Annotated in this window: 98 protein-coding genes and 1 pseudogene (2 of these 99 cut by a window edge); 58 read left to right on the top strand and 41 right to left on the bottom strand. The window is 51.7% G+C overall.

What is annotated here, in order from left to right; translation table 11 throughout:
- On the bottom strand, positions 1-1,273 hold the 5' portion of the coding sequence (locus tag QEN31_RS19805; RefSeq protein ID WP_001748842.1) for an alanine/glycine:cation symporter family protein. Its footprint begins 158 nt before the window's first position; 1,273 of the gene's 1,431 nt are visible here — the first part of the coding sequence; its start codon is at positions 1,271-1,273; its stop codon lies off the left edge, out of view.
- A gap of 268 nt (positions 1,274-1,541) precedes the next feature.
- Between QEN31_RS19805 and tal the strand changes: the two genes are divergently transcribed.
- Together tal and mog are read left to right on the top strand one after the other, a co-directional pair.
- The gene (gene tal, locus QEN31_RS19800) at positions 1,542-2,495 is read left to right on the top strand and encodes a transaldolase (protein WP_000130175.1); all 954 of its coding nucleotides are present in this window, start codon (positions 1,542-1,544) and stop codon (positions 2,493-2,495) included.
- Positions 2,496-2,605: 110 nt separating this feature from the next.
- Positions 2,606-3,196 (top strand): molybdopterin adenylyltransferase, encoded by a 591-nt coding sequence (gene mog, locus QEN31_RS19795; protein WP_020437681.1) that lies wholly within the window; start codon positions 2,606-2,608, stop codon positions 3,194-3,196.
- A gap of 56 nt (positions 3,197-3,252) precedes the next feature.
- Here mog and satP read toward each other — a convergent pair whose 3' ends face one another.
- The 3 genes from satP to QEN31_RS19780 all read right to left on the bottom strand — a co-directional run bounded on the left by satP (position 3,253) and on the right by QEN31_RS19780 (position 5,122).
- Positions 3,253-3,819 carry an acetate uptake transporter gene (gene satP, locus QEN31_RS19790; RefSeq protein WP_000528525.1) on the bottom strand — a complete coding sequence of 189 codons (567 nt, stop codon included), beginning with the start codon at positions 3,817-3,819 and terminating at the stop codon, positions 3,253-3,255.
- A gap of 149 nt (positions 3,820-3,968) precedes the next feature.
- Positions 3,969-4,682 carry an acidic protein MsyB gene (msyB, locus tag QEN31_RS19785; RefSeq protein WP_064239836.1) on the bottom strand — a complete coding sequence of 238 codons (714 nt, stop codon included), beginning with the start codon at positions 4,680-4,682 and terminating at the stop codon, positions 3,969-3,971.
- Positions 4,683-4,717: 35 nt separating this feature from the next.
- Entirely contained in the window at positions 4,718-5,122 is a 405-nt protein-coding gene (locus QEN31_RS19780; RefSeq protein WP_064239837.1) for a DUF2541 family protein, read from the bottom strand.
- Positions 5,123-5,469: 347 nt separating this feature from the next.
- On the opposite strand from QEN31_RS19780, the gene dnaK reads away from it, so the two are divergent.
- From dnaK to QEN31_RS19760, 4 genes are all read left to right on the top strand, one after another.
- The gene (gene dnaK, locus QEN31_RS19775; protein WP_000516126.1) at positions 5,470-7,386 is read left to right on the top strand and encodes a molecular chaperone DnaK; all 1,917 of its coding nucleotides are present in this window, start codon (positions 5,470-5,472) and stop codon (positions 7,384-7,386) included.
- Positions 7,387-7,471: 85 nt separating this feature from the next.
- Complete coding sequence (gene dnaJ, locus QEN31_RS19770) at positions 7,472-8,611, top strand: molecular chaperone DnaJ (protein ID WP_001119009.1); 1,140 nt, start codon at positions 7,472-7,474, stop codon at positions 8,609-8,611.
- Between the two features lie 279 nt (positions 8,612-8,890).
- On the top strand, positions 8,891-9,838 hold the full coding sequence (locus QEN31_RS19765) for a LysR family transcriptional regulator (protein ID WP_000534905.1): 948 nt from the start codon (positions 8,891-8,893) through the stop codon (positions 9,836-9,838).
- A 126-nt stretch (positions 9,839-9,964) separates the two neighbouring features.
- Positions 9,965-10,309, top strand: a complete 345-nt coding sequence (locus QEN31_RS19760) for a phage holin family protein (protein WP_000026889.1) — start codon at positions 9,965-9,967, stop codon at positions 10,307-10,309.
- A gap of 60 nt (positions 10,310-10,369) precedes the next feature.
- Here QEN31_RS19760 and QEN31_RS19755 read toward each other — a convergent pair whose 3' ends face one another.
- Positions 10,370-10,903 carry a glycoside hydrolase family 108 protein gene (locus QEN31_RS19755; RefSeq protein WP_001068132.1) on the bottom strand — a complete coding sequence of 178 codons (534 nt, stop codon included), beginning with the start codon at positions 10,901-10,903 and terminating at the stop codon, positions 10,370-10,372.
- Between the two features lie 16 nt (positions 10,904-10,919).
- Positions 10,920-11,363, bottom strand: coding sequence for a winged helix-turn-helix domain-containing protein (locus QEN31_RS19750; RefSeq protein ID WP_000860681.1), 444 nt, complete (start codon positions 11,361-11,363; stop codon positions 10,920-10,922).
- A gap of 380 nt (positions 11,364-11,743) precedes the next feature.
- On the opposite strand from QEN31_RS19750, the gene QEN31_RS19745 reads away from it, so the two are divergent.
- The 12 genes from QEN31_RS19745 to QEN31_RS19690 all read left to right on the top strand — a co-directional run bounded on the left by QEN31_RS19745 (position 11,744) and on the right by QEN31_RS19690 (position 26,322).
- Complete coding sequence (locus QEN31_RS19745) at positions 11,744-13,843, top strand: glycosyl hydrolase family 18 protein (protein WP_000235798.1); 2,100 nt, start codon at positions 11,744-11,746, stop codon at positions 13,841-13,843.
- A gap of 91 nt (positions 13,844-13,934) precedes the next feature.
- A complete protein-coding gene (locus QEN31_RS19740) occupies positions 13,935-16,931 on the top strand; it encodes a chitinase (protein ID WP_099949720.1) in 2,997 nt (998 codons plus the stop codon).
- A 280-nt stretch (positions 16,932-17,211) separates the two neighbouring features.
- The gene (locus QEN31_RS19735; protein WP_000738617.1) at positions 17,212-17,916 is read left to right on the top strand and encodes a winged helix-turn-helix transcriptional regulator; all 705 of its coding nucleotides are present in this window, start codon (positions 17,212-17,214) and stop codon (positions 17,914-17,916) included.
- Between the two features lie 429 nt (positions 17,917-18,345).
- Positions 18,346-18,888, top strand: a complete 543-nt coding sequence (locus QEN31_RS19730) for a fimbrial protein BcfA (protein ID WP_000743357.1) — start codon at positions 18,346-18,348, stop codon at positions 18,886-18,888.
- 100 nt (positions 18,889-18,988) lie between these two features.
- Positions 18,989-19,675, top strand: a complete 687-nt coding sequence (gene bcfB, locus QEN31_RS19725; protein WP_000742551.1) for a fimbrial biogenesis chaperone BcfB — start codon at positions 18,989-18,991, stop codon at positions 19,673-19,675.
- 4 nt (positions 19,676-19,679) lie between these two features.
- A complete protein-coding gene (gene bcfC / locus QEN31_RS19720; protein ID WP_001245854.1) occupies positions 19,680-22,301 on the top strand; it encodes a fimbrial usher BcfC in 2,622 nt (873 codons plus the stop codon).
- On the top strand, positions 22,302-23,309 hold the full coding sequence (locus QEN31_RS19715) for a fimbrial protein BcfD (protein ID WP_000701247.1): 1,008 nt from the start codon (positions 22,302-22,304) through the stop codon (positions 23,307-23,309).
- On the top strand, positions 23,310-23,855 hold the full coding sequence (locus tag QEN31_RS19710) for a fimbrial protein BcfE (protein ID WP_001082039.1): 546 nt from the start codon (positions 23,310-23,312) through the stop codon (positions 23,853-23,855).
- Between the two features lie 15 nt (positions 23,856-23,870).
- Positions 23,871-24,389, top strand: a complete 519-nt coding sequence (locus QEN31_RS19705; RefSeq protein ID WP_001243232.1) for a fimbrial protein BcfF — start codon at positions 23,871-23,873, stop codon at positions 24,387-24,389.
- Positions 24,355-25,086: a fimbrial chaperone BcfG gene (bcfG, locus tag QEN31_RS19700; protein ID WP_001135039.1), complete on the top strand. Its 732-nt coding sequence runs from the start codon at positions 24,355-24,357 to the stop codon at positions 25,084-25,086. Before QEN31_RS19705 ends, bcfG begins: the two co-directional genes overlap by 35 nt.
- 64 nt (positions 25,087-25,150) lie before the next feature.
- The gene (locus tag QEN31_RS19695) at positions 25,151-25,996 is read left to right on the top strand and encodes a DsbA family protein (RefSeq protein WP_000291392.1); all 846 of its coding nucleotides are present in this window, start codon (positions 25,151-25,153) and stop codon (positions 25,994-25,996) included.
- 38 nt (positions 25,997-26,034) lie between these two features.
- Positions 26,035-26,322 carry a hypothetical protein gene (locus QEN31_RS19690; RefSeq protein WP_000839833.1) on the top strand — a complete coding sequence of 96 codons (288 nt, stop codon included), beginning with the start codon at positions 26,035-26,037 and terminating at the stop codon, positions 26,320-26,322.
- Positions 26,323-26,421: 99 nt separating this feature from the next.
- Here QEN31_RS19690 and QEN31_RS19685 read toward each other — a convergent pair whose 3' ends face one another.
- Positions 26,422-26,871 (bottom strand): winged helix-turn-helix domain-containing protein, encoded by a 450-nt coding sequence (locus tag QEN31_RS19685; RefSeq protein WP_001250362.1) that lies wholly within the window; start codon positions 26,869-26,871, stop codon positions 26,422-26,424.
- Between the two features lie 369 nt (positions 26,872-27,240).
- Between QEN31_RS19685 and QEN31_RS19680 the strand changes: the two genes are divergently transcribed.
- Positions 27,241-28,245: a LysR family transcriptional regulator gene (locus QEN31_RS19680; RefSeq protein WP_001247395.1), complete on the top strand. Its 1,005-nt coding sequence runs from the start codon at positions 27,241-27,243 to the stop codon at positions 28,243-28,245.
- A 7-nt stretch (positions 28,246-28,252) separates the two neighbouring features.
- Here the strand turns inward: QEN31_RS19680 and QEN31_RS19675 are convergent, their stop codons facing one another.
- Positions 28,253-28,693, bottom strand: a complete 441-nt coding sequence (locus QEN31_RS19675; protein WP_000158347.1) for a winged helix-turn-helix domain-containing protein — start codon at positions 28,691-28,693, stop codon at positions 28,253-28,255.
- Positions 28,694-29,215: 522 nt separating this feature from the next.
- Here QEN31_RS19675 and QEN31_RS19670 point away from each other — a divergent pair.
- A complete protein-coding gene (locus tag QEN31_RS19670) occupies positions 29,216-30,934 on the top strand; it encodes an aryl-sulfate sulfotransferase (RefSeq protein ID WP_001036514.1) in 1,719 nt (572 codons plus the stop codon).
- A 45-nt stretch (positions 30,935-30,979) separates the two neighbouring features.
- On the opposite strand, the gene QEN31_RS19665 is transcribed toward QEN31_RS19670, so the two are convergent.
- Together QEN31_RS19665 and QEN31_RS19660 are read right to left on the bottom strand one after the other, a co-directional pair.
- Positions 30,980-32,551 carry a bifunctional metallophosphatase/5'-nucleotidase gene (locus QEN31_RS19665; protein WP_000262866.1) on the bottom strand — a complete coding sequence of 524 codons (1,572 nt, stop codon included), beginning with the start codon at positions 32,549-32,551 and terminating at the stop codon, positions 30,980-30,982.
- A gap of 98 nt (positions 32,552-32,649) precedes the next feature.
- Positions 32,650-33,411 (bottom strand): outer membrane protein OmpK, encoded by a 762-nt coding sequence (locus tag QEN31_RS19660; protein ID WP_000791534.1) that lies wholly within the window; start codon positions 33,409-33,411, stop codon positions 32,650-32,652.
- Positions 33,412-34,007: 596 nt separating this feature from the next.
- On the opposite strand from QEN31_RS19660, the gene QEN31_RS19655 reads away from it, so the two are divergent.
- From QEN31_RS19655 to nhaR, 6 genes are all read left to right on the top strand, one after another.
- Entirely contained in the window at positions 34,008-35,501 is a 1,494-nt protein-coding gene (locus tag QEN31_RS19655) for a sulfatase family protein (RefSeq protein WP_000831880.1), read from the top strand.
- A 98-nt stretch (positions 35,502-35,599) separates the two neighbouring features.
- Positions 35,600-36,790, top strand: a complete 1,191-nt coding sequence (locus QEN31_RS19650) for an anaerobic sulfatase maturase (RefSeq protein ID WP_000971148.1) — start codon at positions 35,600-35,602, stop codon at positions 36,788-36,790.
- A gap of 18 nt (positions 36,791-36,808) precedes the next feature.
- The gene (locus QEN31_RS19645) at positions 36,809-38,062 is read left to right on the top strand and encodes an IS1/IS1595 family N-terminal zinc-binding domain-containing protein (protein ID WP_099949719.1); all 1,254 of its coding nucleotides are present in this window, start codon (positions 36,809-36,811) and stop codon (positions 38,060-38,062) included.
- 126 nt (positions 38,063-38,188) lie between these two features.
- Positions 38,189-39,904, top strand: a complete 1,716-nt coding sequence (locus QEN31_RS19640) for an aryl-sulfate sulfotransferase (RefSeq protein ID WP_001094892.1) — start codon at positions 38,189-38,191, stop codon at positions 39,902-39,904.
- Between the two features lie 162 nt (positions 39,905-40,066).
- Entirely contained in the window at positions 40,067-41,233 is a 1,167-nt protein-coding gene (gene nhaA, locus QEN31_RS19635) for a Na+/H+ antiporter NhaA (RefSeq protein ID WP_000681340.1), read from the top strand.
- A 61-nt stretch (positions 41,234-41,294) separates the two neighbouring features.
- A complete protein-coding gene (nhaR, locus tag QEN31_RS19630) occupies positions 41,295-42,194 on the top strand; it encodes a transcriptional activator NhaR (RefSeq protein ID WP_000062872.1) in 900 nt (299 codons plus the stop codon).
- Positions 42,195-42,248: 54 nt separating this feature from the next.
- Here the strand turns inward: nhaR and QEN31_RS19625 are convergent, their stop codons facing one another.
- The 3 genes from QEN31_RS19625 to rpsT form a co-directional block, all read right to left on the bottom strand.
- Positions 42,249-44,288: a glycoside hydrolase family 31 protein gene (locus QEN31_RS19625; protein ID WP_099949718.1), complete on the bottom strand. Its 2,040-nt coding sequence runs from the start codon at positions 44,286-44,288 to the stop codon at positions 42,249-42,251.
- Positions 44,289-44,327: 39 nt separating this feature from the next.
- The gene (locus tag QEN31_RS19620) at positions 44,328-45,701 is read right to left on the bottom strand and encodes an MFS transporter (RefSeq protein ID WP_000099989.1); all 1,374 of its coding nucleotides are present in this window, start codon (positions 45,699-45,701) and stop codon (positions 44,328-44,330) included.
- Positions 45,702-46,156: 455 nt separating this feature from the next.
- Positions 46,157-46,420 carry a 30S ribosomal protein S20 gene (gene rpsT, locus QEN31_RS19615; RefSeq protein WP_001518655.1) on the bottom strand — a complete coding sequence of 88 codons (264 nt, stop codon included), beginning with the start codon at positions 46,418-46,420 and terminating at the stop codon, positions 46,157-46,159.
- 105 nt (positions 46,421-46,525) lie between these two features.
- On the opposite strand from rpsT, the gene QEN31_RS19610 reads away from it, so the two are divergent.
- The 8 genes from QEN31_RS19610 (at position 46,526) to rihC (ending at position 54,961) form a co-directional block, all read left to right on the top strand.
- Positions 46,526-46,741: a YaaY family protein gene (locus QEN31_RS19610; RefSeq protein ID WP_001575565.1), complete on the top strand. Its 216-nt coding sequence runs from the start codon at positions 46,526-46,528 to the stop codon at positions 46,739-46,741.
- 7 nt (positions 46,742-46,748) lie between these two features.
- Positions 46,749-47,687, top strand: a complete 939-nt coding sequence (gene ribF / locus QEN31_RS19605) for a bifunctional riboflavin kinase/FAD synthetase (RefSeq protein ID WP_000767311.1) — start codon at positions 46,749-46,751, stop codon at positions 47,685-47,687.
- 44 nt (positions 47,688-47,731) lie between these two features.
- On the top strand, positions 47,732-50,566 hold the full coding sequence (ileS, locus tag QEN31_RS19600) for an isoleucine--tRNA ligase (RefSeq protein ID WP_001670710.1): 2,835 nt from the start codon (positions 47,732-47,734) through the stop codon (positions 50,564-50,566).
- Positions 50,566-51,066 carry a signal peptidase II gene (lspA, locus tag QEN31_RS19595; RefSeq protein ID WP_000042739.1) on the top strand — a complete coding sequence of 167 codons (501 nt, stop codon included), beginning with the start codon at positions 50,566-50,568 and terminating at the stop codon, positions 51,064-51,066. The genes ileS and lspA overlap by 1 nt, the downstream gene beginning before the upstream one ends.
- Positions 51,067-51,220: 154 nt before the next feature.
- On the top strand, positions 51,221-51,670 hold the full coding sequence (gene fkpB, locus QEN31_RS19590) for an FKBP-type peptidyl-prolyl cis-trans isomerase (RefSeq protein WP_000047269.1): 450 nt from the start codon (positions 51,221-51,223) through the stop codon (positions 51,668-51,670).
- Between the two features lie 2 nt (positions 51,671-51,672).
- Positions 51,673-52,623, top strand: coding sequence for a 4-hydroxy-3-methylbut-2-enyl diphosphate reductase (ispH, locus tag QEN31_RS19585; protein WP_001166422.1), 951 nt, complete (start codon positions 51,673-51,675; stop codon positions 52,621-52,623).
- Positions 52,624-52,822: 199 nt separating this feature from the next.
- Positions 52,823-54,025 carry an XAC2610-related protein gene (locus QEN31_RS19580; protein WP_000516322.1) on the top strand — a complete coding sequence of 401 codons (1,203 nt, stop codon included), beginning with the start codon at positions 52,823-52,825 and terminating at the stop codon, positions 54,023-54,025.
- 15 nt (positions 54,026-54,040) lie between these two features.
- Positions 54,041-54,961 carry a ribonucleoside hydrolase RihC gene (rihC, locus tag QEN31_RS19575; protein WP_000127283.1) on the top strand — a complete coding sequence of 307 codons (921 nt, stop codon included), beginning with the start codon at positions 54,041-54,043 and terminating at the stop codon, positions 54,959-54,961.
- Between the two features lie 21 nt (positions 54,962-54,982).
- Here the strand turns inward: rihC and citB are convergent, their stop codons facing one another.
- The 6 genes from citB to citS all read right to left on the bottom strand — a co-directional run bounded on the left by citB (position 54,983) and on the right by citS (position 62,269).
- Positions 54,983-55,669 carry a citrate response regulator transcription factor CitB gene (gene citB, locus QEN31_RS19570; protein ID WP_000377406.1) on the bottom strand — a complete coding sequence of 229 codons (687 nt, stop codon included), beginning with the start codon at positions 55,667-55,669 and terminating at the stop codon, positions 54,983-54,985.
- Between the two features lies 1 nt (position 55,670).
- Positions 55,671-57,290 carry a citrate sensor histidine kinase CitA gene (gene citA / locus QEN31_RS19565; protein ID WP_001670823.1) on the bottom strand — a complete coding sequence of 540 codons (1,620 nt, stop codon included), beginning with the start codon at positions 57,288-57,290 and terminating at the stop codon, positions 55,671-55,673.
- Positions 57,291-57,424: 134 nt separating this feature from the next.
- On the bottom strand, positions 57,425-58,726 hold the full coding sequence (locus QEN31_RS19560) for an oxalacetate decarboxylase subunit beta (RefSeq protein WP_000444828.1): 1,302 nt from the start codon (positions 58,724-58,726) through the stop codon (positions 57,425-57,427).
- Between the two features lie 12 nt (positions 58,727-58,738).
- On the bottom strand, positions 58,739-60,514 hold the full coding sequence (oadA, locus tag QEN31_RS19555; protein ID WP_000150421.1) for a sodium-extruding oxaloacetate decarboxylase subunit alpha: 1,776 nt from the start codon (positions 60,512-60,514) through the stop codon (positions 58,739-58,741).
- A gap of 16 nt (positions 60,515-60,530) precedes the next feature.
- Positions 60,531-60,770 carry an oxaloacetate decarboxylase subunit gamma gene (locus QEN31_RS19550; RefSeq protein ID WP_001001154.1) on the bottom strand — a complete coding sequence of 80 codons (240 nt, stop codon included), beginning with the start codon at positions 60,768-60,770 and terminating at the stop codon, positions 60,531-60,533.
- A 158-nt stretch (positions 60,771-60,928) separates the two neighbouring features.
- Positions 60,929-62,269, bottom strand: coding sequence for a citrate/sodium symporter CitS (citS, locus tag QEN31_RS19545; RefSeq protein ID WP_000183602.1), 1,341 nt, complete (start codon positions 62,267-62,269; stop codon positions 60,929-60,931).
- A gap of 244 nt (positions 62,270-62,513) precedes the next feature.
- Between citS and citC the strand changes: the two genes are divergently transcribed.
- From citC to tnpA, 8 genes are all read left to right on the top strand, one after another.
- A complete protein-coding gene (gene citC, locus QEN31_RS19540) occupies positions 62,514-63,557 on the top strand; it encodes a [citrate (pro-3S)-lyase] ligase (protein ID WP_001181453.1) in 1,044 nt (347 codons plus the stop codon).
- A 29-nt stretch (positions 63,558-63,586) separates the two neighbouring features.
- Positions 63,587-63,880, top strand: coding sequence for a citrate lyase acyl carrier protein (gene citD, locus QEN31_RS19535; protein ID WP_000691461.1), 294 nt, complete (start codon positions 63,587-63,589; stop codon positions 63,878-63,880).
- The gene (gene citE, locus QEN31_RS19530; RefSeq protein WP_001247811.1) at positions 63,877-64,746 is read left to right on the top strand and encodes a citrate (pro-3S)-lyase subunit beta; all 870 of its coding nucleotides are present in this window, start codon (positions 63,877-63,879) and stop codon (positions 64,744-64,746) included. The genes citD and citE overlap by 4 nt, the downstream gene beginning before the upstream one ends.
- 10 nt (positions 64,747-64,756) lie before the next feature.
- Complete coding sequence (gene citF, locus QEN31_RS19525; protein ID WP_000665573.1) at positions 64,757-66,277, top strand: citrate lyase subunit alpha; 1,521 nt, start codon at positions 64,757-64,759, stop codon at positions 66,275-66,277.
- Positions 66,277-66,828: a citrate lyase holo-[acyl-carrier protein] synthase gene (gene citX, locus QEN31_RS19520; protein ID WP_000679040.1), complete on the top strand. Its 552-nt coding sequence runs from the start codon at positions 66,277-66,279 to the stop codon at positions 66,826-66,828. Before citF ends, citX begins: the two co-directional genes overlap by 1 nt.
- A complete protein-coding gene (gene citG / locus QEN31_RS19515) occupies positions 66,806-67,714 on the top strand; it encodes a triphosphoribosyl-dephospho-CoA synthase CitG (RefSeq protein WP_001103238.1) in 909 nt (302 codons plus the stop codon). Before citX ends, citG begins: the two co-directional genes overlap by 23 nt.
- 179 nt (positions 67,715-67,893) lie before the next feature.
- The gene (gene dapB, locus QEN31_RS19510) at positions 67,894-68,715 is read left to right on the top strand and encodes a 4-hydroxy-tetrahydrodipicolinate reductase (protein ID WP_000544031.1); all 822 of its coding nucleotides are present in this window, start codon (positions 67,894-67,896) and stop codon (positions 68,713-68,715) included.
- A 223-nt stretch (positions 68,716-68,938) separates the two neighbouring features.
- The gene (gene tnpA / locus QEN31_RS19505; protein ID WP_000502119.1) at positions 68,939-69,397 is read left to right on the top strand and encodes an IS200/IS605-like element IS200F family transposase; all 459 of its coding nucleotides are present in this window, start codon (positions 68,939-68,941) and stop codon (positions 69,395-69,397) included.
- Between the two features lie 154 nt (positions 69,398-69,551).
- Here tnpA and QEN31_RS19500 read toward each other — a convergent pair whose 3' ends face one another.
- Complete coding sequence (locus tag QEN31_RS19500; RefSeq protein ID WP_000355307.1) at positions 69,552-69,827, bottom strand: hypothetical protein; 276 nt, start codon at positions 69,825-69,827, stop codon at positions 69,552-69,554.
- A gap of 639 nt (positions 69,828-70,466) precedes the next feature.
- On the opposite strand from QEN31_RS19500, the gene carA reads away from it, so the two are divergent.
- The 3 genes from carA to caiF all read left to right on the top strand — a co-directional run bounded on the left by carA (position 70,467) and on the right by caiF (position 75,530).
- Entirely contained in the window at positions 70,467-71,615 is a 1,149-nt protein-coding gene (gene carA / locus QEN31_RS19495) for a glutamine-hydrolyzing carbamoyl-phosphate synthase small subunit (RefSeq protein WP_000597287.1), read from the top strand.
- Positions 71,616-71,633: 18 nt separating this feature from the next.
- Positions 71,634-74,861 (top strand): carbamoyl-phosphate synthase large subunit, encoded by a 3,228-nt coding sequence (carB, locus tag QEN31_RS19490; RefSeq protein WP_001126305.1) that lies wholly within the window; start codon positions 71,634-71,636, stop codon positions 74,859-74,861.
- Between the two features lie 273 nt (positions 74,862-75,134).
- Positions 75,135-75,530: a carnitine metabolism transcriptional regulator CaiF gene (gene caiF, locus QEN31_RS19485; protein ID WP_000333324.1), complete on the top strand. Its 396-nt coding sequence runs from the start codon at positions 75,135-75,137 to the stop codon at positions 75,528-75,530.
- 76 nt (positions 75,531-75,606) lie between these two features.
- On the opposite strand, the gene caiE is transcribed toward caiF, so the two are convergent.
- The 6 genes from caiE to caiT all read right to left on the bottom strand — a co-directional run bounded on the left by caiE (position 75,607) and on the right by caiT (position 82,790).
- The gene (gene caiE / locus QEN31_RS19480) at positions 75,607-76,203 is read right to left on the bottom strand and encodes a carnitine operon protein CaiE (RefSeq protein WP_099949717.1); all 597 of its coding nucleotides are present in this window, start codon (positions 76,201-76,203) and stop codon (positions 75,607-75,609) included.
- 108 nt (positions 76,204-76,311) lie between these two features.
- Positions 76,312-77,097 (bottom strand): crotonobetainyl-CoA hydratase, encoded by a 786-nt coding sequence (caiD, locus tag QEN31_RS19475; RefSeq protein ID WP_000004385.1) that lies wholly within the window; start codon positions 77,095-77,097, stop codon positions 76,312-76,314.
- 53 nt (positions 77,098-77,150) lie between these two features.
- Positions 77,151-78,704, bottom strand: coding sequence for a crotonobetaine/carnitine-CoA ligase (gene caiC, locus QEN31_RS19470; RefSeq protein ID WP_000355806.1), 1,554 nt, complete (start codon positions 78,702-78,704; stop codon positions 77,151-77,153).
- Positions 78,705-78,766: 62 nt separating this feature from the next.
- On the bottom strand, positions 78,767-79,984 hold the full coding sequence (gene caiB / locus QEN31_RS19465; protein WP_001016212.1) for an L-carnitine CoA-transferase: 1,218 nt from the start codon (positions 79,982-79,984) through the stop codon (positions 78,767-78,769).
- A gap of 111 nt (positions 79,985-80,095) precedes the next feature.
- Complete coding sequence (caiA, locus tag QEN31_RS19460; protein ID WP_000347134.1) at positions 80,096-81,238, bottom strand: crotonobetainyl-CoA dehydrogenase; 1,143 nt, start codon at positions 81,236-81,238, stop codon at positions 80,096-80,098.
- 34 nt (positions 81,239-81,272) lie between these two features.
- Positions 81,273-82,790, bottom strand: coding sequence for an L-carnitine/gamma-butyrobetaine antiporter (gene caiT / locus QEN31_RS19455; protein ID WP_000787073.1), 1,518 nt, complete (start codon positions 82,788-82,790; stop codon positions 81,273-81,275).
- Between the two features lie 480 nt (positions 82,791-83,270).
- Between caiT and QEN31_RS19450 the strand changes: the two genes are divergently transcribed.
- The 7 genes from QEN31_RS19450 to QEN31_RS19420 all read left to right on the top strand — a co-directional run bounded on the left by QEN31_RS19450 (position 83,271) and on the right by QEN31_RS19420 (position 89,134).
- Positions 83,271-84,041 carry an electron transfer flavoprotein FixA gene (locus QEN31_RS19450; protein ID WP_000692185.1) on the top strand — a complete coding sequence of 257 codons (771 nt, stop codon included), beginning with the start codon at positions 83,271-83,273 and terminating at the stop codon, positions 84,039-84,041.
- Positions 84,042-84,056: 15 nt separating this feature from the next.
- The gene (locus QEN31_RS19445; protein WP_001032189.1) at positions 84,057-84,998 is read left to right on the top strand and encodes an electron transfer flavoprotein subunit alpha/FixB family protein; all 942 of its coding nucleotides are present in this window, start codon (positions 84,057-84,059) and stop codon (positions 84,996-84,998) included.
- Between the two features lie 49 nt (positions 84,999-85,047).
- Positions 85,048-86,334, top strand: coding sequence for an FAD-dependent oxidoreductase (locus tag QEN31_RS19440; protein ID WP_001287777.1), 1,287 nt, complete (start codon positions 85,048-85,050; stop codon positions 86,332-86,334).
- Positions 86,331-86,618, top strand: coding sequence for a ferredoxin-like protein FixX (fixX, locus tag QEN31_RS19435; protein WP_000203736.1), 288 nt, complete (start codon positions 86,331-86,333; stop codon positions 86,616-86,618). The genes QEN31_RS19440 and fixX overlap by 4 nt, the downstream gene beginning before the upstream one ends.
- Before the next feature lie 146 nt (positions 86,619-86,764).
- Positions 86,765-88,105, top strand: coding sequence for an MFS transporter (locus QEN31_RS19430; protein ID WP_001737995.1), 1,341 nt, complete (start codon positions 86,765-86,767; stop codon positions 88,103-88,105).
- A gap of 88 nt (positions 88,106-88,193) precedes the next feature.
- Positions 88,194-88,424 (top strand): YgdI/YgdR family lipoprotein, encoded by a 231-nt coding sequence (locus QEN31_RS19425; RefSeq protein WP_001172089.1) that lies wholly within the window; start codon positions 88,194-88,196, stop codon positions 88,422-88,424.
- 293 nt (positions 88,425-88,717) lie between these two features.
- On the top strand, positions 88,718-89,134 hold the full coding sequence (locus QEN31_RS19420) for a hypothetical protein (RefSeq protein WP_000802644.1): 417 nt from the start codon (positions 88,718-88,720) through the stop codon (positions 89,132-89,134).
- Between the two features lie 223 nt (positions 89,135-89,357).
- Here the strand turns inward: QEN31_RS19420 and srfN are convergent, their stop codons facing one another.
- A complete protein-coding gene (srfN, locus tag QEN31_RS19415; RefSeq protein ID WP_000745961.1) occupies positions 89,358-89,648 on the bottom strand; it encodes a DUF1471 family virulence protein SrfN in 291 nt (96 codons plus the stop codon).
- An 897-nt stretch (positions 89,649-90,545) separates the two neighbouring features.
- Between srfN and QEN31_RS19410 the strand changes: the two genes are divergently transcribed.
- Positions 90,546-92,435, top strand: a complete 1,890-nt coding sequence (locus QEN31_RS19410; RefSeq protein WP_000066317.1) for a sulfatase-like hydrolase/transferase — start codon at positions 90,546-90,548, stop codon at positions 92,433-92,435.
- A gap of 204 nt (positions 92,436-92,639) precedes the next feature.
- Here QEN31_RS19410 and QEN31_RS25470 read toward each other — a convergent pair.
- Positions 92,640-92,720 (bottom strand): annotated as a pseudogene (locus QEN31_RS25470) (hypothetical protein); the annotation flags it as partial.
- A 121-nt stretch (positions 92,721-92,841) separates the two neighbouring features.
- Between QEN31_RS25470 and kefF the strand changes: the two are divergent.
- The 3 genes from kefF to folA all read left to right on the top strand — a co-directional run bounded on the left by kefF (position 92,842) and on the right by folA (position 95,905).
- Positions 92,842-93,372, top strand: a complete 531-nt coding sequence (kefF, locus tag QEN31_RS19405; protein WP_000600709.1) for a glutathione-regulated potassium-efflux system oxidoreductase KefF — start codon at positions 92,842-92,844, stop codon at positions 93,370-93,372.
- A complete protein-coding gene (gene kefC, locus QEN31_RS19400) occupies positions 93,365-95,227 on the top strand; it encodes a glutathione-regulated potassium-efflux system protein KefC (RefSeq protein WP_000377155.1) in 1,863 nt (620 codons plus the stop codon). The genes kefF and kefC overlap by 8 nt, the downstream gene beginning before the upstream one ends.
- A 198-nt stretch (positions 95,228-95,425) precedes the next feature.
- The gene (gene folA, locus QEN31_RS19395) at positions 95,426-95,905 is read left to right on the top strand and encodes a type 3 dihydrofolate reductase (protein ID WP_000624379.1); all 480 of its coding nucleotides are present in this window, start codon (positions 95,426-95,428) and stop codon (positions 95,903-95,905) included.
- Between the two features lie 105 nt (positions 95,906-96,010).
- Here the strand turns inward: folA and apaH are convergent, their stop codons facing one another.
- The 6 genes from apaH to lptD are packed head-to-tail and all read right to left on the bottom strand — an operon-like array spanning position 96,011 to position 102,757.
- On the bottom strand, positions 96,011-96,859 hold the full coding sequence (gene apaH, locus QEN31_RS19390) for a bis(5'-nucleosyl)-tetraphosphatase (symmetrical) ApaH (protein ID WP_000257211.1): 849 nt from the start codon (positions 96,857-96,859) through the stop codon (positions 96,011-96,013).
- A gap of 10 nt (positions 96,860-96,869) precedes the next feature.
- Positions 96,870-97,247 carry a Co2+/Mg2+ efflux protein ApaG gene (gene apaG / locus QEN31_RS19385; protein ID WP_000610894.1) on the bottom strand — a complete coding sequence of 126 codons (378 nt, stop codon included), beginning with the start codon at positions 97,245-97,247 and terminating at the stop codon, positions 96,870-96,872.
- 2 nt (positions 97,248-97,249) lie between these two features.
- Complete coding sequence (gene rsmA, locus QEN31_RS19380; RefSeq protein WP_001065397.1) at positions 97,250-98,071, bottom strand: 16S rRNA (adenine(1518)-N(6)/adenine(1519)-N(6))-dimethyltransferase RsmA; 822 nt, start codon at positions 98,069-98,071, stop codon at positions 97,250-97,252.
- Complete coding sequence (gene pdxA, locus QEN31_RS19375; protein ID WP_000093011.1) at positions 98,068-99,057, bottom strand: 4-hydroxythreonine-4-phosphate dehydrogenase PdxA; 990 nt, start codon at positions 99,055-99,057, stop codon at positions 98,068-98,070. Before pdxA ends, rsmA begins: the two co-directional genes overlap by 4 nt.
- Positions 99,057-100,343: a peptidylprolyl isomerase SurA gene (gene surA / locus QEN31_RS19370; protein WP_000800482.1), complete on the bottom strand. Its 1,287-nt coding sequence runs from the start codon at positions 100,341-100,343 to the stop codon at positions 99,057-99,059. Before surA ends, pdxA begins: the two co-directional genes overlap by 1 nt.
- Positions 100,344-100,396: 53 nt before the next feature.
- Entirely contained in the window at positions 100,397-102,757 is a 2,361-nt protein-coding gene (gene lptD / locus QEN31_RS19365) for an LPS assembly protein LptD (RefSeq protein ID WP_000746127.1), read from the bottom strand.
- Positions 102,758-103,010: 253 nt separating this feature from the next.
- Between lptD and djlA the strand changes: the two genes are divergently transcribed.
- Entirely contained in the window at positions 103,011-103,823 is an 813-nt protein-coding gene (gene djlA / locus QEN31_RS19360) for a co-chaperone DjlA (protein WP_001200595.1), read from the top strand.
- Positions 103,824-103,917: 94 nt separating this feature from the next.
- Here the strand turns inward: djlA and rluA are convergent, their stop codons facing one another.
- The 4 genes from rluA to QEN31_RS19340 all read right to left on the bottom strand — a co-directional run bounded on the left by rluA (position 103,918) and on the right by QEN31_RS19340 (position 110,684).
- Positions 103,918-104,577 carry a bifunctional tRNA pseudouridine(32) synthase/23S rRNA pseudouridine(746) synthase RluA gene (gene rluA, locus QEN31_RS19355; protein ID WP_000525196.1) on the bottom strand — a complete coding sequence of 220 codons (660 nt, stop codon included), beginning with the start codon at positions 104,575-104,577 and terminating at the stop codon, positions 103,918-103,920.
- An 11-nt stretch (positions 104,578-104,588) separates the two neighbouring features.
- A complete protein-coding gene (gene rapA / locus QEN31_RS19350) occupies positions 104,589-107,495 on the bottom strand; it encodes an RNA polymerase-associated protein RapA (RefSeq protein WP_001116966.1) in 2,907 nt (968 codons plus the stop codon).
- A 173-nt stretch (positions 107,496-107,668) separates the two neighbouring features.
- The gene (polB, locus tag QEN31_RS19345; RefSeq protein ID WP_000035723.1) at positions 107,669-110,020 is read right to left on the bottom strand and encodes a DNA polymerase II; all 2,352 of its coding nucleotides are present in this window, start codon (positions 110,018-110,020) and stop codon (positions 107,669-107,671) included.
- A 43-nt stretch (positions 110,021-110,063) separates the two neighbouring features.
- A complete protein-coding gene (locus QEN31_RS19340) occupies positions 110,064-110,684 on the bottom strand; it encodes a YdcF family protein (protein WP_000877512.1) in 621 nt (206 codons plus the stop codon).
- Positions 110,685-111,402: 718 nt separating this feature from the next.
- Between QEN31_RS19340 and QEN31_RS19335 the strand changes: the two genes are divergently transcribed.
- A complete protein-coding gene (locus tag QEN31_RS19335; protein WP_001103147.1) occupies positions 111,403-111,822 on the top strand; it encodes a DUF4751 family protein in 420 nt (139 codons plus the stop codon).
- A gap of 5 nt (positions 111,823-111,827) precedes the next feature.
- Here the strand turns inward: QEN31_RS19335 and araD are convergent, their stop codons facing one another.
- The 3 genes from araD to araB all read right to left on the bottom strand — a co-directional run.
- Complete coding sequence (araD, locus tag QEN31_RS19330) at positions 111,828-112,523, bottom strand: L-ribulose-5-phosphate 4-epimerase (RefSeq protein ID WP_000888683.1); 696 nt, start codon at positions 112,521-112,523, stop codon at positions 111,828-111,830.
- Between the two features lie 140 nt (positions 112,524-112,663).
- On the bottom strand, positions 112,664-114,166 hold the full coding sequence (araA, locus tag QEN31_RS19325) for an L-arabinose isomerase (protein WP_000151691.1): 1,503 nt from the start codon (positions 114,164-114,166) through the stop codon (positions 112,664-112,666).
- Between the two features lie 10 nt (positions 114,167-114,176).
- On the bottom strand, positions 114,177-115,343 hold the 3' portion of the coding sequence (gene araB, locus QEN31_RS19320; protein ID WP_000951802.1) for a ribulokinase. Its footprint extends 543 nt past the window's final position; the window shows 1,167 of its 1,710 coding nt (coding positions 544-1,710); its start codon lies beyond the right edge, outside the window; the stop codon is at positions 114,177-114,179.

The following is a 115,343-nucleotide window of genomic DNA, read 5'->3' as shown; positions in this document are numbered from 1 at the left end:
TCAGATTGGTAATGGCCATACAGGCCATGATCATGTCAGCGAGCTGCCATATCAGCGGAAAACTGATAAGCGTACCGGCGATAACCATGCCAAGCGTCGCAAGGCGTAATAGCCAGATGGCCTTTGCGTTATGTAACCGCAGAAAAAACAGATTGTTTTCGGCGTAAATATAGTTGGCGACGATAGAACTGAACGCGAACAGAATGACGATAAGCGCGACAAAACTGGCGCCCCATTCACCGGTCAACGAAACCATTGCATGTTGGAGAAGCTGAATGCCTTCTGTTGACGAATGGGACGCGTGATTCCCCGCCAGCAGGATAATCATCGCGCTGGCGGTACAGATGATAATGGTGTCGCTGAATACACCAATCATTTGCACAATCCCCTGCGCGACAGGATGAGGTGGATACGACGTTGCCGCTGCGGCCGCATTAGGCGTTGACCCCATTCCCGCTTCATTAGAGAACATCCCACGCTGAAAACCGCTGGTAATAGCCTGGGTGAGCGTATATCCGGCTGCGCCTGCCGCGGCTTCCTGCCAGCCAAATGCGCTTTTGACTATCGAGGCGATAACGCCAGGCATTTGCTCAATATGCCAGAGGCAAATGAATACGCTGCCGGCGACCCACAATAACGCGATGATGGGAATCAGCCATTGCATCAGACGGGCGACGCCTTTGATGCCGCGAATGATAATTAACAGGGCACAGAACGCCAGAGCAATGCCGGAGATAAGCGGCGGAATGTTGAAGGCGAAATGGAGCGCGCGTGAGACGGCATTCGCCTGCACGCTATTAAAAATCAACCCGTAGGCGACGAGCAGAAAGAGGGCGAAAACCACGCCCATCCAGCGCATTCCCAGCCCACGCGCCATATACCACGCCGGGCCGCCGCGGAACTGGCCTGTCGGGTCACGTTCTTTATAAAGCTGGGCAAGCGAACACTCGGCGAAGGAGGTCGCCATGCCAATGATGGCCGAGACCCACATCCAGAATACCGCGCCGGGACCGCCTGCGGCGATAGCCAGCGCCACGCCGGCCAGATTACCGCTGCCAATCCGCGCCGCGAGGCTGGTACACAGTGCCTGAAATGACGTCAGGCCGCCTGGCTGCGGGCTAAGGCTGCCTTTCAGACTGCGGCTAAATTGGCGAATATAACGAAATTGAATGAATCCGGTACGCCAGGTAAACCAACATCCTGCGCCGAGCAGCAGGTAAATCATTACCGAGCCCCAGAGTATTTCGTTAATAAAACTGAAAAACTCAGGCATTAACGTCCCTCTTGTTGATGCCGTCACGCTTTGATGATCCTGTATAAGCGTGACCCATGATGTAGATGACCTTGTCAGACTAATATTAACGGCAGTTTACCATAAATACGGCGGTATCCTTTAATTGCGCATCAACCGTCGGCAGATACGCAAACAGTTCACAAGGGCAGCCAGGTGCATGTAGGCGGTTGCGCTGTGAGTGCGTCGTGTTATCATCAGGGTAGACCGGTTACATCCCCTAACAAGCTGTTTAAAGAGAAACTCTATCATGACGGACAAATTGACCTCCCTTCGTCAGTTCACCACCGTAGTGGCTGATACCGGAGATATCGCGGCAATGAAGCTGTACCAGCCGCAGGATGCTACAACTAACCCTTCTCTCATTCTTAACGCAGCGCAAATCCCGGAATATCGTAAGCTGATTGACGATGCTGTCGCCTGGGCGAAACAGCAGAGCAGCGACCGCGCGCAGCAGGTTGTTGACGCGACCGATAAGCTGGCGGTGAATATTGGCCTGGAGATCCTGAAGCTGGTGCCGGGGCGTATTTCTACCGAAGTTGACGCGCGTCTGTCTTATGACACTGAAGCGTCTATCGCCAAAGCAAAACGTATCATTAAACTCTACAATGATGCGGGTATCAGCAACGATCGTATCCTGATCAAGCTGGCGTCCACCTGGCAGGGCATTCGTGCAGCCGAACAGCTGGAAAAAGAAGGCATCAACTGTAACCTGACGCTGCTGTTCTCCTTCGCGCAGGCGCGTGCGTGCGCCGAAGCGGGCGTCTACCTGATCTCGCCGTTCGTAGGTCGTATTCTTGACTGGTATAAAGCCAATACCGACAAGAAAGACTATGCGCCAGCTGAAGATCCGGGCGTGGTTTCCGTAACGGAAATCTATGAGTACTACAAACAGCATGGTTACGAAACCGTCGTTATGGGCGCAAGCTTCCGTAACGTAGGCGAAATTCTGGAACTGGCGGGCTGCGACCGTCTGACTATCGCGCCGGCATTGCTGAAAGAACTGGCGGAAAGCGAAGGGGCGATTGAGCGTAAGCTCTCTTTCTCCGGCGAAGTCAAGGCGCGCCCGGAACGCATTACCGAAGCTGAGTTCCTGTGGCAGCATCACCAGGATCCCATGGCGGTTGACAAACTGGCGGACGGTATCCGTAAGTTTGCGGTAGACCAGGAAAAACTGGAAAAAATGATCGGCGATCTGCTGTAATCATTAACGCGTGGCCCTGATATGGGTCACGCTACCTCTTCTGAAACCTGTCTGTCCTTCCCTTCGCAGTGTATCATTCTGTTTAACGAGACTGTTTAAACGGAATAATCATGAATACTTTACGCATTGGCCTGGTTTCCATTTCTGACCGTGCTTCCAGCGGCGTTTACCAGGATAAAGGTATCCCGGCCCTTGAAGAGTGGCTGGCATCTGCCCTTACCACCCCTTTTGAGCTGCAAACGCGACTGATCCCGGATGAACAGGCGATCATCGAACAGACCTTATGTGAACTGGTTGATGAGATGAGCTGTCATCTGGTGCTGACCACTGGCGGTACCGGTCCGGCACGTCGCGACGTCACGCCGGACGCGACCCTTGCCATCGCCGACCGTGAAATGCCAGGTTTTGGCGAGCAGATGCGCCAGATCAGCCTGCGCTTTGTGCCGACCGCCATTCTTTCCCGCCAGGTGGGCGTTATCCGTAAACAGGCGTTAATTCTTAATCTGCCTGGACAGCCAAAATCGATCAAAGAAACGCTGGAAGGCGTAAAAGCGGACGATGGCAGCGTTAGCGTGCCGGGCATTTTTGCGAGCGTGCCGTATTGCATACAGCTGCTTGACGGGCCGTATGTCGAAACCGCGCCGGAAGTGGTTGCCGCTTTCCGTCCAAAGAGCGCCAGACGTGAGAATATGTCGGACTGACCGGAAAATACTGATAGTAGGGTTATTCCTCCCGGTGCGGGAGGAATAAAAGAGATTTAGTGCGCCTCGCCGATTGGCAGAATAGTGCGGCCAAATTGCTCGTTTAGCACTTCACCCATCGCCAGATAAATAGCGCTGGCGCCGCAAACCAGACCAACCCAGCCTGCGATATGGATAATGGCTTCGTTACCGGTGATATTGCCGACCGCCAGCAGAGCGAACAGTACGGTCAGGCTCAGGAAAACAAATTGCAGCGCGCGGGCGGCTTTCAGCGTACCGAAGAACATAAACAGCGTGAACACGCCCCACAGACCTAAATAAGCGCCGAGTAGCTGAGCGTCAGGCGCATCCGTCAGGCCCATTTTCGGCATCAGCAGGATAGCGACCAGCGTCAGCCAGAACGAACCGTAAGAGGTAAAGGCCGTTAAACCAAAGGTATTGCCTTTTTTGTACTCCAGCAGACCGGCAAAAATTTGCGCGATACCGCCGTAGAAAATCCCCATCGCCAGAATAATACCGTCCAGGGCGAAAAAACCGGCATTGTGCAGGTTAAGCAGAATGGTGGTCATGCCGAAGCCCATCAGGCCCAGCGGTGCCGGATTAGCCAACTTAGTGTTGCCCATAATTCCTCAAAATCATCATAATTGAATGGTGAAATAGTTTCCCAGAATAACGAGTTCCGTATTCGGGGCGCGGCATAATAATCAGGGGGAAGAGGACTGTCTATGATCTAATAAGGGGGAAAAGAAAATATTTCCCCCAGTGAGGGCATTCACGCCTGAACGGCTGCCATCATTCGTCGCAGGCAGGCTATTTGCAACACTGCCGGAATAGTCACGCGATACGCGCTGCCGCTCATCGCTTTGACGCCGTTTAACGCCGCGCCGACCGGGCCGCCAAGACCTGCGCCGCGCAACAACCCGTGACCCAGGATGCTCATTGCGGCATGGGTACGTAAAATGCGGGTAAGCTGGGTGGAAAGCAGGTGGGAGACCCCTTTTGCCAGACTGCGATCTTTCATGAGCAGCGGCAGCAGTTCTTCCAGTTCAGAAACTTTGGCGTCTACGGCTTGCAAAAATTCCTGCTTATGCGCCGCGTCCATCTTCTGCCAGGTATGACGTAAAAAATGCTCCAGCAGTTGCTGTTCTATTTCAAACGTCGACATGCTTTTATCTGCTTTAAGTTTTAGCCGTTTTGCGACATCCAGCAGAATCGCGCGGTACTGTTTTCCGTGTCCGCGCAATTTGTTGGCGATACTGTCGCCGCCGTAATGCTGAAACTCGCCGGCAATGAGCTGCCAGTTACGGCGGTGTTGCTCCGGGCGACCTTCCATCGCTTTGAACAGCTCGTTATGACTAAGGACGCTCGACAAGCGAGCCTTGCCCTTTTCGTTATGCGTCAGCAAACGGGCGAAATCGGCGAGTTGTTCTTCGCTACAATGCTGAAGAAAGTCTAAATCCTCGTCGTGTAAATAGGTGACGTTCATTTTCAGTCTGGCTTTTGGAATAGAAATAACAGCGATTAATCGTCGCCAATGACTTTAAGTCTCGCCATATCGGAAGAATTTACCGTATGGCCTGAGAAGGTAATCTTTGATACGCAGCGTTTGTTGTCGTTATCGCTATTAATATTGATCCAGCCTGTCGTCTGGCCCTGTTTGATTGAGGAAGGGACGTTCAGGCTTTGGCTGGCGCTACGCGCAGTTTTAAAATAGACGGATGCGCCGCTAAGTTCGATGTCGCCGTGATCCGCCGTGAGTTGAATGCGCTTCACGATGCGGCAGACGGGAATTTTCAGCGTGAGATCGTTCGTTTCATTTCTGGGCATGGCAATAACACCCAGTATTTTATGGTCGTTCGCGTGCGCGACGCTACTTAACGCCAGGCCGAAAAGCAGGCCGGCGGAAATGGTTAACACAGATCGCATGGAATTTCTCTTTGACGGGTTCAATAAGCAATACCGTCTATCATACTCTGCTCATGGCAACGATTCAGTTTTGTAATCTTTTCTTTTTATTACAATTTTTCTGTGAATAGTATTCGTTGTTTAATTTATTTCATGAATGTTTGTTTGCCTGGTTTTCCATCGCGCCCTCTCGTCACTAAAAAATTTTTTCATCTCCCCCTTGATGACGTGGGTTACGACCCCATCTTGTAGTCAACCGCAGTGGTGAGTCTGAAAAAAAACGATTCAGGGTAGTTGAAACCGCACGTTTCGCCCTTATTACAGATTCACAACCACATGATGACCGAATTTTTAGTGGAGACGTTTAGATGGGTAAAATTATTGGTATCGACCTGGGTACTACCAACTCTTGTGTAGCGATTATGGATGGAACGCAGGCACGCGTGCTGGAGAACGCCGAGGGCGATCGCACTACGCCTTCTATCATTGCTTATACCCAGGATGGTGAAACTCTGGTTGGTCAGCCGGCTAAACGTCAGGCAGTGACAAACCCGCAAAACACCCTGTTTGCGATTAAACGCCTGATTGGCCGCCGCTTCCAGGACGAAGAAGTTCAACGTGACGTTTCTATCATGCCGTACAAAATCATCGGCGCCGACAACGGCGACGCATGGCTTGATGTGAAAGGTCAGAAAATGGCGCCGCCGCAGATTTCTGCCGAAGTGCTGAAGAAAATGAAGAAAACGGCTGAAGATTATCTGGGCGAACCGGTAACTGAAGCGGTTATCACCGTACCGGCTTACTTTAACGATGCGCAGCGTCAGGCTACCAAAGATGCTGGTCGTATCGCGGGGCTGGAAGTTAAACGTATCATCAACGAACCAACTGCCGCAGCGCTGGCTTACGGTCTGGATAAAGAAGTCGGCAACCGTACTATCGCGGTTTACGACCTCGGTGGTGGTACTTTCGATATCTCTATTATCGAAATCGACGAAGTTGATGGCGAAAAAACCTTTGAAGTTCTGGCAACCAACGGTGATACCCACCTGGGTGGTGAAGACTTCGATACCCGCCTGATCAACTACCTCGTTGACGAGTTTAAGAAAGATCAGGGCATTGACCTGCGTAACGATCCGCTGGCAATGCAGCGCCTGAAAGAAGCCGCAGAAAAAGCCAAAATCGAGCTGTCTTCTGCGCAGCAGACCGACGTGAACCTGCCGTACATTACCGCAGATGCCACCGGTCCGAAACACATGAACATTAAAGTGACTCGTGCGAAACTGGAAAGCCTGGTTGAAGATCTGGTGAACCGTTCTATCGAGCCGCTGAAAGTCGCACTGCAGGACGCTGGCCTGTCCGTGTCTGATATCAACGACGTGATCCTCGTTGGCGGTCAGACCCGTATGCCAATGGTGCAGAAAAAAGTGGCTGAGTTCTTTGGTAAAGAGCCGCGTAAAGACGTTAACCCGGACGAAGCTGTGGCTATCGGCGCAGCGGTACAGGGCGGCGTATTGACCGGTGATGTGAAAGACGTACTGCTGCTGGACGTTACCCCGCTGTCTCTGGGTATCGAAACGATGGGTGGCGTGATGACTCCGCTTATCACCAAAAACACCACCATCCCGACCAAGCACAGCCAGGTGTTCTCTACTGCGGAAGACAACCAGTCTGCGGTAACCATCCATGTGCTGCAGGGTGAGCGTAAACGTGCGTCTGATAACAAATCTCTGGGTCAGTTCAACCTGGATGGCATCAACCCGGCGCCGCGCGGTATGCCGCAGATCGAAGTCACCTTCGATATCGATGCTGACGGTATCCTGCACGTCTCCGCGAAAGATAAAAATAGCGGTAAAGAGCAGAAGATCACTATCAAGGCGTCTTCTGGTCTGAACGAGGAAGAAATTCAGAAAATGGTTCGCGATGCAGAAGCGAACGCTGAATCCGACCGTAAGTTCGAAGAGCTGGTTCAGACCCGTAACCAGGGCGACCATCTGCTGCACAGCACCCGTAAGCAGGTTGAAGAAGCAGGCGATAAACTGCCGGCTGATGACAAAACCGCTATCGAGTCTGCGCTGAGCGCGCTGGAAACTGCCCTGAAAGGCGAAGATAAAGCCGCTATCGAAGCGAAAATGCAGGAACTGGCGCAGGTTTCCCAGAAACTGATGGAAATCGCTCAGCAGCAACATGCGCAGCAGCAGGCTGGCTCCGCTGACGCTTCTGCAAACAACGCGAAAGATGACGACGTTGTCGACGCTGAGTTTGAAGAAGTAAAAGATAAAAAATAATCGCCCTTTGAACGGGTAATTACTGGCACGGGCGAAGAGGTTTCCTCTCCGCCCGTGTATGCATGTTAAGGGCAGATAAAAAGAGATGGCGAAAAGAGATTACTACGAGATTTTAGGCGTTTCCAAAACAGCGGAAGAGCGTGAAATCAAAAAGGCGTATAAGCGCCTGGCCATGAAATATCATCCGGACCGCAATCAGGGTGATAAAGAGGCCGAAGCTAAGTTTAAAGAGATTAAAGAAGCCTACGAAGTGCTGACCGATGCGCAAAAACGCGCAGCCTACGATCAGTATGGTCACGCCGCGTTTGAACAAGGCGGTATGGGCGGCGGATTTGGCGGCGGCTTTAATGGCGGCGCTGATTTCAGTGATATCTTTGGTGACGTTTTTGGCGATATCTTTGGCGGCGGGCGTGGTCGCCAACGTGCGGCGCGTGGGGCTGATTTGCGTTATAACATGGATCTCACCCTGGAAGAAGCGGTGCGTGGCGTGACCAAAGAGATCCGTATTCCGACGCTGGAGGAGTGCGACGTTTGCCACGGCAGCGGCGCGAAAGCTGGCACGCAACCGCAAACCTGTCCGACCTGTCATGGTTCTGGTCAGGTACAGATGCGCCAGGGATTCTTTGCTGTACAGCAGACCTGCCCACACTGTCAGGGCCGCGGTACGCTGATCAAAGATCCGTGCCATAAATGTCACGGTCATGGGCGTGTTGAAAAGAGTAAAACTCTGTCCGTTAAAATCCCGGCGGGCGTGGATACCGGCGATCGTATTCGTCTGGCAGGCGAGGGCGAAGCGGGCGAGCATGGCGCACCGGCAGGCGACTTGTACGTTCAGGTCCAGGTGAAACAACACCCTATTTTCGAGCGTGAAGGCAATAATCTTTATTGCGAAGTGCCGATCAACTTTGCGATGGCGGCGCTCGGCGGTGAAATTGAAGTGCCGACGTTAGATGGTCGCGTGATGCTGAAAGTACCGAGCGAAACACAAACGGGCAAGCTGTTCCGTATGCGCGGCAAAGGCGTGAAGTCCGTACGCGGTGGCGCGCAGGGCGATTTGCTGTGCCGTGTGGTAGTTGAAACGCCGGTCGGTCTGAGCGAAAAACAGAAGCAATTGCTAAAAGATCTTCAGGAAAGTTTTGGCGGCCCGACGGGAGAGAAAAACAGCCCGCGTTCAAAAAGCTTCTTTGACGGCGTGAAAAAATTCTTTGACGATTTGACTCGCTAATCTTTTCCCGTTGTATTTTTCTTCAGCCCGGGTGTATATCCGGGCTTTTTTCTGCCTGTACGCGCCCAGGCTTCTGTTAAACGCATCGTATCCTCTCATTTGTTGATATTTTGTTTTTACTGATAAACAAATTGATGTTAATCAGCAGTTTTGTATACGCTTATTCTTTAAAAAAACGTGATGTGATGACATTAATGATTGCTTTTTTAGATGCTGTGAATTGATTTATCTTGAGTATTATCTATATTGCTTTTTTTAGTTTCCGGAGGCAGACAGCGAATGGGATCGAAAGGTGCCAACAAGAGCTTTGATTATAATTTAATCAAAATTCTTGACGCTGTTATTTTGTCAGGAAATGCGGCTATGGCGGCAAAAAAGTTAGGCATTACACCGGCTGCCGTTTCTCTGGCGTTAAAGCGCCTGCAGAGTTATTACCCGGAAGAACTGTTTAGCAGAGGGAAAGGCGGGCTCATCCCCACTGCTAAGGCTGTCGACATTCACCAAAATTTCAGTCAGGTGATGAAACTGGTGGATGACACATTTCTCTGTAATAGCAAAAAAGATGAAGCGTTCCAGATAACGTTATTAGGCAGTGATATTGTTGAAAGCTATTATCTTTCTCAGCTCTATAACAGCGATATATTTGACCGTATTTTGATAAATCATTTCTCCGTAAGAAATATGAGTCGGGAGCATATCAGCGAACTTCTGTTTACTGCGCAAGGCGATCTGTTGATTAGTGCCGAACCTTTGCTGGAGTCCGGCATAGAGAATCAAATCATTGATAGTTTTAAATCATTTGTTTGTATCTGCAGCAGTAAACACATGCTGAGTACCCTCTCACAACTGTCGCTACATCATTTTTATTCTTCGCGTCATGCGTTATATCAGCCGGGGATGGGGGCTTCAGTGATATATCATGATAGCGAGTTATTTAAGGATGAGCTTTACTATACTGGCAGGCGTATTGTCGGCTATCGCAGTGATTCGCTTAACGGTTTGATGAGCATGATCGAACGAACCTCATTGATTGCATTGATGCCTTTGAAATTAGCGCTTTTTTATAAAAATCATCGTAAATATGACATTAAATTTATTCAGCCTCCGCCCGAACTGGCTTTGAAGTCAGTTCAGGTCTATGCATCCTGGAATAAAAATAGTAGAAATATATCGACGATTAATGAGATGGTAAGTATGTTACAAACACTTTCCTCCTTCCGTCGCTAATACACCTCATTTTTACGCTTTGATTTAATATGGTTTTAAATGATGTGCTTTGATTTTTACCCTCCTGACAGGGCGCTTACACTCCTTGTGTTAATTATTCATTTATAATGATTTCGGAGTGTTAAAATGTCTATTCCCAACCATGTGTCGACAACGGAAGTTGTGCTATTGGAGCTAGAGATCTTACTCACTATTATTTCGATTGGCGCGTGGGGAGGCTTTGTCAGCTATCTTTTACGCAAAGATAAGACAGAATATAATAGTTCTCATGAAAGTATTAAATATTGCTTAACGCAGATCGTGATTTCCTGCTTCACCAGTTTCTTGTTAAGCGCGATTGCGATCGAAAAAGAATGCAGTTTCAACATTGTTCTGTTGGCGGCAGGCTTAGGCGGTGTTTTCGCGAGTCCGATCTTAAAAATTCTTGGGCGGCGGATTAAAAAAATTATCGAAGGAAATAATTCAGATTAATTATCATTCGCAGTATCAGGCTCATCCGTGAGCCTTTTACGCGTCTTTTTTCAGCCTGGTCTAGGTCACTCTATTCTTGATCCAGCCATAAATAAATTGTTCGTTATTGTGGTTTTTCTCAGCAACGTTTAAGTAGTACGTGCCCTGACTGCAATTGAGGGCTTTCACCAAAACGGCTTCCCCTTCCTGGCCTCGCCAGGCCAAATAATGTTCGAGAGCGGCAAGCGTCCGCGGGCCAATATTGCCATCCACATGAATATCCGGGTAGCGTTTACCTTCGTGATTAAAGACGTTCAACCAGCGTTGCAGCCACGCGCTGGGGTGGTAAGCGCCTATGTTGACTGCCGCATCGCACAGCTCGAAGGAGACTGGCCACGATAGCGTCGAGATGACGTCAAAACCTGGTTTTATCCAGTAATCCTCTTCGAGAATCGCGTAGGCTTCAGCGTGGGTCAGATCCCGCATATCGCCAGCATAGCCATGCGCTCGCGCCGTGGCTTCGGTAATGCCCCAATGGGTGGCGCCGCCTTTATCTTTAGGGTTAAATACGTAACCGCCTTCAAGCGCAATAATTCCATCTATAATTGGATTCATCTTCCCTTTCCTTCGCTTAGTGAATATGCAGATACATGAGAGAACCTAACGTTACTGAAAATACGGTCGTCAGGGCAGCGATGGTTTGCCGTACAATCTGTTTTTTTCTTCCCTTTGTTTCGCTATCCGTCGCGATAATGGCGATATCACTATTCACTTTGAGACCCTGTCTTGGAATGGTAATAAAAAGATCGTTAATACCAAGCGCTTTAAGGTCACGTCTGATTAAATAGAGAATCTGCGTTAGATTTGCATCATTAACATAGTGGCTTCGACTTCCCCATAACGCAGTGGTTATTTTTTGTCGCTCGATAATCTCCAGATGAGCATTCTCGATGATGAAACTGAGACATTTGGCTCTCATCGCAGTCATTTTAATAACCTGTGAATTTGAGACCGTCCTCAGTTCATATTTACCTTCATTGTAAATGCAATTGCTATTAATGATATAAGTTTTCATAACGTCTTCCTTTAGAAATGTACATCCTGGTTGTCTGTGGTGACTATATTGTATGAGAAATGTCTTAATCCAATAAATGTCACTGGTTTTATTGTATTGTCATTGTCTATAGCGAGTGTAATCACATTATTTCATTGTAATTAAATGATATTTAATTACATGATAAATGATATTTACTATGTTCTCACCAGAACGGAGTAAGCGGGCGCTGAGAGGTGTTGTTTTCTCTTCGTTAGACGGTGTTGTTAACCTCATTTTTATGATTTTTATATCATCTAAAAAGATGATGTTTTGTGATTAGCTATTTTTTATGCCTGTAACGATTATGGACCCCGCAGAACGAGCTGCGACAATTTTGAAACGTAAAAGGAAATTTGAAAATGGCTACAAGCAAACTGATTCAAGGCGATACGATTACTGAAACTACCCATGCAGCGAATGGTTTTGACCCTGCAACAAGCGATGATAAAATAAGCTATACTTCCGCTCGTGTTGCGAAACCGGTATACAATAAATATAAAAATTCCACGACTAAACCGAAGGTATTTGGTTATTACACCGACTGGTCACAGTATGACAGCCGTCTGCAAGGCAATATGTCCCAACCGGGCCGTGGTTATGATTTAACCAAAGTTTCACCGACGGCTTATGACAAACTGATTTTTGGCTTTGTTGGCATCACCGGTTTCAGAAAAATTGATACAGAAGACCGCGATGTCGTAGCAGAAGCGGCAGCGCTGTGCGGCAAAGTGAAATATGAGCCGACCTTCCTCGACCCATGGGGCGACTTCCAGTCTTATATCAACCTCGGCTTTGATGTCAGCGGCTGGGATGTGGATCCGAAGACTGTAACTCAGTCTAACGCCAAGGGTCTGCTGGGCGCGCTGCGTGATATGCAGGCAAAAGCGAAAGCCGCAGGTCACACGCTGGCGCTCTCCATGAGTATCGGCGGCTGGAGCATGAGTAACGGGTTCCACGAAACCGCCGCTTCTGACTCTTCTCGTAAAATCTTCGCCAAAGGCGTGGTGAAACTGTTCAAACAGTTCCCGATGTTCAGCGAAGTGGATATTGACTGGGAATACCCGAACAATGAAGGGGCGGGCAACCCGTTTGGTCCGGAAGATGGCGCTAACTACGCGCTGCTGATTGCCGAACTGCGTAAACAGCTGGATTCCGCTGGTCTGAGCAATGTGAAGATCTCTATTGCCGCTTCTGCTGTCACTACTATTTTTGACTATGCGAAAGTAAAAGATCTGATGGCTGCCGGCCTGTATGGCATCAACCTGATGACCTATGACTTCTTCGGTACGCCGTGGGCGGAAACGCTGGGCCACCACACCAACCGCAAAGCGCTGGAAGAGGGCGGCTGGGCTGTCGAAACTATCGTTGATCACCTGCTGGCAGAAGGTTTCTCCGCTGACCGTATCAACATCGGTTATGCCGGCTATACCCGTAACGCTCGTCAGGTAGAAATTGAATCCCTGTCGCCGCTGAAAGGTTCTTACAACCCAGGTTCAGGCCCTACTACCGGTTCCTTCGAATCCGGCACCAGCGAATGGTATGACGTCATTTATAGCTACCTGGATCTGGAAAACCAGAAAGGCCGTAACGGTTTCAACGTTTACACCGACCAGGTCGCTGATGCTGACTACCTGTATAGCCCGGAATCCAAACTGTTTTTATCCCTGGATACGCCGCGTACTGTCAAAGCAAAAGGCGAATATGCAGCGAAACTGGGCCTGGGCGGCGTGTTTACCTGGACTATCGATCAGGACAACGGCGTGCTGGTTAACGCCGTGCGTGAAGGTCTGGGTTATGAAATCGAATCTGAAGTTATCGATATGGAACCGTTCTACTTTGAAGGTATCAATGTAGAAAAAGATGAAGAGCAGAGCGACAGCGACGACGCGCAGAAGGTCAACCACGCGCCGAAAGCGGCGATTGAACTGATGGTTGTAGGCGGATCTACGGTACAGCTGTCTGGCGCAGGTTCTTCTGATGAAGATAACGATGAGTTGTCCTTTAGCTGGGGCGTGCCTTCTCAAATCGATGTGGCAGACAAAACGGCAGAAATCATTGAGGTTGTGGTACCGGAAGTTAGCGAAAAAACAGCCTTTCAGTTCACCCTGTTTGTACGCGACTGCTACAACGAACCGTCCTCTCAACAGCGCTTTGTTCTGACGGCTGTGCCTGCGCTATCTCAGGTTCAACCGGAACCGGAAGAGGAAGAAGAGATTATCGTTCCTGTACCGGACGAGGAAGAAGATACCACGCCGGCTGAGGATGATACGCCAGCAGATGACAAAACGTCACCTTACGCGCAGTGGGATGCTTCTACCGTTTATGGCGCAAACTGGGGTTCTTTCGAAATCGTTAGCTGGAAAGGCCATAACTATCAGGTGAAATGGTGGTCTATGGGCAACCAGCCTGACCTGAACTGCGGTGTCGGCGGTGCATGGACCGATCTTGGCGCTTACTAATACACGGTATTAAGCCGATGTATTGGGCTTCATGATTCAAGCCCCGGTTTACCGGGGCTTTTCTCCACCAGGGACAGAGGAAGAGTAGACCATGACCATTTCCATTCACGCCAGCGCATTTGACGTCAACAGCTGGTATCAAAAAATTACCTTAACCTTCATCAATGAGAGCGGTAATGCGGTCGATATGAACCATGCCGCAATATCATTCACGGCTTCCGGGCACATCGACCCATGGGGAAATAGCGGCGGTACGCTCAAAGGGAACCTGCCGCTTACGCTGAATGATAGTTCGTATGGCACGCTGGAAACTAACAACATCATCATTAATAACAGCGATGCATTACTTCTTCAGCCGGGCGAACGCGGGACGCTCTCTTTCAGCCTCGCGGCGACGCAGGTGCCGGTAAAAATGTCCGCCATCACCTTGACGCTGGCGTCATCGTCATCCGAAGACGCAGAGTCTGAAACCCCATCCGATCAGGAGACGCCAGCGATACCCGCCGCAGACGAACAACCCGCCGAACCCGATGTGCCGGAAAAGGACAATGACCTTCAGGAACACGGCCTTACGCTTAACGTTAGCGAGTTGAATACCGCAAGTTGGTATCAACGCGTCACCTTTACGCTGACCAACCTCTACGCCCAGGCGGTAGATCTCAATCAGCTTCAACTGAATTTTACGGCCAGCGCGCACCCCGATCCCTACAGTCCGTTTCAGGGAACAATGTTGGGGAATCAGGCCGTGACGCTGGCCAGCGATGGGGGATGGCCCATCGAGAAGAATACCATCACCATTAATCATGACGGCGCGCTGATGCTGGCGGCGGGGGATACCGCCGAATTACAGTGCTATCTGGCCGCCACGCAGACGCCAGTTGCCATCAGCGATTTGAACGCGACGTTGGCCCATGACCCTGCCCGCCAGGGAAAAATTTGCGTTCATTTTCCTGCCATGACGCAGACCGTGGCGCTCAAACCGGTGATTGAGCTGCTGTTTCCTGCCGGCGAAACCCGGCGCTTTGTCGGTGAGTGGGGCGAGGTTCTGACAATAGGCGATCTTAGCGCAGGAACGTATCGGCTTACCGTACCGGTACTGGCGAATGATGAGATGCAAATCGCGCCAGTCGAGTCCTCTTTTACCGTTACGCTGCAATCCGGCGATGCCGCCGCGCAGGTCCAGGTATCCTGTCTGCCGATTGTCCGTTATGCCAGCGCGCGTCTGATGATTGACGCCCCTGCGCTTGGTAATGCGAAATTGACCGTTGAGATCGCCGATGCTACGCAAGCGGATGAGCGTACCGTCACGCTGATCGCCAACCAACCGCAGTTAATCACCCGGCTACTGGCGGGGCATCATTATACGGTCAATCTGCAGCCTGCGATGATTAATAACCGCTTTATATCGGCACCCATACAGCTTACGGGGTTTATCCCTGCTGCGGCGCAGATTGCCGAGGTTGCTGTCGCTTACCAACAGTCGGCGCTCGACACGGCGAGTTTCGTGACGGTGGATGCCACTATACTGGGCCTGCCCGATGGCGTCGCGCCGCAGCGTTATCTGTTCAGCAGCGGTAAATATCAGTACTCATTAATGCTGGAGAGCGGCAGCGATCGGCAGACGTTGGCATTACGCTTTGCACCCGGGCTGTATGATGTTCAGACGGACGACATTTTCATCGACAGTGTGCCGTGGCGTTGTGAACAGGCCGGGCCGCTACGGTTGTTGCAAAAGGTCAACCATGTGGCGCTGGAGTTTCTGCCCGGCGTGACGCTACAGGTAAAAGGTTGGCCTGATTACCTTGCTCATGGCGGCGTGACGGTTAACGCGCCAGAGACGGTTTCTCTTTATCGCGATATACCGTTTAGCGCGTTGTTTAAATACGATGGTTTTGACGGCGGCGGCGATCCGGTTCCGGCCGCGGAGGTTGACGTGAACGGGGATGGTTTTCTGGATTACGCGACGTTACCGATCCATAAAACCGTTGCGCTGGTGCGCCAGATAGAAAAAGAAGCCGGGCGTAGCGTCATGCCGGTAATGGTCATTTATACCGCGAATGCCAGCGGCGGTAGCGCGCTGGCGGATTTACAGGATGCGCAAAAGCTACGTAACCATTTTGGTAACTTTATTACCCAGTGTCTGGCGGCGCAGTCATACAAAGATGAGACGCATCCTGTCCCGGCCACCTTTGTGCTTAACCCGGATTTTCTCGGGGCACTACAGCAAGGACCGTATGGCTATACCGTAGTACGGCAAAAAAACAGTGTGCCGGTGAATGCCCAACTGGCGGCGGCGATACAAGCATTACCGGCGATGGCTGGCTTTATCGCGCCTTCGTTGCCGACGTTTAGCGACGATCTCTACGGCTATATTCAGGCGGTGAACTATCTTGTTCGTCAGTTTGCCCCGGATGTGGCTTTTGGCTGGCAGACGAATGTCTGGGCGACAGGAACGGCGGACTGGGTGCTGCGCGATACCGCTGATCCGGTAGCTGAAGGGCAGGCGATCGCCGGATTTATTCATGAACTGGGCGTTTACAGCGGAGAATATGCGCCGGACTTTATTGCGTTTGATAAATTTGAGTGTGACTGTTTCAGTCCTGATGCGCTTGCCCACTATGGCTGGAATGCGACATGCTGGCTTAATTACCTGGCGATGGTCAAACAGGTGACGAAAGCGCTGCTGACGCCCGCCATGCTGTGGCAAATCCCAGGCGGCCATATGCCTACAGTAGAAGAGGGCGTCAGTAAAATCAGCGCTGCGCACTTTGCATCCGGCGGAACCTTTTTTATGGGTGACGCCCGCATTGGCAGCGATCCTGACACGCTCTCTTTGCAGCTACTCAATACGGCCTTAAATAGCGCGACTTACGGCGTCCCGACCGTCGGCGACTTTTTACGTAAAGATAAAGGGTATGACTGGGGCCAAATGCAGGCGCTGAACCTACCGGACTTTAACGTCTTTTCGATCTTATGGGGCGGTGGTTCTACTATCAGTATTACGACAATCCATTCTAACGGTGAAGACGGCGGCTGGCTGGCGGATAAAATGGTAGAGTATTATGCTGCCCCTCGCTATTTCAGATAATATCACTGCTTATTTGCATTAATCTGGACTATTAGTTTGAGATTCGAAGGCGCGTTCTTTCGAATCTCTTTTCCTGCGCCCCCTGACCTCTCATTCTTTATGCGTAATTTGTTATTAATTTTCTGTAATCATTTTGTATTAAGAATTGTCTTAATCTTAAAAATATTGCGTATTAGTGCGTTGTGAATACAGAAATACTGCATAGCGATGTTATTTATTATTAATTTAAGTACTTTTTGAGAGGTTATACTGTGACGCTACATTGAGTAGACAACCGTTAATGAAAAAAATGATGAACGACGCTTTTGCTAAAGATAATAATGAGAATTCATTACACTCTTTTCTTTTTTCTCAGCAGGCTAAACCTCACGCGGCAATTGATGCCTTATTTTCGGCCTTGTTGCCATTTGGTCAACCGTTTACGCTGGGTATCGGCGATGAGTTTTATTTACAGGCAAACGATGAACACTACATTGTATTACTGGAGTCAGGCGTTGTTTCTTTCTGTCATGATGACAAACGACTCCATATATCTTCATCGTTTGCGCCATCGGTCGTGGGTATGGTTGACAGCTATGGCGCTACCTATAACGTCCCCGCGCGACCGGAACACTTTTTGCTCGCAGAAACGGTTTGTACCGGTAGATTTGTTCGCCTGCCGGATTTTATAAAAATCGCCGATGAATGCGATTTGTGGCACGACGTGGCCCGTTGTCTGGCTTACCGTCTGATGGTGATGAGCGCGCGCGATCGTGAATTAGTCGGCGTCGATTCTTATCTGAAAGTTCGGGCGCTGCTGACTGAAATCTGGGCTTATCCACAGGCCTACCGGGAAAGCATTATCGTGTTGAATTTTATTCAACGGCGTACCGGGATATCGCGCAGTCGGACCATGAAGATTCTGTCTGAACTAAAAAAAGGCGGGTATATCCATATTGATAATGGGCGGCTGACGGCGCTCGGAAAACTGCCAGTGGCGTATTAATGCACTATCCGCAACGATATATTTACATATCTCGACTGAATTTGCCTGGTATCGTTAATAGAATGTTTTACTGAAGGTTGTTATGAAAGCTATTTTTAAAAAGTCAATATGGCTAAAGGAGATAGGCCGAACGACTGGTGTAAAGTTAATATAAAACAACAGGTTATGCCTGGTCCTATAAAACCAAATGTCGATGATTGCAACTTGCCGTTGGCTTGCTAATAATTAATAACATCGTTATCTCATTATAACGTAAAGATAAACTCACGACGTTGAGTGGCTGTTTTATTGCTTCTGACATTTATATCAGAACAAGAAGACACTTTTTTTCGCATAAGAAAAAGTCGTGATATTGCTGTGAAGAAATATCAGCAGCCGTTTCGTTAAAAAATCTGATTACCCTTATTTTTATATTTAAAAGGAGCTTGAATGAAAAAGCCTGTACTAGCATTAATGGTCTCTGCCATTGCCTTTGGCGGAATGTTGTCCACCGCGCAAGCGGATACTACAACCGTCACTGGCGGTACGGTAAATTTTGTCGGACAGGTCGTTGACGCCGCCTGTTCTGTTTCCGCTGACTCTGTCGATCAGACCGTGACATTAGGCCAGGTTCGCGCCAGTAAATTAACCGAGGCCGGTATGGTGGCGAATCAAAAAGAAGATTTCACCATCAAACTGGAAGACTGCGATACTCAGACCAGCCAGAATGCGGCGGTGATTTTTAATGGCCAACAGGACGCAAACCAGCCGGGGTCGCTGGCGAATACCGCTGGGGCAGGTTCGGCGACGAATGTGGCATTACAACTTTATGGACCAGATGGCCAGGCGCTGAATATCGGTGAATCGTCCAGTACTGTTACCTTGAATGATGGCGAAAACGTTATTCCGCTTAGCGTGGATTATATCGCTACCGGTACGGCGACTGCCGGTAATGTTACCGCGACGGCGACATTTAGCATGGTTTATTCCTGATTCCTTATCGGGATTTTTTTCTCGTCTGTTGGGAGGCGAGAAAGGGGCGTTACGCGCGTCACTGCGCGTAACAAACCGACGGCATCAGGATATTACGCAGATGAAAAAAAACGTACCGATTTTCCTTCGATTATTGCTACTGCTGTCGGCGGCCGGCCTGTCGTTTGCCGCGCAGGCGGGAGGCATTGCGCTGGGCGCGACCAGGGTGATTTATCCGCAGGGAAGTAAGCAAACCTCCTTGCCGATTATTAATTCTTCTGCCAGCAATGTTTTTTTAATTCAGTCATGGGTCGCCAATGCCGATGGTTCACGCTCGACGGATTTTATCATTACGCCGCCTCTCTTTGTGATCCAGCCTAAAAAAGAAAATATATTACGTATTATGTATGTCGGGCCGTCATTACCGACCGATCGCGAAAGCGTATTTTATTTAAACAGTAAAGCGATACCCTCTGTCGATAAAAATAAATTGACCGGCAACTCCCTGCAAATTGCGACGCAAAGCGTGATTAAGCTATTTATCCGCCCGAAAAATCTGGCGGAGGCGCCAGCTCATGCCCCGTCGACGCTTCGCTGCCGTAACGAGCGCGGCCAGCTAACGATTACTAACCCTTCGCCGTACTACGTTTCGATGGTTGAACTGTATAGCGCGGGGAAAAAACTGCCGAATACTATGGTACCGCCGAAAGGCGCGATCACTCTCCCGGCGACGCCCGGCCAGGTATCTTTGCGCACGGTAAACGATTTTGGCGCAACGACGCCAGCACGCGTTTGTCCAGCTTCATGATGTTATGCGTAATCAGCTTTTCATGACGCGATATTACTCCAGCGTAACTAAACCCGTATTAACCCCGCTGGCGTTGGCTATCGCACTGGCGCCTGCGCCGGGGTGGGCGGAAAACTATTTCAACCCGGCATTTCTGTCTGACGACCCGTCTGCGGTGGCCGACCTATCGACCTTTTCCCGTAATGCCCAGGCGGCGGGGATGTATCGCGTTGACGTTTACCTGAACAATACGTTTCTCGCAACCAGAGACATTGCCTTCCAGGCGGTGAAAACGACGGGAAAAAGCGCGCCCACCGATGACAGCGGATTACGCGCCTGCCTGACGCCTGAAATGCTTAAAAATATGGGGGTAAACACCGGGGCGTTTCCACTGTTGGCGAAGGCGGCGGCGGGAAGTTGCCCGGATCTCGCCAGTGCGATACCGGCCGCCCGGACCCGCTTTGATTTTGCGCAGCAACGTCTCGACATTAGCATCCCGCAGGCGGCGATGGTTGCCAGCGCCAGAGGCTATATCCCACCGAAATACTGGGATGAAGGTATTAATGCGTTGCTATTGAATTACACCTTTACCGGCGCGAATAGTCAGGATCGGAGCCCAGGCGGCAGTGCGGAGAACAGCTATTTTCTTGGATTGAATAGCGGCCTTAATCTGGGGGCCTGGCGGTTACGCGACTACTCCACATGGAACGCGAATAGCGGCGATCAGAATAGCGACAGCGACTGGCAGCACATCAGTACTTATCTGGAACGTGATGTGGTCTTTTTGCAGGGAGAACTGACGGCAGGCGATAGTTATACCCCCTCCGCATTATTCGACAGCCTTCCTTTTCGCGGGCTACAACTGGCGTCTGACGACAATATGTTGCCAGACAGCATGAAGGGCTTCGCACCGACCATTCACGGCATTGCCAGAAGCAACGCGCAAGTGACCATTCGGCAAAACGGCTACATCATTAATCAGCGCTATGTGCCGCCCGGGGCATTTACTATTAATGATCTCTATCCTACCGCCGCCAGCGGCGATTTGACTGTGGAAGTCAAAGAGTCCGACGGTTCTATTAATCGTTATAACGTGCCCTATTCCGCCGTGCCGATTCTACAACGAGAAGGGCGGCTGAAGTATGCGGCGACGGTGGCGGAGTATCGCAGCGATAGTAGTCAAAAAGAGAAGGTGAAATTCAGTCAGGCGACCTTGATATGGGGGTTACCGCATGGTTTTACGCTGTATGGCGGAACACAACTTTCCAGTCATTATCACGCGCTGGCGATCGGCAGCGGCGCAAATCTGGGCGACTGGGGCGCGGTGTCGCTGGATGTCACCCAGGCTACCAGTACGCTGGCGGATAATAACACCTACCAGGGGCAATCGCTGCGTTTCCTGTATGCCAAATCGCTTGCACAGTCAGGAACCAATTTACAGCTTATGGGCTATCGCTATTCAACCTCGGGCTTTTACACGTTGGATGATACCACGTGGAAACGGATGAGCGGCTATGACGATGACAGTCGGACTGACAGCGATAAAAGCAGGCCGGAATGGGCGGATTATTACAACCTTTATTACACCAGGAGGGGGAAAGTACAACTCGATATCAATCAACAGCTAGGCGGGTTGGGATCGCTTTTTATTACCGGCAGCCAGCAAAGTTACTGGCACACTGATGAAAAGGATTCTTTGTTGCAGGTGGGATACAGCGATACGCTGGCGGGTATTGCATGGAGCGTTTCTTACAACAATAACAAATCCGCAGGCGATGCGGAGCGCGATCAAATTTTCGCGCTGAATATCTCGGTGCCGCTAAGTCAATGGCTGCAACACGGTGATGAGGTCACGCGCCATCACAATGTTTACGCTACCTTTAGCACCAGTACGGACAAACAGCATAACGTTACGCAGAATGCGGGCCTTAGCGGCACACTGCTGGACGAAAACAATCTTAGTTACAACATACAGCAAGGTTATCAGAATCACGGTATTGGCGAAAGCGGCGCCGCTAGCCTGGAATACGATGGCGCGAAAGGCAACGCCAATATTGGCTATAACGTTAGCGATAACGGCGATTACCAGCAGGTGAATTATGGCCTGAGTGGCGGCCTGGTGGCGCACGCGCATGGAGTGACGCTAAGCCAGCCGTTAGGCAATACCAATATTTTGATTGCCGCGCCGGGCGCAGCCAATGTCGGCGTTGTCGACCAGCCGGGTATTCATACGGACGCGCGTGGCTATGCGGTGGTGCCGTATGCGACAACATATCGCCAAAACCGTATGGCGCTGGACGTTAACGCCATGGCGGATGATGTCGATATTGATGACGCGGTGACTCGCGTTGTGCCGACCGAAGGCGCGCTGGTTCTGGCCCGCTTTAAAGCGCGGGTCGGCGCGCGTGCCCTGGTAACGCTGAATCATAACGGTAAGCCTGTACCCTTTGGCGCAACGGTGACGGTGAATGATCGCCATGCGGAGGCGATTGTTGACGAGGCCGGGGAGGTCTATCTTTCCGGGTTGTCAGCGCAAGGCGTTCTGCACGTTCGCTGGGGGAACCTACCGGATCAACAGTGCGTCGCGTCCTATCATCTCTCTTCCTCCCGTCAGATTCTGAGTCGACAACATGCGGAGTGTCATTAAATGAAAATACCTCTTTTATTTGCTCTGCTGGCGGGAAGTGTCGTATCGCAGTACGCCTTCGCAGACGTGTGTAAAAACGTTAACGGCGTGCCTTCCAGTATTAATTACGATTTAACGACCACTCTGACGGCAGAACAAAACCAGGTGGGAAAGACGGTTCAACTGGAAAAAAGCCAGGAAGTTAATGTACAGGCGGTGTGTCCCGCCGGCGCGTCGACCTATAGCCAGACTTATCGCTCCTATGTGTCGCCATATCCGGTCGTAGAAACGAGCGGTAACTGGAAATATTTAAAGCTGGACCCGGACTACCTTGAAGGCGGAATGCGAATTGAGGATTCTTCGGCGGGCGATATCTATCCGCCAATGAACAATGTCCTGATGGGATATGATGAAAATGTGAAAGCGGGTCAACCGTTTTACGTTCGTGACTCAAATCTGGAGTTTCAGCTCAAAATTGTTAAACCGTTCGTCGGCACGGTGAATATTAGTCCTAAGACTATGTTTAATGTTTATGTCATGACCGCCGCAGGCGATCCGCTGACAGATGTCGTGTACAGCATTCTTTATAGTGGAACGGTGACCGTACCGCAAAGCTGTGAAATCAACGCCGGACAAACGATTCTGGTAAATTTCGGCGCATTATACAGCGGCAATTTCAACCATGCAGGCCAAAAGCCGGAGGGGGTACGAGCGAAAAAATTCAGCGTACCGGTAAAGTGCAGCGGTCTGGATTCGCAGGTCAATTTAACAATGCGTCTTATCGCTACGCCGGATAGCCACGTTCCCCAGGCTATCGCTTCGGATAATGCCGATGTCGGCGTAGTGGTCGAAACCGATGAAGGAAACGCGCTTATCCCCAATGATGTACAGAGCGTCGCGCCTTTTATCACCGATAGCGCCGGACGCGCTAACATCACATTGCAGGCCTACCCGGTAAGTACAACAGGCGAAACGCCTGCGGAAGGGGCATTTACCGCACTGGCCAGCCTGCGAGTGGACTTTGACTAAATGAACAGATCACACTGCGCTCTTTTTGCCATGGGACTGATGCTGTGTCCACAAATCAATGCCAGCGCTGACGACCTCGCTTATAACCTCGAATTTACCGGCACTATTGTGGCGCAAACCTGCGACATAGATATTTCCAGTCTCAGTCAAAGTATTGATTTAGGGCAGTTTGCAGTTGGCGATTTCCCCTCGACGGGAACAACGACAAAATTTAAGCCCTTTAATATCAACCTCAAAAATTGTTCCCGAGGAATTACCGGGGCGAAGATCTGGTTTACCGGCGAACCCGATCCGGACAATCCCGCGCTACTGGCGATAACCGACACCGGGATGGGAAGCGGAAACATGTTAGCAAGCGGGGTTGGGGTGGAAATTCTGAATGATGATCAGGATACCATCAGTATCAATAATGCCGACTCGGTGGTCTATCCGTTGAAAGCCGGACGCAACACGCTGTCTTTTTATATTCGCTATAAATCGACCCGGCCGACGGTCACGTCCGGGAACGCGACGGCGGTCATGTATTTCGATATGCAGTATGAATGAGGAGCCATCGTAATTATGCGTAACGATATCCTGTACGGCATCGGGATGCTGCTGGCGGCATCCGGCGTCCAGGCGCACGATGGCCGGGTCTATGTTTCCGGAACCATCACGGACAATACGTGTTCGCTCTCTCCTGGCTCGGAAAATATTAACGTGGCGATGGGCGCGGTTTCTCAACGGCAGTTTTATCGCGCAGGCGACGGTTCCGCATGGCAACCTTTTGCTATCGATTTACAAAACTGCGGCAGCACTGCCAGCGGCGTAACGGTCAGTTTTAGCGGTGCGGCGGACAGCCGTAATACGGATTTATTGGCGCTTACCGCAGGGGAAAGCGACGCTTCAGGCATTGGGATTGCGCTTTATGATCAAAATAAAACTTTAATCCCACTGGGGCAAGAGAGTGATGTGGTGACGCTCAGTCCGGGTCAGGCGTCGGCGCATCTGCAATTTTACGCGCGTTATCTTGCCGATGGCGGCGCGGTAACGCCCGGGGACGCCAATGCCTCCGCAACCTTCATTCTTGCCTATGAATAAGTTCTTTTTACGCTGCGCGATATATTGGTGCTTGCTTCCCATATCATGGGCGCAGGCTGGCGTGGTAATTGGCGGTACTCGCTTTATCTATCATGCGGGCGCCCCGGCATTAAGCGTACCGGTAAGTAACCGTTCAGAAGCGTCCTGGTTAATTGATACGCATATTTTACCTGGTGGCCGCTGGCCAGGAACCAAAAACGAAGGGAATATCATGCCCTTCGTGGTCACGCCGCCATTATTTATGCTTTCAGCGCGCCAGGAAAACTCAATGCGGGTGGTTTATACCGGCGCACCGCTACCCGCCGACAGGGAAAGTCTGTTTACCTTGAGTATCGCCGCTATTCCCTCCGGTAAACCGGAAGCGAACCGTGTACAAATGGCGTTTCGTTCGGCTTTAAAATTGCTCTATCGCCCTGATGGACTCGCCGGCAATCCGCAGCAGGCCTACCGGCATCTGATCTGGTCGCTTACCCCCGATGGCGCGACGGTACGCAATCCTACACCCTATTACGTTACGCTCTTTTTATTACGTGCTAACGAGCGCGCCCAGGACAACGCCGGGGTCGTGGCTCCCTTTGCAACGCGTCAAACGGACTGGTGCCGGCACACGGTTCGCTGCACTGTGCGCTGGCAAAGTATTAATGACTATGGGCGGGTAATGCCAGCGCAAACCGTGGATCTGACGCGTATTCATTAACCTATTTTTCAGGCGTCTCCCGATAGCGGGAGGCTTTCCGAACTTATCGAACGAGACTTTTATTATGTATTATCACGCGTTAAAACTTTCCCGACTGGCGATGTTGACGTTGGCAGGCGTTGCCGTATCCGCCTCGGCAATCGCCGCCGATTCTGCCCCGACGTCGCAAATTGGTCCGACGGCGGAAGCCTACATCGTCAGTCATCCGGATAAAGTGGGAGAGGTCGTGGCAACGTATTTGGCCGAACATCCGGAATTTTTGGTCGCCGCCAGCGAGACGTTGCATCAGCGTCAGCAGATTGCGCAACAACAGGCGTATGTTCAACTGGCATTACAGTATCGTGCTGAGTTGCTCAGTAGCAGCAGTCCTTCCGTTGGGCCCAACGAGGCAAAAGCGGCGGTGGTGATGTTCTTTGATTACCAGTGCTCGTGGTGCAGCAAAATGGCGCCTGTGGTCGAAAACCTGATTAAGGCGAACCCGGATACCCGGTTTATTTTCAAAGAGTTTCCTATTTTTTCCTCCCGCTGGCCGGTATCCGGACTGGCGGCCAGAGTCGGCGAACAGGTATGGCTTACACAGGGCGGGGCGAAATATCTCGACTGGCATAATGCGCTTTATGCCACAGGGAAGGTGGAAGGCGCGTTAACGGAACACGATGTCTACACCCTGGCGCAACATTATCTAACGCCGACGCAGCTGGCCGCCGTAAAAGAAGCGCAAAGCAGCGGTGCAGTACATGATGCGCTCCTCACTAACCAGGCACTGGCGCAGCATATGGACTTTAGCGGCACGCCTGCTTTTGTCGTCATGCCTCAGACGCAAGACGGTGATGTAAAACGGGTGACCGTGATCCCGGGAAGCACGACTCAGGATATGTTGCAAATGGCGATTCAGAAAGCGAAGGGGTGATATTCGCTCAGAGGAGAACGCACAGGAGTGAAAGTAAAATGAAGTCTATGCGTTGCGTCATACCGGTGATTTTACTTTCCTTTATCGTTCATGAAGGGACAGCGAAACCGACCGCTCAGATTCATTTTATGGGATCGGTTGTTGAGGCAGGCTGCTGGAATGACGTAGGAACCTTAGAAATTCAATGCCATAATAAAGAGGGAGTTGAACGTTATATTATTGTCGAGAATATTATCACGCCGATATCGTCTCCTCATGCAACGGTAAAACGAGATTATTTGGATGAAGATAAGCAATTAACAGTGCTACGCATTGTCTATGACTGAACCGCGTAGCAGACCGCAGATGGTGTCCCGTCAGTGTCGTGTGAGAATATTATGAAAAATGTTCTCACCTTCCCGGGACACGGTCTACAGACTTTATCTTCAGATAAACGGCGCTAAAAAGAAAAGCACGAACAATAAAAAAAGAGTGGGAATGCCAATAGATATAATTTTATTACATCGGTGAGTATGATATTGAATAGCTTGTGGCGGTATGTCAGCAGCGTCAATGATAAATCTTTCATCGATTTTTATCCCCTGCCTGGGGAGCGTAACGAACAGTTCGAAAAGCCCGATTTGTTGTAAATCTCGTCGCAGCAGATAAAGAAGTTGCGTCAAATTAGCATCGCTAACAAATTGACTTCGCTCTCCCCAAACTGCGTGTGAAATCATCTCCCGCGTAATCAGTTTCTTGTAGGCATTTTCAAAAAGATAGCTTAAACAACGCGCACGCATTAGCGTCACCTTTAGCACTTTTTTATCATGTAATGATATTATTTCTCTTAACGACTCATTATAAATAAATTCGTTATTAATAGTATATTGTCTCATGAATTCACTCCGTTTTGATATTCATAAGGTACGTTTCACACTGTCAGTGTGTTCACTGGCGGTAAAGTACTCCTTACATCAGTACGGATAAGCGTAGAGAACCGCAAAGAAATAAGAGAATCATTTATGATTAAACGGGATAATATTATGCTTTTTTACTTTTTTATAAAGTGTGCCAGATATTTTTGATGTTTTTTATAAAATAGCATCATGTGTTTTTATTTTACACAGGCTGAAATGATATCAATAAAATTATAATTTAATAACAAACAGATAGAGGAAATGATTTACTTATTGAAATAAGTGTGGTGCAAGGTTAATCTGCGCCTTAAATGATGGTGCCAGATTATACCAGCCAGGATAACCTATATGCGGCCAATAAAAAATGCTAAAAAAATTGACTACAATCTGATCAAAGTGTTCGATACGGTTATTACTGAAGGAAATGCAACCAGGGCGGCGAGGAAACTGGATGTCACGCCTGCGGCGATCTCTCAGGCTCTTCTTCGTTTACAAAATCTTTATGGCGAAGAGTTATTTATCAGAACCCGCAAAGGATTAGTTCCGTCCAGCAAAGGTAAATCGCTTCACCAGGTATTTCGCCAGGCAATTGAATCTATAGAAAGCACACTGTGCGATAAAACAGATGCTCAGGAGAGTAATGAACTCATTGTTCTGGGAGGTGATATCACTGAAAATTACTATTTTCCGGCATTGCTGGATACTGTGTTGATGAATCGATATATTATTAAACACTATGCGATTAAAAAAACAGGGGAATACTCACCAGCCTCCATGCTGACGCATGGCTATGCGGATGTCATCATGGGAATTCTGGAAATTAAGAATGAGATGATCGAAAGTTATCTTATTGATAATTTATCTGATTTTGTTTGTGTTTGTGGTGAAAAAAGTCCATTGGTTGGGCTTGAAAAAATGTCTTTATATAATTTTTATGCTGCCAGACATGCTGTCTATCATTCAGATATGTTCTCTTCTTTCACCGCTGATAGCATTGATTTATTCAAGAGCAGTACGCCTTATGCGGGGCGCAGGGAAATAGGTTATTATAGTGATTCACTATTTGGCGTTATCGGTATTGTTGAAAAAAGCGATATGGTTGCGATTTTGCCAGGAAAGATTGCTACTTATTTTAGAGATGTGCGGCGTTATAATATAAAAATACTACGTATGCCTGATGAAATGATTTTTCGTACGTTACCCGTTTATGCTTATCTGGCTACAAACAGCACCCATTATAAAAATGTCAAAAAACTGATATCAACATTTCAGTCGACCTTTCTTTTTAGCCAGGAAAAGCAGCCTGACGCTTTGGTTGAAGGAAGCACATCCTTATGCGATTTGTCGGTTTAATATCAAATTATCGTATTAAATAAATAACCATTATGACCATGGTCAGTAAAGCGAAAAATAATGCCATATATTTATACTCTTCTTTTTTTAAAGAAGAGGGGAGGCAGCTTTTGTTTTCATTGCTGATAATAATGTTAGCATCTACTTTAATACCCGTTCGAGGCACCGTGGAAAAAAACTGGCTCAGGCCAAAGCCTTTAAGGTCGCGCCGCAGTAGATATAATATCTGGGTCAGGTTGGCGTCGCTGATAAATTGACTTCTTTCCCCCCAAAGTTCATTAGTGAGTTGTTTTTTATAAATAATCTCTTGTTGTGCATGATTCAGCATATATTCCAGACACTTTATGCGCATTGCGGCAATTTTTATCATCTTTCCCGTTTTTATGTTTTTTAGCTCATTGGTCTTATCATTGTAAGTGTGCGTGCTGTTAATTAAATAAATAGTCATGATGTTATTTAATGGGTTTAATTAGGGTGGCGATAATAATATGCATATTAAATTTATGGATCAACTGGTGTGATTGTAATAGCGTCTTTTTTCCAGAGAAAATCGTATCGTGTCACAAAAATGATGGTTTTTTAGAAAAACTAAAATTTTATTTTTAGTCGCTCTAAAAATAAAATGATAGTAGTGTTAATTTTTATCAGTATATTGATATGCTTTGATTGATTTATTGTTGACATAAAATAATTTGAATTATGGCGCAAGGCCTATGCCAACCATAAAAAAGGTATAGGCTATTGGTCACAATGCATTAATGCTACATAATTGTTATGCTTTTATAGTAGCGCCAGGGAAATAAAATCTTCGGACGATAAAGAATAGTTTTAGTCTGGGTGTTATTTTATGGATGTTTTATTTTAAATTATTAAACCGATTTCTCTTGTTGACGTAGGGTTATTTGCTAAGCAACGGGCTGGCATGTTGTAGCCGCTCGTTGCCTATATCCCAATTAATCAGGAGAAACGTATGAATAAGAAAAGTTCGTCAATGGTTAACATGCCCGCACCGCGTGAGCCGATTAACCAGAAAATCGATACCAATAACGCACTGGTTTTAAACCATAACGCCATATATGAACAACGATTAGCGGAGATCACGCAATCTAATACCTGTGACAAGGCCATTGTCACCGTAAATCCCTACGGGACCGCCCCGTTGAGTCTCTATCTGGGGGTTTGGATGGATGAAGCTGCCGCGCTTGAGATCAATGTTGTTGATAGCGAAGCGACGACAGAGGAAGTGCGTTATCAATATGATGTACATCCGGGCGCTAACCTTATTCCTGTGTGTGGGATGGTATCCGCGGTGAATAATCAGATTACCCTACGCCTTGCCTCGCAAATTGTCGGGCAATATACAGTAATGACAGACGCATTACCGCCCACGGATTCGGCTAACGTGAGCCTCGGCTTCCCTATTATTAGCGTCTCCTGTCCTGCGCAGCAGGCCTCGCTGATGGAGGAAGGACTTTATTTCTCCACTTATTTTGATCGGTATAATCTGGCTTTTGATCATAACGGGATTGTCCGGTGGTATGTAAGTCAGGAAATCCCTTCTTATAATTTTGTCAGAATGGATAACGGCCATTTCCTGGCGACGTCACAGGGAATAAACCATTGTCTGAATATGTATGAATTTGACATTATGGGACGGGTTTATACGGTTTATCTTCTCGACAATGAGTTCCATCACTCCATTCTTCCCATTGAGAACAATCTGGCGATTGCGCCTTCAGAATATAGCAATGGACGGCCAGACGGTTACTCAACCGGGAAAGATGGCGTTTCTATTATTAACTTATCTACCGGACTTGAAGTCGCCTATTACGATATGCTGTATGTGATGGATTATTCCAGATCGCCGCGTCCTTCCGGAAGCGCGCCAGGTCAGGACGTATCAATGGATGACTGGCTGCATATCAACCAAAGCTATATTAATGAACCCAACAATTTGCTGATCTGTTCCGGTCGACATCAGAGCGCGATTTTTGGCGTAAATGTGGATTCCGGCGAACTGCGCTTTATTATGGCGAACCATGAGGATTGGTCTGACGAATTCAAGCAATACTTATTAACCCCTGTCGATGATGATGGTGTCCCGCTGTACGATCTTACCTCGCCGGGAGGGATTGATGCGGCAGATAAGAATTTCTGGACCTGGGGGCAGCATAACATTGTTGAAATTCCAAACGATGAGCCTGGTATCCTGGAGTTTATGGTCTTTGATAATGGTAACTATCGTTCACGCGAAGATGCGAAAAGTCTGTTGCCGCTCGATAACTTCAGCCGGGTGGTGCAGTTTAAAATAAACCTAAATACGATGACCGTAACGCGTCCGTATGAGTATGGTAAAACGGAAGTCGGGAACCGGGGCTATAGCAGTTTTGTGAGCGCTAAGCATTTATTGACTAATGGTCACCTGGTTATTCACTTCGGCGCGACGACGGTTGATGAGTTTGAACATACCATTACCGCGCAACCAGGTTCCAGCGATCTTGTCGATCCGGATGAAGGGCAACAGGCGTTAGGTCGACTGGTATTACAAGAAATCAATAAAGAGACGAAAGAGGTCTTATTCGAAGCGATGGTGACGTCGGGCTATTTCAAGAACGAAGAGACGAATGGCACGAATTATCGTTATGATATTTCTGCATTTCGGGTATACAAAATGCCGCTGTTTGCATAACTAAGTATGTTATGCGGCCGGTTATCGACCGCATAACATTATGGCTTATTTGCTAATATCATCCACGCGCATGGTGTGGTCAGGTTGAATATTGTTAACCTGCTTCATATAGTTAACCAACGCCGGTGCGGTTTGTATCCCTATATATTTGATATTTTTACCTTTAGTGAAGGTAAATCCGCCACCACCTTTACCGATAAAGGAGTCCAGCGCGACGGTATAGAGTTTATTGTCTTCTACCGGTTTGCCTTTGATATCAAATTCAACAATACGCTGGCCCAGCGGTTTGGTGCTGTCATATTTAAACTGGACGGTTTTAGATACGTGCAGCATACCGTTTTTCAGATCGGCAGCGTGTGACATGATGGATTTCAGGTCCTTACCGCTGATTTCCATGCTCATGACATCGTTGGTGAACGGATACATACTCAGCACATCACCATAGGTGATATTACCTTTAGGCAATTCGGTACGGATGCCGCCAGCATTATAGAAGGAAGCGTCGGCGCCAGGAACGGTAGCCATCAGGGCATCGGTGATTAAGTTGCCGGTTGGCGCGGATTCACCGTAAGAACGGGTCAGCACTTCCGGAGAGTGCGCGACCACCTCATCGGTAATTTTCTTAACCTTGTTATCCCATTCGTCAATTTTGGCCTGCGTGACCGGATCTGGCTTATAAGTATCCGCATACATGGTGATCAACTTACCATTGTAGCTGTCCACTTTTTTGGTTTCCGGGTTCCAGTCAAGCACCAGTTTACCTAATTCGATGGTGTACGCATCCGTGGAAACGACAAGGGTATCGCCCACTTTAATCGGTTCTGGCGTACCTTTATGCGCATGGCCGGTAATCAGGACGTTAAGTCCATAGCCTTCCAGCGATTTCGCCATATCAACGTCGGTTTTCAGTGCGCGTGCGACATCAGCCTCGCCTGCGCTGGACTGCATACCCGGCACGCCTTCGTGGGCGAGCAGCACGGTCAGGTCAACTTTCCCTTTTAACTCTTCCAGCTGTTTTTTCACATAAGGAATCGGATCGCGGCAGTCAACGCCTTCACGCACGCCTGCGGCAATCGCTTCATAGAATGCGGAAACGCCGTGCATACCGATGACGCCGATCTTGAATCCATCTTTTTCCACGATGGTATACGGTTCTTTAATTAATGGCGTATCTGTGCCGCTGTAAAAAACATTATCCAACAATACCGGGAATTGCAATTTGCTGAGTTGTTTAACCAGATTCTCATGGCCATGGTCAAATTCATGGTTACCGACAGAGACGGCGTCGTAAGGCATGGTATTTAAAATATCAATAATAGCCTCGCCTTTGGTCAGCGTACTGATAAAAGGTCCGGTGAAATAGTCGCCAGCATCAAAGAAAAAGACATCTTTCTCTTTCGCTTTTGCATCTTTGACAATTTTCGAGATGGGCGCAAAGCCGCCTACCGGACGTGTCTTGGATACATAGGGGATAATTTCTGGGGTTACATGGGCATGTAAATCGTTTGTATAATAAATTGTGATGTCACGCGCATCGGCTGAAAAGGAAATGGCTGAAGACAAACCAATGCACAGCGACAGTAGGGATATCGAAAACTTTTTGTTCATATAAACCATCCATTTACGCTACATTAAAGAAAAACAATGCCTGTAGTCGTGTCATTCACGACTACAAACCGGGGAAATTAAGTAATATTCATCAAGTTTATTAATTATTAAAACTCGAAGCCGATCAGGTAATTCATACGGTCGCCGTAGCCGTCATACCCCAATTTATTATTGAAGTAACGGTAAGAGACGGAGGCGGTCCATCGCGGCATAAATTTCCATGTAAACGTTACCGCGCCGTTCAGGCCGGTCGTCCCACCCTGTTGTTCGGCGTAGGCATCATTACGATCCATTTCAACTTCGTTCCAGTTTGAAATGACGAACTTTTCATTAAACATATCGAAGTTATAAGCCGCGACCCAACCGAGAACATAACCGTTAAAGCCTGTCGCCTGTCCATACTTTTTAGAGGTATAATCGTTCGATAAGTTATGAACAGCGAAATAGGGCTTAATAAAGCCTGATGGGCTGGTTAAACCCAGATAACCTACCCCGTACATCATGTTTAATTCATCACCGAATTTATTCTCCATCGACATATAGAGTTTCATCATTGCGGTAAAGTTAGAGCCTTCTACTACCCTATAATGTCCCAGAAATTGGGTTACATGGTTACGGCCTTCTACCGGATGGTTGAGCACGTTCATTTCATAAAATGATGCAAATTCGCCCCTGTCAAACACGGCGCCGAAATCGGCTACCGCTTTCCACACTTCGCCGCGATCGACATTGACAAAGCCTTTATTCCAGTCGCCATATCCGAAGCTAAGTTTACCGTATACGCGTTTCAATTCCGCTGCCTGGCCATTAAAGCAAGAGAAAAGAACACATGCGGCGAGTAGACTATTAATATATTTCTTATTTTTCATGCTCAACTCCATGAGGTAAAAACACAGTGAAATGTTGTGTAAAGAAGCGAATTCTAAGGAGTGTCTTTTTATACGTAGGTGATAGATGTCTCAAAAATATCAGCGACATATAATCGTCAAATATTCGTGTCAGATAATGTTGTTTATTACGTGATAACTATTTGATTTATAGTTTATGTCTCTGTTGTAAAAGTCACACCGGATAGCATGAAATTAATGAAACTTCGAATGGGAATAATCTCTCGCAAAGACAACTTACTGCCATTAAATGAGGGGGTTACCGTTCAAACAGCAACATATATTGACATCACAATAGCGGTTCTGACATATGGGCCATATTTGAGATCTGCATCACTCGTTCGCGATTTCTTTTTTTATAGACTGCTTCAGGCGTGTTTTCTTTAGCACGAAATATATTTATGGTATTAATATTATAATGAGTGTGAATAATTTTCTACGATAAAACGATGTTAATGGAAGAAATATAAGACAAATCGAATATATATATAGTGCAATTAATTTAGGCTGTATTCCGCAGCCGGGTCTATCGGCAAATATATCGTAATCAGACCGTGCGATAACTCAAAGGAGTTGAAATGAAAAGAACAGTCGTTGCCAGTATGATAGGGTTGGCGCTATGCGCTGGATGCGTATTATCAACCGCGCAAGCGGCAACCGCAAAGCGTCCTAACTTAGTCATTATTCTGGCGGATGATTTAGGGTATGGCGATCTCGCCACCTACGGGCACCGCATCGTTAAAACACCTAACATAGACAAATTGGCGCAGGAGGGGGTGAAGTTTACCGACTATTATGCGCCAGCGCCTCTGTGTTCTCCTTCCCGCGCGGGCCTGTTAACCGGTCGTATGCCGTTCCGTACCGGAATCCGTTCCTGGATACCGGAAGGCAAAGATGTTGCGCTGGGGCGTAATGAACTGACTATCGCCAATCTGCTAAAACAGCAGGGCTACGATACGGCGATGATGGGGAAATTACACCTGAATGCGGGCGGCGATCGCACCGATCAGCCGCAGGCGAAAGACATGGGCTTTGACTATACGTTGGTTAATCCGGCGGGATTTGTCACCGATGCTACGCTGGATAACGCCAAGGAGCGCCCGCGCTATGGCGTGGTGCATCCTACGGGGTGGATTCGTAATGGCCAACATATTGGCCGCGCAGATAAGATGAGCGGCGAGTTTGTGAGCTCTGAAGTGGTGAACTGGCTGGATAATAAGAAAGACGATAATCCGTTCTTCTTATATGTCGCCTTTACCGAAGTCCATAGCCCGCTGGCGTCGCCGAAAAAATACCTTGATATGTATTCGCAGTACATGACCGACTACCAGAAGCAGCATCCGGATCTGTTCTACGGCGACTGGGCAGACAAACCGTGGCGCGGCACCGGCGAATATTACGCCAATATCAGCTACATGGATGAGCAGGTCGGTAAAGTGCTGGATAAAATTAAGGCGATGGGCGAGGAAGATAACACCATCGTCATCTTTACCAGCGACAACGGCCCTGTCACGCGCGAAGCGCGTAAGGTATACGAGCTGAACCTGGCCGGGGAAACCGACGGTCTGCGCGGGCGTAAAGACAACCTGTGGGAAGGCGGCATTCGCGTACCGGCAATCATCAAATACGGCAAGCACATTCCACAGGGGATGGTAACGGACACGCCGGTATATGGTCTTGACTGGTTGCCGACGCTGGCCAACATGATGGACTTTAAACTCCCGACCGATCGTACCTACGACGGTCAGTCTTTAGTTCCGCTCCTGAAGGACAAGACGTTAAAACGCCAGAAACCGCTGATCTTCGGTATCGATATGCCGTTCCAGGACGATCCGACGGATGAGTGGGCGATCCGCGACGGCGACTGGAAGATGATCATCGATCGCCAGAATAAACCTAAATATCTCTATAACCTGAAAACCGATCGTTTCGAGACGCTCAATCAAATTGGTAAACAGCCGCAGATTGAGAAACAGCTTTACGGTAAGTTCCTGAAGTATAAAAAGGATATTGATAACGATTCGCTGATGAAAGCCCGTGGCGATAAGCCGACGCCTGTCACCTGGGGCTAATGGAATAATTATAAAAAATTAAGTATGCCACTTAGGGCGATGCCCACCTGATCCGGTCACTCTGTGCCGGATCAGGTTCTTTTATTTCAGGGAAGGTAATGATGTTTGGGAAAAGTTGTCAGGTCATGGTTAAACCAACCGGATCGGTGTGTAACCTTGACTGTAAGTACTGTTTTTATCTGGAGAAAGAAAAGCTCTATCCGGATCGAAAAAACCATTACAAAATGTCGGAAGAGACCCTCGAACTCTTCATCAGGCAGCAGATTGCCGCACAGGATATTGATGAGGTCATTTTTGCGTGGCAGGGCGGGGAACCCACATTAATGGGCATCCCGTTTTATCGTAAAGCCGTTGAATTTCAGCAGCGCTATTGTGGCGGCAAAACCATCGTCAATACCTTCCAGACCAACGGCATCCTGATCAACGATGACTGGGCGACCTTCTTCCGGGAGCATGATTTTCTGGTTGGCGTCTCTATTGATGGCGATGCCGCGTTACACGATGAATGGCGAGTGACGCGCTCCGGAAAGCCGACGCATGAAAAAGTAGAAAATGCGGTGCGTTGTCTGGCGCAGCACGACGTAGAATTTAATACCCTCACGGTGGTTAACCGTACCAATATGCATCATCCTGTTCAGGTCTATCGCTACCTGAAAAGCATTGGTAGCCGCTATATGCAATTTATCCCTTTAGTTGAACGCTGTGGGGAAAATGGGCTGGCGCAGCCGCAGGATAAACATATCGCGATGACGCCGTGGTCGGTCGATAGCCTGCAATTTGGTCAGTTTCTGAATGCGGTATTTGATATCTGGATCCGTGAGGATATCGGCGATATCGGCATCCAGCTATTTGAACAGACGCTGGCGGCCTGGTGCGGCCTGCCGCCGCAGGTTTGCGTTTTTGCTCCCACCTGCGGCAGCGCGTTTGCGATGGAAATGAACGGCGATGTTTATAACTGCGATCACTTCGTATATCCGCAATTTAAACTGGGGAATATCCACCAGAAGACGCTGCGTCAAATGAATCAGGGCGAACAAAATCGCCAGTTCGGCAGCGATAAACAGCGTTCAATGGCGCAGGAGTGTCATCGCTGTCAATGGAAGTTCGCCTGCTATGGCGGCTGTCCGAAACATCGTTTTTTACCCTCTGCGTCAGGCGCAACCAATCATAACTATCTGTGTGCAGGTTATCAGGCTTTTTTCTCGCATACCGCGACGGCGATGAGTGCCATGCGAACCCTGTATGAAAAAGGCATCTCACCTGCAGAAATAAAGTCAATATTTGTTTGAAGGTAGTATTCGCAGGGAGTGAATATGTTTTCTCACATTAATGTCGATGCTTGCAAAACGCCAGGCTGCAAAAATCTGGGGATTCTGGGGAGCCCAGACTATCTACCGCAAGGGAAAAATGTTCTCTGTCGAGCGTGCGGTTTTTTGTTCCCCATTATCTCAGCCAGATCGCTTAATCTTTTTCGCCAGGCGGCGAATCAACCCTGGAAAGGTCTGGTGAAGTCCTGTCCGCATTGTGGCGGGACGTCGCTGAAAAAATATGGATTTTCCACTAAAGGTGAACGGCGTATGTATTGCCGCCAGTGTAATAAAACGTTCATCTCCTATACCGCTATCAGGAGCGACGCCAGACAAGAGAACCTTGCCACGTTGATTGGCGAAGGAGCGTCGCTAGTTGAAATACGCGCGGCGCTGGCGATAGACAGCACGGGTTTTAGCCGCGAATTACAAAAACTGTCCCGTCGCGCTAATCAAGCGGAACGCGATTTTGTGTTTCCCGCGTTTGATATCGCTATGAGCACGCGGGCGTTTCGTGTGAAATTTAACGGCGGCGACAGCAGCTTATACGTGCTGGTGACGGCGGAAGAGGAGAGCGGTAAGGTCGTCGCGATCTCAACGAATTACTCCGCCCAACCGGTGGAAGCGGATTATCAATATCATTCTGATTACGAAAAACGACTTCCGTCCGGCACGCTGGCGCATCTGGTGCAGCGAAAAGAGGCGCTGACCATGCGCCGCAATGTATTATTTGATGTGGATTACGGCCCCGCCGTTTTATATAAAAACGATCCGGGGATGTTAGTAAAACCCGTATTACCTGCTTATCGACATTTTGAGTTGGTTCAGGCGTTGACGGATGAGCGTTCCCTGAATGTCCAACATTATCTCGATCACGAATGCTTCATTCTGGGCGGCTGTATGATGGCGAATTTTAGCTATCTTCGTCAGGGGCGCTGTCATATTTCGTTTGTGCGTGAAAGAGGCGTTACGCCGCCCAAACGCGATCTCCCTCCGCGGTTGTTTTTGAGCGGCGGAATTCGCAACAACGTCTGGCGTACATTTTCCACACGGGATTATGCGATGGCGGTATGCAATCTCACAGGAAATAAAAAGGTGAGTTTGTTACGCCATGCGACGTTAAATAGCGCGACGGCGTTTATTCGCTATGTTCACAACCATCCCTTCCTGCCGCATCTTAACCGGATGTCTCCTGGCAATGTTGTTGCCGTACTGGATTACCTAAAATTTGAATATAACGCTTCACGTAACTGAATTGCTAAAATAAAAAGTGTGATGAGGTGTTGTTGCGGTATTTTATTCGGACGGCTTAAAAATCCAGAGTATTAATTTTCGTGGTCCCCATGAGGGGCGATGAGATTAATACACTGGAGATTTATCATGAATACGTTAACTACAACGTCTGTTGTCCTTCCTGCGCCGCGTCCGGCGATTAATCAGGGTATCGATATCAATAATGAAATGGTGCTTAACCATACCGCTATTTATGAAAATTGCCTTGCGCAGGTCACGCAAGAGAATACGGTAGAAAATGCGCTCATGTTGTTAGACCCTTACGGCACGGCGCCTTTAAGCGCTTATGCCGGGGTCTGGAGTCTGGAACCGGCTGAGATCATAGTCACGGTCCAGGATGCGGCAAAAACGGCGATGCCGGTAGAACATCTTTACACCCTTACGGCAGGCGCAAATCTGTTGCCGGTTCTGGGGCTGGTAGCGGATACTGAAAACCGTATTGTCTTTTCTCAGGCAGATACGCCGCTTGCCGTCTATACGCTCATCACACAGCCATTACCGCCGGTAGATTCCGCGGAGGTCGTATTAGGTTTTCCGATTATCAACGTGACGCAACCTGCTACCGATGCGAACAAGATGGCGCCAGGGTTTTATTTTATTACGCATTTCGATCGTTATAATTACGCATTAGATCAGAATGGTCTGGTGCGCTGGTACGTTACTCAGGATTATCCGTCTTATAATTTTGTTCGAATTGATAATGGCCATTTCCTCACTACTTCAGAAGCGAAAAATACCTATCTGGATATGTATGAGTTCGACATGATGGGGCGTCTTCACACATTCTATAATCTCGATAATCAATTTCACCATTCTATCTGGCCGTGGGATAGCAATACCATTGTTGCGCCCTCTGAATATACCTCGGGTCGGCCCGACGATTTGAAAACCAATGAAGACGGCGTATCGGTTGTCGATCTGACTACCGGACTGGAGACGGCTTACTACGATATGGCGAAGGTGCTGGATACGACGCGGGTTTCCCGTCCTTCAGGTACGGCGCCGGGAGAAGACCCGACGGTTAAAGACTGGCTGCATATAAACCAGAGCTACGTGAATGAGACGAATCAGTTGTTAATTGCGTCCGGGCGTCATCAGAGCGCGGTGTTTGGCGTCGATCTGCAAACGCAAGCGCTACGCTTTATTTTGTCAACGCATGAAGACTGGGACGACGCTTATCAGCCTTATCTTTTAACCCCGGTCGACAGTGAAGGTGTGGCGCTTTATGACTTTAGCAAACAGGAGGATATCGACGCGGCCGACCGTGACTTTTGGACTTGGGGCCAGCATAACGTCGTTGAAATCGCCAATAATACGCCGGGTATAGTGGAGTTTATGGTATTTGATAACGGTAACTACCGTTCGCGTGATGACAGCAAAAGCCTGTTACCGCCGGATAACTACAGCCGCATTGTCCATTTCGTGGTGAATATGAATGAGATGACCGTTATGCGGCCATTTGAATACGGCAAGGAGCTGGGCGCGCGTGGCTACAGTAGCTGCGTTAGCGCGAAAGCGATCCAGCAGAATGGCAATATTGTGGTGCATTTTGCCGACTGCACGTTTGATGAAAATGGCCGCGCCATCTCTTGCCAGCCTGGCGAGAGCGATATTATCGATCCGCAGGCGGGCAGTGAGGCGATGGGGCTGCTAATTTTACAGGAGATTGCGCCTACGGAGAAAACCGTGCTTTTTGAAGCGACCATGACGTCAGGTTACTACAAAAACGCGGAAACGAACGGGGAAGGCTATCGCTACGATATTACCAGTTTCCGGGTGTATAAAATGGATCTGTACGCGTAGCGGTCTATCATCAATGACTGACTGCACTAAAAAAGTCCGGCGTAAGTCGGACTTCATTTCGTAAAAAACGAGCTATTCATCATATATAATCTAATTTTAACGATGAGTCAGGCGAGGTAAGATAGTAGATCCGAAGAATTCACCTGATTGAGAGAATAAAAAGTGAAACATCTGCACCGATTTTTTAGCAGCGATGCCTCTGGGGGCATCATTCTCATCATCGCCGCTGCGCTGGCTATGCTGATGGCCAATATGGGCGCGACCAGTGGATGGTATCATGATTTTCTGGAGACGCCGGTTCAGCTACGGGTTGGGGCGCTTGAGATCAACAAAAACATGCTGTTGTGGATCAACGATGCGCTGATGGCCGTGTTTTTCCTGTTGATTGGCCTGGAAGTTAAGCGCGAACTGATGCAAGGCTCGTTAGCCAGTCTGCGCCAGGCCGCTTTTCCGGTGATTGCCGCCATCGGCGGGATGATTGTACCGGCATTGCTCTATCTGGCCTTTAACTACTCCGATCCGGTCACTCGCGAGGGCTGGGCTATTCCTGCCGCGACGGATATCGCCTTTGCGCTGGGCGTGTTGGCGCTGTTGGGCAGCCGGGTTCCGCTGGCGCTGAAAATTTTCCTGATGGCGCTGGCGATCATCGATGATCTCGGCGCCATCGTTATTATCGCACTGTTTTATACCAGCGATCTTTCTATCGTCTCGCTGGGCGTGGCGGCGTTCGCGATTGCCGTGCTGGCGCTGCTGAACCTGTGCGGCGTCAGACGGACTGGGGTATATATTCTGGTCGGGGCAGTGCTGTGGACGGCGGTACTGAAGTCCGGCGTTCACGCGACGCTGGCAGGCGTCATTGTCGGTTTCTTTATTCCGCTGAAAGAAAAACACGGTCGCTCGCCGGCGAAGCGTCTGGAGCATGTTCTGCACCCGTGGGTCGCGTACCTGATCCTGCCGCTCTTCGCTTTTGCGAATGCTGGCGTTTCTCTTCAGGGCGTCACGATTGACGGTCTGACCTCCATGCTGCCGTTGGGAATTATTGCCGGTCTGCTGATTGGTAAGCCGCTGGGGATTAGCCTGTTTTGCTGGCTGGCGCTGCGTTTCAAGCTGGCGCATCTGCCACAGGGGACCACTTATCAGCAAATCATGGCGGTCGGCATTTTGTGTGGCATTGGCTTTACGATGTCCATCTTTATCGCCAGCCTGGCATTTGGCAATGTCGATCCGGAACTTATTAACTGGGCGAAATTGGGCATTTTGATTGGTTCATTGCTCTCCGCAGTGGTGGGGTATAGCTGGTTGCGCGCGCGTTTGAACGCGCCGGCATAATCAGTACGAAGGAAAGGGGGAGCGATGTATCGCTCCCTTGCGACATTGAACAGGGAGAGAAATGAGCATGTCTCATATTAACTACAACCATCTTTATTATTTCTGGCATGTCTATAAAGAAGGTTCTGTCGTGGGTGCCGCAGAGGCGCTTTTTCTGACGCCGCAAACCATTACTGGTCAAATTAAAGCCCTGGAAGAGCGTTTACAGGGGAAGCTATTTAAACGTAAGGGACGCGGTCTTGAACCCAGCGAACTGGGCGAGCTGGTTTTTCGCTATGCGGACAAAATGTTTACGCTAAGCCAGGAGATGCTGGATATCGTCAATTACCGCAAAGAATCAAACCTGTTGTTTGATGTCGGCGTCGCCGATGCTTTATCCAAGCGTCTGGTCAGCAGCGTTCTGGATGCGGCGGTGGTGGTGGACGAACCCATACATCTGCGTTGCTTCGAGTCCACGCACGAAATGTTGCTCGAACAGCTCAGCCAGCACAAGCTGGATATGATTATCTCCGACTGCCCGATAGATTCCACGCAGCAGGAGGGGCTATTCTCAGTCAAAATCGGCGAATGCAGCGTCAGTTTCTGGTGTACGAATCCGCTTCCTGAAAAAGCGTTCCCTGCCTGCCTGGAAGAGCGACGGTTGCTGGTGCCGGGACGGCGCTCAATGCTGGGGCGTAAGTTGTTGAACTGGTTTAATTCACAGGGGTTGCAGGTTGAGATCCTCGGTGAATTTGATGATGCGGCCTTAATGAAGGCGTTTGGCGCGACGCACGATGCGATTTTTGTGGCGCCGAGCCTTTATTCGCTGGATTTTTATGCCGATGAGTCGGTAATAGAGATTGGGCGCGTGGAGAATGTCATGGAAGAATATCATGCGATTTTTGCCGAGAGAATGATCCAGCATCCGGCGGTGCAGCGTATTTGCAATGCGGACTACTCGGCATTGTTTAAACTACAGTAGACGTACCTACCGTAATACTTCCGGCTGCGGTATTAACCCGCAGCCGGAATCATTCTACAAGTTCAGCAGGCTACGGTACTGCCCACCTTCGCGGATAAACACCGGAATTCTGTTCAGTGGCGTAGCGTACTGCAGCGTCTGCCCTCCTGAATAGCTTTCACCGGTCGCAAGATCCGTCCATGTTTCCCCTTCTGGTAGCCAGACATCACGTTCGCGCATACCTTCATGCATGACGGGGGCGATCAGCAGGTCAGGACCAAAACAATACTGGTCGGTGATTGTCCAACTTGTTTCCTGTTCGGGGAATTCAAAGAACAGGGGGCGCATCACTGGCGTATTGTGCTTATGGGTTTCCTCCATCAGCGCTTTGATATAGGGCTTGAGTTTTTCTCGCAACGCCAGGCAACCTGTCAGTACCTCGCATACTTCCTCACCGTAGCTCCAGACCTCGTTCGGCGCACCTGTAGGGCACTGGGCGATACCATCCCGATACGGTTGTGCGGGTAAAATCTGCGGATCGCGGTTGCCGTGCAGACGCATCACCGGGCTAAAGACGCCCCACTGGAACCAGCGAATCAGCAATTCATGGAATTTCGGGTCGTGAATATTGCCACCATGAAAACCGCCGATATCCGTCGTCCACCACGGTATCCCCGCGATTCCCATATTGAGTCCGGCAGCAAACTGGTTGCGCAGCGATCTAAACGAGGAGTGAATATCCCCTGACCAGACCAGAGCGCCGTACTTCTGACTGCCGGCCCAGGCGCAGCGTAGCAGGTTGATAACCTGGTCTTCGCCATCGGCTTTCATGCCGTCAAAAAAGGTTTTAGCGTACATACGTGGGTAGATATTGCCCACTTCCAGTACCGGCCCGGCATGGTAGCGATAGTTGTCGTAGTCGTAAACGCTGAACTCAGGTTCGGCTTCATCTAACCAGAATAACTTCACGCCTTTATCGTAATAGTTGCGTTTGGCTTTGCCCCAGACGTAGTCGCGCGCGCCCGGATGAGTCGCATCAAAGTAAGTGGTATTGCCGAGGAAATCCATATTGATCGGCAAGCCACGTTCCGTTTGTACCAGCCAGCCGTTTTCGCGCATCTCCCGATAGCTTTCGGTACGGTTATCCACCGTCGGCCAGACGGAGACCATCAGCTCAATTCCCAGCGATTTCAGCTCGGCAATCATGGCATCAGGATCGGGCCAGTCGCGCGCATCGAACATCCAGTCACCCTGATTCGGCCAGTGAAAGAAGTTGATTACGATCACTGAGATAGGCAGATTGCGGCGCTTATATTCGCGGGCGACCTCCAGCAGCTCTTCCTGCGTACGATAACGGAGTTTGCACTGCCAGAAGCCCATGGCGTAGTCCGGCATCATCGGCGGTGTGCCGGTAGCCAGCGCGTAAGCCCGGCTAATTTCTGCCGGGGTATCGCCAGCCGTGATCCAGTAGTCCAGCTGTTCGCTGACCTGCGCTTCCCATTCGGTAACGTTTTGGGCAAAGGTTACGCGTCCGACTGCCGGCTTGTTCCATAAAAATCCGTAGCCCAGACTGGAGAGCATAAACGGTACTGAGGCCTGGGAGTTACGTTGCGCCAGCTCAAGCACGCATCCTTTGAGATCCAGGTTGGCCTGTTGATACTGCCCCATGCCATAAATTTTTTCCCCTTCGGTGGCTTCGAAGCGGGCTTTCAGTGAATATTTCCCACCCTGAATAGGGCGGAACTCGCGTCCCTCAAGGTTGAGTGCGCTGACGTACTGGCCGTGAGATGATTCATCCTCGCCAATTTCGCCCCGCAGGCGCCAGAACTCCTGCAACAGGGGTTTGTGTGGATGGCGGTAAAAGGTAACCTGTCCTTTTTGATTGACGATAGCGATAATTTTGCCGTTGGTCAGCGTTGCCTGGTGGTGCTCATAATCAATGTGGCACTGACTTTCTGCGACTGGCTCAGTCAATGCCCAGTCTTCATTTCTCATTACCGGCAGATGACGGCCGCTGCGTACGCGCAGGCTGTTCTCGCCCCAGGGTTCAATCCATAAATAGCGATCGTTTTGCTGCCAGACCAGACGACGCGGGTCTTGTTGCATAAATGGCATGGTGGTGCCTCCCATATTCGAGGGTGAAGGTAAAGAACGTTATGAGTTGACGGTTTCCAGATCGTGGCGAATCTTCTCTTCCATCGCTTCGTATTTGCGAAAGAAAAGTAGTGGGATCGCTGCGAGCGCGAAGAGTAGGGCGGGTGCCCAGATAAAGGCCCAGATAATGCCCTCCAGACCCGCAGCACTCTGGGCATGGTTGGGGACATAGCCAAAACTGTTCATGATCCAGGCGGCGAAAGCGGTGCCGAGGCCACTACCCATCTTGATGCAGAAGGTACTGCCGAAGGCGATAAGAATGCCGGTAGCCTTAATACCGGTCTTCCAGGCGCCAAAATCAACGGCGAAGCCCAGCATGGCAAATGGCATTGAGCAGGCGATACCGCTGCCGATATTGCCGAGTATCCAGGCGGCGATGAGGAAAGTAATGTTGTCCGCTGCCAGCCACATCATGACGCCGCCAAACGTGGCGACCAGCAGACCGCCTACCCATATCCAGGTTTTAGCCAGGTATTTGCTAAAGAAGGGGATAGCGATGATAAACAGGATCTGAATCGTCGCCAGGCTGTTAATCAGCGGTACCAGATCTTTACGGTCGAGGTTGTAGGTCAGATAATAGACAATGGTCGTGTTGCGCTGCTGTAGGGCAATCCAGAAGATCAGATTAGCCAGCACCATCAGGATCCACGGCCAGTTACCTTTCATCGCCGCGAAACTTTTTTTCATCGGCAACTTAGGTTCATGCTGTATTTTATCCGTATCCATTTCACGAATGTTTTTAAACGCAAAGAGCGTTAGCGCGCAGGATATAATGGCAAACGTAATTGCCGTATAAATAAAACCAGCGTGATCATCACCGTTACCTAAAAAAGCGACTAACGGCAAGGCGGTCGCGTTCATTAATAAAACCCCAATTTGCCCACCGGTCATTCGCCAGGAATTTAAAACCAGTCTTTCTTTGGGAGATAAGGTCATCAGGGGTAATATTGCACTGAGTGGTGTATTAAGTCCGGTAAATAGAATGCTGGCAATCATATAAGATATTGCTGCATAGATGGCTTTTCCTGTCATACTGATATCAGGAGACCAAAATGACAGCGCGCTGAATACCGCAAAAGGCAGCGGTAACCATAAAAACCAGGGACGACATTTACCGTAGCGTGAACGTGTTTTATCGATGATGATCCCCCATATGGGGGCGTCTATGCCATCGATAATACGCGCCAGCAGCAGGATAACGCCTGCTACGGCAAGGCTAATGCCCGCAACGTCTGTGTAGAAATATAAAATGTACGTTGAACCGAAGCAGTACAGCAGATTACCCGCCACATCCAAAGAGCCGTAGCTAATACGCTGTAGTAAAGACAATGATGCTGACCCGGAAGGCTGGGTATCCTCAATGACAGAACTCATAATGATAACTCCGATATTGGTACGATACGCCCAGAAAAACAACCTCTACTTTCTAAGCAAGTTTTGAATATTATTTTTATGTCGTTTCTGAATTTAACCTCAGATTAAAATGAGTAAGTAAGGTGTACATGAAAAGTAGTTAACCCGACGGCATCAATCAATTATTAAATCTTACATCAGGATTGCGTTTATTAGTTTTTGAATGAGCGATGTTTTTATTTGCTAAGGTGGTCACAGTTTTTTCAGTAATGAAATAAGAAAAGGAAAACAGTGAAAGAAAATAACTTTCAAGTATTACGTGACTAAGGGAGGGGTAGCTGAAAAAATAGGCTGGTCAGGAAGAGCGTGAACGAGTGAGGTCAGAGCCAGCGGTTGTCGAGCAAAACGGCAGATAGCAGGCATAAAAAAACCCGCTTTACGCGGGTTTTTCTACAAAGCTGATAACAAGCAGGCGATTAAGCCAGTTTGTTGATCTGTGCAGTCAGGTTAGCTTTATGACGTGCAGCTTTGTTTTTGTGGATCAGACCTTTAGCAGCCTGACGGTCCACGATCGGTTGCATTTCGTTAAATGCTTTCAGTGCAGCAGCTTTGTCGCCAGCTTCGATAGCTGCGTATACTTTCTTGATGAAAGTACGCATCATAGAGCGACGGCTTGCGTTGTGCTTACGAGCCTTTTCAGACTGAACGGCGCGCTTCTTAGCTGATTTGATATTAGCCAAGGTCCAACTCCCAAATGTGTTCTATATGGACAATTCAAAGGCCGAGGAATATGCCCTTTTAGCCTTCTTTTGTCAATGGATTTGTGCAAATAAGCGCCGTTTAAATTGCAGCACTCGTTGCGTAGTGATGGCGCAGGATTCTACCAGCTTGCGTGCTGTGAATACAGCCTTTCCATGAGAAAAATTGCATTAAGCGGCGGGTTTTGGGGCGGAGTTTGCCGCATGGCGATGAAAAGCATCTTCTTTATGTTTCATCAGGGCAATCGCCGGTTAACCTTAACCGCTGTACAAGGTATACTCTTGCGATTTTCACTGTTTTGAGTCAGACATGAAGCTGATACGCGGCATACATAATCTCAGTCAGGCCCCGCATGGGTGTGTGCTGACCATTGGTAATTTCGACGGCGTACATCGGGGGCATCGCGCTCTACTGCAGGGTTTGCAGGAAGAAGGACGCAGACGCGGTCTGCCGGTGGTGGTCATGATTTTCGAACCGCAGCCGCTGGAGCTGTTCGCGACGGATAAAGCGCCCGCTCGCCTGACGCGCCTGCGTGAAAAACTGCATTACCTTGCGCAGTGCGGCGTGGACTATGTGCTGTGCGTGAAATTCGATCGCCGCTTTGCCGCTTTGACGGCGCAAACGTTTATCAGCGAACTGCTGGTGGAGCGACTTGGCGTGCAATTTCTTGCCGTCGGCGATGATTTCCGCTTTGGTGCTAGCCGCGCGGGCGATTTCTTGTTATTACAGAAGGCGGGGGCGGAGTATGGTTTTGCGGTTTCCAGCACCCAAACCTTTTGTGAAGGCGGCGTGCGTATCAGTAGTACCGCAGTGAGACAGGCGCTGGCGGAAGATAACCTGGCGCTTGCCGAAAGTCTGCTGGGACATCCCTTTACTATTTCCGGGCGTGTCGTTCATGGCGACGAGCTGGGACGTACCATTGGCTTCCCGACGGCGAACTTACCGCTGCGCCGTCAGGTCTCCCCGGTCAAAGGGGTCTATGCGGTGGAAGTCACCGGGCTTGGCGATAAGCCGTTACCCGGCGTAGCGAACATTGGCACTCGTCCAACGGTGGCTGGCGTGCGTCAACAACTGGAAGTGCATCTGCTGGACGTTGTAATGGACCTCTACGGTCGCCATATAGATGTAATACTGCGTAAAAAGATACGTAATGAGCAGCGATTTGCGTCGCTTGATGAGCTAAAAGCGCAAATCGCACGCGATGAGTTAACGGCCCGCAAGTTTTTTGGGCTAGCCGGGCAGGTGTAACCCTGACGGTGTTTATCAAACCGAAATACGGAACCGAGAATCTGATGAGTGACTATAAATCGACCCTGAATTTGCCGGAAACAGGGTTCCCGATGCGCGGCGACCTCGCCAAGCGTGAACCGGGAATGCTGGCGCGTTGGACCGATGATGATCTGTACGGCATCATTCGTGCGGCCAAAAAAGGCAAAAAAACCTTCATTCTGCATGATGGCCCTCCATATGCGAATGGCAGCATTCATATTGGTCACTCAGTTAACAAGATTCTGAAAGACATTATCGTGAAGTCCAAAGGACTGTCGGGATTTGACTCGCCTTACGTGCCGGGCTGGGACTGTCACGGTCTGCCTATCGAGTTGAAAGTCGAGCAGGAGTTCGGTAAGCCGGGCGAGAAATTCACTGCCGCTGAATTCCGCGCCAAGTGCCGCGAATATGCCGCTACGCAGGTTGACGGCCAGCGTAAAGACTTCATTCGTCTGGGCGTGTTGGGCGACTGGTCGCATCCGTACCTGACCATGGACTTCAAAACCGAAGCCAACATCATCCGCGCGCTGGGCAGAATTATCAAAAACGGTCATCTGCACAAAGGCGCTAAGCCGGTGCACTGGTGCGTTGACTGCCGTTCCGCGCTGGCGGAAGCGGAAGTTGAATATTACGACAAAACGTCACCGTCTATCGACGTGGCGTTCCGCGCCGTCGATCAGGATGCGGTGAAAGCGAAGTTCGGTCTGCCGGGCGTGAGCGGCCCTGTGTCGCTGGTTATCTGGACCACCACGCCGTGGACACTACCGGCTAACCGCGCCATCTCCCTGGCGCCGGACTTTGATTATGCGCTGGTGCAGATTGACGGCCAGGCGGTGATTCTGGCGAAAGATCTGGTTGAAAGCGTCATGCAGCGTATTGGCGCGGCTGAATACACCATTCTCGGCACCGTTAAAGGCGCGGAGCTGGAACTGCTGCGCTTTACCCATCCGTTTATGGGCTTTGACGTGCCGGCGATCCTCGGCGATCACGTCACCCTGGACGCCGGTACCGGCGCGGTACATACCGCCCCTGGCCACGGCCCGGATGACTATGTGATTGGTCAGAAATACGGTCTGGAAACCGCTAACCCGGTTGGCCCGGACGGCACTTACCTGCCAGGCACATATCCAACGCTTGACGGTGTTAACGTCTTCAAGGCGAACGATATCGTTATTGAACTGCTGAAAGAAAAAGGCGCGCTACTGCATGTCGAAAAAATGCAGCACAGCTATCCGTGCTGTTGGCGTCACAAAACGCCGATCATTTTCCGCGCGACCCCGCAGTGGTTCGTCAGCATGGATAAAGAAGGGCTTCGTCAACAGTCCCTGAAAGAGATCAAAGGCGTTCAGTGGATCCCGGACTGGGGTCAGGCGCGTATTGAATCAATGGTCGCTAACCGTCCTGACTGGTGTATCTCACGTCAGCGTACCTGGGGCGTACCGATGTCGCTGTTCGTGCATAAAGAAACGCAGGAGCTGCTGCCGATTGAGCGTACTCTGGCGGCGATGGAAGAGGTGGCGAAACGCGTTGAAGTTGACGGTATCCAGGCGTGGTGGGATCTCGACCCGAAAGAGATCCTCGGCGAAGATGCCGATCAATACGAGAAAGTTCCGGATACGTTGGACGTTTGGTTTGATTCCGGTTCCACCAGTTACTCCGTGGTTGATGCACGTCCGGAATTCGCCGGTCATGCTGCCGATATGTATCTGGAAGGGTCTGACCAGCATCGCGGCTGGTTTATGTCCTCCCTGATGATTAGCGTGGCGATGAAAGGCAAAGCGCCATACCGCCAGGTACTGACTCACGGCTTCACCGTCGATGGTCAGGGGCGCAAGATGTCCAAGTCCATCGGTAACACCGTGTCGCCACAGGATGTGATGAATAAACTGGGCGCGGATATCCTGCGTCTGTGGGTGGCGTCTACTGACTATACCGGCGAAATGGCGGTCTCTGACGAAATCCTGAAACGTGCTGCCGACAGCTATCGTCGTATCCGTAATACCGCGCGCTTCCTGCTGGCGAACCTCAATGGCTTCAATCCGGCCACCGATATGGTCAAACCGGAAGAGATGGTGGTGCTGGACAGGTGGGCGGTGGGCTGCGCGAAAACGGCGCAGCAAGAGATTCTGAAGGCATACGAAGCTTACGACTTCCATGAAGTGGTACAGCGCCTGATGCGCTTCTGCTCCGTTGAAATGGGTTCGTTCTACCTCGACATCATCAAAGACCGCCAGTACACCGCGAAGGCCGATAGCGTCGCGCGTCGTAGCTGCCAGACTGCGCTGTATCATATCGCAGAAGCGCTGGTTCGCTGGATGGCGCCGATCATGTCCTTCACGGCTGATGAAATCTGGGGCTACCTGCCGGGCGAGCGTGAAAAATATGTCTTCACCGGCGAATGGTACGACGGGTTGTTTGGCCTGGAAGAGAATGAAGAATTTAATGACGCATTCTGGGACGATGTCCGCTATATCAAGGACCAGGTCAACAAAGAGCTGGAAAATCAGAAAGCCAATGGCATCAAATCGAACCTGGAAGCAAAAGTGACGCTGAAATATGCTGACGATGCTAACGGTACGATCAAGAAGCTGAAACTGTTGGGCGAAGAGGTCAGATTTATCTTCATTACTTCCCAGTTCGTGATTTCTGAGCAAGCGGGGGGTATTGATGATGAAAATATTCAGTACAATGCTGGTAATACGACAGTTCAGGCAGTGGTAACGCGTGCCGAGGGTGATAAGTGTCCGCGCTGCTGGCACTACACTACTGATGTCGGCAAGGTGGCGGAACATGCAGATATCTGCGGACGCTGTGTCAGCAACATCGCCGGTAATGGCGAACAACGTAAATTTGCCTGATGAGTAAACCACTCTGTTCAACAGGACTACGCTGGCTATGGCTGGTAGTAGTCGTGCTGATTATCGATTTGGGCAGCAAATACCTGATCCTCCAGAATTTCGCTCTGGGGGATACGGTAGGGCTGTTCCCGTCGCTTAATCTGCATTATGCGCGTAACTACGGCGCGGCTTTTAGCTTCCTGGCGGATAGCGGCGGCTGGCAGCGCTGGTTCTTTGCCGGGATTGCGATAGGGATCTGCGTAATTCTTTTGGTGATGATGTATCGCTCGAAAGCGACGCAGAAGCTGAATAACATCGCTTATGCGTTAATCATCGGCGGCGCGCTGGGTAACCTGTTCGACCGCCTGTGGCACGGCTTTGTTGTCGATATGATCGATTTTTACGTCGGCAACTGGCATTTCGCGACGTTCAACCTTGCCGATAGCGCGATCTGTATCGGCGCGGCGCTGATAGTACTGGAAGGCTTTTTGCCGAAGCCGACAGCGAAAGAACAGGCATAAGCGTAAATACCGGGTGGCGCTTATCCGGTTTTGTAGGTCTGATAAGCGCAGCGCCATCAGGCAAACGTGGTGCCGGATGGCGGTGAAAACGCCTTATCCGGCCTACGGTTTTATCGTCCTTTGTGCCTCCGGGCAAAACACGTGAGCAATTTGCATGTCTAAATCCGTACAGAGCAACAGCGCGATCCTCGTTCACTTCACCCTGAAACTGGATGATGGCTCAACGGCGGAATCTACCCGCAATAACGGCAAGCCAGCCCTGTTCCGTCTTGGCGATACCTCGCTTTCCGAAGGTCTGGAGCAGCAGCTTCTGGGGTTGAAAGAAGGGGAAAAGAAAGCGTTTTCGCTGGAGCCTGACGCCGCGTTTGGCGTCCCCAGTCCGGACTTGATCCAGTATTTCTCGCGCCGTGAGTTTATGGCGGCGGGCGAACCGGAAGTCGGGGCGATTATGCTTTTTACCGCAATGGATGGCAGCGAAATGCCTGGCGTGATTCGCGAAATCAACGGCGACTCGATTACCGTTGATTTTAACCATCCGCTGGCCGGGCATACCGTTCACTTTGATATTGAAGTGCTGGAAATCGATCCGGCGCTGGAGGCATAAACATGCAGATCCTGTTGGCCAACCCACGCGGTTTTTGCGCCGGGGTAGACCGCGCTATCAGCATTGTTGAAAATGCGCTCGCTATTTACGGCGCGCCAATTTACGTTCGGCACGAAGTCGTGCATAACCGCTATGTAGTGGACAGCCTGCGCAAGCGCGGGGCGATCTTTATAGAGCAAATTAGCGAAGTGCCGGATGGCGCCATTCTGATTTTCTCCGCTCATGGGGTTTCCCAGGCGGTGCGTAACGAGGCGAAAAGCCGCGATCTTACCGTTTTTGACGCCACCTGCCCGCTGGTGACGAAAGTCCATATGGAAGTGGCGCGCGCCAGCCGTCGCGGTGAGGAATCTATTCTCATCGGCCACGCCGGGCACCCGGAAGTGGAAGGCACCATGGGCCAGTACAGCAACCCGGAAGGGGGGATGTACCTGGTGGAGTCGCCAGAGGACGTCTGGACGCTGAATGTCAAAAATGAAGGCAAGCTCTCCTTCATGACGCAAACCACGCTTTCCGTGGACGATACGTCCGATGTGATTGATGCGCTGCGTAAACGCTTTCCGAAAATCGTCGGCCCGCGCAAAGACGATATTTGCTATGCCACAACTAATCGTCAGGAAGCGGTGCGGGCGCTTGCGGAGCAGGCTGACGTAGTGCTGGTGGTCGGCTCGAAAAACTCTTCTAACTCTAACCGGCTGGCGGAACTGGCCCAACGGATGGGAAGAACCGCGTTTCTTATCGACGATGCGGCGGATATCCAGGAGGCGTGGGTGAAAGAAGCCGCCTGCGTCGGCGTCACCGCTGGCGCTTCCGCGCCGGATATTCTGGTGCAGAATGTTATTGCGCGTCTGCGCGAGTTTGGCGGCGGCGAAGCTGTCACGCTTGAGGGGCGCGAAGAAAATATTGTTTTCGAAGTGCCGAAAGAGCTGCGTGTGGATGTTCGTGAGGTCGAATAAGATTTCACAATTCAGAAATCTGCCTGATGACGCTACGTTGACCAGATCTTAAGAATTTCTTTTGATATTCAATGTGCGACAGGAAGAATAAGGCGTAGTCGTCATCCGTTGCTAATGCCCCACCTTTTTGCTATTCATCTGAAAAACCAGCACAATCGTTGCTGGTTTTTTGGTTGTAATGCCTACAGGGATAAGGGAAATGGGCAAAATAAAATATGGATTGCCAACGTTACTCGCCATCGGCTTTTGGATGGACGCAACAAGCGCCACGGTGCTGGAGCTACCTGCCTGGGAGCGAAACTATACCGGGACTATCGCGGGGAAACCGGTAAACGTTAATATCACGCGATTTGGTAACTCTCTTAATGGGTATTACTGCTATGAACCTTGCAATCAGCACAAGGCAGTGATTGTTCTACGCGGCTCACTCCAGGATAAAGAGGTGCATCTTGAAGAACGCGTAAAGGCGCTTTCGGGTTACTGGAATGCGGAAATCTCCAGCAGTGAGATTAAAGGCGAATGGACGTCCGCAGATAAAAAACGACATTTTCCTGTTGCCCTTATCTATTACAAACCTAAAAACTCCCCTGATATTGTGCTGGTCACGAACACGAATGATGCAGGGGGTTACGACCCTTCCAAAGAGATTGATTGCGGCAATACGCCGGCCATTTCGGCGATAAAATTATACCGTGATGGTAAACTCATACAGACCTTAGATACCGCCTCGGTGGGCACTTGTAGCCCGTTTATGCCTCAATGGGGGGATGTCAATTTTGATGGCTACCCGGATCTGTCGATTGTAACAGAGTTACTTGCTGGGCCGGATGCTCCAGTTCAAACATGGCTCTATGACCCCGCCAAACAGCGTTATGTTGATGCGCCAGCGTCTTATCAGGAAATCACTTCACCAGAGATCGATGCTGAACATAAACAGATTGTCAGCTATTGGCGCGGCGGTTGCTGCAGCCATGGCGTCAATGTGTATCGCTGGAAAGGAAAAACGATTGAACTGATCGATCGCGGTGAAAGCTACTTTCAGCCTGTGATCAGTAAAGGCAAAATGTATAACTGCTACATGACACCTTCCTACGCTGATGGGCGTATTATTTATCCGCTAGTACGTAAAAATGGTCATTTGACGCCGCCTCTTAGCCTTGATGGGACGTGTCAATCTTTTTGGCTAACCGGTAATGTTCGTACCGTGATTCAGGCAGAAAAACCCGGCGCTGAGCCCGAATCGCTTGAGATTCAGTGGCAGGAAAACAAAGCATCGCCAGGGCGTTTTTGCCCATTAGTTCCGTTTGTCGAAGGTGATAAGCTAAGTCCGCGTCTGGTGACGGATGACGATGTGCCTGATGCCTGTATCAGTCGCGCTGAGTATGAAGATATAAAACAATAGGTCAGGAGAGCATTAATGACAGCATCCCTACACATTATTCTTGATACCGATCCGGGCATTGATGACGCGGCTGCGATTGCCGCTGCGCTGTTCGCCCCCCAGCTTGATCTGCAACTAATAACCACCGTCGCAGGTAATGTTTCCGTTGAAAAAACGACCCGTAATGCGTTGCAGCTTCTGCATTTCTGGAACAGCGATATCCCACTTGCCCAGGGGGCCGCGACACCGCTGCTGCGTCCGTTACGCGATGCGGCATACGTCCACGGCGAATCCGGTATGGAAGGCTATGATTTTGTCGACCATCAGCGCCAACCGTTGGCGAAGCCTGCGTTTATCGCTATCCGGGATGTGCTGATGAACGCCCCGGAGCCCATGACATTAGTGGCGATTGGGCCATTGACCAATATTGCGTTGCTACTGATGCACTATCCGGAGTGTGCGTGTAACATTCGCCGTCTGGTGTTGATGGGCGGTTCCGCAGGGCGCGGCAATTTTACGCCTAATGCTGAATTTAACATTGCTGTCGATCCGGAGGCCGCGGCGCTGGTGTTCCGCAGCGGTCTGGAGATTGTGATGTGTGGGCTGGACGTTACAAATCAGGCAATGCTCTCGCCAGATTTTCTGAATAAACTGCCCGCGCTGAATCGCACCGGTAAGATGTTGCACAGCCTGTTCAACCATTATCGCAGCGGTAGTATGCGCACTGGCGTCCGGATGCACGATCTCTGCGCTATCGCCTGGCTGGTGCGTCCGGAGCTTTTTACCCTGCAATCCTGTTTTGTGGCCGTAGAAACGCAGGGGCAATATACCGCCGGTACCACGGTGGTGGATATTGAAGGGCGTCTGGGGCAGCCCGCCAACGCGCAGGTGGCGCTGGCGCTGGATGTGGACGGTTTTCGTCAGTGGGTGGCTGAGGTGTTTGCCTATGCGCCGTAATTACATGTTGGCGCCATAATCTCATACTTTGCCGCGATAGAGTCTCTCCGGCCTGCCCACTTTCCCGTAGCTGATCTCCGCTTCGAGAAAGTTATTTTTCACGCCTTGTTCCAGATAGCGTCGGGCAGTGGTTTTACTGCTGCCCAGAATTTGCGCCAGAGTGTCTGCTGTATGTACTGCCTGCGGGTCGGCGAATATTTGTCGTACCCGGTTGAAGGTGTTTTCATCAATTCCCCGCAGTCCGCTATTCGGTTCTGCGGTTTGTTCTTTGGCCTGGATATTAAATAAGGCATCAACGTGCGTCTGGTTTGCCTGCTCACTGGAACGTAACGAACTGCGGTAACGGGTGAACCGCTCCAGGGTATGCTGCAGGCGCTGATAATGTACCGGCTTAATCAGGTAATCGAATACGCCCATGCGTAAGGCATCGCTGATGGTATCCATATGATTGTCGGCGGTAATGAAAATAATTCGCCCCGTGTAGTTGGTGCTGATGGTATGACGAATTAAATCGATCCCTTTGCCATCGGGTAAAAAATTATCCAATAGAATTAACTGTGGTTGATAGAGGCGTATTTGCTTCTTCGCACTTTCCAGTTTGTCTGCGATGCCGACGATTGAAAACTGGGGAAAAATCTTGATGGTGTCCACCAGGATTTCCGCTAGCATCGGTTCGTCTTCAACGATGAGTGTCGTAATGCTATCCATGTTATTCTTCTCTGGTAAAAGGGATATAGAGGGTAAAAATGGTGCCAAAAGGATTATTGTTATCGACGATAATGTCACCATTGGCCTGCTTGACGTAGCTGTGCACCAACCATAATCCAATTCCGTGATCGCCGTTGTTGTGGGTGGTCACTCCACGCTCGAAAATATGCTGGCGGATATTTTCGTCAATACCACATCCCTGATCGGCAACTTCAATAATGACTTCATTACCTTCGCTGTTGATCAGGCACTCAATCTGTCGCGAGCCTTCGCGATTGAGCAGGGTGGCGTTATAGGCGTTGTCCAATAAATTGCCAACAATCGAAATCCATTCATTATGCGAGAGCGATGACGGCAGGTGTTCAACAAAGCTTGAAGGATCGAAAATCAGCTCCAGCCCCAGCTCTTTTGCCCGATAATATTTACCGATTAATAGCCCCGCAAGGTGGTGGTCGCGGAAATTATGGGAAATAAAATCGAGTACTTTCTGGTGGCTTTCCGACTGCTGCTGAATCAGCGCCAGCGCATTATCGTAGCGCTTCAGGAACAGCAGTCCGGCAATGGTGGAAATAAGGTTGCGATGCTCATGCTGCACGGCGCGCAGGTTATCGGCGTATTGCCGCACCTGACTTAACTGCAGGCTGAGTGTATTGATATCGTCTTTGTTGCGAAAGCTAATAACCCAGCCCTGAGGCTGGTTGTCAATAATGACCGCCATGCGACTGGCGATGACTTTCATTTGGTTAAAGGTGACGATCTCATCTTTTTTGTTTTTTTGCGGCGCATCGTAAAAGAAGGCCTCCGGCAACACGACATGGTGGATTGCATAGCCAATGAGTTCAGACTCCGGTTGGCTCAGATTCAGTAAGCGGCGAGCCGTTTGGTTAATGGCGGTAATACGGTGATGGGAGTCAATGGCGATCAACCCTTCAAATACCGACTCAAATAACACGCTTTGCTGAATTAATAGTTGTGAAAGCTGCTGCGGCTCCATGTTAAGCATCTGCTTTTTAATATGCAGCGAGAAGCGGCGGGCACAGTACAACAGTACCAGCAGCAGTAACGCCATCGGGAACAGCAACGAGCTGATTTGTAAGTTAAGCCAGCTCTCCAACTGTTCCAGAGTATAGCCGACGGAAACAATACCGATGACTTTACCGGTACTGTCCTGAATCGGGGATTTACCACGTAGGGAAGAGCCTAATGAACCTTTGCGCACCGATACGTAGCTTTTAGCGTTATACAGCGCGTCGTCGCTATCGCCGCCCTCCATATATTTGCCGATCTCATCCGGGTTGACGTGATACAGTCGCTGACCTTTTTCGTTGCCAACGGTAATGTAAGTCGCATCCGAAAACGAGCGCATTGGGTCAATCAACGCTTTGATGCGTGACAAATCATGCGCTTCTACGGCTTCAACTAATTCTGGCATAGCGGATATTTGCATTGCCTGAATAAGCGCACGTTGGCCCACCTGATAATGCAGGCGTTCTTTCGTGATATCGGTCAGATACCAGGTGATTGCCAGCATCACGATGGTGGATGTAAACAGGATCAGTAGAAATATCCGGTTTTGAAACGAGTGTCTGGCAAACCAGCGTGTAATTTCCCGTATAAACATATTGGTATTTAAATATTTAATTACGGTATTTTCTTGCATTCGGCATCACCGGAACCTGAACCAGTTCATACTTACTTTTCTTTCAGAAAAAATTTGGATGAAAATGGGATACGACATGCGTATCCCATCCACTATTACATCGCCAGCACGTATTTCAGCATCACGCCCGCGGCAATGGCCGAGCCAATCACCCCCGCCACGTTCGGGCCCATCGCGTGCATCAGCAGGAAGTTCTGCGGGTCTGATTCCAGCCCCACTTTGTTCGATACGCGGGCCGCCATCGGCACCGCCGAGACCCCCGCCGAACCGATAAGCGGGTTGATTTTGTTCTTACTGCACAGGTTCAGCAGCTTCGCCATCAGCACCCCGGCCGCCGTCCCGATACCAAACGCAATCACCCCCAGCAGCAGAATGCCCAGCGTCTGCGGTTGCAGGAACTTATCCGCCACCAGCTTCGCGCCCACCGACAGCCCGAGGAAAATGGTGACGATATTAATCAGCCCGTTCTGTACCGTGTCGCTCAGACGCTCCACCACGCCGCTTTCGCGCATCAGGTTGCCAAAACAGAACATCCCCAGCAGCGGCGCCGCGTCCGGCAGCAGCAGGGCCACCAGCATGAGCAGCACCACCGGGAAGAGGATTTTTTCCCGCTTACTCACCGTGCGCAGCTGCACCATGCGGATTTTCCGCTCCGTCTCGCTGGTCAGCGCCTTCATAATCGGCGGCTGGATTAACGGCACCAGCGCCATATACGAGTACGCCGCCACCGCGATGGCCCCCAGCAGCTCCGGCGCCAGCTTGCCCGACAGGTAAATCGCCGTCGGGCCGTCCGCGCCGCCGATAATGCCGATGGCCGCCGCCTGCGGCAGGGTGAAGCTGATAAGGCCGAAGTAGTTCAGCGTCAGCGCCCCGAGCACCGTGGCGAAGATACCGAACTGCGCCGCCGCCCCCAGCAGCAGGGTGCGCGGGTTGGCCAGCAGCGGGCCGAAGTCGGTCATCGCGCCGACGCCCATGAAGATGACCAGCGGCGCGACACCGGAACCAATCGCCACTTTGTAGAACAGCGCCAGTACGCCAGGCGTGTAGCCCATGTCCACCGCCAGGTTCTCCATCTGGCCCTGCACCGACGGTAGCGCCAGCGCTAACGCCTCTTTAATGGCATGCACGTCCGGCGCGCAGTTCAGCTTCGCGGCAATCACCGCCAGTTGCCCGGCGTCGTGGTGCGCCAGCAGGCTTTCCAGCGCGGTCAGCGCCATACCCGCTTCCGGGATGTTGGAGAGCAGCCCGCCGAAGCCAATTGGCAGCAGCAGTAACGGCTCGAACTTCTTCGCAATCGCCAGCCACAGCAGCAGCAGGCTCACCAGCAGCATGATGGCCTGGCCTGCGCCAAGGTGCATCAGCCCCATGCCCTGAAGCAGGGCGTTCAGACTTTCCATTTCAGTTCTCCGTTACGCCAGCGTCATCAGGGTGTCGCCGACGGAGACCGCGTCCCCGGACTTCACCGCGATACCGCGTACCGTCCCGGCCTGCGCGGCGCGGATTTCGGTTTCCATCTTCATGGCTTCCAGAATCAGCAGCACGTCGCCTTCGGCCACCGTCTGGCCCTCGGTGGCAATCACCTTCCAGATATTCCCCGCCAGCGGCGCGGTGACCGGGGTGCCGGCGCCTGCCGGGGCGGCAGCCTGAACCGGTGCGGAAGAGGCCGCCGGAACAGCCGCAGTGAGCTGGCTGATATCGCCGCCGTCGCTGACCTTCACCACAAAGGCTTTGCCTTCCACTTCCACGGTGTAGATACCGGAGGCGGCAGGCTTCTCTGCTTTTGCCACCGGCTGCGCGGCTTCCGCCTGCGGCAGTGGCTCAAACGCCGCCGGGTTATTGCGGTTCTCAAGGAATTTGAGGCCGATTTGCGGGAACAGCGCCACGGTGAGCACGTCGTCGATGGCGTTTCCCGCCAGAGTAATCCCCTTCTCCTGCGCCTGGCGCCTGACGTCCGCTTCCAGTTCAGCCAGTTCCGGTTTGAGTAAATCCGCCGGACGGCAGGTCACCGGGGCGCCCCCTTCCAGCACGCGGGCCTGTAACGCGGCGTTCACCGGCACCGGGGTGTGGCCGTATTCGCCTTTCAGAATGCCCGCCGTTTCTTTGGCAATGGTTTTGTAGCGCTCGCCGGTCAGGACGTTGAGCACCGCCTGGGTGCCGACAATCTGCGAGGTTGGGGTCACCAGCGGGATAAAGCCGAGGTCCTCGCGCACGCGGGGGATTTCCGCCAGCACCTGGTCGAGTTTGTCCGCCGCGTTCTGCTGCTTCAGCTGGCTTTCGAGGTTGGTGAGCATTCCGCCCGGTACCTGGGCCACCAGAATACGGCTGTCGTAGCCCTTCAGCTGGCCTTCAAAGGCGTGATACTTTTTGCGCACCTCGCGGAAGTACGCGGCGATATTTTCCAGCTTCAGGATATCCAGCCCGGTGTCGTGTTCCGTGCCGGCAAGCGTTGCCACCAGCGCTTCGGTGGCCGGGTGGCCGTAGGTGGCGCTCATGGAGGAAATCGCCGTGTCCACGCCGTCGACGCCCGCCTCGATAGCCTTCAGCAGGGCCATCTCCGCCATCCCGGTGGTGGCGTGACAGTGCAGGTGCAGGCGCACCTCAAAACGTTTTTTGATTTCGCTGACCAGCTCATACGCCGCCATCGGTGTGAGAATGCCGGACATATCCTTGATGGCAATCGAGTCAACGCCGGTTTCCAGCAGTTGCTCCGTTAAATCCAGCCAGGTCTGCAGGGTGTGCGCCGGGCTGGTGGTGTAACTCAGGGTCCCCTGGGCGTGCGCGCCGTGGCTGCGCACCGCCTGTAATGCGGCTTTCATATTGCGCGGGTCGTTCATGGCATCGAAGACGCGGAACACATCCATGCCGTTTTTCACCGCGCGTTCGACGAAGCGCTCCACCACGTCATCGGCGTAGTGGCGGTAGCCGAGCAGGTTCTGGCCGCGCAGCAACATCTGCAGCGGGGTTTTGGGCATGGCTTTTTTGAGTTCGCGCAGGCGCAGCCACGGGTCTTCGCCGAGAAAGCGGATACAGGCGTCAAAGGTGGCGCCGCCCCAGCACTCCAGCGACCCGTAGCCCACGTCATCGAGCGCGGCGGCAATCGGCAGCATGTCATCAAGGCGCAGGCGGGTGGCGAACAGAGACTGGTGGGCGTCACGCAGGACGACGTCGGTAATGGCAATGGTCATGGATCCCTCCGGGAAATTAAACGTGGTGGCGGTGATGGTGAATGGCGGCGGCAATCACCGGCTTTAAGCGGGTGAAGTCGTCCACGACGGGAACGGCGCGCGGTGCGGGCGCGGCGACGGGTTCCGGGAAGAAGCGAGTAATCACGGCAGACATGCCGCGAATGGCAAAGATGAGCAGGAACAGAAAGCTCAGTACGAACCCCATCCCTAAAAACATCAGGGTGAAACCTTCACCCAGTAGTACAGCTTCGTTCATGAATCATTTTCCATAATGAGAGGCACGACGGTGGCCTTGACGACAACCTTCCTGGTGAATCCGGCTAAGGAGTAGAGTGGATTTCCCTTGGCCACCTCTGGCTTTGGCCTCTACTTTTCTCCAGGTCGTTTGCTGCCAAGACACCGCCGTGCGTTTTTTTACACCATCATGCTGAACACGATGCTAGCGATAACCAGCACAATACCTCCGCCCAGACGAGAGGAAATTTGTGCATATGAAATGAGGTTCATACGGTTACAGGCGGAGAGCACTTCCAGATCGCCGGAGCCGCCGCGGTTGGCCATACAAAGACCCGCAGTAATGGATGATTCAATCGGGTAGAAGCCAATCAACCAGCCCCCGATAGCTGCGCCAACGACTGCGCCGACCACAATGATTGCGGCGATAACTACGTTCGCGAACGTCAGGGCATCGATGATCTCTTGCAGATCGGTGTAGCAAACACCCACACCTACCATCAGCACCCACAGTAGCTGTTTGGAGAAGAAGTCAGAAAGACGTTTCGCCCCGGCTTTAATCTCCGGTGAGCAAAGACCTGATGCGTTCAGCGCAGCAACAATCAGGACCATCCAGGCGAAGTAGTGAATAGAGACGCCGCCGATGCTTGGCAGAATTTTCTTGGCAACAACATAGGCCAGCAGGAAGCAGGTGGTGGATAGCACCATGCCAACCGCCGTTTCACGATGGGTAATCTGACCGGCCTTTTCATCATCTTCGGTTTTGAAGGAAGCCTTACGAACCAACTCGCCTTCACCGCTAAGCCAGGTGTATTTTTTGCCTATCATATCGAGGAGGGCGGCGAAAATAATGGCGAAGATATTCGCAATGGTCAGAATAGCAATAGCCGTTGAGTAATACTCTTCGCGAGAACGTCCGGTAACCGAGTGATAAATTTCAGACAGAGGCACGGCGCCCGCGCCGTTACCACCGCCCATAATCGGCAGAACGTACAGCATCATGATACGGTCGACCGGGATACCGAAGCACAGACCAATGACGATACCGAAAAGGGACGCGCCGACAATCCCGGCGAGGATGGTTGGGATATAGCCCAGCAGTGATTTTAATAGCAGCTTACGGTTTACCGACAGGATCGCGCCTGTGATCAACACTGCGATAAACAGGTTAAGGAAGTTGCTTTTATCCATTACGTTGCTGATCGCATCAATTTCTTTCTGCGTAAATATGCCAGCATAGACAAAATAAGCTGCAACCAGAAATATCATAACCGGTGCGCCGCCAATATATTTATTGAAGATCGGTAAACGTTTGCCGATTTCACCAAAAATGGCCCCCATCACAAACATAAGGGCAAAACCACCTACTAAGTCAGTCGGTATAGCATTATAAAAATGAGAAAGTAATAAAGTAATTAATGCAAAGGCATAAAGCGGTAGCGGCATACCAAAGATTTTGAATCTGAGTAAATCGCTAGCCCCCTTTTTCTCCGTCGCCGAAGCCTGGGTCATGTTGGTCATAAACATTTTCCTGTGTATTGATGGGTAACAAGACCCGCGCATACTAATAAATTCAATGAACCATGAGATGTGACTATCTTCACTGAATGGTTGTGTTTTTAATTAATTTAATTATTTTTATTAACTCTGGTTAATTAAGGAAATAAAAACCATAAAGCTTATAAAAGCAAGGGGGAAAGTGTGATGTCTATTCCAGACGAGTAATACAAACGCTGGCGAAATATGCGACGTTATTTGCTGACGGATGCAGAATAGAGTGAATCTAATATTTAAACGCATTTATTTGCAAAAGGATGTATTGCGTCGCGAGTCGGTCGCCATGTTTCTGGAGGGCGTGGGACTCGCCCTGGAAGACGATTGTGAAATCGCGGTATGCGCATATTGGCAGGGTGAGATAGTCGGGTGCGGTTCTCTGGCCGGGAGCGTACTGAAATGCATCGCCGTTTCCCCGGTTTTACAAGGGGAAGGGCTCAGCCTCAAACTGCTGACCGAGCTGCTTACATTGGCCTACGAGTTAAACCGCAGCGAGCTTTTCCTGTTCACTAAGCCGCAAAATCGGTTGCTGTTTTCTGGCGCGGGGTTTTGGCCCATTGCGCAGGCAGGTGAGCTGGCGGTGTTAATGGAGAACAGCAGTGAACGGTTAGCGCGCTTTTGTCGCCAACTGGCGCTTTATCGTCAACCGGGAAAAACGATCGGCGCCATCGTCATGAACGCCAATCCGTTTACATTGGGCCACCGTTATCTGGTGGAGCAAGCGGCTGCGGCCTGTGACTGGTTGCATCTGTTTGTAGTCAAAGAAGATGCTTCATTTTTTTCCTATACCGACCGTTGGGCGCTGATCGAACAAGGAATCGCGGGCATTGACAACGTCACGTTGCATTCCGGCTCCGCTTATATGATCTCGCGTGCGACGTTTCCCGGCTATTTCCTCAAAGAAAAAGGGGTTGTGGACGACTGCCATTGCCAGATCGATCTGCAACTCTTCCGTGAACATCTGGCTCCAGCGCTGGGGATTACCCATCGTTTTGTCGGCAGTGAACCGTTTTGTCCTCTGACCTGTGCCTATAACCAGCGAATGCACGACATTTTGCACGATCCGAAGCGTAGCGGCCCGGTTATTGAGGTCGTCGAGCTGGCGCGGGTGGAGAAAAACGGCGCGGCTATTTCCGCCTCTCGCGTCAGAAAACTGTATAGCGAACGTAATTGGTCGGCAATAAGCGCGCTGGTGCCTGCTGGCACCCTGGCATATCTGCAGCGGCATGCCGCCAGACACACTGAAACCATATGACGTAACACCGTTAACAAGGAACATAACTAATGAAAATCATTAAAGATGCCCTGGCAGGCACGCTGGAATCCAGCGATGTGATGATCAGGATTGGTCCATCCAGCGAGCCAGGAATTCGGCTGGAGCTAGAGAGTCTGGTGAAGCAGCAGTTTGGCGCGGCGATTGAGCAGGTGGTGCGCGAAACGCTGGCGAAGCTGGGCGTTGAACGCGCGCTGGTTAGCGTCGATGACAAAGGCGCGCTGGAGTGCATTTTACGCGCCCGAGTGCAGGCGGCGGCGTTACGCGCTGCAGAACAAACGGAAATTCAATGGAGTGCGTTATGAGACCACGTCGCAGTATGTTGTTTATCCCCGGCGCAAATGCGGCCATGTTGAGCACCTCGTTTGTCTACGGTGCGGACGCGGTGATGTTCGACTTAGAAGACGCCGTAGCGTTACGTGAGAAAGATACCGCCCGTCTTTTAGTCCATCACGCGCTTCAACATCCGTTCTATCAGGATGTTGAAAAAGTGGTGCGCATTAATCCACTGAACACGCCGTTTGGTCTGGCCGATCTTGAAGCCGTCGTGCGTGGTGGCGCGGATATCGTGCGTCTGCCGAAAACCGACAGCAAAAACGATGTGCTGGAGCTGGAAGCGCAGGTCGAACGGATCGAACGTGAATGTGGACGCGAGGTCGGCAGTACCAGGCTGATGGCGGCGATCGAATCAGCGAAAGGCGTGGTCAATGCCGTCGACATCGCCACCTCCAGCCCGCGCATGGTGGCAATTGCGCTGGCGGCATTTGATTACGTGATGGATATGGGCACCAGCCGGGGCGATGGCACCGAGCTGTTCTACGCCCGCTGCGCAGTGCTGCATGCGGCGCGCGTTGCGGGTATTGCCGCCTATGATGTCGTTTGGTCGGATATCAATAATGAAGAAGGCTTCCTGAAGGAAGTGCAGTTGGCGAAAGGGCTTGGTTTTAACGGTAAGTCCTTAGTGAACCCACGTCAGATTGAGCTGTTACATCAGGCTTATTCTCCGACACGTAAAGAAGTTGAGCATGCGTATGAGGTGATTGCCGCCGCTGAAGAGGCTGAGTCTCGCGGTCTGGGCGTCGTTTCACTCAACGGCAAAATGATTGACGGCCCGATTATCGACCACGCGCGCAAAGTGGTGGCGCTGTCGGCTTCCGGTATTCGTGATTAAGGAAGGAACCATGAAAGAGACTGTAACCATGCTCAACCAGCAATATGTCGTACCGGAAGGATTACAGCCCTACCAGGGGGTAACAGCGAACAGCCCGTGGCTTGCCAGTGAAACGGAAAAGCGTCGGCGTAAAATTTGTGACTCGCTTGAAGAGGCTATCCGTCGTTCCGGGCTTAAAAATGGCATGACGATATCCTTCCACCATGCGTTTCGTGGTGGCGACAAAGTCGTCAATATGGTGATGGCGAAGCTGGCGGAAATGGGATTCCGCGATCTGACGCTTGCCTCCAGCTCATTAATTGATGCCCACTGGCCGCTTATCGAACACATTAAAAATGGCGTGGTGCGGCAGATTTACACCTCCGGGCTGCGCGGCAAGTTAGGGGAAGAGATCTCCGCTGGCCTGATGGAAAACCCGGTACAGATCCACTCTCACGGCGGCCGCGTAAAGCTGATTCAGAGCGGTGAGCTGAATATTGATGTCGCTTTCCTCGGCGTGCCGTGCTGCGATGAATTTGGTAATGCTAACGGCTTTAGCGGCAAGTCACGCTGCGGCTCTTTGGGGTATGCGCAGGTTGATGCGCAGTACGCTAAATGTGTGGTGCTCCTGACTGAAGAGTGGGTCGAATTCCCCAATTATCCGGCCAGTATCGCGCAGGATCAGGTTGATTTGATCGTACAGGTGGACGAAGTAGGGGATCCGGAAAAAATCACCGCGGGTGCGATTCGTCTGTCCAGCAACCCGCGTGAACTGTTGATCGCCCGGCAGGCGGCCAATGTGATCGAACACTCAGGTTATTTTTGTGATGGTTTCTCGCTGCAAACCGGCACCGGTGGCGCTTCTCTGGCGGTCACCCGTTTCCTGGAAGACAAAATGCGTCGCCACAACATTACGGCGAGTTTTGGCCTGGGTGGGATCACCGGCACCATGGTGGATCTGCATGAGAAAGGGTTGATCAAAGCGCTGCTGGATACGCAATCATTCGATGGCGATGCAGCCCGTTCGCTGGCGCAGAACCCGCATCATATTGAAATTTCGACCAATCAATACGCTAACCCCGCCTCTAAAGGCGCGGCATGCGAACGCCTGAACGTGGTGATGCTGAGCGCGCTGGAAATTGACGTGAATTTTAACGTTAACGTGATGACCGGTTCAAACGGCGTACTGCGTGGCGCATCGGGCGGCCATAGCGATACGGCAGCAGGGGCCGATCTCACCATTATTACCGCACCGCTGGTCCGTGGCCGAATCCCATGCGTGGTGGAAAAAGTGCTGACTACCGTCACGCCTGGGGCAAGTGTTGATGTGCTGGTTACCGACCATGGTATTGCGGTGAACCCCGCGCGTCAGGATCTGCTTGATAACCTGCGTGCTGCGGGCGTGGCGCTGATGACCATCGAACAACTGCAACAGCGCGCTGAGCAACTGACCGGTAAACCGCAGCCGATTGAGTTTACCGATCGGGTGGTGGCTGTGGTGCGTTATCGCGACGGTTCAGTGATTGACGTGATTCGCCAGGTTAAAGGCTGATGAAGGGCACAGACCTGTTGTACCTGGGCCAGGCAGTTACGCTGGAGGAGATGCTACAAGCGCGCGATAAACGTGCCGCCAGGCAGCGTCAGGCGTTGAACTGCTATCGGCTACCGTTGATTTCCCTCACGCTGGTTGCACCGGGCGCCGTTAAAAACTCAGCGGTCTGGCGGCGTGTCGCCGATTACGCAATTGCCGAAATACTGGCGCTTTGCGAACAGATGGAGTGGGTCAACGTCTGGGAAATGCAGGTAAATGAACGCAGCGGCCCGGAATGGATGGCAGCGGTCTGTGCGCCGGCAATGGCGTTGAAACAGCACATGTCGACACTGGAGATGAGCCATCCGTTAGGGCGGCTTTGGGACATCGACATTATTGATAGCGACGGTAAGTCGCTATCACGCCGTGAACTCGGGCATCCTGCCCGGCCATGTTTGATATGCCAGCAGGATGCTCATCTCTGTGCCCGGGGCAAGCATCACACCCTTGACCTTTTGTTGGATGAAATTGCACGAAGGATTGAATGCTATGAACGTGAGCGTTGTGACTGAACGGCGTACGCCAGCGTACTCATCGCTGGCGGCTGGCGAACTTAATGGGTTGGTTGCAAGAGCGCTGCTGACGGAAGCCAGGCTGACACCAAAACCCGGTCTGGTCGATATTCGTAATTCGGGAGCGCATAGGGATATGGATCTGGCGGCATTTGAACGTAGCACTACCGCCATTGCTCCGTGGATGGAAAAGTTTTTTATCATGGGCAACAACACGGCGGCGCTGGCGGCAGAAAATGTCCTGGTGATGCTGCGTCCGCTGGGGATGGCCTGTGAGAACGATATGCTACAGGCGACCAATGGTGTGAATACCCATCGCGGGGCGATTTTCGCTTTTGGCCTGCTGAGCGCAGCGATTGGCCGACTTCTCGCGCGGGGAGAACCGTTGGAGCAAAATCGTATCTGCGACCAGGTTGCCCGCCTGAGTCGGAATATTGTTGCCCACGAGCTCTCAGCAAAAAAAGCGGGAAAACTGACAAAGAGTGAAACCCATTTCCAGTGTTATGGCCTGTCGGGCGCGCGGGGAGAAGCGGAAAGCGGTTTTCGAACCGTCAGAACGCAGGCTTTGCCGGTGTTTAACCGGGTCGTGCAGGAGCATGACGATACCCATCTTGCCCTACTGCAAACATTGTTGCATCTGATGGCGTGGAATGATGATACCAATCTGGTGTCACGGGGAGGCCTGGAAGGGCTTTACTACGTGCAGCAGCAGGCACAAAAATTGTTGTGGCAAGGGGGCGTATTGGTTGAGGGGGGCATTGAAGCGATGCAGTCCCTCGATGATGAACTCATCCTGCGTAACTTAAGCCCTGGCGGTAGCGCGGATTTACTGGCAGTGACCTGGTTTTTAAGTCATTTTCCTGCCGGTTCCCTCTATCCTGAGTAAGTTTCTCTTCTTTCATTCTCTCCAGCAATGATTCATCCTGCGGGATGAATCATGTCTTTTACTGATATCGCTCCCTGTTTATCATTAATTTCTAATTATCGGCGATTTTAGATGGCGGCCTCCGGGCGCGCTGGTTACTCTGAAAACGGTTTACGCAATTTTTACAAAAGAGAATAGCTATGCATGAAGCACAAATCCGCGTCGCCATTGCCGGCGCCGGTGGCCGCATGGGACGGCAGTTAATCCAGGCCGCCATGGCGATGGAAGGTGTTCAGCTGGGTGCCGCGCTGGAGCGCGAAGGCTCTTCCTTGCTGGGCAGCGATGCTGGCGAACTGGCAGGGGCGGGAAAGTCCGGCGTGATCGTTCAAAGCAGCCTTGAGGCGGTAAAAGATGATTTTGACGTTTTCATCGATTTTACCCGTCCGGAAGGCACGTTGACGCATCTGGCGTTTTGCCGCCAGCATGGTAAAGGGATGGTGATTGGTACTACCGGCTTTGACGACGCCGGTAAACAAGCCATTCGCGAGGCGTCACAAGAGATTGCGATCGTTTTCGCCGCAAACTTTAGCGTCGGCGTTAACGTCATGCTCAAGCTGCTGGAGAAAGCCGCGAAGGTAATGGGCGACTATAGCGATATTGAAATTATTGAAGCGCACCACCGCCATAAAGTGGATGCACCGTCGGGTACGGCGCTGGCAATGGGCGAGGCAATCGCCGGGGCGCTGGATAAAAATCTGAAGGACTGCGCGGTCTACTCGCGTGAAGGTTATACCGGCGAGCGCGTAGCGGGCACGATTGGCTTTGCGACCGTTCGGGCGGGCGACATCGTCGGCGAACATACCGCGATGTTTGCCGATATTGGCGAGCGCGTAGAGATTACGCATAAAGCTTCCAGCCGCATGACGTTTGCAAATGGCGCGTTGCGATCGGCGTTATGGCTAAAAACGAAGAAAAATGGGCTATTTGACATGCGGGATGTGCTGGGGCTGGATGTATTATAGCGACTAAATACCTTCGTGATGTGGTTGTGGTAATCAAGATTAATTGATTACAAAGGGCAATATATTATTGCCCTTTTGTTGTCTATGGAAAACCCCCAGCTAGGCTGGGGGTTCCGGAAAGCTTTCAGCTTTAAGCCAGTTATTAAAACCCCTTTTGATTTGTTAAAACATCTTGCGGTCTGGCAACTGCAAAAGTTCAACAAGAAATCAAAAGGGGGTCCCAATGGGGGACGAAAAGAGCTTAGCGCACACCCGATGGAACTGTAAATATCACATAGTTTTCGCGCCCAAATACCGAAGACAAGCGTTCTATGGAGAGAAGCGTAGGGCAGTAGGCAGCATATTAAGAAAATTGTGTGAATGGAAAAACGTACGAATTCTGGAAGCAGAATGTTGTGCAGATCATATTCACATGCTTCTGGAGATCCCGCCGAAGATGAGTGTGTCGAGTTTCATGGGATATCTGAAGGGTAAAAGTAGTCTGATGCTTTACGAGCAGTTTGGGGATCTAAAATTCAAATACAGGAACAGGGAGTTCTGGTGCAGAGGGTACTATGTCGATACGGTGGGTAAGAACACGGCGAAGATACAGGACTACATAAAGCACCAGCTTGAAGAGGATAAAATGGGTGAGCAATTATCGATCCCGTATCCGGGCAGCCCGTTTACGGGCCGTAAGTAACGAAGTTTGATGCAAATGTCAGATCGTATGCGCCTGTTAGGGCGCGGCTGGTAAGAGAGCCTTATAGGCGCATCTGAAAAACCTCCGGCTATGCCGGAGGATATTTATTTTTGCCCCCCGGTTATTCGGTCAGATAAATAACGCCTTTCACCATTCATGTTTCGACAGTTTCTTCGCCCACGGCATGTTCTGCCGTTGTTTTCGCGTTAAGAATAGTCCGTTTAAAGACATCCGGGCCAACGGCATCCATTTGCGTGACGTAATTGCCATTACGATAAATGCGGTTAATTGGCCCTTCAGACGCATCGGTACGGGTCATTACGTTCAACGGGAAAAAATTACTGCCTGAACTGACGTTAGTCATATTCAGCCGCAGCGCCTTACCGTATGCAAAAGGCACCTCGACCAGACTGATAAGACTGATATCCATCGGAGGGGGAGTGCTGTTCCTCGGGGGGCGTTTTATCTCTTTTGCTTCAATAGGTTGGCTTTTTTATGCTGTAGTGAGGCTGGTTGTGGTCCAATCGTATGTGCCTGTCTTAAAGAAAAAGAAGCTGGATCTTTATATCGCGATTGTAATTCTTATTACATTGTCTTAATTTGCTGTTTTTTGTTGATTTTATGATGCATTTGATTTGTTTTTTATATTTTTAATATATTGATTTTTAAAATTTTTTTGTCGTTAACTTTCTTGATTTTGAATTTTTATGCATTTAATGGCATTGATGGCTATTAAGTGAGTTTTTATCGTTGTTTTTTGTTGTTTTAATGTCAAATTTGACCATTTGGTCCACTTTTTATCATGCCAGCCAGTTTTTTGCGAACTCAAGGAAGCGCAAGCGTTTTCTATCGTAACTTAGTTGATCTTTTTGCCTCTTAAACAGAATAACTTCCTTATAATGTGCAAAATAACATAAAAAACACCCTCTTTAAGTTGACTTTTATCCGGCTTAACTTCAGAATGCCGCCGTTTGCCAGAAATCCACGGGTAAGCAAATTTGCATTGCTTCATACTGACTGAATGAATTAATATGCAAATAAAGTGAGTGAATATTCTCTGGAGGGTGTTTTGATTAAGTCAGCGCTATTGGTTCTGGAAGACGGAACCCAGTTTCACGGTCGGGCCATTGGGGCAACGGGTTCGGCGGTTGGGGAAGTCGTTTTCAATACTTCAATGACCGGTTATCAAGAAATCCTCACTGATCCTTCCTATTCCCGCCAAATCGTCACTCTTACTTATCCCCATATTGGTAATGTCGGCACCAATAAAGCCGATGAAGAATCCTCTCAGGTTCATGCGCAAGGTTTAGTGATTCGCGATCTGCCGTTGATTGCCAGCAACTTCCGTAACACCGAAGACCTCTCTTCTTACCTCAAACGGCATAACATTGTGGCGATTGCTGATATCGATACCCGCAAGCTGACCCGACTGCTGCGTGAGAAAGGCGCACAGAACGGCTGCATCATTGCAGGCGATAGCCCGGATGCGAAGCTGGCGCTGGAAAAAGCGAAAGCATTTCCTGGACTTAACGGTATGGATCTGGCGAAAGAAGTGACCACGGCGGAAACTTACCGCTGGACGCAGGGTAGCTGGACGCTGAAAGACGGTTTACCGGAAGCGAAATCTGAGGATGACCTGCCGTTCCATGTGGTGGCCTATGATTTCGGCGCGAAGCGCAACATCCTGCGTATGCTGGTGGATCGCGGCTGCCGCCTGACGGTGGTGCCAGCGCAAACCTCTGCTGAAGAGGTGCTGAAAATGAATCCGGACGGCATCTTCCTGTCAAACGGCCCTGGCGACCCGGCTCCGTGCGACTACGCGATTACTGCTATCCAGAAATTCCTCGAAACCGACATTCCGCTATTTGGCATCTGCCTCGGTCATCAGCTACTGGCGCTGGCGAGCGGTGCGAAGACCGTTAAGATGAAGTTCGGCCATCACGGCGGCAACCATCCGGTAAAAGATATGGACAGAAACGTGGTAATGATCACCGCGCAGAACCACGGCTTTGCGGTGGATGAAGACTCGCTGCCCGCCAACCTGCGCGTGACCCACAAGTCGCTGTTCGACGGCACCCTGCAAGGGATTCACCGTACCGACAAACCGGCGTTCAGCTTCCAGGGCCACCCGGAGGCGAGCCCCGGCCCGCACGATGCGGCGCCGCTGTTCGACCACTTTATCGAGCTTATTGAGCAATACCGTCAGTCCGCGAAATAATCAGGAGTAATAAGAGCCATGCCAAAACGTACAGATATAAAAAGCATCCTGATTCTGGGCGCGGGCCCGATTGTTATCGGTCAGGCGTGTGAGTTTGACTACTCCGGCGCTCAGGCGTGTAAAGCCCTGCGCGAAGAGGGCTATCGCGTCATTCTGGTGAACTCCAACCCGGCCACCATCATGACCGACCCGGAAATGGCCGATGCCACCTACATCGAGCCGATTCACTGGGAAGTGGTGCGCAAAATCATTGAAAAAGAGCGTCCGGATGCGGTGCTGCCGACCATGGGCGGCCAGACCGCGCTGAACTGCGCGCTGGAGCTGGAGCGGCAGGGCGTGCTGGAAGAGTTCGGCGTCACCATGATTGGTGCGACCGCCGACGCCATTGATAAAGCCGAAGACCGTCGTCGCTTCGATATCGCGATGAAGAAAATTGGTCTCGACACCGCGCGTTCCGGTATCGCGCACACTATGGAAGAAGCGCTGGCGGTTGCCGCTGACGTGGGCTTCCCGTGCATCATCCGGCCTAGCTTTACCATGGGCGGCACCGGCGGCGGTATCGCTTACAACCGTGAAGAGTTCGAAGAAATCTGCGAACGCGGTCTGGACCTCTCGCCAACCAACGAGCTGCTGATTGATGAATCGCTGATCGGCTGGAAAGAGTACGAGATGGAAGTGGTGCGTGATAAAAACGACAACTGCATCATCGTCTGCTCTATCGAAAACTTCGATGCGATGGGTATCCACACCGGTGACTCCATCACCGTGGCCCCGGCACAGACGCTGACCGACAAAGAATACCAAATCATGCGTAACGCCTCGATGGCGGTACTGCGTGAAATCGGCGTCGAAACCGGCGGTTCTAACGTCCAGTTCGCAGTGAACCCGAAAAACGGCCGTCTGATCGTTATCGAAATGAACCCGCGCGTATCCCGCTCCTCGGCGCTGGCGTCGAAAGCCACCGGTTTCCCGATTGCCAAAGTGGCCGCCAAACTGGCGGTAGGTTACACCCTTGACGAACTGATGAACGACATCACCGGCGGGCGCACTCCGGCCTCCTTCGAGCCGTCCATCGACTATGTGGTTACTAAAATTCCGCGCTTTAACTTTGAGAAATTCGCCGGTGCCAACGACCGTCTGACCACCCAGATGAAATCGGTCGGAGAAGTGATGGCGATTGGCCGCACGCAGCAGGAATCCCTGCAAAAAGCGCTGCGCGGCCTGGAAGTCGGCGCCACCGGTTTTGACCCGAAAGTGAGCCTCGACGACCCGGAAGCGCTGACCAAAATCCGCCGCGAGCTGAAAGACGCGGGCGCAGATCGTATCTGGTACATCGCCGATGCTTTCCGCGCAGGCCTCTCCGTCGATGGCGTCTTTAACCTGACCAACATCGACCGCTGGTTCCTGGTGCAAATTGAAGAGCTGGTGCGTCTGGAAGAGAAAGTGGCTGAAGTCGGGATTACTGGCCTCAACGCCGACTTCCTGCGTCAGCTCAAGCGTAAAGGTTTTGCCGATGCGCGTCTGGCAAAATTGGCGGGCGTGCGCGAGGCGGAAATCCGCAAACTGCGCGACCAGTATGACCTGCACCCGGTCTACAAGCGTGTGGATACCTGCGCGGCGGAATTCGCCACCGACACCGCCTATATGTACTCCACTTATGAAGATGAGTGCGAAGCGAACCCGTCCATTGACCGCGATAAAATCATGGTCCTCGGCGGCGGCCCGAACCGTATCGGCCAGGGTATCGAATTTGACTACTGCTGCGTACACGCCTCGCTGGCGCTGCGCGAAGACGGTTACGAGACCATTATGGTCAACTGTAACCCGGAAACCGTCTCCACCGACTACGACACTTCCGACCGTCTGTACTTCGAGCCGGTCACGCTGGAAGACGTGCTGGAAATCGTGCGCATCGAGAAGCCGAAAGGCGTTATCGTGCAGTACGGCGGCCAGACGCCGCTGAAGCTGGCGCGCGCGCTGGAAGCGGCAGGTGTGCCGGTAATCGGCACCAGCCCGGACGCCATCGACCGCGCGGAAGACCGCGAGCGCTTCCAGCACGCGGTTGACCGTCTGAAGCTGAAGCAACCGGCCAACGCCACCGTCACCGCCATTGAACAGGCTGTCGAAAAAGCGAAAGAGATCGGCTACCCGCTGGTGGTACGTCCTTCTTACGTGCTGGGCGGTCGGGCGATGGAAATTGTCTATGACGAAGCCGACCTGCGTCGCTACTTCCAGACGGCGGTCAGCGTCTCTAACGATGCGCCGGTGCTGCTGGACCGCTTCCTTGATGACGCGGTTGAAGTGGACGTGGACGCTATCTGCGACGGCGAAATGGTGCTGATTGGCGGCATTATGGAGCACATTGAGCAGGCGGGCGTACACTCCGGCGACTCCGCCTGTTCCCTGCCGGCCTACACGCTGAGCCAGGAAATTCAGGACGTGATGCGCCAGCAGGTGCAGAAGCTGGCCTTCGAGTTGCAGGTGCGCGGCCTGATGAACGTGCAGTTTGCGGTCAAGGACAACGAAGTCTACCTGATTGAAGTCAACCCGCGTGCGGCGCGTACCGTACCGTTCGTCTCCAAAGCCACCGGCGTTCCGCTGGCGAAAGTGGCGGCGCGCGTGATGGCCGGCAAATCGCTGACCGAGCAGGGCGTGACCCAAGAAATTATCCCGCCGTACTACTCGGTGAAAGAAGTGGTGCTGCCGTTCAACAAATTCCCCGGCGTTGACCCGCTGTTAGGGCCAGAAATGCGCTCCACCGGGGAAGTGATGGGCGTGGGCCGTACCTTCGCGGAAGCGTTCGCTAAGGCGCAGCTGGGCAGTAACTCCACCATGAAGAAACAGGGCCGTGCGCTGCTCTCCGTCCGCGAAGGCGACAAAGAGCGCGTGGTGGATCTCGCCGCCAAGCTGCTGAAACAGGGCTTTGAGCTGGATGCCACCCACGGTACGGCGATTGTGCTGGGCGAAGCCGGTATCAACCCGCGTCTGGTGAACAAGGTGCACGAAGGTCGTCCGCACATTCAGGACCGTATCAAGAATGGCGAATATACCTATATTATCAACACCACCGCAGGTCGCCGCGCGATTGAAGACTCCAGGGTGATTCGCCGCAGCGCGCTGCAGTATAAAGTGCATTATGACACCACGCTGAACGGCGGTTTTGCCACGACGATGGCGCTCAATGCCGATGCCACCGAGAAGGTAACCTCGGTGCAGGAAATGCACGCGCAGATCAAAAAGTCGTAAACAAAGGGTCCGGCGGATATTGCTCTAACCGGACCTGTAATATAATGTTGAAAGGGTTTCTGTAAAGAAACCCTTTTTTTATCTTGCGTAAGGTCATTCCTGGAGAAGTCCGTTTCCGTAACCACATTTTCAATGTAATAAGCACGATATTGCTCACACTAATCAATATTTAAGTCGCATACTATCTTGCATATCCACAATTTTAATATGGCTTAGTTTTTATTAGTTTGGACAGGCCGTAGCCAGATTTTTAATTTGTGAAATGGTGTGCTTATGTGTGAAAAATATGTTGAAAGACCGCTTTATTTGTTAATTGCTGACTGGATGATGGCAGAGAACCGATGGATCACTGCCAGGGAGATTTCCCGTCAATTTGATATTGAACATTGCAAAGCAATTAATACGCTCTCCTATATTCTGTCAGAAGTGGGGGAAATTGTTTGTGAAGTGAAGATGATCCCTAACCAAATTGCAGGACGAGGCTGCCAGTGCCAGCGTCTGGTGAAAGTCGTGAGTATCGACTCTCAACTCTATCGCCGATTGAATCATAATTTGCAGGAAAGAAAAGTGAGCGTGGCGAAAGCGCCGCGGCTGTCTGCCGTTCCCCCCACAGAGCTAAACCGTGAGCAGAAATGGCAGATGATGCTCTCCAAGAGTATGCGTCGCTAATTGTCTGTTTACCTGCTGGCGGGGTAAACGGTAATTGACGCGTAGGCCGGATAAGCGTGAGCGCATCCGGCATCAATTACTGTGCTGATTTTGGCTTCACGTCCGTCGTGCCTTTCAGGCGCGGTCGGTTTTCTTCGGCCTGCGTTAACGGCTTCGTTTCAGATAACCCCGTTCGACAACGGATCGCAAGATCCTGATATTCTTTGGTATTGAGGTGTTTCCAGTGCAGCTCCTGGTCCGTAACCTGGCGTAGTACGCGCGCCGGTGATCCCACCAGGAGTTGCCTTGCCTCACCCTGAAATCCGGCTTTGACAAAACTCATGGCGGCGACAATGCTCTCTTCGCCAATCACTGCGCCGTCCATAATGACGCTATTCATGCCGACCAGGGCGTCCCGTTCCACCACGCAGCCATGTAAAATAGCGCCGTGGCCGATATGGCCGTTTTCATGCACGATGGTATCGGTATCGCAGTAGCCATGCATAATGCAGCCATCCTGCAGATTAGAGCCTGCCTCCAGGATCAGGCGACCATAATCCCCACGCAATGACGCGAGTGGGCCAATATAAACACCGGCGCCCACGATGACATCGCCAATCAGCACGGCGCTGGGGTGGACAAACGCGTCCGGATGCACCACCGGGATCAGTCCTTCAAAGGCGTAATAGCTCATAGTTGTACCTCGGTTTTTTGCCGGATGGCGGCGTAAACACCTTATCCGGTCTACGGTTGCGCATGTGCTGTAGGCCGGATAAGCGAAGCGCCATCCGGCATAGTCACATTAACGACCTTTCCACACCGGATCGCGTTTTTCGGCAAATGCCTGCGGTCCTTCGAGCGCATCTTCTGAATGCAGCACCGACGGATAATGCTTCAGTACGCCGCTGCGGATGTAGCGGTAGCCTTCTTCTACCGGCATTTCGCTGGTCGCGCGATAAATCTCTTTCAGCGCCGCGATAGCCAGCGGGGCGCTATTGACCAGTTGTTGCGCCAGTTCGCGCGCACTCTCCATCAGTTCGCTCTGGCTGACAACGCGGTTCACGACTCCCCAACGCAGCGCTTCTTCGGCGCTCATTCGTCTGCCGGTCATTACCATTTCGTTGACGATAGCCGGTGGCAGCAGCTTAGGCAGACGCAATACGCCGCCGCTGTCAGGCACGATGCCGAGCTTGGCTTCCGGCAGCGCGAAGCTGGCGTTTTCGGCGCAGACAATAAAGTCCGCCGCCAGCGCCAGCTCAAAACCGCCGCCAAACGCGTAGCCGTTCACCGCGGCGATAACCGGCTTATCGAGGTCAAATATTTCGGTTAAACCGGCAAAGCCGCCGGGACCAAAATCGGCATCCGGCGCTTCACCTTCCGCTGCCGCTTTTAAGTCCCAGCCAGCAGAAAAGAATTTCTCCCCGCCGCCGGTAATGATTGCTACGCGTAATTCCGGATCGTCACGGAAATTAAGAAAAGCTTCACCCATTGCAAAGCTGGTTTTGGCGTCAATGGCATTCGCTTTAGGTCGGTCGAGGGTAATTTCCAGGATCGGGCCGTTACGGGTCAGATGTAATGACTCACTCATAGTTCATCTCCAGATAAATAGTTTTCCGGCGGGAGGGATTCCTGCCGGAAGGTTTATTTCAGATTTTTTTTGATTATTTTTCCTGAACAGTTGCGCGGCAGGTCGGTTCTGATCTCCATAAAAGAGGGAACCTTGAACTTCGCCATATTGTTTTCGCAGAAGCTGAAAAACTCGGCTTCGCTTAATGTTTCACCTTCATTAAGGACAATAAACGCTTTAATGGCTTCATCACGGATCGCGTCTTTAATACCAACCACCACAATGTCCTGAATTTTCGGATGCGCAGAAATAATATTTTCCAGCTCGACGCAGGAGACATTTTCTCCGCCGCGTTTAATCATGTTGCAGCGCCTGTCGACGAAATAAAAATAGCCATCCTCATCCTGATAGCCCGAATCACCGGTATGTAACCAGCCCTCAGGTTCCAGCGCTTTGGCGGTAGCCTCCGGCTGCATGTAATACTCTTTGAAGATAGTCTTGCCGGGGATGCCTTTAATACAGATTTCGCCAATTTCTCCGGCGGGCAGCGGGCGATTTTGATCGTCGCGAATTTCAGCTTCATAGCTAAAACCCACGCGACCAATGGAAGGCCAGCGCCGTTTGTCTCCGGGACGGTCGCCAATAATTCCGACAATGGTTTCAGTCATACCATAAGAGGTCAGCAGCCTGACGCCAAAGCGTTCGGTAAAATCGTCTTTTTCCTGCTCGGATAAATTGAGATAGAACATCACTTCGCGCAGGTGATGCTGCCTGTCCGTTGGTGCGGCGGGCTGGACCATCAGCGTGCGGATCATCATCGGGATGCACTCGGTCACCGTTGCCTGATATTTACGTACCTGATCCCAGAAGGCCCTGGCGCTGTACTTCTCTAGCAGCACAAAGGTGCTGCCGGCGGAAAAGGCTGGCATTGCGGCGGTACACTGACAGTCGATATGAAAAGCGGGCATCACCGTCATGTACACGTCATCATCGCGCAGGGCGATTTGCCAGGCAGAGTAGTAGCCTGCAAAACGCAGGTTGTAGTGGGTAATTACCACCCCTTTAGGCCGTGAGGTGGTGCCTGAGGTAAACAGAATTTCCGCCGTATCGTCAGTGGATAACACGGGCGTATAGCACAGCGTGGCCGACTGGCGTGCTTGTAGTTGGGTAAAGTGGCTCACGCCGTCGTCAGCCGGAAGCTGCTCGCCAATCAGACAGATATGATTAAGCGGAGTGCTATTGTCCTGGCGTATTTCACGGTACATAGGATAAAACTGGGCGCTGGTAACCAGCAGACTCACCTGGCTGTTTTGCAGGATCCAGGCGCTTTCTTCGCCCAGTAAGCGGGCATTAATCGGCACCATAATGGCGCCGATTTTTGCCAGTCCAAACCAGCAAAAGATGAATTCCGGACAGTTATCCAGATGCAGCGCGACCCTATCACCCTTGCGGATCCCTAAGGAATAAAAAAGGTTCGCCGTGCGGTTAATCTCTTCATTGAGCGAAGCATAGCTAAACTGCCGAACGATTCCCTCACAGGATTCGAAAATTAACGCCGTTTTATCTCCGTACACCCCGGCCAGGTCGTCCCACATCTGACGTAAGTTTTGTCCGCCAACGATATCCATATTGCTTTATCCACTGAAATCAGGCGTGAGCGCTAACCGGAAAACCGATTAGCGCATCGCGTTTAATCCTCAACTTTGGCCAGGCCTTTGCCGACCAGTTCCTTAATATCTGCTTCGCTATAACCAATGTTTTTCAGAATGGCGGCGGTATCCATGCCGTGTGACGGCATGCCACGCCAGATTTTCCCCGGGTTGTTTTTAAATTTCGGCATGATGTTCGGCCCTTTACAGGTGCGACCGTCCATTGTTTGCCACTGAGTAATCGATTCGCGGGCAACGTACTGCGGGTTACCTTCCAGTTCCGGAATGGTGAGCACCTTCGCACAGGCGATATTCAGTTCAGCAAAACGCGCCTGAACGTCGGCGATGGTGTGTGTTGCCAGCCAGGCGTCCAGTTTCTCTTCGACGAGCGGGCCGTAAGGGCATTCCACGCGATGGATGAGTTGTGTGCCTTCCGGAACTTCCGGCGTACCGAGAATGTGGGCCAGGCCAATATCTTTAAAACACTCGTTGATTTGCGTGATGCCGACCAACTCCATGACGATGTAACCATCGGCGCATTTATACAGGCCGCAACCAGCGTAGTAGGGGTCTTTCCCTTTCGTCATACGTGGACAGATTTCGCCGCCGTTGAAGTAGTCCATCATGAAATACTGACCCATGCGCAGCATCACTTCGTACATGGCGATATCGATGCTTTCACCTTTACCCGTTTCGCGTACTTTGTGCAGGGCTGCCAGCGCGGCTGTCGTCGCGGTCATCCCGGAGAAGTAATCGGCGGTATACGGGAAGGCTGGCATCGGCTGATCAACGTCGCCGTTTTGGATCAGATAACCACTGAATGCCTGCGCGATGGTGTTATACGCCGGAAGATTGGTGTACTCCTCGGTACCATACTGACCGAAGCCGGAAAGGTGGGCAATGACCAGTTTCGGGTTATGTTCCCACAGCACTTCATCAGTAATACCACGGCGGGCAAAGGCCGGGCCTTTACTGGCTTCAATGAAAATATCGGTGGTTTCCATCAGTTTCAGAAACGCTTCCCGACCTTCATCTTTGAAAATATTCAGCGACAGGGCGTGCAGGTTGCGGCGTGAGAGCTGCGGGTAGTTAGGCTGTACGCGGATGGTATCGGCCCATGCGACGTTTTCAATCCAGATAACCTCTGCGCCCCATTCGGCGAACATCTGTCCGGCGAATGGACCGGCGATTTCGATTCCTGAAAAAACAACGCGTACCCCAGCAAGCGGGCCAAAGGTTGGCATTGGTAAATGATTCATCATTTTTCTCCTGGCATTTTTTGCGGTATGTAGGCCGGATAAGCACAGCGCCATCCGGCATGATTGCCTGATGGCGACGCCCCGCGTCTTATCAGGCCTACAAGGGATCGATTAGCGGTATTGCTTAAGTACCGCACGACCCAACGTCAGGATCTGCATTTCATCAGAACCACCAGAAACACGGTCAACGCGCAGGTCACGCCAGAAACGCGTGATGCGGTGGTTGCCCGCGATACCAACACCTCCCAGTACCTGCATGGCGGTGTCTACCACTTCAAACGCGGCGTTGGCGCAGAAGTATTTGCACATTGCCGCGTCGCCGGAGGTAATGGTGCCGTTATCCGCTTTCCACGCGGCTTCCAGCAGCATATTTTTCATGGAGTTCAGTTTGATCGCCATATGCGCAAACTTCTCCTGAATCAGCTGGAAACGGCCAATAGCTTCACCAAACTGCACGCGCTGATTCGCGTAACGCGCAGCGTCTTCAAAAGCGCACATTGCGGTACCGTAGTTGGTCAGCGCGACGAGGAAGCGTTCATGGTCAAACTCTTCTTTCACGCGGTTGAAGCCGTTACCTTCCCGACCGAACATGTCTTTCTCGTCCAGTTCAACGTCGTCAAAGGTGATTTCACAGCAGCTGTCCATGCGCAGACCGAGTTTCTCCAGTTTGTTGACCTTGATACCTGCTTTGCTCATGTCCACAAACCACTCGGTGTAAACCGGTTTATCCGGCGATGCACCGTCTCTCGCCATGACCACGATGTACGGGGTATAGGCGCTACTGGTGATAAAGCACTTACTGCCATTGAGATAAACCTTACCATTTTTGCGCGTATAAGTGGTTTTCAGACTACCAACATCCGATCCCGCTCCTGGTTCGGTGATAGCAGAGTTCCACATCTGCTTACCGGTGCCCCGGAACGCCATGATTTTATCAATTTGCTCCTGAGTCCCTTCACGCAGGAAAGTGTTAAAACCTCCCGGCAATTGGTACAACACGTAAGTTGGCGCGCCAAGACGTCCCAGTTCCATCCAGACGGCGGCGACGGTAACAAAACCCGCTTCCAGACCGCCGTGTTCTTCCGGGATCAGCAGGCTATCAATACCCATATCCGCCAGCGCTTTTACAAAACGCTCAGGGTAGACGCTGTCACGATCGCACTCGGCAAAATAAGCTTCCCAGTTCTCACTGGCCATCAGTTCGCGAATACCGGCGACAAACAGCTCCTGTTCGTCATTTAAGTTGAAATCCATCTTTCAGCCTCTTGATCAATTGGGTTAATAAGAATTACTTGTCTTTCCAGTGCACTTTGGCGTCTTTAATAAAGGACAGCGTCACCATAATGTTGACGAAGAACAGCGGACATCCTCCGGCGATAATCGCGGTCTGAATCGGCTTCAACCCACCCAGCGCCAGCAGAACGATACCGATGATGCCGACCAGCACTGACCAGCCGATACGCACTAACAGAGGCGGCTCTTCACCATCGCGAACTTCGCGACAGGTCGACATCGCCAGGGTGTAAGAGCAGGCGTTAATCAGCGTGACGGTGGCAATAAAGCAGAGGATGAAGAAGCCCCACATGGTGGCGGTGCTGAGCGGCAAGGCGGCCCAGGTTTCGATAATGGCGCGCGCCACGCCGTGTTGCTCAATCAGTTGCGGAATGTTGAGGATGTTTTTATCCATCAGCAGCAGCGTGTTACTGCCCAGCACTGTCCACAGGATCCAGGTAGACGCGGTCAGACCCATCACCATCCCGAAGCACAGCTCACGTACGGTACGACCACGGGAAATACGGGCCAGGAAGATACTCATCTGGATGGCGTAAATAACCCACCACGCCCAGTAGAAAACGGTCCAGCCCTGCGGGAAGCCGCCTTTACCGATGGCGTCGGTATAGAACAGCATCCGTGGCAGGTGCATTAACAGCATCCCGACGGAGTCGGTGAAGTAGTTCATGATGAAGCTGGCGCCGCTGACGATAAACACCCAGCCGAGCATCAGGAAGCTCAGGTAGCTACGCACATCGCTGGCGATTCTGACCCCTTTTTGCAGGCCGCAGGCCACGCAAATCGCGTTCAGAATGATCCAGCAGGTAATGATGATGGCGTCGAGTTGCAGCGTATGCGGAATACCGAACAGCCATTGCATACACTCGGTGACCAGCGGGGTAGCCAGACCGAGGCTGGTGCCCATCGCGAAGATCAGCGCCACCAGGTAGAAGTTATCGACGATGGTACCGAACAACCCTTTCGCATGCTTTTCACCGACGAGCGGTACCAGCGTGGAGCTGGGGCGGATGACATCCATCTTGCGTACAAAGAAGAAGTAGGCGAAGGCCACGGAAAGGAAGCTATAGGTTGCCCACGGCAGCGGCCCCCAGTGGAACAGGCTGTACGCCAGGCCTATCTCTTTCGCGCCCGTGGAATTTGGTTCCAGGCCGAACGGCGGGGTGGAGATATAGTAGTAGATCTCAATAGAGCCCCAGAACAGAACCGCAGCGGATGTACAGGAGGCGAACATCATGAAAATCCAGCTGGCGGTGCTAAACTCCGGTTTTTCGTCACCTAATCTCTTTTTGGCATAGGGGCCAAAAACCAGCCAGAACCAGCCGAAGAGCATGACGACCATATACCATTCAAATGCCCAACCCCAGACGTTGGTGACATAACTGAATACCGCATTAATAACGACGTTAGCGGCATCAAGATCTCTGACTGTTAGCCAGCAAAGTATCCCGACAATTATTAATGGCGGAAAAAAAACCTTCGGTTCAATTCCCGATTTTTTCTTTTCATTTTTCATAAGTGAATTCCAGTGTGAAAACGAAATTTATTTAGCGTGCCAGTCCATGAACGTTTGTTTATTTATTATTAATGATTTGTTGATAAGTTTTTAACCTCTGGGACGCCTCAATGAGTAACTCATGATGGGTATTCACTTCGGGTGATTCTGTTATCTTCGTCACACTTTTTTGCGTTGATTATTTTGTGTCTAAATTTTGATTTTTGCTTTATTTATCAATTGATTGGTTGTGGTTTTTTAACTTTTTTAAGTATCTGGCGTTCAATATTGTTGAGCCAGCAAACAATATTGAAAATTTTCATATTTGGCATATTTCTTTCAATATTGGTGAGGTGCGTAACACTATTGAAAGTTACGAATATCAATGTGTGACATTTTCAATATTGGTGATTAAGGTTTTATTTCCGAATTAAAGAGCGTGATATCTGTATTTAACACCGCCGATATAAATACGTTTCCTTCATGATTTCTGGAGATGCAATGAAGATAATTACTTGCTACAAATGCGTACCTGATGAGCAGGATATTGCGATTAATAATGCTGACGGAACACTCGATTTCAGCAAAGCGGATAGCAAAATCAGCCAATATGATCTGAATGCAATTGAAGCTGCTTGCCAGTTAAAACAGCAGTTGGGAGACGCTCAGGTTGTCGCCATGAGCGTTGGCGGCAAAGCGCTGACTAATGCAAAAGGGCGCAAAGATGTCCTCTCTCGTGGCCCTGATGAACTGATTGTGGTCATTGACGATCAATTTGAGCAGGCGCTGCCGCAACACACCGCTACCGCGCTGGCCGCCGCCGCGCAAAAATCAGGTTTCGATCTACTTATCTGCGGCGACGGTTCTTCCGATCTTTATGCTCAGCAGGTTGGTTTGCTGGTGGGCGAAGCGCTGAACATTCCGGCGATTAACGGCGTGAGTAAAATCCTCTCTCTTACCGACAGCACATTGACAGTAGAACGCGAACTGGAAGATGAAGTTGAAACGCTGAGCATCCCGCTCCCGGCGGTGATCGCGGTTTCCACCGACATTAACACCCCACAAATCCCTTCGATGAAAGCCATTCTTGGCGCGGCGAAAAAACCGGTTCAGGTCTGGTCGCCTGCGGATATCGGGCTGAACAGCGTACCCGCGTATTCCGCACAACAGGTTGCCGCACCGAAGCAGCGCGAGCGTCAGCGTGTGGTGATTGAAGGTGACGGTGAAGAACAAATCGCCGCGTTTGTCGAGAATCTGCGCAAAATCATTTAATTATCAGGGGATGTTATGAACAAATTTTCCAGTGTCTGGGTATTCAGCGATACCCCTTCTCGTCTGCCCGAACTGATGAGTGGCGCGCAGGCTGTAGGTGAAAAAGTTAACGCGTTCGTACTGAACGAAGCAGACAGCGCGACAGCATGTCATTTGGGCGCGGATCATGTCTGGCTGCTCAGCGGCAAACCAGAAGACCGCATGATCGAAGACTACGCTGCTGCGATGGCTGAGACTATTCGTCAGCATAGCGAGGGCGGCGCGGTGCTGCTGCCGAATACGCGTCGGGGCAAGCTGTTGGCGGCAAAGCTGGGCTATCGCTTGTCGGCTGCGGTTTCCAACGATGCCAGCGACGTCTCCCTGCAGGATGGAAAAGCGGCGGTTAAACATATGGTCTACGGCGGTCTGGCGATAGGGGCAGAAACCATCGCTTCGCCGTTTGCCGTGATCACACTCAGCAGTGGAACGTTTGACGCACAACAACCGGATGCTTCTCGCAGCGGCGAGATGCACACCGTGCAGTGGCAGGCTCCGGCCACTGCCGTGACCCGCACCGCAACCCAGGCGCGTCAGAGCAACAGCGTTGACCTCGACAAAGCGCGTCTGGTGGTCAGCGTGGGACGCGGCATCGGCAGCAAAGAGAATATCTCGCTGGCCGAAGCGCTGTGCCAGACGATTGGCGCCGAGCTGGCCTGTTCCCGCCCGGTGGCGGAAAACGAGAAGTGGATGGAGCACGAGCGCTACGTCGGTATCTCCAACCTGATGCTCAAACCTGAACTGTATCTGGCGGTGGGGATCTCCGGGCAGATCCAACACATGGTCGGCGCCAACGGCGCGCAGACGATTTTCGCCATCAACAAAGATAAAAACGCGCCAATCTTCCAGTATGCAGATTTTGGCATCGTTGGCGATGCGCTGAAGATCCTGCCTGCGCTGACGGCTGCCTTAGCGCGATAAACCATTTCGGGCAGGATGCGAAGGTATCCTGCCGCTGACAGGAGTACGTATGTCCGAAGATATCTTTGATGCCATCATCGTGGGTGCAGGTCTGGCCGGTTCGGTTGCGGCGCTGGTGCTTGCTCGCGAAGGTGCACAGGTGCTGGTTATCGAGCGCGGCAATTCTGCTGGCGCGAAGAATGTCACCGGTGGGCGCTTGTATGCACATAGCCTGGAACGCATCATTCCCGGCTTTGCGGATCAGGCCCCCATTGAACGCATGATCACCCACGAAAAACTCGCCTTTATGACCGACAACGGGGCGATGACTATCGACTACTGCAATGGTGAAGATGCTTCAGCGTCGCAGGTTTCCTATTCCGTCTTACGCAGTAAATTTGACGCCTGGCTGATGGAGCAGGCCGAAGAGGCGGGGGCGCAACTGATCACCGGTATTCGCGTGGATAACGTTGTTCAGCGTGATGGCAAAGTCGTGGGCGTGGAAGCCGATGGCGATATTCTGGAAGCCAAAGTCGTGATCCTCGCTGACGGGGTGAATTCTCTGCTGGCTGAAAAGCTGGGCATGACCAAGCGTGTTGAGGCATCGCATGTTGCTGTCGGCGTGAAGGAACTGATCGAATTGCCGAAGTCGGTCATTGAAGATCGTTTCCAGTTACAGGGCAACGAAGGTGCCGCCTGTCTGTTTGCCGGAGCGCCGACCGATGGTCTGATGGGCGGTGGCTTCCTGTATACGAATGAAACAACCCTTTCCCTGGGGCTGGTCTGCGGTCTTCATCATCTGAAAGACGCGAAAAAATCGGTCCCGCAAATGCTGGAAGATTTCAAACAGCATCCGGCAGTTGCGCCGCTGATCGCCGGTGGCAAGCTGGTGGAATATGCCGCGCACGTTGTACCCGAGGCGGGAATGAATATGCAGCCTGAACTGGTGGGCGATGGCGTACTGATTGCCGGGGATGCTGCCGGCATGTGTATGAACCTCGGCTTTACCATCCGGGGTATGGATCTCGCCATATCCGCAGGCGAAGCGGCGGCGAAGACGGTGCTTTCGGCGATGAAGCGCGACGATTTTAGCAAGCAGTCGCTGGGTGAATACCGTCAGCATCTGGACGAAGGTCCGATGCGCGATATGCGCATGTATCAGAAACTACCGGCTTTTCTTGATAATCCCCGCATGTTTACCGCTTATCCCGAAATGGCGGTCAATATCGCGCGCGACCTGTTCACCGTGGATGGCTCCGCTCCGGTGCCCATGCGTAAAAAAATCCTGCGCCATGCGAAGAAAGTGGGCTTCATTAATCTGATGAAAGATGGCCTGAAAGGAGTGACCGTATTATGACATCTCCCGTTAATGTGGACGTCAAACTGGGCGTCAATAAGTTCAATGTGGATGAAGACAGCCCGCACATCATTCTCAAAACCGATCCTGATAAACAGGCGCTGGAGGTGCTGATTAAGGCCTGTCCGGCGGGACTGTATAAAAAGCAGGACGACGGCAGCGTTCGTTTTGATTACGCCGGGTGCCTGGAGTGCGGAACGTGCCGGATCCTCGGCCTTGATACGGCGCTGGAAAAATGGGAATACCCGCGCGGGACGTTTGGCGTAGAGTTCCGCTACGGCTAATAAGTACGAAGTTGTGCCCCCGTTGGCCGGATAAGATGCGGTAGCGTCGCCATCCGGCAATCATGTGGCGCCAATGCCGGATGGCGGCGGAAACGCCTTATCCGGCCTACAGATGCGCTTTGCCCGTGTTGAAACAGGACATCACCATGCAGCAGCCCAGGAACTTTGATGACCTTAAATTCTCCTCCATTCATCGCAGAATTATGCTGTGGGGAAGCGGCGGCCCGTTCCTTGATGGCTACGTGCTGGTGATCATTGGCGTGGCGCTGGAACAACTGACGCCGCTATTGCACCTTGATGCTGAATGGATTGGCGCGCTCGGCGCGGCTACGCTTGCCGGACTGTTTATCGGCACCTCGTTGTTTGGCTATATTTGCGATAAAGTCGGGCGGCGTAAAATGTTCCTGCTTGATATTATCGCTATCGGCGTTATCTCCGTGGCGACCATGTTTGTTTCCACGCCGCTTGAATTACTGGTGATGCGCGTTTTAATTGGCATTGTTATCGGCGCGGATTACCCTATCGCTACTTCCATGATTACGGAGTTTTCCAACACCCGCCAGCGCGCGTTCTCCATCGGTTTTATCGCCGCGATGTGGTACGTCGGCGCGACCTGCGCCAACCTGGTGGGCTACTGGCTGTATGACATGGAAGGCGGCTGGCGTTGGATGCTTGGCAGCGCCTTTATCCCGTGCTTAATCATTTTGATTGGCCGCTTTGACCTGCCGGAATCGCCACGCTGGCTATTGCGAAAAGGACGGGTAAAAGAGTGCGAACAAATGATGATCAAACTGTTCGGCGAACCGGTCTGCTTTGACGATGAGCTGCCGCAGGAGACCCGCTTCCTGCAGCTGTTTAACCGCCGTCATTTCCCGTTTGTACTGTTCGTTGCGGCTATCTGGACCTGTCAGGTGATCCCGATGTTCGCTATCTATACCTTTGGGCCGCAGATCGTCGGGTTACTCGGCTGGGAGCAGGGGCGCAACGCGGCGCTTGGCAATGTGGTGATTAGCCTCTTTTTTATGCTGGGCTGTATACCGGCGATGTTCTGGCTAAACAGTATTGGCCGTCGCCCTCTGCTTATTGGCAGCTTCGCCATGATGACTATCGCGCTGGCGCTGCTGGGGCTGGTGTCAAATCTGGGCATCATACTGGTCGTGGTGGCGTTTGCGGTATACGCCTTCTTTTCCGGCGGACCGGGCATACTGCAATGGCTTTATCCTAATGAACTCTTCCCGACGGATATTCGCGCTTCGGCCGTGGGGGTCATCATGTCATTAAGCCGCATCGGAACCATTGTCTCCACCTGGGCATTACCGATTTTTATTACTCGTTACGGTATTAATAACGTCATGCTGATTGGCGCGTTGATTTCGTTAGTCGGGCTTGGCGTATCGGTGATGTTTGCCCCGGAAACCCGCGGCTTGACGCTAACACAGACCGGAAACATGACTTTGCGCGGAACGCCATCGGATAACCCTCGTTAAGAGTGTTCTGCATTTCTCCCTGCTTTTCGCCAATAACGCTACAGTTAACAGTCACATGCTAAAACAACTGAAAAGCAGGGAGAACACCATGCAAAAACGTCTTATGACCGCACTGTTTACCGCAGCAACACTATTCACCGTCGCAGGATGCTCTTCTAACCAGGCGGTTGAAACCACGGATGGCAAAACTATTGTCACCGACGGGAAACCCGAGGTCGATAACGATACCGGTATGGTGTCTTACAAAAACGCCGCCACCGGGAAAACCGAACAGATTAACCGCGATCAGCTGAAAAATATGAGCGAGCTGGATAATTAATTCAATCTTTTCTGGTTAGCCGCGCAATAATATTTTCTCTTTATGCGCATCCATTTATTCCCATGCGAATAAACGGATGCCTGAACAGGCAGGGACGCCGGAAAACGTCGAAATACGTTAGACCATTCGCCCGTGTTCCCGCTTTCCCCACCGCGCTGTCCGCTTACATGAGGTTACACTCATCGACATTTCTCTGAACAGCGGCTCAACATTTCCCAGAAAAAAACATATCGCAGGGCATTTATCCTTATGATTAGGTATAAATGATGAGGTATAAGGAACAGGAGTCTGTAATGAAACCAATACCTTTTTATTTGCTCGCGCTATTTTCTGCCGCCTCCGGGGCTACGGAGATAAACGTCTGCAAAGACCTGATCGGAACATGGAAAACCACGGCAGATAACCCGCCTTATACCATGACAATATCGCCGCCAGTAGAAAGCTGCGGGGAAAAATGTGTGAAACTGAACGTGCAGTATGAACTTGACGTGACTCACCGCAACGCGCTTTATTGCCATGAAGGACAAGAGGGGGTAAAAGGGCAGGGACCCATGGTGATAGCATTTGAAGGGGCGTATGGTGGACACGCTATTGGAACCTATAACCGACAGCTGCAATTACTTTGGGCTGGCGTAATATCGAAAAATAAAAAGGGGAAATGGATAACGAAAATGGAAAATTACTGGTTCAGGCAGGTAAAAGCGCACTAAACATCATCTTAAAACAGCCCGCAAAACCGTCTTATTCACGAAGGGCTTACTGCCTGCGCGCGCACATTCCAACGGCTTGCCTGCCCCGGATGAACTGTTGATAAAAAAGAGGGCCAGCATCCGTTTCCAGACGGCCCTGAGTGGATTGTGACGTAACATGGCACCTTGCTGGCGCTCTCTTATTATTTCATGCCAGTGCCCTCGTTATGGCGCAATCAGAGCTTTATTTCGTCGCATCGTTATAAACTTCGGCAACGGCTTCAAAATTCGGACCATGCTCACGTGCAGCGATAATATGGTAATATTTTCCGCCTTTCGCATCGGCTAATTCTGACAGTTTTTCGCGTAGATCAGAGGGTGAGGAAATCTGTCCGCCACTCTGGGACACATTTATGGTGCCGACCTTAACCAGTTTGAAGTGGCTGATTTCTTGTTTAGAGACCTGCTCTGCCGCAAGTGTGCTGAATGAAGCAACCGTTGCCAGTAATGCGGCGGCAATAATGCGTTTTTTCATAGTTCTGTTCCTGTTGCATTGATGATAAGGTTTGCGCAATATCAGTAATCCGTAACGAAATTATTTATCCCCTTCATACTTCAGGTTGCTTATGGGTTGGCTACGGATTACTCGGCCCACCCATGGGCCTCGCCCTGACGGGCCGTCGCACGCGACGTTCAAATCTGCTCCCGGCAAATTTGTCGCTCACCTCAGTCACATAATTATCTATGCTCCCGGGGACTCACTCCCTTGCCGCCTTTAAGCAACTCGAATTATTTTGGGTAATAACCTCGGTTGATTATCTGAAAATAGCCTTATTTGGTGTGACCGTCTTTTATCTTGTTATAGTCACCTCTTTATGTTGTTGTCAATGTAAAATAATGCACTGCCAGCTAAAAAGAAACTTAACCCCCTGTAAATAATAGTTTTTATATTATTTCTTTTAATGGCGTAATTTTTATTGAATCACGCGGCAATACGCTAGTTTTATTCATAAGCAACATAACAGAATTGAGTTATGTTTTAATTTCCCAGAGTGATATTACCGGTTGTATGTCTATGGTTGCGCGGCCTGTTACTGATAGTGTTTCTTTCGGGGCGATTTTATTGTAGCGGCATAGGGTAATCACCGTAGCTGAAGGGAAAAGGCACGAACACAGCACTATAGAGTATGTTTAATAATGTATTTTTTTATGAAGTAATGTCTGCAGTTGTATCTCTAAAATAAAAACAATGAACTTTTCATCTAAATAATTTTTCAGTGAATTATGGTTATTTATTAATATATTTCTAATTTGAAATACAAATCAATTTATAACACATATTCTTACCCGGAAGGCATTGATACATATCCACGCTTCCTCGTACAGTAATAAATGAATATGTGATAAAGTTACTGACTACAGGTATAATAATATGAGTAATAAAAAAAATCTGTCCGCAGAAGAGACGGATCTTACGCGTAGGAAACTGTTAACCAGTGCCGGTATTCTTGCCGCAGGCGGTATGTTATCCGGCGCGGTAAAGGCTGATGAAAAATGCGCCGTCAAGGCGAAACCGGCGTGGGATAAACCGTTTACTGGCGAAATCCCGGAAAAATTGCCAGAAGGATATAATATTCTGTTAGTCGTGACCGACCAGGAGCGTTTTTTTCCTACGTTTCCTTTCCCGGTACCCGGCAGAGAGCGGCTCATGAAAACGGGGGTGACATTCTGTAATCATCAGAATACCAGTAATGTCTGTACGCCTTCCCGCTCCGTATTGTATACCGGCTTACATATGCCCCAGACAAAGATGTTTGATAATTTGGGATTACCCTGGATGCCTTATGACCTTGACCCCGCTCTTGGAACCACAGGTCATATGATGCGGGAACTGGGATACTATACGGCCTATAAAGGTAAGTGGCATCTTACAGAAAAACTGGAGAAGCCTTTGCCTGACGAAAAAGATGAGGATATTGATGTCGGGGATATTCCTGAACCAGAATTACATAAAATTATGGAAAAATATGGTTTTGCTGACTATCACGGCATCGGCGATATTATAGGCCATAGTAAAGGCGGCTATTTTTATGATTCAACCACCACGGCTCAGACTATAAATTGGTTAAGATGCAAGGGGCAGCCCTTGAATGACCAACACAAGCCCTGGTTCCTGGCCGTTAACCTCGTTAATCCTCATGACGTCATGTTTATTGATACCGATAAAGAGGGAGAAAAGGTACAGTGGCGTGGCGAGTTGGATCAGGATGATAATACCCTGGCGCCCACGCAGCCACCGGAAAACGAACTTTATCAGGCAAGCTGGCCGAACTATCCGCTGCCGGCAAACAGGCATCAATCATTCAATGAGCAGGGAAGACCGCCGGCGCATCTTGAATACCAGACGGCGCGCGCTGCGCTGGAAGGGCAGTTTCCTGATGAAGATCGTCGTTGGCGTAAACTGCTTGACTACTATTTCAACTGTATCCGCGATTGTGATACTCACCTTGACCGGATATTAAATGAACTTGATGCCCTCAAGTTAACTGATAAAACGATTGTTGTATTTACTGCCGATCATGGCGAATTAGGCGGAAGCCATCAGATGCACGGTAAAGGCGCTTCCGTTTATAAAGAACAGATCCATGTACCGATGATTATTTCCCACCCGGCGTACCCCGGTAATAAGAAATGTCAGGCGTTGACCTGTCATCTTGATATCGCGCCGACATTAGTTGGACTGACCGGTTTGCCGGAAGAAAAACAGCACCAGGCGTTAGGCAACCGCAAAGGCGTTAATTTTAGCGGATTGCTAAAAAACCCGGAGAGCGTTGCGGTTAATGCGGTGAGAAATGCCAGCTTATATTGCTATGGCATGATCTTGTATACCGATGCCCATTATCTCCACCGCGTTATTGCGCTACAAAGAGATAAACAAAAAACGGTGGCGCAAATCAAGCAGGAAATATCTCATTTGCATCCTGATTTCAGCCATCGTTCAGGGACGCGCATGATTAACGATGGTCGTTATAAGTTTGCACGCTATTTCTCGCTAAGGGAGCATAATACGCCGGAAACCTGGGAGGATCTTATTAAGTACAACGATCTTGAACTTTACGATCTTAAAAATGATCCCGATGAGAACCATAACCTTGCTGCTGATAAACAGAAATATCAGGATCTCATTCTTACGATGAATGAAAAACTGAATAAAATTATCAAAGACGAAATTGGCGTGGATGACGGCAGTTTTATGCCGGATGCGGCCCATGAGCCGTGGGATCTTACTATTGAGCAATTTAACCGCATGGCGAAAGATTAAGAGCCTGGCCCATTAGGCTATTTTATTCGTCGGCGATCTGGCATCCAGCGTGTCTGGAGGTTCAGATGCTGTTGGCGCTGCGCTTATTGGGTCTGTATCATCATGTAATGGATTGATATTACAGTCATTACAGGCAAATTTAGCGCAGCGCCGCCCGACAAGAAGGCCTTAAACCGATTGGTCAGCGATTTAAGGCTACTATCATCACCGACCTTTCCACACCGGATCGCGCTTTTCCGCAAACGCCTGCGGCCCTTCGAGAGCGTCTTCCGGAGGCAGGACGGCGCCAGCTCCTGGCTGGCGTTAATTCAATTTTTTCTGATTAGCCGCTCAATAATATTCACTATTAGCCTGGCGAATTTGTCACTACACTTTGTAATAAAAAACAGATCATCACAGGCTAATCATGATCCTCATTATTTATGCGCATCCGTATCCGCATCATTCTCATGCGAATAAGCGGATGCTTGAACAGGCAGGGACGCTGGAAAACGTCGAAATACGTTCGCTTTATCACCTCTATCCCGATTTCAATATTGACGTTGCCGCCGAGCAGGAGGCGCTGTCGCGCGCGAGTCTTATCGTCTGGCAGCATCCGATGCAGTGGTACAGCGTCCCTCCTTTACTCAAATTATGGATGGATAAAGTCCTCACCCACGGCTGGGCTTACGGTCATGGCGGTACGGCATTGCATGGTAAACATCTGCTGTGGGCGGTAACGACCGGCGGTGGTGAAAACCACTTTGCTATCGGCTCCCATCCCGGATTTGACGTCCTTTCTCAGCCGCTACAGGCGACGGCGCTCTATTGCGGCCTCAAATGGCTGTCGCCGTTTGCCATGCACTGCACGTTCATTTGCGATGACGACACCTTACAGGCGCAGGCGCGTCAGTATAAACAGCGTTTACTGGCATGGCAGGAGGTGAATCATGGATAGCCATACTCTACTGCAGGCGCTGATCTATCTTGGTTCGGCGGCGTTGATTGTGCCGATTGCGGTACGTTTGGGCTTAGGATCGGTGCTGGGGTATCTGATTGCGGGTTGCATTATCGGTCCCTGGGGGCTACGGCTGGTGACGGACGCCGAATCTATTCTGCATTTTGCGGAAATCGGCGTCGTGCTGATGTTGTTTGTTATTGGACTTGAGCTGGACCCGCAACGGTTATGGAAGCTGCGCGCCTCGGTATTTGGCGGCGGCGCGTTACAGATGGGGGTCTGCGGCGGACTGATTGGTCTGTTCTGTATGTTTCTTGGCCTGCGTTGGCAGGTGGCGGAACTGATTGGCATGACGCTGGCGCTTTCGTCCACGGCTATCGCCATGCAGGCAATGAATGAGCGTAACCTGACCGTTTCGCAAGTAGGGCGTAGCGCATTTGCAGTGCTCTTGTTCCAGGATATCGCGGCGATCCCGCTGGTGGCGATGATTCCGCTGCTGGCCGCCAGCGGCGCATCCACCACGCTTGGCGCGTTTGCGCTATCGGCGTTGAAAGTCGCAGGCGCGTTGGCGCTGGTGGTGTTGCTGGGACGCTACGTTACGCGCCCGGCGCTGCGCTTTGTCGCGCGTTCTGGTTTGCGGGAAGTGTTCAGCGCCGTGGCGCTATTTCTGGTGTTTGGTTTCGGCCTGTTGCTGGAAGAGGTTGGGCTGTCAATGGCGATGGGCGCGTTCCTGGCGGGCGTTCTGCTGGCGAGTTCGGAATACCGTCATGCGCTGGAAAGCGATATTGAACCCTTTAAGGGGTTGCTGCTGGGGCTGTTCTTTATTGGCGTCGGCATGTCGATTGATTTCGGCACGCTGGTGGAGAATCCGCTGCGCATTCTGCTGTTGTTGGCCGGTTTTCTGGCAATCAAAATCGTCATGCTGTGGCTGGTCGCGAGGCCGCTGGGCGTACCGGCAAAACAGCGTCGCTGGTTTGCCGTCTTATTAGGCCAGGGAAGTGAGTTTGCGTTTGTGGTTTTTGGCGCGGCGCAAATGGCGGATGTACTTGAGCCGGAATGGGCAAAAGCGCTGACGCTGGCGGTCGCGCTGTCGATGGCGGCTACGCCGATTTTTCTGGTGCTGCTGACGCGCATGGAGAAGACCGCGACGGGTGAAGCGCGCGAGGCGGATGAAATCGACGAAGAGCAACCGCGGGTTATTGTGGCCGGGTTTGGACGATTTGGTCAGATAGCCGGGCGTTTGCTGCTGTCGAGCGGGGTGAAGATGGTGGTGCTCGATCACGACCCCGATCATATCGAAACGCTGCGTAAATTCGGCATGAAGGTTTTTTATGGCGACGCGACGCGTATGGATTTACTGGAATCTGCCGGAGCGGCGAAGGCGGAGGTATTGATTAACGCCATTGACGATCCGCAAACCAATTTGCAACTGAGTGAACTGGTGAAGTCGCATTTCCCGCATCTGCAGATTATCGCCCGCGCCCGTGATGTCGATCATTACATTCGCCTGCGCCAGGCTGGTGTGGCGATGCCCGAACGTGAAACCTTCGAAGGCGCGCTCAAAAGCGGGCGACAGGCGCTGGAGGCGCTGGGGCTGGGGCGTTATGAAGCCCGCGAGCGCGCGGATCTGTTCCGTCATTTTAATACCCGGATGGTGGAAGAGATGGCGAAAGGGGAAAACGATCCGTTATCTCGCGCCGCCGCCTATAAACGTACCAGCGCGATGTTGAGCGAAATTATTACCGAGGACCGGGAGCATCTGTCGTTGATTCAGCGCCACGGCTGGCAGGGAACGGCTGAGGGCAAACATTCCGGGGAGGTCGCCGATGAACCCGAGGTCAAACCGTCAATCTAAAGTAAAAAATGTGATGTTCTGCAAACTTTACTGCTAATTGGCTGTTTTTGAACTACTGTAATGCTGGCGCTCCACATCAAATGAGTGGCGTCGCCAGCAGAACGAAAAATTTTCGTGCTCATCCTCTTTTCGTCAGTCGACGAAAGATTGCGCTTTACGTATAGTGGCGGCAATTTTTTTTGTATCAGGAAATAATTAATGATCAGTCTGATTGCGGCGTTAGCGGTGGATCGCGTCATCGGTATGGAAAACGCCATGCCGTGGAACCTGCCTGCCGATCTCGCCTGGTTTAAACGTAACACGTTAAATAAACCTGTCGTCATGGGACGTCACACCTGGGAGTCCATCGGACGCCCCTTACCGGGACGTAAAAATATTGTTATCAGCAGCCAGCCAGGCACCGACGATCGCGTGCAGTGGGTGAAGTCTGTCGATGAGGCGATTGCCGCTTGCGGCGATGCGCCGGAAATTATGGTCATTGGCGGCGGGCGCGTGTACGAGCAGTTCCTGCCAAAGGCGCAGAAGCTTTATCTGACGCATATTGATGCGGAAGTCGAAGGCGATACCCATTTTCCGGATTATGAACCGGATGACTGGGAATCGGTATTCAGTGAGTTTCACGATGCCGACGCGCAGAATTCTCACAGCTATTGTTTCGAGATTCTGGAGCGTCGTTAACGCTGTAGTGCCGGATGGCGGCGAAACGCCTTATCCGGCCTACTCTTGAGCCAGATGTCGCCAGATGTAGGCCTGATAAGCGTAGCGCCATCAGGCATAAACCTATCAGGCGTTGACCGCTTCGCCTTCGCCCATATCCATCTGGCGGTTTGACGGCTGCACAAAATACTGTTTATCTTCCCAGCGTAAACAGGTCAACTCCCCGCCCCAGCAGCAGCCGGTATCCAGCGCGTAAATACCTTCCGGCGTCCCTTTCCCTTCCAGCGACGCCCAGTGCCCGAACGCAATACTGTAAGCCTCGCTCACCGGCCCCGGAATGGCGAACCACGGCTTCAGCGGCGCAGGGGCATTTTCCGGCGACGCTTTGCTGTACATATCCAGTTGACCGTTAGGAAAGCAGTAACGCATACGGGTAAAGGCATTAGTAATAAAGCGTAGCCGCGCCAGACCGCTTAACTCCGGCGACCAGTTATTCGGCATATCGCCATACATCGCGTCGAGGAAAAACGGGTACGAGTCACTCGACAGCACCGCTTCAACATCGCGGGCGCACTCTTTTGCCGTCTGCAAATCCCACTGCGGGGTAATACCCGCATGCGCCATGACCAGCTTTTTCTCTTCATCTACCTGCAACAGCGGCTGACGGCGTAACCAATTCAACAGCTCATCGGCGTCCGGCGCTTCAAGAAGCGGGGTCAGCCGGTCTTTAGGTTTGTTGCGGCTAATCCCGGCGAATACGGCCAACAGGTGTAAATCGTGATTCCCCAGCACCAAACGCACGCTATTGCCAAGCGATTTGACGTAGCGTAACACGTCCAGCGAACCGGGACCGCGGGCGACCAAATCGCCAGTCAGCCACAGAGTGTCTGTGTCTGGCGTAAATTCCACTTGCTGTAATAAGGCGATCAGTTCGTCGTAGCAACCGTGAACGTCGCCGATGAGATAAGTTGCCATTGTTATAATTTTAGTGAATGAGTGTAGGGACGGCGAGTCGAAACACGGGGATGTCGATGGTAAAGGCGTCGCCATTTTCATCGATCATTTCGTAATGACCCTGCATGGTGCCCAGCGGCGTTTCAATTACCGCGCCGCTGGTGTACTGGTACTCTTCGCCAGGCGCAATGCGCGGCTGGACGCCAACCACACCTTCGCCCTGGACTTCGGTTTCACGGCCATGACCATTGGTAATCAGCCAGTAGCGGCCCAATAGCTGCACTGGCGCCCGGCCCAGATTGCGGATGGTTACGGTATAGGCAAAAACGTAACGTTCATCGTCAGGTGAGGATTGCGCCTCAATGTAGACGCTTTGCACCTGAATACACACTCTGGGCGAATTGATCATGTTTAACTCTCCTTCAAAGGCGCGTTTTCCGACAGATAGTTGGCCATCTGGCAGTACTGCGCGACAGAGATATTTTCCGCGCGCATTGCCGGGTCAATACCCATTTCCGTCAACGTCTCAACGCTAAAAAGATTGCCGAGACTGTTACGGATCGTTTTACGGCGCTGGTTAAAGGCCTCGGTGGTAATACGGCTCAACACGCGAATATCTTTAACCGGGTAAGGCATTGTTGCGTGTGGAACCAGACGCACCACGGCGGAGTCCACTTTGGGCGGCGGCGTGAAGGCGGATGGCGGCACTTCAAGCACCGGGATCACCTGACAGTAATATTGCGCCATCACGCTTAAACGACCATACGCTTTGCTGTTCGGCCCTGCAACCAGACGATTTACCACTTCTTTTTGCAACATAAAGTGCATGTCGGCAATGGCATCAGTATAGCTAAAGAGATGGAACATCAGCGGGGTGGAGATATTATAGGGCAGATTGCCGAACACACGCAGCGGTTGGCCCAACTGCGCAGACAGTTCGCCAAAGTTCATGGTCATGGCGTCCTGCTGATAAATAGTCAGCTTCGGCCCTAAAAACGGATGGGTTTGCAAACGCGCCGCCAGATCGCGGTCAAGTTCAATGACCGTGAGCTTATCCAGTCGTTCGCCGACCGGCTCCGTCAGCGCCGCCAGACCGGGGCCGATTTCAACCATCGCCTGGCCTTTTTGCGGATTAATAGCAGAAACAATACTGTCGATCACAAACCGATCGTTGAGAAAGTTTTGCCCGAAGCGTTTACGGGCTAAATGGCCCTGATGGACTCGATTATTCATTGGGTATTAACAATCATTTTGATGGCGAGATTAAGCGCCGTAATAAAACTGCCGACATCCGCTTTTCCACGGCCCGCCAGTTCAAGCGCGGTGCCGTGGTCAACGGAGGTTCGAATAAAAGGTAGGCCGAGCGTAATATTCACTCCCCGACCGAATCCCTGGTATTTTAGCACGGGCAGGCCCTGATCGTGGTACATTGCCAGCACCGCGTCGGCATTATCGAGATATTTGGGCTGAAACAGCGTATCAGCAGGTAGCGGCCCGTTGAGTTTCATCCCCTGCGCCCGCAGCTCGTCGAGCACCGGAATGATGGTGTCTATCTCTTCCGTGCCCATATGACCGCCTTCGCCCGCGTGCGGATTCAGGCCACAGACAAGAATGCGCGGTTCGGCAATACCAAATTTGGTCCGCAAATCGTGATGCAAAATAGCAATCACTTCGTGCAAAAGCGCAGGGGTGATGGCGTCTGCAATCGCCCGTAGCGGCAGATGCGTGGTCGCCAGCGCCACGCGAAGTTCTTCGGTTGCCAGCATCATCACGACTTTTTTCGCCTGCGAACGCTCTTCGAAAAACTCGGTATGACCGGTAAACGAAATGCCTGCGTCGTTAATAACGCCTTTGTGCACGGGGCCTGTGATCAGCGCGGCAAATTCACCGTTCAGACAGCCATCACACGCTCGCGCCAGCGTCTCTACCACGTAGGGGCCATTTTCTACCGTCAACTGACCGGAGATGGCAGGCGCGCGCAGCGAGACCGGCAATAGGGTCAGCGTTCCCGCGGGCTGCGGCGCAGCGGGGACATCAGGCGAGTAAGGGAGAAGCGAGAGAGGCAGGCCGAGCATGGCGGCCCGCTCCGTCAGGAGCGCGCCGTCCGCACAGACGACCAGTTCAATCGGCCACGCGCGTTGCGCCAGTTGGACGACAAGATCGGGGCCAATCCCGGCGGGTTCGCCGGGAGTGATAACAACGCGTTGCGCACTGCTCATTAGTTACTCAAAATCTTAACGTAAGCGCTGGCGCGCTGTTCTTGCATCCAGGTCGCCGCTTCTTCTGAGAATTTACGGTTCATCAGCATACGATAAGCGCGATCTTTCTGCGCCGCATCGGTTTTGTCTACCTTACGCGTATCCAGCAATTCGATCAGATGCCAGCCGAAAGAGGAGTGTACCGGCGCGCTTATTTGGCCTTTATGCAGCTTCGTTAGCGCGTCGCGGAACGCCGGGTCGAAAATATCTGGCGTAGCCCAACCCAAATCACCGCCCTGGTTAGCGGAGCCCGGGTCCTGAGAGTACTCTTTCGCCGCAGCGGCAAAGGTGGTTTTACCACTCTTAATGTCAGCCGCGATTTCTTCCAGCTTCAGGCGCGCCTGCTGATCGTTCATGATCGGCGACGGCTTAAGCAGAATGTGACGAGCGTGAACTTCGGTCACGGAGATACTCTGGCTCTGACCGCGCAGGTCATTTACTTTCAGAATGTGGAAGCCGACGCCGGAGCGAATCGGGCCGACAATGTCGCCTTTCTTCGCGGTGCTCAGCGCCTGGGCGAAAATCCCCGGCAGCTCCTGGATACGGCCCCAGCCCATCTGACCGCCTTTTAGCGCCTGCTGGTCGGCAGAGTAGGTAATCGCCAGTTTGCCGAAATCTGCGCCGTTACGCGCTTCTTCAACAATGCTTTCCGCCTGGCGCTGCGCGTCGTTAACCTGCTCGGAGGTTGGGTTTTCCGGCAGAGCAATCAGGATATGGCTCAGGTTCAGCTCGGTGCTGGCATCGTTTTGGGTGCCAATCTGTTTTGCCAGCGCGTCAACTTCTTGCGGCAAAACGGTGATACGGCGACGAACCTCATTGTTGCGCACTTCAGAGATAATCATCTCTTTACGAATCTGGTTACGGTAGGTTGAATAGTTCAGCCCATCATAAGCCAGACGGCTGCGCATCTGATCCATCGTCATATTGTTTTGTTTGGCGATGTTGGCGATGGCCTGATCCAACTGCTCATCCGTGATCTTCACCCCCATCTTCTGACCCATCTGCAGGATAATTTGATCCATAATCAAACGTTCCAGGATCTGGTGACGCAGCGTGGCGTCGTCCGGAAGCTGCTGACCTGCCTGACCCGCGTTGAGTTTGACTGATTGCATTAAGCCATCAACGTCGCTTTCCAGCACGACGCCATTATTGACGACGGCTGCGACTTTATCGACTACCTGGGGGGCAGCGAAACTGGTATTCGCGATCATGGCGATACCGAGAAGCAGCGTTTTCCAGTTCTTCATACTTTTTCCATTTCAATTAACCGCAATGCGGATTACGTTGTAAATCAATCAGATTACATAGAGCTTTGGTACGGCAGAATGTTCGAACGCAACATTTCTTGCGTGCCGAGGCCGTAGTTAGAGCTCAAACCGCGCAGCTCAATGTTGAAGCCAATCGCGTTATCATAAATCGCGTGTTGTTTATCGTTATCCCAACCGTTCAGCTTACGTTCGTATCCGACGCGGATCGCATAGCAGCAAGAGTTGTACTGCAAGCCGAGCATCTGGTCTGCAGGTTTGCTCGAATTGGTATCGAAGTAGTACGCGCCGACAATCGACCAGCGATCGGCAATCGGCCAACTTGCCACCGCGCCCACCTGATTGATGCCGTTTTTATACTGCTCTGCCGTGGAATAATACGAAGGCAACGTAGCCTGAATATATTCCGGGCTGGCATAGCGGTAGTTCAACTGTACCAGACGATCCTGATCCCGACGGTATTCGAGGCTGCTGCTGCTGGTAGCGACGCTATCCAGACGGGTATCGTACTGCACTCCGCTACGCAGCCCCCAGCGTTCTGAAATACGCCAGTAAGTGTCGCCTGCCCAAACCAGCGAACCGGTTTTGTCGTCATTCTCCCATTTAATGTTGTCATCGCCGGTGCGAGACTCCGTGAAATAGTAGATTTGACCAACAGAAACGTTAAAACGTTCAACGGCGGCATCATCATAAATGCGTGTTGTGACGCCGGTTGTGACCTGGTTGGCGGAAGCAATACGGTCGAGACCGCCATAAGTGCGGTCGCGGAACAGGCCGTTATAGTCGGATTGCAGCAAAGAAGAATCGTAGTTATAGATGCCGCTCTGGTCGCGGTACGGCACATACAGGTACTGCACGCGTGGTTCCAGCGTCTGGGTATACCCCGGCGCCAGCATCGCCATATCGCGTTCGAAGATGAGCTTACCGTCGACTTTAAACTGCGGCATGACGCGGTTAACCGAATCTTCCAGCTTATTTTTATTGTTTGGATCGCTGTTATAGCTGTCCAGATTCGTTTGCTGATAGTGCGTCGCCATCAGCTTCGCTTCGGTGTTCAGGCTGCCCCAGCGGTTGGAGAGCGGCAAATTGATGGTTGGCTCCAGGTGGACGCGGGTCGCTTCCGGCATATTGTCTTTGGTGTTAACAAAGTGCACCGCCTGGCCGTAAATCCGGGTATCAAACGGGCCGAGATCGTTATGGTAGTAGTTAACGTCTAACTGCGGCTCCGCTGAATAGCTGCTGGTGTTTTGATCGTTAAAGACCTGGAATTGTTTGGTCGACACCGTAGCGTCAAAGTTTTGTACGGCGTAGCCGACGCTGAATTTCTGCGTTGCGTAGCCGTCGGTACTGGAACCGTACTTACTGTCGAAATCGTTAAAGTAGCTGGAGTCGCTGACTTTGGTGTAATCGACGTTAAAACGCCACACCTGATCCATCACGCCTGAGTGCTGCCAGTAGAATAACCAGCGGTGCTTATCGCCCTCTTTGGGGTGATCGTCCTCGTAGACTTTATCAGAAGGCAGATAATCTAATTCCATCACTCCCTCGCCTGCCTGCGTGAGATAACGGAATTCGTTCTCCCACATAATATTGCCGCGGCGGTGCATATAGTGCGGGGTGATGGTGGCGTCCATATTGGGCGCGATGTTCCAGTAATACGGTAAGTAGAACTCGAAATAGTTCTTGGTCGTGTATTTCGCGTTCGGGATCAGGAAACCTGAGCGACGCTTGTCACCGACGGGTAGCTGTAAATAGGGGCTATAAAAGATCGGAACCGGACCTACTTTAAACCGGGCGTTCCAGATCTCCGCAACCTGTTCTTCGCGGTCATGGATGACTTCACTCCCCACCACGCTCCAGGTATCGGAGCCAGGCAGACAGGAGGTAAAGCTGCCGTTTTCCAGAATGGTATAGCGGTTTTCGCCGCGCTGCTTCATGAGATCGGCTTTACCGCGCCCCTGACGGCCCACCATCTGGTAATCGCCTTCCCAGACGTTCGTGTCTTTGGTGTTCAGGTTCGCCCAGCCCTTCGGCCCTTTAAGGATGACCTGATTGTCATCATAATGCACATTACCCAGCGCATCGACGGTGCGTACAGGTTCCGGCTGACCTTCCGCCTGCTTCTGATGAAGCTGCACTTCATCCGCTTGCAGGCGGCTATTCCCCTGCATAATGTCCACGTTGCCGGTAAAAACGGCATCGTCCGGGTAGTTACCTTTAGCGTTATCGGCATTGATAGTAACCGGCAGATCGTTGGTATCGCCTTTTACCAGAGGACGATCGTAGCTCGGCACGCCCAACATACACTGTGAGGCGAGATCGGCTGCCAGCCCCTGATGACTATAAAGGGCGCTGGCGATCATGGTGGCCAGAAGAGTGGGAATACGTTTTTTCATACGTTGTATTTATTGTTCCATCATCGGTAGCGTTGCGCGTGACAAACGGTCACAGCCTAACTTACTCATCTTCGCTGCGCCAGTGTTAATCCTGCCGTTTAGCGTCTGTGGTGTTAGGCACGGCATTGAATGACAGGTATGATAATGCAAATTATAGGCGATGTCCCACAATTGACCGTAGCCTTCATTTGCAGAAAAGCACCTTATTTTGTGGGAGATAGCCTCACCGATAGCGTAACGTTTTGGGGAGTCTATGCAGTACTGGGGAAAGATAATTGGCGTCGCCGTAGCCCTGATGATGGGCGGCGGCTTTTGGGGCGTGGTCCTGGGTCTGCTGGTGGGCCATATGTTCGACAAAGCCCGCAGCCGAAAAATGGCGTGGTTTGCCAACCAGCGGGAACGGCAGGCGCTGTTTTTTGCCACCACCTTTGAGGTGATGGGCCACTTAACCAAATCAAAAGGACGGGTGACGGAAGCGGATATTCATATCGCCAGTCAGTTGATGGATCGTATGAATTTACACGGCGATTCACGTACTGCCGCGCAGAACGCCTTTCGGGTCGGAAAAGCGGATAATTACCCATTACGTGAAAAGATGCGGCAGTTTCGTAGCGTCTGCTTCGGGCGTTTTGATCTGATCCGGATGTTTCTGGAAATTCAGATCCAGGCGGCGTTTGCCGATGGCTCGCTACACCCTAATGAGCGGGAAGTGCTGTATGTGATTGCGGAAGAGTTAGGTATTTCCCGCGTACAGTTCGATCAGTTTCTGCGCATGATGCAGGGCGGCGCGCAGTTTGGCGGCGGTTATCATCAACAGTCCGGCGGCGGCTGGCAGCAGGCGCAGCGCGGCCCGACGCTGGAAGATGCCTGTAATGTGCTGGGGGTTAAAACCACCGACGATGCAACCACCATTAAACGCGCTTATCGCAAACTGATGAGCGAGCATCATCCTGATAAGCTGGTGGCCAAAGGGTTGCCGCCGGAAATGATGGAGATGGCGAAGCAAAAAGCGCAGGAAATTCAGAAAGCGTATGAGCTAATCAAAGAACAGAAAGGCTTCAAGTGATTGAATTGCCGGATGCGGCTAGCGCCTTATCCGGCCTACGTTAATGAATGTAGGCCGGGCAAGCGAAGCGCCCCGGCATAAATTGGCTCAGAATTTAAAAATCTGCCGGGACTTTAAACGTCATGCTGTTACCGTAAGCGGGATGGGTAATGGTCAGCATTTCGGCGTGTAACTGCAAACGCGGCGCCAGCGACAACGCTTCCGGCGAGGCGTAAAACCGATCGCCTAAAATCGGGTGGCCTAACGCCAGCATATGCACACGAAGCTGATGCGAACGTCCGGTGATCGGCTTGAGCACCACGCGGGCGGTATTATCCGCCGCAAACTCCACCACGTTATATTCCGTTTGCGCCGGTTTGCCGGTTTCATAACACACTTTCTGCTTTGGCCGGTTCGGCCAGTCGCAGATGAGCGGTAAGTCAACCAGCCCTTCCGCCGGGGAGGGATGACCCCATACGCGCGCTACATACTGCTTTTTCGGCTCACGTTCGCGGAACTGGCGTTTTAGCTCCCGCTCCGCGGCTTTGGTCAGCGCCACTACAATCACGCCGCTGGTGGCCATATCCAGACGATGCACCGATTCTGCCTGCGGGTAGTCGCGCTGGATACGCGTCATAATGCTGTCTTTGTGCGCTTCCAGACGCCCCGGCACGGACAACAGGCCGCTGGGCTTATTGACCACCATAATGTGCTCATCCTGATACAGGATAACCAGCCAGGGTTCCTGCGGCGGATTGTAGTTTTCCATCCCCATGTACGGCTCCGTTATTGGTGCGTGACGACGATAAGACGCAGCGCGTCCAGACGCCAGCCTGCCTGATTCAGGCTTTCCAGCACCTGCTGACGGTTGCTGTCGATAGCGGCAAGTTCGTCGTCGCGAATGTTCGGGTTGACGGCGCGCAGCGCTTCCAGACGCGACAGTTCCCCGGACAGTTTTTCATCCGCCTCGCGGCGCGCGTTATCAATCAGCGCTCTGGCGGACTTTTCAATCTGCGTCTCGCCCAGTTGCAAAATGGCGTGGACGTCCTGTTGAACGGCGTTCACCAGTTTGCTACCGGTGTGGCGATTCACGGCGCTGAGCTGGCGGTTGAAGGTTTCAAACTCGACCTGGGCGGCCAGATTGTTGCCGTTTTTATCTAACAGCATACGTACCGGCGTCGGCGGCAGGAAGCGGTTCAGTTGTAGCTGTTTCGGCGCCTGCGCTTCCACGACGTAAACCAGTTCGACCAGCAGCGTGCCGACGGGCAGCGCTTTATTTTTCAACAGCGAAATGGTGCTGCTGCCGGTGTCGCCGGAGAGGATCAGATCCAGTCCGTTACGGATGAGCGGATGTTCCCAGGTAATAAACTGCGCATCTTCGCGAGACAGGGCTACGTCACGTTCAAACGTGATAGTACAGCCGTCTTCCGGCAGGCCGGGGAAATCCGGCACCAACATGTGGTCGGACGGCGTCAGCACGATCAGGTTGTCGCCGCGATCGTCCTGGTTAATGCCGACGATATCGAACAGGTTCATGGCGAACGCAATCAGGTTGGTGTCGTCGTCCTGTTCTTCAATGCTTTGTGCAAGCTGTTGGGCTTTTTCACCACCGTTGGAGTGGATCTCCAGCAGGCGGTCGCGGCCCTGTTCTAACTGGGCTTTTAGCGCTTCATGTTGCTCGCGGCAGGATTTGATCAGATCGTCAAACCCGTCGGTTTCTTCAGGCGCGGCCAGATAGTTAATCAGACTGGCGTAGGCTGAATCATAAATCGCGCGGCCGGTTGGACAGGTGTGCTCAAAGGCGTCCAGCCCTTCGTGATACCAGCGAACCAGCACCGACTGGGCGGTTTTTTCCAGGTACGGGACGTGGATCTGGATATCATGCGCCTGGCCGATGCGATCCAGACGACCAATACGCTGTTCCAGCAGATCCGGGTTAAACGGCAAGTCGAACATCACCAGATTGCTGGCAAACTGGAAGTTACGTCCTTCGGAGCCGATTTCGGAACATAACAGCACCTGCGCGCCGGTATCTTCTTCGGCGAACCAGGCGGCGGCGCGGTCGCGTTCGATAATCGACATGCCCTCATGGAACACGGCGGCGCGGATGCCTTCGCGTTCGCGCAGCACCTGCTCCAGCTGTAACGCGGTGGTCGCTTTGGCGCAGATCACCAGCACTTTTTGCGAACGATGGCTGGTCAGATAGCCCATTAGCCACTCAACGCGTGGGTCGAAGTTCCACCAGGTGCCGGTATCGCCTTCGAACTCCTGATAAATTTGTTCCGGATAGAGCATATCGCGGGCGCGATCTTCCGCGCTTTTACGCGCGCCCATAATGCCGGAGACCTTAATGGCGGTCTGATACTGGGTCGGCAGCGGCAGTTTTACCGTATGCAGTTCACGTTTCGGGAACCCCTTGACGCCGTTACGGGTGTTGCGGAACAGAACGCGGCTGGTGCCGTGGCGATCCATCAGCATCGACACCAGCTCATCACGGGCGGCCTGCGCATCGTCGCGATCGCTATTAGCGGCCTGCAACAGCGGTTCAATATCCTGTTCGCCGATCAGATCGCCCAGCCTGTTCAGTTCGTCGTTGCTGAGTTTATTGCCCGCCAGCAGCATGGCCACCGCATCGGCGACAGGTCGGTAGTTTTTCTGTTCTTCGACAAACTGTTCGAAATCGTGGAAACGGTTCGGATCCAGCAGGCGCAGACGGGCGAAATGGCTTTCCATCCCCAGCTGTTCTGGCGTGGCGGTCAGCAGCAGCACGCCCGGTACGCGTTCAGCTAACTGTTCGATGGCCATATATTCACGGCTCGGCGCATCGGTACTCCACACCAGATGATGCGCTTCGTCGACCACCAGCAGATCCCACTCGGCGTCGCACAAATGTTCCAGACGCTGCTTATTACGGCGGGCGAAATCCAGCGAGCAGATCACCAGTTGTTCGGTTTCAAACGGGTTATACGCGTCGTGCTGCGCTTCGGTATAGCGTTCGTCATCGAACAGCGCGAAGCGCAGGTTGAAACGGCGCAGCATTTCTACCAGCCACTGGTGTTGCAGGGTTTCCGGAACGATGATCAATACGCGTTCCGCCGCGCCGGATAATAACTGTTGATGCAGAATCATCCCGGCTTCAATGGTTTTACCTAAGCCCACTTCATCCGCCAGCAGTACGCGCGGCGCGTGGCGACGACCTACATCATGAGCGATATTAAGCTGATGCGGGATCAGATTGGTCCGCTGACCGCGCAGACCGCTGTATGGCATCCGGTACTGCTCGCTCTGAAATTTACGGGCGCGATAGCGCAGCGCGAACCGATCCATTCGATCGATTTGACCGGCGAACAGACGATCCTGGGGCTTACTGAAAACCAACTTGCTGTCGAGCAGAACTTCGCGCAACGTCACATTGGTCTCTTCGGTATCCAGGCGGGTGCCGACATAAACAAGCAGGCCATTTTCTTCTTTTACTTCATCGATATGTAGCTGCCAGCCTTCATGGCTTGTAATCGTATCGCCAGGGTTGAACATGACGCGGGTCACGGGAGAATCACTGCGCGCATACAGGCGGTTTTCCCCCGTGGACGGGAAAAGTAAGGTGACGGTTCGCGCATCCATCGCAACAACGGTTCCAAGTCCCAGCTCGCTTTCTGTATCGCTGATCCAGCGTTGACCAAGTGTAAAAGGCATATGTGTTCGGCTCTATATCTTTAATTGCAGGCATTACTCGCCATTCCCAGGCGACAGCACTGGATAATTGCGAGTATACGACCCCGCTACCAGGCTAATGTGGTAGTGGCGTTAATTAGGTCCAGGAATGGAAAGGGCGCTATGGTACTGGAAGGCGGCGCTTTCGTCACGCGTCAAAATAACCCCAGTTGCCCGGTCAGTAGTGTAGCAAAATTATCTTCAACGAAGGGAAGAATTCCTTCCGCCACGGGTTGTAGCTGGCGGGTAAGATAGTGTTCGTAATCCAGCGGCGACTGCTGGTAATCCACGGGCTCGGGGCCGTTAACAGTCCAGACATATTTTATGGCGCCGCGATTCTGATACTGCGCCGGACGACCCTGCTTCAGGTTTTGTTCATCCGCCAGCCGGGCGGCGCGAACGTGCGGCGGAACGTTACGTTGGTACTCATGTAAAGGGCGACGCAGACGCTTACGATAAACCAGCTGTGCGTCCAGTTCGCCCGCCATCAGTTTATCGATAGTCTCGCGCACATAGTCTTGATAAGGTTCATTGCGAAAAACACGCAGATACAGCTCCTGTTGAAAGCGCTGCGCCAGCGGCGTCCAGTCGGTCCGCACCGTTTCCAGACCTTTAAATACCATGCGCTGGCTGTCGCCTTCCTGAATCAGGCCCGCGTAGCGTTTTTTACTGCCAGTATCCGCGCCGCGGATGGTCGGCATCAGAAAACGGCAAAAGTGGGTTTCAAACTCCAGCTCCAGCGCGCTGGTCAAATTTTGCTGTTGTAACGTCTGCGCCCACCATTCGTTCACGTGACGCACCAGCCTGTGCCCGATTTCCGCCGCATCGGCTTCTGAATGCGCGCGCCGGAGCCAGACGAAAGTGGAATCGGTATCGCCATAAATCACGTCATAACCCTGCGCCTCAATCAGCGCTTTGGTCTGGCGCATAATCGCATGACCGCGCATGGTGATTGACGACGCCAGACGGGGATCGAAAAAGCGACAGGCCGTGGTGCCGAGTACGCCATAAAAGGCGTTCATAATGATTTTAAGCGCCTGCGAGAGCGGTTTATTACCCTGACGTTTGGCTTCATCGCGCCCGTGCCAGATTTGGCTAACAATTTCCGGCAGGCAGTGCTTTTCTCGTGAAAACCAGGCGTCAAGGAAACCTTCGGTACTGTGTTCCGGATCCGGCTGCGCCATGCCTTCGACCAGCCCGACGGGATCAATCAAAAACGTGCGGATAATCGACGGGTACAGGCTTTTATAATCCAGCACCAGTACTGAATCGTATAATCCGGGTTGTGAATCCATTACGTAGCCGCCGGGACTTGCCAGCGGCGGCACTTCGCCGAGATTGGGCGCGACATAGCCGGCGCGGTGCATTCGCGGAAAGTAAAGATGCCCGAATGCGGCGACCGAACCGCCGTGGCGATCGACCGGCAGGCCGTTGATCGTCGCGCGTTCCAGCAAAAACGGCATGATCTCGGTTTTATGGAAAATGCGCGTGACCAGCTCGCAGTCTTTCAGGTTGTAGGTGGCGAGGGCGGGTTTATCCTGGGCAAAGCGGCGATCGATCTCATCCATACGATCCCAGGGGTTATCAATGGATTTTCCTTCGCCGAGCAGTTCCTGCGAGACGGCTTCCAGCGAAAAAGACGAAAAATTCCAGAACGCGGATTTAAGCGCGTCGATACCATCGATAATGACTCGCCCTCTGGCCTGGGCGAAAAAAACGCCGTTTTTGAAGCCATGTTCGCGCCACTCCAGTTCGCTATTGTCTCGCCCCAGCCGTAAAGGGATACGGTAGCGTTCGGCATGTTTTTGCAGCATACGCAGGTCGAACTGCACTACGTTCCAGCCGATGATGACATCAGGATCATGTTCGGCAAACCAGGCGTTGAGTTTTTCCAGCAGCTGCGGGCGGCTGGCGACATACACAAGCTCGAAGTCCAGTTGGTGGTCATCGCCATTCGCCGGGCCCAGCATATAAACGGTACGCTGGCCGCAGCCTTCCAGACCAATGCAATACAGTTCGCCGTGTCGCGTGGTTTCGATATCCAGCGAGACCCATTTTAGCGGCGGTCGATAGTCGGAGTGGGGTTTAAGACGCGCATTGCGGATAACGCCGTTGCGCATCTCGCCGTCTACCCAAACGGGCGACGTAATAAAACGCTCCATCAGGTAACGTTCCGGCGGGCGTACATCCGCTTCATAAACGGTGACGCCGTTTTCGCGCAGCAGTTTCTCCATCCGCATAAGCTGGCGGTGAGTGCGGCAATACAGACCGGATACCGGCTGACGATGAAAGTCTCGCAGCTGGAGCGGCGTCAGGCGATAGTCTTTTTCCGCCTGTAGCAGCGAGGCGGCGCGGGAGGTCTGGCTGGTCGGAATAAACGCCACGGACTCTTGCGGCGCCAGCGTTGCCTGCACAGGGCCGTTGTCTGTCGCCAGCCAGAAAGAGACCTCCGTCCCTTGCGGCGTATCCCGCCAGTGCCGGGTTAAAATGAAACCTGCCTGCGCCACGATGATTACCTGTCTAAAAAATTCACGCTAATTATAACCTGTTTTAGGGGGTAATACTGTTATTTTGTACAGGCATATAACGTAAAAGCCGATATCCGCTGTAATAAAAAGTTTCTCGCAGTAAGAAGCGGGTTTGCGCCCACCAGGATTTATAGCGGGTGGATCGCGTGGGTGATGAGCGGCTATCGATACCATTATCCTGAGCGATAGTTTTCAGACGCAGCATATGCAGCGGATCGCTGACCAGTAACGCTGTGCGCCATTGTTGTTGTCGCAGTATCTGTTTTGCGTAACGAATATTTTCGCGCGTCACGGTAGAGCGCTCTTCAATAAAAATTGCCTTAGCCGGAATCCCTTTTTCCAGAACGTATTGACGGGCTATCGCCGCGTCGGAAACCGTTGCGCCAGCGCCGTAGCCGCCGGTTAATACCAACGCGCGGACAATGTGTTGTTGGTAAAGCCAGATGGCATGATCCAGTCTGGCCTGAAAAACGGGAGAAGGCGTTTTTCCGCTAACGCCTGCTCCTGCGACAATCGCGCAGTCAGCTACGCGCGTCTGGTTTTGCTGACTGAACTGATAAATAGCGATGGCATTATGGATAAACACCGTAGCCATAATGAGAATTATGCCTGCCGCGATTCTGATGATGTAGCGATATTTCATGAATGAGTTCGTTCCCCGTGACGGGTGTAATGGATATTTTAACGATAAAATGGCTTTTAGCGTCAGATATTTTTGCTGACGTATATTTATCAATATATACCCAAAATAATTCGAGTTGCTTAAAGGCGGCAAGGGAGTGAGTCCCCAGGAGCATAGATAACTATGTGACTGGGGTGAGCGACAAATCTGCCGGGAGCAGATTTGAACGTCGCGTGCGACGGCCCGTCAGGGCAAGGCCCATGGATGGGCCGAGTAATCCGTAGCCAACACATAAGCAACTCGAAGTATGAAGGGTATAATGATGCTGGTGTAGACAGCAGATATAATTATCCTATAACTGCTAATTTTGAATCATTTTTATTTACAGTTTTTACCCATGTATTAGCCGTTTTGTGTCAAGTCTGTTTTCATACATTAAGTATTTTTCAGAAAGGCGCTTGTTCGAATCTGTTACTTATTTCTCGGATTAACAAAAAAGCGATATTTTTTGTTTGTTTTAATTAATGAAAAGTGTAACAATTTCATTTGGAACATCCGCACCGTCAGGTAGAAATATAATATTCCAATTGGCCGCTATGGTTAAATAAAAATGGATTACAGTGCGAATTCGTCGGGAACTCTCTGCATAATTTAATTTTTATTTTAGAATATAATTTTATTTTGACTTTCGGGTGCGGGTGTTTTTATCAAAATTTGTGGTATTCGGGAATGATCTTTTATGAATGTGAGTATGCAGGCGCGTCTGGTAGGGAACGACCGTTATCTTTTCGTCAATACTCAACGCGCTAACCCTTCCATAAAAACCGTGAGTCGATTTTTTGAGTATAAAACATGGACAGAACAGATTTGGCGTACCGAGATTATTGAAAACGGCAATGCTTTTTTTCACTGGCAAGGACACGACAGAAAAAACGGACATCGGGATACCATTATTAACTATCTGTTAAATGGGCAACGCTGGCAGTCAACAATCGAAGATTATATTTTCTTCCATGCGCTGGAAGGAAAAGCGTGGCAGGGACATTATGACAATATTATTGAATATGTGAGTTCTGATCATTACGTCTATCAAAGCGCATTTGCTGAATATATCACCGACCAGATTCATCAACGCGCCCCCCATGGGACGCGTTTTTAGAGGCATTACTGCCCGTAATAGGCTTTTGCGCCGTGTTTGCGTAGATAGTGTTTATCCAGCAGGGATTGCTGCATGTCGGGCAACTGCGGCGCAAGCTGGCGGCAGAAGATCCCCATATAGGCCACTTCTTCCAGCACGATGGCGTTATGCACTGCATCCTCGGCATTTTTACCCCAGGCAAACGGGCCGTGCGAATGGACAAGCACGCCGGGCATTTGAGCGGCGTCAATGCCTTGTTTTTCAAAGGTTTCAACAATGACATTGCCCGTTTCCCATTCATACTCGCCATTAATTTCCGCCTCGGTCATTTTGCGAGTGCAGGGAATCGTACCGTAGAAATAGTCGGCATGGGTGGTTCCCGTCGCCGGAATTGGCTGACCCGCCTGCGCCCAGATAGTCGCGTGGCGCGAATGGGTGTGTACGATGCCGCCGATAGTCGGAAATGCCTGGTACAACAGACGGTGGGTTGGCGTATCGGACGACGGTTTCTTATGACCTTCAACGACTTCACCGCTCTCCAGGCTGACCACCACCATATCGTCAGCGGTCATGACGCTATAATCGACGCCGGACGGCTTAATCACCAGTACGCCGCGTTCGCGATCGACGGCGCTAACGTTACCCCAGGTAAGGGTGACCAGGTTGTGTTTTGGCAGCGCCAGATTAGCTTCCAGTACCTGGCGTTTGAGATCTTCTAACATTGTTTTCTCCCTGCCGGATGGCGCTTCGCTTATCCGGCCTACGAGCGACGGTGTGCCGGATGGCGACATAAATGCCTTATTCGGCCTACAGGACCGTAGGCCCGGTAAACGCAGTGCCACCGGGCAATCCGTTTCACCAATTAACGTTTGAACCCGTAATACACCTCGTTCCAGCGCAGCGCGTCCTTAAAGGCCGGCAGATGGGTATCGTTATCAATCACCGCGATTTCGATATCGTGTATTTCTGCAAACTGGCGCATATCGTTCAGATCCAGCGCGTGGCTGAAGACGGTATGGTGCGCGCCGCCAGCCAGAATCCACGCTTCGGAGGCGGTCGGCAGATCCGGCTGCGCCTTCCACAGCGCGTTAGCCACCGGCAGTTTCGGCAGGGAGTGCGGCGTTTTTACGGTGTCAATGCAGTTGACCAGCAGGCGATAACGATCGCCGAGGTCGATCAGGCTGGCGACGATCGCCGGGCCGGTTTGGGTATTGAAAATCAAACGCGCCGGATCTTCCTTGCCGCCAATGCCGAGGTGCTGGACGTCGAGGATCGGTTTCTCTTCCACCGCGATGGACGGACACACTTCCAGCATGTGCGAGCCGAGCACCAGATCGTTGCCTTTCTCGAAGTGGTAGGTGTAATCCTCCATAAATGAGGTGCCGCCCTGCAGACCGGTTGACATCACTTTCATAATGCGAAGCAGAGCGGCGGTTTTCCAGTCGCCTTCGCCCGCAAAGCCGTAGCCTTGCTGCATCAGACGCTGTACGGCCAGACCCGGAAGCTGTTTCAGACCGTGTAAATCTTCAAAGGTAGTAGTGAATGCGTGGAAGCCGCCCTGTTCCAGGAAACGCTTCATACCGAGTTCAATACGCGCCGCCTCCCGCACGTTCTGGCGTTTATCGCCGTGGATTTGGGTGGCGGGCGTCAGGGTATAGCTGCTTTCATACTCGTCAATCAGAGCGTTGATATCGCCGTCGCCGATAGAATTCACCACCTGCACCAGATCGCCGACCGCCCAGGTATTGACCGAAAAGCCAAATTTGATTTGCGCGGCCACTTTATCACCGTCAGTCACTGCGACTTCACGCATATTGTCGCCGAAGCGGCAGACTTTTAGCTGGCGGGTATCCTGTTTAGAGACCGCCTGGCGCATCCAGGCACCGATACGCGTATGGGCCTCTTTATCCTGCCAGTGACCGGTGACGACCGCGTGCTGCTGGCGCATCCGCGCGCCGATAAAACCGAACTCACGACCGCCGTGCGCAGTCTGGTTCAGGTTCATAAAGTCCATATCAATGCTGTCCCACGGCAGGGCGGCGTTAAATTGGGTATGGAATTGCAGTAGTGGTTTGTTAAGGATACTCAGCCCGTTGATCCACATTTTGGCCGGGGAGAAGGTGTGCAGCCAGACCACCAGCCCTGCGCAGCGATCGTCATAATTGGCGTCACGACAAATGGCGGTAATCTCATCCGGCGAGGTGCCCAGCGGTTTTAATACCAGTTTACATGGCAGTTTGGCTTCGGTATTCAGCGCGTTGACCACATGCTCGGCATGTTGGGTGACCTGACGCAGGGTTTCTGCGCCATACAAATGCTGGCTGCCAATCACAAACCATACTTCATAATTATCAAAAATCGTCATTGTCGTGTCCTTAATGAGTCAGGATTGCCTGATTGGCCGGGGTCGTTGGCGCCGGCGCGGCAGTCGGAAGATAATGTTGTTCTGCGCTTAGCGCCCACTGCTGGTAGCGGCGGTAAAGCTGTTCGAAGCGTTGCGCCTGTTCAGGGTGGGGGCGCAGAGTGCGTTCTACCGCGCTCGCCATGCTTTGCTGGGCGGCTGGAATGTCGGCATGGACTTTCGCAGCGACGGCGGCAAAGATAGCGGCGCCTAATGCGCAACACTGGTCGGAAGCGACGATCTGCAACGGACGATTCAGTACGTCGCAGCAGACCTGCATAATGACCTGATTTTTACGGGCGATGCCGCCAAGCGCCATCACGTTATTGACCGCGATACCCTGATCGGTAAAACACTCCTGAATGGCGCGCGCGCCGAAGGCGGTCGAAGCGACCAGACCGCCAAACAGCGCTGGCGCGTCGGTGGCGAGATTGAGATCGGTAATGACGCCTTTCAGACGCTGATTAGCGTTTGGCGTGCGGCGACCGTTAAACCAGTCGAGCACCACCGGCAGGTGATCCAGGGACGGATTTTTCGCCCAGGCGTCGGTGAGCGCTGGCAGTAGCTGCTTCTGGCTGGCGTTAATCTGGGGTTTCAGTTCCGGGTGCTGCGCGGCAAGTTGCTCCAGCGGCCAGCTCAACACGCGGCTAAACCAGGCGTAGATATCGCCGAAAGCAGATTGCCCCGCTTCCAGACCGATAAAGTTCGGCACCACGCTGCCGTCAACCTGACCGCAAATGCCTTTCACGGCGCGATCCCCGACGCTCTGTTTATCCGCAATCAGAATGTCGCAGGTAGACGTGCCGATGACTTTCACCAGCGTATTGGGCTGTGCGCCCGCGCCGACCGCGCCCATGTGACAGTCGAACGCGCCGCCGGAAATCACTACGCTTTCCGGCAAGTCGAGGCGCTGCGCCCATTCGGCGCACAGGGTGCCCACGGGCAGATCGGCGGTGAAGGTTTCGCTAAATAACGGGTAGCGCAGATGACGGTTAATGCACGGATCGAGTTCATCAAAGAAGCTCGCGGGCGGCAGACCGCCCCAGCTTTCATGCCACAGCGTTTTGTGCCCGGCGCTGCAGCGGCCACGGCGGATATCCTGCGGGCGAGTGGTGCCGGAAAGCAGCGCCGGCACCCAGTC

The sequence above is a fragment of the Salmonella sp. SA15303 genome, assembly GCF_029962125.1.
In the GTDB taxonomy this organism is placed as follows: Bacteria; Pseudomonadota; Gammaproteobacteria; order Enterobacterales; family Enterobacteriaceae; genus Salmonella; species Salmonella enterica.
The sequence above is the reverse complement of the archived record's forward strand: the minus strand, read 5'-3'. Positions and strand labels throughout refer to the sequence as shown.

What these genes read in the sequence shown, in the direction of transcription:
- bcfC (WP_001245854.1), top strand. Translation starts at nt 19,680, where the DNA reads ATGCGTAATCAGCTTTTCATGACGCGATATTACTCCAGCGTAACTAAA.
- folA (WP_000624379.1), top strand. Translation starts at nt 95,426, where the DNA reads ATGATCAGTCTGATTGCGGCGTTAGCGGTGGATCGCGTCATCGGTATG.
- QEN31_RS19710 (WP_001082039.1), top strand. Translation starts at nt 23,310, where the DNA reads ATGAACAGATCACACTGCGCTCTTTTTGCCATGGGACTGATGCTGTGT.
- QEN31_RS19730 (WP_000743357.1), top strand. Translation starts at nt 18,346, where the DNA reads ATGAAAAAGCCTGTACTAGCATTAATGGTCTCTGCCATTGCCTTTGGC.
- QEN31_RS19560 (WP_000444828.1), bottom strand. Translation starts at nt 58,726, where the DNA reads ATGGAAAGTCTGAACGCCCTGCTTCAGGGCATGGGGCTGATGCACCTT.
- QEN31_RS19740 (WP_099949720.1), top strand. Translation starts at nt 13,935, where the DNA reads ATGACCATTTCCATTCACGCCAGCGCATTTGACGTCAACAGCTGGTAT.
- QEN31_RS19650 (WP_000971148.1), top strand. Translation starts at nt 35,600, where the DNA reads ATGATGTTTGGGAAAAGTTGTCAGGTCATGGTTAAACCAACCGGATCG.
- pdxA (WP_000093011.1), bottom strand. Translation starts at nt 99,057, where the DNA reads ATGAGCAGTGCGCAACGCGTTGTTATCACTCCCGGCGAACCCGCCGGG.
- bcfG (WP_001135039.1), top strand. Translation starts at nt 24,355, where the DNA reads ATGCCTCCGCAACCTTCATTCTTGCCTATGAATAAGTTCTTTTTACGC.
- araD (WP_000888683.1), bottom strand. Translation starts at nt 112,523, where the DNA reads ATGTTAGAAGATCTCAAACGCCAGGTACTGGAAGCTAATCTGGCGCTG.
- citX (WP_000679040.1), top strand. Translation starts at nt 66,277, where the DNA reads ATGAAGGGCACAGACCTGTTGTACCTGGGCCAGGCAGTTACGCTGGAG.
- caiB (WP_001016212.1), bottom strand. Translation starts at nt 79,984, where the DNA reads ATGAATCATTTACCAATGCCAACCTTTGGCCCGCTTGCTGGGGTACGC.
- caiD (WP_000004385.1), bottom strand. Translation starts at nt 77,097, where the DNA reads ATGAGTGAGTCATTACATCTGACCCGTAACGGCCCGATCCTGGAAATT.
- bcfB (WP_000742551.1), top strand. Translation starts at nt 18,989, where the DNA reads ATGAAAAAAAACGTACCGATTTTCCTTCGATTATTGCTACTGCTGTCG.
- djlA (WP_001200595.1), top strand. Translation starts at nt 103,011, where the DNA reads ATGCAGTACTGGGGAAAGATAATTGGCGTCGCCGTAGCCCTGATGATG.
- caiC (WP_000355806.1), bottom strand. Translation starts at nt 78,704, where the DNA reads ATGGATATCGTTGGCGGACAAAACTTACGTCAGATGTGGGACGACCTG.
- QEN31_RS19440 (WP_001287777.1), top strand. Translation starts at nt 85,048, where the DNA reads ATGTCCGAAGATATCTTTGATGCCATCATCGTGGGTGCAGGTCTGGCC.
- QEN31_RS19675 (WP_000158347.1), bottom strand. Translation starts at nt 28,693, where the DNA reads ATGACTATTTATTTAATTAACAGCACGCACACTTACAATGATAAGACC.
- QEN31_RS19765 (WP_000534905.1), top strand. Translation starts at nt 8,891, where the DNA reads ATGGGATCGAAAGGTGCCAACAAGAGCTTTGATTATAATTTAATCAAA.
- tnpA (WP_000502119.1), top strand. Translation starts at nt 68,939, where the DNA reads ATGGGGGACGAAAAGAGCTTAGCGCACACCCGATGGAACTGTAAATAT.
- QEN31_RS19445 (WP_001032189.1), top strand. Translation starts at nt 84,057, where the DNA reads ATGAACAAATTTTCCAGTGTCTGGGTATTCAGCGATACCCCTTCTCGT.
- citC (WP_001181453.1), top strand. Translation starts at nt 62,514, where the DNA reads ATGCAGAATAGAGTGAATCTAATATTTAAACGCATTTATTTGCAAAAG.
- QEN31_RS19750 (WP_000860681.1), bottom strand. Translation starts at nt 11,363, where the DNA reads ATGAAAACTTATATCATTAATAGCAATTGCATTTACAATGAAGGTAAA.
- rapA (WP_001116966.1), bottom strand. Translation starts at nt 107,495, where the DNA reads ATGCCTTTTACACTTGGTCAACGCTGGATCAGCGATACAGAAAGCGAG.
- QEN31_RS19745 (WP_000235798.1), top strand. Translation starts at nt 11,744, where the DNA reads ATGGCTACAAGCAAACTGATTCAAGGCGATACGATTACTGAAACTACC.
- QEN31_RS19420 (WP_000802644.1), top strand. Translation starts at nt 88,718, where the DNA reads ATGAAACCAATACCTTTTTATTTGCTCGCGCTATTTTCTGCCGCCTCC.
- QEN31_RS19340 (WP_000877512.1), bottom strand. Translation starts at nt 110,684, where the DNA reads ATGAAATATCGCTACATCATCAGAATCGCGGCAGGCATAATTCTCATT.
- QEN31_RS19625 (WP_099949718.1), bottom strand. Translation starts at nt 44,288, where the DNA reads ATGCCATTTATGCAACAAGACCCGCGTCGTCTGGTCTGGCAGCAAAAC.
- QEN31_RS19425 (WP_001172089.1), top strand. Translation starts at nt 88,194, where the DNA reads ATGCAAAAACGTCTTATGACCGCACTGTTTACCGCAGCAACACTATTC.
- QEN31_RS19450 (WP_000692185.1), top strand. Translation starts at nt 83,271, where the DNA reads ATGAAGATAATTACTTGCTACAAATGCGTACCTGATGAGCAGGATATT.
- citF (WP_000665573.1), top strand. Translation starts at nt 64,757, where the DNA reads ATGAAAGAGACTGTAACCATGCTCAACCAGCAATATGTCGTACCGGAA.
- QEN31_RS19640 (WP_001094892.1), top strand. Translation starts at nt 38,189, where the DNA reads ATGAATACGTTAACTACAACGTCTGTTGTCCTTCCTGCGCCGCGTCCG.
- rsmA (WP_001065397.1), bottom strand. Translation starts at nt 98,071, where the DNA reads ATGAATAATCGAGTCCATCAGGGCCATTTAGCCCGTAAACGCTTCGGG.
- QEN31_RS19665 (WP_000262866.1), bottom strand. Translation starts at nt 32,551, where the DNA reads ATGGTTTATATGAACAAAAAGTTTTCGATATCCCTACTGTCGCTGTGC.
- kefF (WP_000600709.1), top strand. Translation starts at nt 92,842, where the DNA reads ATGATCCTCATTATTTATGCGCATCCGTATCCGCATCATTCTCATGCG.
- dnaK (WP_000516126.1), top strand. Translation starts at nt 5,470, where the DNA reads ATGGGTAAAATTATTGGTATCGACCTGGGTACTACCAACTCTTGTGTA.
- QEN31_RS19430 (WP_001737995.1), top strand. Translation starts at nt 86,765, where the DNA reads ATGCAGCAGCCCAGGAACTTTGATGACCTTAAATTCTCCTCCATTCAT.
- surA (WP_000800482.1), bottom strand. Translation starts at nt 100,343, where the DNA reads ATGAAGAACTGGAAAACGCTGCTTCTCGGTATCGCCATGATCGCGAAT.
- tal (WP_000130175.1), top strand. Translation starts at nt 1,542, where the DNA reads ATGACGGACAAATTGACCTCCCTTCGTCAGTTCACCACCGTAGTGGCT.
- apaH (WP_000257211.1), bottom strand. Translation starts at nt 96,859, where the DNA reads ATGGCAACTTATCTCATCGGCGACGTTCACGGTTGCTACGACGAACTG.
- rihC (WP_000127283.1), top strand. Translation starts at nt 54,041, where the DNA reads ATGACAGCATCCCTACACATTATTCTTGATACCGATCCGGGCATTGAT.
- caiE (WP_099949717.1), bottom strand. Translation starts at nt 76,203, where the DNA reads ATGAGCTATTACGCCTTTGAAGGACTGATCCCGGTGGTGCATCCGGAC.
- dnaJ (WP_001119009.1), top strand. Translation starts at nt 7,472, where the DNA reads ATGGCGAAAAGAGATTACTACGAGATTTTAGGCGTTTCCAAAACAGCG.
- lspA (WP_000042739.1), top strand. Translation starts at nt 50,566, where the DNA reads ATGAGTAAACCACTCTGTTCAACAGGACTACGCTGGCTATGGCTGGTA.
- QEN31_RS19680 (WP_001247395.1), top strand. Translation starts at nt 27,241, where the DNA reads ATGCGGCCAATAAAAAATGCTAAAAAAATTGACTACAATCTGATCAAA.
- QEN31_RS19670 (WP_001036514.1), top strand. Translation starts at nt 29,216, where the DNA reads ATGAATAAGAAAAGTTCGTCAATGGTTAACATGCCCGCACCGCGTGAG.
- msyB (WP_064239836.1), bottom strand. Translation starts at nt 4,682, where the DNA reads ATGAACGTCACCTATTTACACGACGAGGATTTAGACTTTCTTCAGCAT.
- oadA (WP_000150421.1), bottom strand. Translation starts at nt 60,514, where the DNA reads ATGACCATTGCCATTACCGACGTCGTCCTGCGTGACGCCCACCAGTCT.
- carB (WP_001126305.1), top strand. Translation starts at nt 71,634, where the DNA reads ATGCCAAAACGTACAGATATAAAAAGCATCCTGATTCTGGGCGCGGGC.
- satP (WP_000528525.1), bottom strand. Translation starts at nt 3,819, where the DNA reads ATGGGCAACACTAAGTTGGCTAATCCGGCACCGCTGGGCCTGATGGGC.
- ileS (WP_001670710.1), top strand. Translation starts at nt 47,732, where the DNA reads ATGAGTGACTATAAATCGACCCTGAATTTGCCGGAAACAGGGTTCCCG.
- QEN31_RS19735 (WP_000738617.1), top strand. Translation starts at nt 17,212, where the DNA reads ATGAAAAAAATGATGAACGACGCTTTTGCTAAAGATAATAATGAGAAT.
- fixX (WP_000203736.1), top strand. Translation starts at nt 86,331, where the DNA reads ATGACATCTCCCGTTAATGTGGACGTCAAACTGGGCGTCAATAAGTTC.
- kefC (WP_000377155.1), top strand. Translation starts at nt 93,365, where the DNA reads ATGGATAGCCATACTCTACTGCAGGCGCTGATCTATCTTGGTTCGGCG.
- QEN31_RS19335 (WP_001103147.1), top strand. Translation starts at nt 111,403, where the DNA reads ATGAATGTGAGTATGCAGGCGCGTCTGGTAGGGAACGACCGTTATCTT.
- citS (WP_000183602.1), bottom strand. Translation starts at nt 62,269, where the DNA reads ATGACCAACATGACCCAGGCTTCGGCGACGGAGAAAAAGGGGGCTAGC.
- nhaR (WP_000062872.1), top strand. Translation starts at nt 41,295, where the DNA reads ATGAGCATGTCTCATATTAACTACAACCATCTTTATTATTTCTGGCAT.
- caiT (WP_000787073.1), bottom strand. Translation starts at nt 82,790, where the DNA reads ATGAAAAATGAAAAGAAAAAATCGGGAATTGAACCGAAGGTTTTTTTT.
- lptD (WP_000746127.1), bottom strand. Translation starts at nt 102,757, where the DNA reads ATGAAAAAACGTATTCCCACTCTTCTGGCCACCATGATCGCCAGCGCC.
- QEN31_RS19715 (WP_000701247.1), top strand. Translation starts at nt 22,302, where the DNA reads ATGAAAATACCTCTTTTATTTGCTCTGCTGGCGGGAAGTGTCGTATCG.
- srfN (WP_000745961.1), bottom strand. Translation starts at nt 89,648, where the DNA reads ATGAAAAAACGCATTATTGCCGCCGCATTACTGGCAACGGTTGCTTCA.
- QEN31_RS19580 (WP_000516322.1), top strand. Translation starts at nt 52,823, where the DNA reads ATGGGCAAAATAAAATATGGATTGCCAACGTTACTCGCCATCGGCTTT.
- QEN31_RS19620 (WP_000099989.1), bottom strand. Translation starts at nt 45,701, where the DNA reads ATGAGTTCTGTCATTGAGGATACCCAGCCTTCCGGGTCAGCATCATTG.
- caiA (WP_000347134.1), bottom strand. Translation starts at nt 81,238, where the DNA reads ATGGATTTCAACTTAAATGACGAACAGGAGCTGTTTGTCGCCGGTATT.
- QEN31_RS19685 (WP_001250362.1), bottom strand. Translation starts at nt 26,871, where the DNA reads ATGAGACAATATACTATTAATAACGAATTTATTTATAATGAGTCGTTA.
- apaG (WP_000610894.1), bottom strand. Translation starts at nt 97,247, where the DNA reads ATGATCAATTCGCCCAGAGTGTGTATTCAGGTGCAAAGCGTCTACATT.
- caiF (WP_000333324.1), top strand. Translation starts at nt 75,135, where the DNA reads ATGTGTGAAAAATATGTTGAAAGACCGCTTTATTTGTTAATTGCTGAC.
- QEN31_RS19410 (WP_000066317.1), top strand. Translation starts at nt 90,546, where the DNA reads ATGAGTAATAAAAAAAATCTGTCCGCAGAAGAGACGGATCTTACGCGT.
- QEN31_RS19660 (WP_000791534.1), bottom strand. Translation starts at nt 33,411, where the DNA reads ATGAAAAATAAGAAATATATTAATAGTCTACTCGCCGCATGTGTTCTT.
- QEN31_RS19780 (WP_064239837.1), bottom strand. Translation starts at nt 5,122, where the DNA reads ATGCGATCTGTGTTAACCATTTCCGCCGGCCTGCTTTTCGGCCTGGCG.
- QEN31_RS19695 (WP_000291392.1), top strand. Translation starts at nt 25,151, where the DNA reads ATGTATTATCACGCGTTAAAACTTTCCCGACTGGCGATGTTGACGTTG.
- araA (WP_000151691.1), bottom strand. Translation starts at nt 114,166, where the DNA reads ATGACGATTTTTGATAATTATGAAGTATGGTTTGTGATTGGCAGCCAG.
- citD (WP_000691461.1), top strand. Translation starts at nt 63,587, where the DNA reads ATGAAAATCATTAAAGATGCCCTGGCAGGCACGCTGGAATCCAGCGAT.
- citG (WP_001103238.1), top strand. Translation starts at nt 66,806, where the DNA reads ATGAACGTGAGCGTTGTGACTGAACGGCGTACGCCAGCGTACTCATCG.
- QEN31_RS19550 (WP_001001154.1), bottom strand. Translation starts at nt 60,770, where the DNA reads ATGAACGAAGCTGTACTACTGGGTGAAGGTTTCACCCTGATGTTTTTA.
- citE (WP_001247811.1), top strand. Translation starts at nt 63,877, where the DNA reads ATGAGACCACGTCGCAGTATGTTGTTTATCCCCGGCGCAAATGCGGCC.
- QEN31_RS19705 (WP_001243232.1), top strand. Translation starts at nt 23,871, where the DNA reads ATGCGTAACGATATCCTGTACGGCATCGGGATGCTGCTGGCGGCATCC.
- QEN31_RS19690 (WP_000839833.1), top strand. Translation starts at nt 26,035, where the DNA reads ATGAAGTCTATGCGTTGCGTCATACCGGTGATTTTACTTTCCTTTATC.
- QEN31_RS19655 (WP_000831880.1), top strand. Translation starts at nt 34,008, where the DNA reads ATGAAAAGAACAGTCGTTGCCAGTATGATAGGGTTGGCGCTATGCGCT.
- ribF (WP_000767311.1), top strand. Translation starts at nt 46,749, where the DNA reads ATGAAGCTGATACGCGGCATACATAATCTCAGTCAGGCCCCGCATGGG.
- citB (WP_000377406.1), bottom strand. Translation starts at nt 55,669, where the DNA reads ATGGATAGCATTACGACACTCATCGTTGAAGACGAACCGATGCTAGCG.
- QEN31_RS19500 (WP_000355307.1), bottom strand. Translation starts at nt 69,827, where the DNA reads ATGGATATCAGTCTTATCAGTCTGGTCGAGGTGCCTTTTGCATACGGT.
- rluA (WP_000525196.1), bottom strand. Translation starts at nt 104,577, where the DNA reads ATGGGGATGGAAAACTACAATCCGCCGCAGGAACCCTGGCTGGTTATC.
- ispH (WP_001166422.1), top strand. Translation starts at nt 51,673, where the DNA reads ATGCAGATCCTGTTGGCCAACCCACGCGGTTTTTGCGCCGGGGTAGAC.
- citA (WP_001670823.1), bottom strand. Translation starts at nt 57,290, where the DNA reads ATGTTTATACGGGAAATTACACGCTGGTTTGCCAGACACTCGTTTCAA.
- fkpB (WP_000047269.1), top strand. Translation starts at nt 51,221, where the DNA reads ATGTCTAAATCCGTACAGAGCAACAGCGCGATCCTCGTTCACTTCACC.
- QEN31_RS19755 (WP_001068132.1), bottom strand. Translation starts at nt 10,903, where the DNA reads ATGAATCCAATTATAGATGGAATTATTGCGCTTGAAGGCGGTTACGTA.
- dapB (WP_000544031.1), top strand. Translation starts at nt 67,894, where the DNA reads ATGCATGAAGCACAAATCCGCGTCGCCATTGCCGGCGCCGGTGGCCGC.
- QEN31_RS19760 (WP_000026889.1), top strand. Translation starts at nt 9,965, where the DNA reads ATGTCTATTCCCAACCATGTGTCGACAACGGAAGTTGTGCTATTGGAG.
- mog (WP_020437681.1), top strand. Translation starts at nt 2,606, where the DNA reads ATGAATACTTTACGCATTGGCCTGGTTTCCATTTCTGACCGTGCTTCC.